Here is a 113,053-nt window from a genome sequence, read left to right as displayed (position 1 = left end):
CCGCTCCCGGCACTGACTGTCTGAAACACTTTTTTGGATTCCGCGGCCGTTTTGCAGATGACAGCGATCGTCTCCCGGCCTTTTTGCCTGAGCTCCCGTATTGTTTGAGTCAATTGCTCGCGGCGCTCTTTTTCAGTATCCGCCCGCAGAACCCGCGGTTTTTCCCCGTTCCGGTTAAAAGGCTCAATGTCATCACCGTCAGCCAGCAGCGCTTTCGTAAATTCAACAATCTGCCGCGTCGATCTGTAAGTCCTCTTCAGGCTGACATCCTTTTCTGCGCCATTGCGGAAGCAGCCGGCGAGTGAAGAAGGACCGGTAATGGTGTGTGCATAAATCGACTGGCTGACATCACCGAGCACCGTCATTTTTGCAGCCGGGAAGATGCTTTGAATATACGTGAGCTGAAAAGAGGAATAATCCTGCGCTTCATCAATGAAAACGTGCTTCATTTGTGTGTTTATTCTTTTTCCTTCTATCAGGTCCTGCAAATACAGATACGGAGCGGCATCTTCATACGGGAGCGACCGTTCTGCAAATGCGCTGCGGGTTAAAGCCCCGATGCTCTGCCAATGATCGGGCTTTTCATCAGCTCCCCAGTCTGAAAACAGCCGGAGGTACATCCGTTTTATATCGAGAAAGCCGAGCTGTCTGACGGCCTGTTTAATCGGTTTAAAGGCTTTGCGGACAATAATGGCGCCAAGCAGGCGCTGTTCACGCTGATGGTCGTCAAATGCAGGTTCATCATCCGCCGCTTGCTTCTTAAGTTTTTGATAAACCTCCGCATAATCTTCCTTATCAAGCAGCTCACTCTCCTGCAGCACCCATTCCTTCTTACGCTCCTTTTTTTCGAGTGCGCTGATTTCCGTAAGAAGCCATTCCGCCGTCAGCTCCGCTCTGTTCGGAATCGGCAGCTGCTTATCAAGCGAATAAAAATAGGCTTCAATCCGCTCTTTTGAAATCAGGATGTCTCCCCGGAAGCTGATCTGTTTACATATCAGACCGGAGACCGAAAGCGACCCGGCATAACGGTCAATCATGGCCTGAAAAGCTGGTGACGCTTTGTAAGCAATGGCTGCGAGTCTTACGGAAAGGGCGTCCTGATTCTGCTCGGTCAGGCAATATTCGAGCTGTTCGTACGGGCTTTCACATTTAAACTTTCGTCCGAGCCGGCGGGCGATATATTCCTGAAACGTGGCCTGCTCCATATTTTCTTCTCCCAGTTCCGGCAATACGGCGGAAACGTAACTGTTGAACAAAATGTTCGGAGAAAACAGCACTATCTGACGGGCGTCAAGCACACCGCGCCCGCGGTACAGCAAGTAAGCGGCCCGCTGAAGCGCCGCGGATGTTTTCCCGCTTCCGGCGGCTCCCTGAACGATGAGATATTTGCTTTTTTCATCACGAATGATTTCATTCTGTTCTTTTTGGATGGTTGACACGATGTTTTTCATCTGCTGGCCGGAATGGCCGCTCAGCACCTCTTGCAGCATTTCGTCACCAATCGTCATATCCGTGTTAAACATCGCTTTAAGCGTCCCGTTTTTAATGATAAACTGCCGCTTCAGTGTGATGTCCCCTTCTATCGTTTCTTCCGGAACTTCATAGCGGGCTTTTCCCGGGGAATATTGATAGTAAAGAGATGAAATGGGCGCACGCCAATCGTAAATGAGAAAATGCTCATTGTTTTCATCCATTAAAGAAGTCAGCCCGATATAAATCTGCTCGGCAGAGGACTCCCCTTTTTCCGTAAAATCGACACGGCCGAAGTAAGGAGAGGCTTTCAGCTTTTGGATTTTTTGAAGCTGCCGGTATTGAAGCCGATGCGTCCGTTCACGTTCTGAAAGTATTTCAGCCTGCTGTTTAATGCTTGAAAATGTTTCCGCCGCTTCATGGGCATCATCCAAATTAACCGTGACATCATCCCAAAACGTTTTTCTCAGGCCGACAATATCCTGCTTCAATCCGCCCGATGATGCTTCAAGACGCGTTTGTTTCTGATCCAGTTCCTTCATGACAAAATTGATTCTTTCCTGCTCTTCTTTCCATTCTTCATCACGTTTTGCCATCAGCGGCACCTCCGACATCAAGCTGACAAATCCGGCTTTCTTTACACAAACATATTATTCATCATTATAGTCAAATACCCTTTTTCTTATCATATCGGGCGTCTTTTTATCCGTTATGCAAAAAAACCGATTTCTTTTATGAAATCGGTTTTTTACTGATCTATATGATAGGAACGAATCGGCAGGCGCCACCTGAAAACATAACTGCAGATGCGGCATGCCACAAGCACAAGGAACAGCACATACAAACCTGCGGCATTCCCGGCCCAGCCGAGGCCCACGATTAATCCTCCGAGTGCGGCCCAGACTGCATAAATTTCCGACTTGAGCACAAGGGGCTTCCTGCCCGCGAGCAGATCCCGTATGATGCCGCCCCCGCTTCCGGTCAGCACGGCGGCCGCAACCACCGCACTGAGCGGATGGCCCATTTTCACGGCATATAAAGCGCCTTGGATGGCAAACGCCGAAAGCCCGATGGCATCGGATAAGTTGCCCCATTTACTCCAATGTCTTAACAGCAGCTTCGGAAATAAAAAGACAATCGTAACTGATGCGAGAGCGATTTGAAAAAACGCGCCTTGCTCCCACAAGGCGGAGACCGGAACACCGATCAGCAGGTTTCGGATGGCTCCGCCGCCGAACGCCGTTACAATCCCCAAGATATACACGCCTAAAATATCATACTCCTCTTCCATCGCAACAATCGCTCCGCTGACCGCAAACGCAATGATGCCGATTACACTAAGCAGCTCCCAGGCCATTCCATATGCTCCTTTTTATTTGTTAAATTTTCTGACGACCATTAGATTTTATAATCGCTTTCTCTTAAAATCAACCTTATTTTTGAAAGATTCTGATCCCAAAATCGGGACAACTGCAATCAGCATATCTGGAGGCGAGAATATTTTCCTATTTTATACTATATTAGGAGGTTTATTGGAAGTTACATTGAATACTTTCTCTTAACAAAAAAGGGGGGTTATAAGATGAAAATCAGTTCACTTGTTTTTCCAGTTTTATTGGCCGCCGGATTAATTCCCGGCCTGCCGTCAGCCGAAAACCATACGCATTCGCACACTCATGCGGAGCCGGCCAAAACGGTGTATACGGACCCGCTTCCGAAAGCCGATCATTTTAAAGATCTGAAAGGCCCGGTTCAGATTGAACAGACGGTTGATACAAAAATTCTGGATGAAAACGGTAAGCAGGTCGGCACGAAACGATTCGATGCCAATGTCAATCAGGATAAAGCCTCAACTAAAGCCAGCACGGGCTCTCAGAAGGTCAGAGTACTGGCGGTGGCGGACGCTGAATACCGCGCCAAATACAGCGACTGGCAAACGCGAATCGTCCAGATCGTGGAGCAGGCTGATGTCGCCTTCAACCGTGATCATAACATTGATTTTGTCGTACAGGCCGTGCAAGCCTGGAATTCCTCCGGCTCAAACAGTTCTCAGATTTTATCGAATCTCCAAAGCAGCTTCAGAAATCAAAATTATCATTTTGTCGTCGGTTTTACCGCAAAATCGAGTTTTGACGCCGGCGGTATCGCGTATGTATATAACGGCAAACCGAGCGGCCCGGCTTTCAGCGTGAACCTAGATCAAGGAACGGCCAACACGGCGAAAGCGGCCCAGCACGAGTTTTCCCATAATTTCGGACTTCAGCATGACGCCCAAGGCAGCGGCATCCGCTGCGTCATGAATTATGATTATGCCTATTCCGTAGATATTTGGGACAGTTCCCATAACAGACAGATTGAGACAAACAAAGCTTGGTACAGATAATAGAAAAAGAGCCGCTCCCATGGAGCAGGCTCTTTATTTTGCCGTGCGTTCCGCTTTGACAAAACACATGCAGACAATAATGAGAATAAATGCCGTCAATGCTAAGAATGGAATGGTAATAAAACCGAACCAGTTAATATATTCAGATGAGCAAGGCACGCCGTAGACGCATGGCTTGATGCCGCTGAAACCGGGCACCTTCTGCTCAAGGTAATGCATGATCGATATAAACGCGCCGATGACGGCCATCGGCAGCACATATTTTTTCACGCGCGTGTCACCCTGAAAGGTGGCGATTCCTAAAATCAGGACAAGCGGGTACATGAGAATTCTTTGATACCAGCACAGCTCGCACGGTATGAATTTTCTGATCTCGCTGAAATATAGGCTGCCGAGCATGGCAACAAGAGCTATTACCCAAGAAGCATATAAAAATACGATTCTATTTTTCATTTTTCAGCTCTTTCTTAATCGTTTTTGAAATCTCATCATAATTAGCGAATTCTTTAATCACTTTGTCATTTACGTAAATCGTCGGTGTCGCCGTGATATTTAATTTATCATTCAGGTCAGTGTCAGCTTTCAGCTCTGTTGCGAAGGTTTCTTTATCAAGGTTTTCCTTCAGCTTGTCAGGATCAACCTTTTTCGCGGTGCTTTTGACCGTCTTTTCAAGCAATGCAGGCGTAACCCATTCCTGTTCGCTTGACGGCTGCTCTTCAAACAGCTTTTCATGGAAAGCCCAGAATGATGCCGGGTCTTCCTTCCATACCTCTTCTGAGGCAAGTGCCGCCAGACGCGAGCCTGTTCCGTGGAACATGACGTTCACAAATGAAAATTTCACGTCGCCTTTATCAATAAAATCTTTTTTGATTTTCGGAAAGATATCGCTGTTAAATACTTTGCATGACGGACATTTGTAATCTCCGAATTCAACTACCGTCACAGGCGCGCTGTCTTTGCCGAGCACGGGCTGTCCTTTAATGGAAGGCTGTTCGGCGGCAGTTTCGCCCGCTTTTTCTGTTTGGTTGTTAATAATTACGATGGCCGCAAATAAAACGACAACGATTAACGTCAGAATCACCGCAAATTTCGCAGACGATTGTTTCTTTTTCACTCAGACACCTCATTGTTTTTAAAATAAAAAAGAAGCGGATGCCGGATGGCCCGCTTCTCTATTTTACCAAGACAACCTTGTTTAAGAAAACCCTGAAAAACGAATTATCTTTGACAATTATTCCGCTTTCACTCTCATAACGCGCATCGCGTTGGCAACGGCGATCAGCGTGACGCCTACATCTGAAAAGACAGCTTCCCACATGGTGGCGAATCCGAATGCGCCAAGCAGGAGAAAAATGATTTTCACGCCTAAAGCAAATCCAATGTTCTGCCAGACGATCCGGCGTGTGCGGCGTGCAATCCGGATGGCTTCGGCTGCTTTTGACGGCTGGTCTGTCATCAGGACGACATCGGCCGCTTCGACGGCGGCATCAGAACCGAGAGCCCCCATGGCAGCTCCGATGTCAGCTCTGGCAAGCACAGGCGTATCGTTAATCCCGTCACCGACAAACATCAGTTTTTCATTCGGTGCAAGCGCCGCTTCGAGTTCTTCAACTCGGTCTACTTTGTCACCCGGCAGCAGTTCTGTATACACGTCATCAATACCGAGCTCGCGGCCGACCGCTTCACCGGTCTGCTTTGAATCACCCGTCAGCATCACTGTCCGCTTCACGCCGAGCGCTTTTAAATTGGCAATGGCCTGTTTGGCGTCCTCTTTGATTTCATCGGCGATCACAATCGCCCCCGCATACTGCTGATCAACGGCAACGTAAACGACGGTTCCGTTGTTTTCAGCTGTGCCGAAAGCGATTTGTTCTTTTGCCATCAGTTTTTGATTTCCGGCCAAAATCGTTGATCCGCCGGTTTTCACCCGAATGCCGTGTCCGGGTATTTCTTCATATTCTTCAATCTCCTCAGCCGCGAGCGGTTGAGTGTAAGCCTCACGGATGGATGAAGCAATCGGATGATTGGAATGGACTTCGGCAAGCGCGGCCGCATGAAGCAGGCTGTCTTGTGTAAATCCTGCCGCCGGCTTGATATCAGTAACGGCGAAATTGCCTTTCGTTAAGGTTCCCGTTTTATCAAACACGGCGTATGCCACCTGATTGAGCGCTTCTAAATAGTTGCTGCCTTTCACGAGCACCCCTGCTTTAGACGCGGCTCCGATACCGCCGAAAAACCCGAGCGGAATGGAGACGACGAGTGCGCACGGACAAGAAATCACAAGGAAAATCAGCGCCCGGTACACCCAGTCGGATAGCGCGGCTGACGGCACGAAAAGCGGCGGTAAAAAGGCGAGAAGCACCGCAACAATGACAACGGCCGGTGTATAGTACTTGGCAAACTTCGTAATAAAGTTTTCCGTTTTCGCTTTGCGTCCGGCCGCATTTTCGACCAGATCCAATATTTTTGATACAGCGGAGTCTTCATATCCTTTAGAGGTTTCAATATGAAGCACGCCGTTCTGGTTCATAAATCCGGCCATCACATCTTGCCCCGGCTCCGCTTTTCTCGGCACGGATTCGCCCGTTAAAGCGGATGTATCAACCATCGATGAGCCGCTCAGCACCTTTCCGTCCAGCGGAATCCGTTCTCCGGGATTCACGACGATGACCTGTCCGACTTTGACGTCCTGCGGCGGAACGGCTGTCATGCCGTTTTCCGTTTTCACATTGGCGTACTCAGGACGGATGTCCAATAACGCGCTGATCGATTTTCTGGATCGGCTGACGGCCGCTCCCTGAAACAATTCACCGATTTGGTAGAACAGCATGACTGCGACGCCTTCCGGATACTGATGAATGATAAACGCGCCGATTGTCGCAAGCGCCATCAGAAAATGCTCATCAAATACCTGGCCGCGGACAATATTTTTTCCCGCTCTGGCTACGATATCGCCGCCGATGATCAAATATGAAGCAAAATAGAGCAGAAACTCAAGGACGGCGCCTGTGTGCGCGAAGTAAGCGATGACGGCCAAAACGGCGCCCGCCGCCAATCTCACTAGCATCAGCTGCAGCTTTTTGCGGTATTCATCCTCGCCAGGTTTGTCTTCATGCTTCGAACGGACGGTCACATGAGGGTCAATGGACTTTACTTTTTTTGCAACTTCATCTTTCATCCATTGCTCATCTTTGCCCCCGGCCGAAACTGTAATGGTGCTTGCCGCAAAATTGACAGCACAGCCGTCGATGCCGTCAATGGCTTTTACGCCGTTTTCTATTTTTTTTGCACAGTTGCTGCAATCAAGTCCGTCTAACACAAATTCACCTTTTGCCGCTTTCATTTTCGACTCACCCTACTTTCCGTAATAGGATTCCCATAATATCAATGCAGCTAAACGAAATTATATATATGAGCATATGTTCATATAGTTGTTTTCTATATTATATGCAAGTTTTGAATAAAGTGTCAATAAAAAAGACAAAACCGGCATCACCCGATTTTGTCTTTTTTCACCTTCTGTAAACGCAAAGCATTAAGCACGACCGATACCGAGCTGAACGCCATGGCGGCGCCTGCCACCCACGGAGCCAGAAAGCCGGCTGCCGCAATCGGAATGCCTATGGTGTTGTAGCCCAATGCCCATCCTAAATTCTGCTTGATGTTTCTCATAGTCAGCCTGCTCATGCCGATGGCGTCGGCAATGCCGTTCAAGTCTCCGCGTATCAGCGTAATGTCCGCTGCTTCCATTGCGATATCGGTGCCGGTGCCGATGGCCATCCCGATATCGGCCACAGCCAGCGCCGGAGCATCATTGATGCCGTCGCCGACCATTGCCACGCGCCGGCCTTCTTTTTGCAGCCGGGAAATCTCCGCTGCCTTTTGTTCGGGAAGCACTTCGGCAATCACGCTGCTGATGCCTGCGGCTTTAGCAATGGCTTCCGCCGTCTTTTGGTTGTCACCGGTCATCATGATGACGTCAAGGCCCATATCCTTCAGGCGTTTCACCGCAGCCTGAGATGTTTCTTTGATCGTATCGGCGACTGCGATAAGCCCAGCCGCTTTGCCGTCTGCCGCAATGAGCATCACCGTTTTTCCTTCCGCCTCCAAGCGGGTCATGTGCGGAAGCAATGCTTCATGTTCAATGTGCTCTGATTCCAGCAGCCGTCTTGATCCGGCAAGAATCGTTCTCCCGTCAGCCTCTGCATAGATTCCGGAACCGATCCAGGCTTGGAAACGGGTTAGTTTCGGAATGGAAATCCCGCGTTTTTCGGCTCCTGAAACGATGGCTTCTCCAAGCGGGTGCTCCGATCCCGCTTCAGCGGCGGCCGCAAGCCGCAGGAGCTCCTCTTCGTTCATTCCCGCTGCCGGTACGGCGTCTGTCAGCACCGGTCTGCCGTTTGTCACCGTTCCGGTTTTATCCAGTACGATTGTCGTCAGACGCTGGGTCTTTTCTAAGTGCTCTCCGCCTTTAAAGAGAATGCCGAATTCAGCGGCGCGGCCGGAGCCCGCCATAATGCTCGTCGGAGTGGCGAGCCCGAGGGCGCACGGACAGGCAATGACAAGCACGGCGATGAATTTGCCGATCGCTTCAGAAAACTGTCCCGGAGATACCCATACATACCAAATGAGAAAAGTCACCACGGCCAATCCCAGCACAATCGGGACGAAAATGCCTGAAATGTGATCCGCGAGACGCTGAATGGGCGCTTTTGATCCTTGGGCTTCTTCCACGATTTTAATAATGTGTGCAAGCGCGGTATCTTTCCCGACATTCACCGCTCTGATTTTGAGAAAGCCGTTTGCATTGATCGTCGCCCCGGTGACGGTGCTCCCCGGAGACTTATCTGCAGGCATGCTTTCTCCCGTAATCATCGATTCATCAATCGCGGAATGGCCTTCAATCACTTCGCCATCGACAGGAACGCGTTCTCCCGGTTTCACATATACGATGTCCCCCGTCCGGACCTCGTCAATCGGAATCACCTGTACCTTCCCTTCCCGCTCAACCGCCGCCGTCTTCGCCTGAAGCTTCATTAACTTTTTAATCGCTTCTGATGAGCGGCCTTTTGCTTTCATCTCTAAAAGCTTTCCAAGCAAAATCAAAGTCAGCAAAATGGCGCTCGTTTCATAATAAAGCCCCTCGGCATGGCCGTTTCGCCCGAGAGACGCAATCGTCATGTACAGGCTGTATGCGTAAGCGGCCGTCGTTCCGAGGGCAACGAGAACATCCATATTGGCGCTTTTATTTCTCAGCGCCTTGTACGCTCCCGTATAAAAAGGCCAGCCGATGACGAGCTGCACCGGGGTGGCAAGCGCGAATTGCAGCCACGGATTCATCAGGATATCCGGCATCCAGATAAAAGAAGTAAAAGAAAAATGGCTGACCATCGACCATAGAAGCGGAAAGGAGAGAACGGCAGAAAATATCAGCCTGATCAGCTGTTTACGCTGTTCTTTTTCCTTTTGAGATAATCCGCCGTCTTGGCCGTCCGCTTCCTTATCTTCTAATCGATAGCCGAGTTTTGCCACGGTCTCTTTCAGTTCTTGCGGTGTCACCTCTTTGGGATTGTATTCAACGGAGACCGTTTCAAGGGCGAAATTCACCGGCGCGCCCACAACGCCCTCTATTTTGTTCAGGCGCTTTTCAATCCGATTGGCGCAGGCGGCGCACGTCATGCCTTCAATCTGAAAATCGGCTTTTTCCGTCACGACGTGATAGCCGAGTTTTTCAATCTTATCCTTTATGGCACCAGCTTCGATTTTGTCAGGCTGATAGGAAATATTTGAGGTCTCAAGCGCAAGATTGACGGAAGCGTCATTGACGCCGTCCATCCGTTTCAGTCCTTTTTCAATTCTTGAAGCGCAGGCGGCGCATGTCATGCCTCCCACTTGAATAGTCATTTCTTTTGGTTCACCCAATGCCCTCACCTCTTCTCACAAACCCCCAGGGGGTATCATTTTCATAAAAGAAAACCGCGCCCGTTCCCGAAGCGCGATAAACCTTATACGACGTCATAACCTTGATCTTCAATCGCGTCTTTTATATCTGATACGGAGACTTTGTTCTCATCAAACGTCACATCCACCTGTCCGGCTTCCAATTTCACCTGAACCGCCGTCACTCCGTTCAGTTCTCCTACTCCGGTCTCTACTGCTTTGACGCAGTGCTGACAGGACATGCCTTCGACTTGCAGTGTTTTTTGTTCCATGATGATTCCCTCCACGTCTTGTTTTTTCTTCTTCATGTTACCATACCCCTGTAGGGTATTTCAAAACATTTTATTTCATGATTTCGCGATTTTTTTCACGACATCCAGCAGCTCGGCAATCGCCTGCTCCCCGTTTCCGCTCTCAATGGCGCCGGCTACGCAGTGATGGGCGTGATCTTCCAGCAGATGAAACGCGACTTTTTGCATGGCCGCCTGAACGGCTGAAATCTGCACGAGAATATCCACGCAATATCGTTCGTTTTCCACCATGTTCTGAATGCCCCTGACTTGGCCTTCAATCCGTTTCAGCCGGTTCAGAATCTGGTCTTTTTCCTTGGCGCTTTTATGATTTAACGATTGATGTTCGGTATGTTTGTCCATTTTCCACCTCGTTTTTTTCTTCGTTATCTTCATTATACAGACTTGAAAAACCGGTGTAAAAAATTTTCAACACACAAGTTTTACCAGTACACCCGCGGGGTATATATTGTTATCACATATCAAGAGGGGGAAGTTCATTGAAAACGATACAGGTTGGCATATTGGGATATGGTTTGTCCGGGAAAGTCTTTCATGCGCCGCTTTTGGACGTCCTTGATGATTATCAGATCAAAAAAGTCATGACCTCCAGAACGGATGAGGTCAAACGTGATCTGCCGGGGGCTGAAGCCGTGCGCACGATTGAAGACATCACCGGAGACCCTGACATTGATCTCGTCATCGTTACGACACCGAGCGGAATGCATTATGAATCAGCGATGAAATGTCTCCTTGCGGGGAAACACACCGTCGTGGAAAAGCCGATGACGGCGACTTCAGCAGAAGCGGAGGAGCTGAGAAGAACGGCTGAAAATAAAGGCGTCTTGCTGAGCGTGTATCACAACCGGCGCTGGGACAATGACTTTTTAACGATTCAAAAGCTGATTCGGGACGGGGCGCTTCAAGACATTCATACATATCAGGTCAACTACGATCTATACAACCCAGTTGTACAAGAAAGATGGCGCGAAAAAAACGGACCCGCCACGGGAACGCTGTATGATCTCGGTTCACATATTATTGACCAGACACTCCTGCTTTTCGGAATGCCGGAATCCGTCACCGCACATGTGATGAAACAGCGGGACAACAGTGAAACGGCCGATTGGTTTCTGGCCGCCCTCCATTACGGCAAGCTTCAGGTTATTCTTCAATCCGGCTCCATGAATGCGGCAAGCGGTCCGCGCTATCAGATTCACGGACGGAATGCAAGCTTTATCAAATACGGAAAGGACGGACAGGAAGCTGCGCTTTCAGCCGGCCAAAAGCCGATTGACGAGAGCTGGGGGGCCGATGACCCTGACAGCTTCGGTGAGCTGACAACCGCAGCGGATGAAAAAAGACATACAGAAACAATCCCCTCTGAGAACGGATCTTACCTTACGTACTACAAACGGCTGGCAGACAGCATCTTAAACGGAAAACCGCTTCCTGTTACGGCGGAAGAAGGCATCGATGTCATCCGTGTCATTGAAGCGGTGATGAAAAGCAGCGAACAAAAACGGACGATTGCCCTTTAATATGAAAAACCTCCCAGCCGTACGGCGGGGAGGTTTTTTTAAGATCAGAATGATTTTCCGGCTTCTTTCGCGCGGGCAATCGCATCTTCTTTAATTTGCTGTGCTTTATTCGGTTCAGCATTATGACCTTCAACGATTAATCCGTCGAAAGAAGGAACGCCGAAGAAGTTCATCATGATGCCGATGTAACGGTGGCCCATTTCCATGTCAGCCGCCGGGCCTTCAGAGTAATAGCCTCCGCGCGCCTGAATGTGGAGCGCTTTTTTGTCTGTCAACAGACCGATCGGGCCTTGTTCTGTATATTTGAATGATTTTCCGGCTACAGCTACAGAATCAAGGTACGCTTTCATAACAGGCGGGAATGAGAAGTTCCAAAGCGGTGTAACGAATACGTATTTGTCAGCAGATGCGAATTGATCGCTCAGCTCGTTCAGACGGCCGACTTTCGCTTTTTCATTTTCAGAAAGCTCTTCAAAACCTGTGCCGGATTGAAGTTTTCCCCAGCCGCTGAACACATCCGCGTCGATATGAGGAATGTTTTCTTTGTAAAGGTCGATATGTACAACCTCATCATTCGGGTTTGATTCTTTATAAGAATCGATAAACGCTTTTCCTGTCGCCATGCTGTAAGATGTCTTTTCATCATGAGGATGAGCAGTGATATAAAGTACTTTTGCCATTGTAAACAGCCCTTTCGTTTTCAAATTACACACATATTTATTATGAAATATGAATGTTTTTTTATACTGATCAGTTCTGTAAATAATTATAGTTACAAAAAAATCTTTTAGCAACAATAATATCTCGAAATCAGTATATTTTTTTCAAAAGGCTGCAAGAAGTACCTCCAGCAAATCGAAAAAAACCCACGTTAAGCAAATTTCGACAAATAAAAGACCGATTTTGACCATGTTAAGGCTAAATCGACTGTTTCATTTCAGGCTTAGTTGTGTGGAATTTATCCATGCAAAATGTTCCTGCTTTTATAATATTAAAGACAAACGAATTCCGCTTAATACATTCGTATTTATCACACTCTTTTATTGCAGGTCTGCTTGCCAGTTTAACAAACGCTTCATTTTCTGTTCTGTTTCTCCCTCTTGGCGAGGTTGGTAAATGGTTAACTTTAGTTCAGGAGCATCGTACACCTGAAGAGTAATATGGTCCATAATCATTTCTCCAACTAAAGGATGCAGCAGTGTTTTTTTGCCGCAAGGAGTACCTAGAACTTCATGCTTGGGCCACCAATTACGAAACTCAGGGCTCTTATTGGTCAGTTCTTTAATGATATCTTTAAACCACTCATCACCGACAAAACGTGTATATGCTAAACGAAATTGAGCAATCAAGCGTTGCGCATGATCTTCCCAATTAAGAAATAGCTCTCGGTATTCTTTAGACGTAAAGCAACGCCAGACTGCATTACGATCTCGATCATTCATTTTATTAAAGTCACCAAAAACCACGGCAGCAGCTTTATTCCAGCTTACTATATTCAATTTTTCGTCGGTTACATATGTAGGACAGTATTCTAATTGACTCAATACATTTTTCAGGACACTATTTACACTTTCAACGAGAGGTCTTCCCACCTTAGATAGCAATTGCTGATTTGCTAATAAAAATAGATGCTCTTTTTCCTCTTCATTTAACCTGAATACACGCGAAATAGCCTCCAATACGTCTGAAGATACCTGTATATCACGCCCTTGCTCTAACCATGTATACCAGGTTACTCCTATTCCTGCCAGCTGAGCTGCTTCTTCTCGGCGCAATCCTTCTGTTTTTCTGCGCGGCCCAATAGGTAAACCAAAGTCTTGAGGAGATAATCGTGCCCGTCGTGTTTTTAAGAAATCCCCTAGTTCTTTCCTTCTTTCTTTGTCACTTAACATGAACTTCTCCCCTTATAAGTAGTAGTTTTAATAATAGGATAAACACACTCCTATTCCCATTATAAACCCTCATCTATTCTAATAAATGAAGGAGGTGAGTTTTATGGTTTTCAAAAATAGGGCTGCGCCTTTTCCGAAAGGATTAGTTCTGCTAATGGCTGCAGCATGTGGTTTTACGGTAGCTAATGTCTATTTAAATCAAACGCTCTTAGTCAGTATGGCAAATACTTTTCACGTTTCTGAAAACTATATAGGAATTGTAGCAACTTTAACTCAAGTGGGATATGCATTGGGAAATCTTCTTTTGGTACCATTAGGTGACATTTTTGAACGAAGAAAATTGATCCTAAGTTTATTATTTATTGTATGTATAATTTTAGCCGCAACTGCTTTATCAATGAATGTAACGTGGCTGATTGCAGCAAACTTAATTCTTGGATTTGTTACCATAGTCCCTCAAATTATTGTTCCTCTTGCTGCTAATTTAGCTTCAGAAGAGAACAGAGGAAAAGTGTTAGGGAATGTTGCCATTGGCTTAGTGTGCGGGATTTTAGGCGCTCGATTTATCAGCGGCTTTGCAGATTCCCATTTTGGATGGAGATCAATGTATTGGGCTTCTTTTGCCGGCACAATCATAATGATCATTTTAATGGCAATGTACCTTCCAAAAAGCAAAGTAAAGCATGCAATGCAGTATAAAAAATTACTTGCATCTTTAGGCCCGTTATTTAAAAAGGAAAAAGTGTTGCAAAAAGCTTGTCTTAGTCAAGGAATGATGTTTGGTTCCTTTAGTGCCTTCTGGACAACTCTTATTTTTTTATTAAATACTTCTCCGTATTCTTATGGGAGTACCGTGGCAGGCTTAATAGGTTTAGTGGGAATAGCTGGAGCCTTTGCAACACCCATGATTGGCCGGGTGATCGATAAAAAAGGATCAAAATTTGCTAATACCTTATGTATGTTTATTTCTTTAATCGCTTTTCTAATCTTCATATTCTTAGGATTTTGGTTACCAGGATTAATTCTTGGCGCACTATTAGTAACAATTGGCACGCAAGCAAATCAAGTTGCTTGTCAAGCTGCTATCTTTCAACTATCTCCTGAAAAGAGAAGCAGATTAAATGGATTATACATGGTATCTACATTCTTAGGCGGATCTTTAGGATCATATCTAGGTGTACTTGCTTGGAGCAAATGGCATTGGTATGGAGTATGTACAGTTGGGATACTCATGATAGGTATTGCTTTTAGTTCCTTATTTAGCTTGCCTAAACAAAAAACAACAGTAAAAAATAGAGAGTTCGAGAAAGGAAGTCATATAAGATGTCTGAAAATAAAGAAAACTATAAAAAGGGATTAGAAGTATTATCAAAAATAGATCCGGACAACTATCTAAATATCGTGAACAGTTTTAAAGATTCAGCAGCACCTGACTTGGGAACTTTGGCTGTGGAATTTAATTACGGTCAAATTTTTTCCAGACCAGGATTAGACTTAAAATCCCGCCTTCTTGCAGCAGTTGCTGGTCTAACCGCTTTAGGAAATACGGAACAATTAAAGTTTTATATTAACGGAGCTTTAAATGTCGGATGGACCGAAGAAGAAATTGTGGAAGCTATGATGCAAATGTTAATTTATGCAGGCTTTCCTGTCGCATTAAATACCATTTTAACAATAGCTACTGAAGTATTTTCTAAAAGACGAAATCAGTTGTCAGCCAATTTATTGGAAGGAGAGTAAAAAATGATTATTGATAGTCATGCCCACGTAGTTCTACCTGTAGAAAAACACATTGAAATGATGGATTCAAGCGGGATAGATAAAACTATTTTATTCTCTACGCTTGTTCATCCAGAAAAAAGTGAAAGCTACGATGAATTTATTCAGGAAATGGATGTACTGAATCGAATTTTAAATAACGAAATAAATTCCCTAGAAGCACGATCAAAAGCTCTAGAAGAATTAAGGGATACTATCGCAAAATATCCTGACCGTTTTATTGGATTCGGATCAATGCCCCTTTTAAGTTCCTCCGGGGAACTGCATGATTGGATGGAGAAGATTGTAAAAGATTATAAAATGAAGGGACTTGGAGAATTTACCCTTGGTTCAGGGCAAATTAAAATGCTTGAGCCTGTATTCCAGGCAGCTAGTGATTATAATTCCTTTCCGATTTGGGTGCATACATTCCATCCACTCAATTTAAATGATATTCAGGAATTGTTTGCTTTAACTCGTAAATATTCCACTGTCCCTGTAATCTATGGCCATTTGGGAGGAATTCATTGGCAGCAAGTTATTGCATTAACAAAAGAAACAAAGAACGCCTACCTAGATATCTCTGCATTTTATACAACCTATGCATTATCTTTGGCCATAAAAGAACTCCCAGAGAAAACTTTATTTAGTTCTGATTTTCCATATGGTGATCCATTCCTAAATAAGTTGGCAGTTGAACGCCATGCTTCAAGTGAAGAAGTGGTACAACGAGTACTAGGCGGGAACATTGCTAATCTCTTAAATATTTAACTTATTTTTATAACAATTTCTTAGGGTATATACGTTTGAAGGATTGCATTCAACAGGTTTTCATTCCTTACGTCTTTTAAATCGTAAAGAGCCGATTTACTCTAAACGGGGTAAAATTCGGTTCTTTTCTTATTAATGACGGGAATGGCAAGCACCAGAAAAAGCAGAAACATTTAGTTTCTGCTCAAAATCGGATTTGGTTTGCAGACCGGAATATCCAATCCGAGATTCCCCCGCAGTGTATCCGCCGGATAGCTTTTTCGGTACAGCCCCTTTTCCTGAAGGATCGGTATGACATGATCCACAAAGGCTTCAAGCATGCCCGGGATGTCAGAGTGAATGATAAACCCGTCCGCCGCTTCCCGCTGAAACCATGTTTCAATTAATGATGCCACACGTTCCGGTGTCCCGATAAAGTTGGTTCGCGGAAACGCCGCTTCGCGCGCCACTTGACGCAGCGTAAGATTCCGGGCTTTCGCCTCTCTTTTGATACGGTCTGTCGTGCTTTGAAACGCGTTTTTTCCGACGTCGCCCAAATCAGGAAACGGCTCATCCAATGGAAACCGGCTCAGATCATAATCGTCAAAAAATCTGGCCACATATTTAACGGCGTTCTCTATCGGAATCAGCTCGGCGAATTCTTGGTATTTCGCTTCCGCTTCTTCTTGTGATCCGGCTATAATCGGACTGATTCCCGGAAAGATCCGCAGTTTGGAAGCGTCCCGGCCGTAATCCGCCGCCCGCTTCTTCACATCATCATAAAAAGCTTTCGTTTCCTCAAGTGAATTGGAGTGCGTAAAGACTGCATCGGCATTCCGCGCGGCAAACGACCGGCCGGTTTCTGAAGACCCCGCTTGGAAAACGACCGGCTCTCCCTGTTTGGACCGGCCGATATTCAGCGGGCCCTCCACTTGAAAATACTCGCCTTTGTGATACAGGCGATGCAGTTTGTCAGGATCAAAAAACTGTCCGGTTTCTTTGTTGCGGACGAAGGCATCTTCTTCCCAGGAATTCCACAGGCCGCGCACCACGTCCACATGTTCCTGGGCGATGGCGTAGCGCCGGCTGTGGTCGGGAAGGCTTTCCTTGCTGTGATTGCGCGCAGCCCCCGCCTGCGGAGAAGTGACGAGATTCCAGCCCGCCCGGCCGCCGCTGATATGGTCAAGAGACATGAGCTGTCTTGCGATGGTGAACGGCTCAGTGAACGATGTGGAAAATGTGCCGATTAAACCAAGATGGGTTGTAGAAGCGGCAAGCGCCGATAAAATGGTGATCGGCTCAAACCGATTTAAGAAATGCGGGATGGACTTTTCAGAAATGAACAAGCCGTCCGCAATAAAAGCAAAGCTGAACAGCCCTCTTTCAGCGGTCTGCGCTTTTTGCCTGTAAAACGCCGCATTCGTGCTTGCTGACGGATCGACGTCGGGATGGCGCCACCCGTCCGTTGTACCGCCGACACCGTGAATCATGGCTCCGAATTGAATAAGATCCGTCCGGCTCATTTTCTCTCCCCCTTTTTTCCCTCGTAATCGGCAAGCGCCCGTTCTACGTGTTCAATGCCGACTTGAGTAACGGCCTGATACACCCGCCTGTCACCGCTGCCGATTTCAACGACGGGGACATGGCGGATGCCGTACTTCGTGTGAAGCACATCACGCAATTCATCCCGCTCCGTCACATCAATTGTTTCGTACGCAATGGCCTTTTCCCGCAAATATCCTTTCACTTCATCGCAATACGCACAGCCCTTTTTGCTCCAAACCACTACATTTGCTTCATTACTCATGTTCATCCCTCCTGTAATTGTGCGGCCGGCTGCACCGCTTCGCTTAACAGCCGATAAGACAGCCGTTTTTCTTCAGCGTTTTTGATAGGCGACAAAATCACAAAATCGGTAATGCTGTATTGAACCGATAACCGTCTCAGCTCGGAAGCGGTCTCTTCTTTTGTCCCGGCAATCACACCCGTCTTTTGTGTGATCAGCTTATATGGCTGCGTAACTTGTTCAAGAAACGCATCCGCTTGTTTTCGGGAAGCGACATTCACCTTTTTGCCGTCTTCGAGAATGATTTTGACCGATTCACGCGATACGACGTGTTTTTCCGCTTCCGCTTTTGTATGCGCGGTAAAGACCATCGGCGCAAGGTGAAATTCCGCTTTTGCCCCTTTCGGCAGATGTTCGTCAAAGGCTTGGCGCGCTTTTTCTAACCCAGCATCTTCACCGTTTATGAAATAGGCGAAAACGAAGGAAATGCCGAGTTTGGCCGCTGTGATCGCGCTTTCTGTGCTGCCGCCGAGCAAAAAGATGTCAGGCGCATACTCAGTATGCGGAGCCGGCCGCAATGACGCGTAGCGGTGCGAGTCCGGAAAATCATTGCGGATGAAATGAGTCAGCTCCTCAAGCTTTTCTTCAAATAAACGGGCGGGCTGAATATGCTCGCGCTGCAGCGCATCGGTTGACAGCTGAAATCCGCCGGGCGCTTTGCCGACACCGAGCGCTATACGGCCGGGGGCAAGGGCGGACAAAACCCGGAACTGCTCCGCCACTTTATAAGGGCTGTAATGCTGCAGCATCACCCCGCCGGATGCGAGGCGGATTTTTTTCGTACTGGCGGCCAGATACCCCAGGACAATTTCCGGTGCTGATCCCGCTATCTCTTCATTGTTATGATGCTCCGCCGCCCAGAAACGGTCATATCCGTATTGTTCGGCCTCTTGAGCCAATCTCACCGTTTGCCGCAAAGCTTCTTCTGCGGTTTGGTTTTCCGCGGTGACACTTTGGTCTAAAATGCTTAAACGAATCATACGACAGGCTCCTTTATGTGTTCTTTTATGTCATAACCGTAATCAGGAAGAACGCGGCGGAGGAACTTCTTCGTTCTTTCTTTTTTCGTCTTGTAAAAGACCTCTTCAGGCGTTCCTTGTTCCACGATTGCTCCTTCATCCATAAACACAATTTGGTCGGACACTCTTCTGGCGAATTCCATTTCATGAGTAACAATGATCATGGTGGCGCCGGTCCGCACAATGTTAAGCATCACCTCAAGCACCTCGCCGACAAGCTCCGGATCGAGGGCTGCGGTCGGTTCATCAAACAGCATCACATCAGGATGAATGGCAAGCGCCCTGGCAATTCCGACCCGTTGCTTTTGGCCTCCCGACAGCTGATTCGGATAGGCGTGCAATTTATCCTGAAGCCCCACCTTGGCCAGTTCCCGCTCCGCAATGGCGTACGCATCTGTTTTTTTCATTTTCCTTGCGACCGTCAGGCCTTCCATGACATTTTGAATCGCCGTTTTATGCGAAAACAAATGATATTGCTGAAAAACCATCGCCGTCTGTTTCCTCAGTCTGAGCATGTCTTTTTTGGCCGGCTTTTTGCAGTTAATGACTTCACCATGTACGGAAATGGCGCCCTCATCCGGCCGCTCAAGTAAATTAAGGCAGCGCAGAAACGTTGTTTTCCCCGAACCGCTCGGACCGATGATAGTCACGACTTCCCCTTTCCGGACACTTAAATTGATCCCTTTTAGCACGTGATGACTGCCAAAATGTTTCTGAATGTTTCGGATTTCGATCATACTGCGCCTCCTTGATATCTGGCCGCTCTTTTTTCCGCCAAAGTGTTTACGGCCTCGAGAATCAGCGTTAATCCCCAATAGATGACGGCCGCCCCGATAAATGCTTCCAAAAACGCATAGTTATCGGATGCCGCAATCGTCGCCGTTCCTGTAATTTCAGGCACTGCAACGATTGCCGCGATTGAAGTGGTATGCAAAAAACCGATGCCTATGTTGGTGAAATTCGGCAGTGATATCATGAACGCCTGCGGCAGAATCACGCGCCGAATCATCTGGCTCCGTTTCAGGCCGATTGAATAAGCCGCTTCCGCCTGCCCCGTATCGACGGCCATGATCCCTGATCGGAGAATTTCCGTCATATAGGCGCCTGCCGTTAATGACAGTGCCATGATGACAAACACGGCAACCGGAATCTGATTGGCCGACCAGCTGAGATGAAAGGCGCGGCTGAAATGATCGGCAATCAGCGGAACGCCTAAATAAATCAGCATAATATGGAGAATCGCCGGGGTGCTTCGAAAAAAAGACACGTAAAACGCTGAGCAGGCAAGCAGCCATTTGATGCGGAATATACGCACCGTGATATTGGCGAGACCTATGAAAAATCCGGCAATAATCGGAATGACCGTCATTGCCAGTGTAAGCGGAACGGTTTTCATCATTTGTTTTATCGCAGTGCCGATAAACGGAATGTCCAGCTCCAATGTTCTCCCTCCTTTTCAGCTGTGCGCGCTCATGTCAAAAACCGTCACAAGGCGCGTCTCATCTTTCTTGATTCGTTTTTCACACCATCTGAAGACACATTCAAATAAAAGGGCGGCTGCGTAATACAAAACAGAAAGCGAGATATACACTTCAAGAGAATGATTGCTCGATGTTATCAATGTCTGACCTCTGCCCGACATATCCATCACCCCGATTGAAAAAGCGAGTGACGTATCTTTTAAAAAACCGATCACCATATTCCCGATGTTGGGAAAAGCCTGCACGAGCGCCTGCGGCAGAATGATGCGCCGGAATGTCTGCACCCCGTTCAGCCCGATGCTGAACGCCGCCTCCGCCTGTCCGCGGTCGACACTGTTCACACCTCCCCTGATGATTTCCGCCGCTCTAGCCGCGCTGCTCAGCGCGTACGTGGCGATGGCCGCATACAAAGGGTCCATTTTGGAAGTGTCAATTCCGGCGAGCGCCGTGAGCGCCGGAATGCCGTAAAATACAATAAACAGCTGCACCATAATGGGCGTTCCTCTGAAAAAAGAGATATACAGCTTCGCGATCTGATTCAGCACGGGAATGCGATAGATCCGGGGCAGCGCCAAAAGCAGCCCCAATAGAAAGCCGAACAGCAAAGACACCGCCAATATATACAGCGTGACGGGCAAATACCCGAGCAATGTCGGCACAAAGGATTCGATCATACTGATATCAAACGCTTTTTCCATTGCCGATCCCTCTCTTTTTCACTTAATATTGCTCCTTTGAATAATCCGCGCCGAGCCACTTTTCACTCAGCTTTTTGAGCGTGCCGTCATCAATGATTTCCTTGAGCGCTTTATCAATGTCATCACTCAGCGTTTGCTCATTTTTGTTAAACATAAAGAACACTTTGGCATTTGACAGCACCCCGCCGACCGTTTTTTCTTTGACCGCGCTCGTTTTGTTTTGGAAATCGACGGCAAACGGCGTGGAAATCGTCGCATCGGCGCGTCCGGATTTCAGCTGATTGGCCGCATCGTTGGAGCCTTGGCCCGCATAGGCGATTTCAAACGGACTGCCGTGTTTTTCATTCCATTTCTTCAGCACAAGCGCGCCGTTTGACGTCGGACTCGTAATGACACGCTTCCCTTTCAAATCCTCAATGCCGTGAATGTTCCCGTTCTCTTGGAGCACCGTGATTTTCAGCGGGAAGTTGTTATACGCGACTTGATTGAACAGAAATTTTTTCTCCCGTTCGGCGCTTTTCTCCATTTGATGAGCCACGATATCGACTTTATGCTGGCCGAGGCTGACAAGTAAATTGGAGAAATCCATCGTTTTAAAAGTGAAACGATAGTCCGGCAGGCGCCTGTCAAGCTCTTTCACCAGCTCAACATCATAGCCCGTCAATTTTCCTTTATCATCGATAAAGCAAATATTCGGAAATTGAGTTCCCGTGCCGACCGTGATGTTCTTCACGTTTTTCTGATTGCCTGATGCCGCCTCCCCGCCCGCGCCGCAGGCTGATAACGCCGCCATTGCGGCAATTGTTAATGACATGACCGCCAGTTTTATTTTCATGTGATCGCCCCGTTTTCTGCTTCAATTATTTCGTGAAACTAGATTTTGAATAATCCGCGCCGAGCCATTTTTCACTCAGCCTTTTCAATGTACCGTCCTTCTCAAGCTTTTGAATCGCCCGATCCGTATCGTCCGCCAGGGTTTGGCTGTTTTTATTGAACATAAAATACACTTCTGTATCCAGCAGCACATCACCGACCGTCTTTTGTTTGAACGCGTGCGTCTTATTTTGAAAATCGACGGCAAACGGCGTAGATACGGTGGCGTCAGCGCGTCCTGTCTCAATTTGGTTCGCTGTATCATTGCTGCCCTGCCCGGCGTATTTCAAATGTATCGGGCTGCCGTGGGCTTTGTTATATGCCGTCATATAATCCGCCGCGTTTGACGTCGCGCCGACGATGACGGTTTTCCCTTTTAAGTCCCGGAGCGTGTGTATCGCGTCATTATCCGCCTTCACTGTGATGTACATCGGCGAGTAGTTATACGGGATTTTGTGATACAAAAAGCGTTTCTCCCGTTCCTTGTTTTTCGCCATATTGTGTGCGATCACGTCAATTTTCCGGTTTCCGAGACTTGTGAGCAGATTCGAAAAATCCATCGTCTTAAAGACAAATTTGTATTGCGGCAGCTGTTTATCAATGGCTTTCATCACTTCAATGTCATAGCCGGTCAGTTCGCCTTTTTCATCCATAAAAGCAATGTTTGGAAAATCAGTTCCCGTGCCGACGATGACGGTCTGCACGCCGCTCCCCGCTTTCGTGCTTTCTCCTTGTCCGCACCCGGCCAGCGCGCCGAGCAGCAGAAGCAGACAGCCGGCTCTGATCCGCTTTTTCATCATTGCGCCCAGGTCGGTGTGCCTAACAGCGACGCGTCAAACCGCTCTGGTATGAGCACCTTTCTCATCATGACCCCGATGTCTCCGTCTTTCTCCTGCTCAAAATACACTTCATAGCCCCTCCGTCTGTACATATCCAATAGCCAGGGATGCTTGCGCGCCGAGGTGCCGAGCGTGATAGCCGGGGCCTTCAGCGTATCCCGCAGCACGTGTTCCTCCACATAAGTCAAAAGTTTGCTGCCGATGCCCTGCCCCTTCAGCTCAGGAAGCGTCGCAAACCACCAGACAAACGGATATTTTGACGGAGGTGTGTCACTCTCCCACGGAAAACGGATCGTAATGGTTGAAAGAAGCCGTCCGTCCCGTTCCAGCACGACGGCTGAATGATTTTCAATATTTTCTGTTACCATGTCAATGTCGGCCCGCGCCGACGGCCAGTCAATCTCCAAATTGCGGATCGGCTGAAACGCGCTGTACAGCAGTTCTAAAAACTCGGGCGCATCCTTTTTCTCAGCCAATCGAAATATGTCTTCACTCATTCCGTTCACTCTCCCCGCAAATATATATAATTCCAATTTGTTTACTAAGCTTTAATTGTTTATACTATAAAGCAAACTGATTTATTTGACTAATCAAAAAAAATAAAGGAAAAGTTCAAGAAAATTAATGAACAGCCGGGAGGGGATTTCGTTGGAGTTACGCACCATTAAAACGTTTCATACCATCGTACAGTCAGGCAGCTTTTATAAGGCCGCCGAAATTCTGAACTATTCACAGCCGACGATTTCAATGCGGATTAAACAGCTGGAGCAGGATGTAGGCGCGCAGCTTTTTGAACGGGGAAAGAAGCTGAAACTGACAAGAGCGGGACGGCTGTTTCATGAGCGGGCGGGGCAGCTTCTCGCACAGTATGAGGTGCTTGACCATACTCTGGCCGACATCAGACAGGGGCAGGCCGGCCTTATTCAGATCGGCATATCCGAACCGACGGCAAGCCTGATCTTTCCTGCCGTGCTGCGGGAGTTTTTAGATGATTATCCTGACATGTCGGTCAATGTCAGCGTGGATGATGCCAATACATGCAGCCGCAAACTGCTGGAGGGCGCCATTGATTTTGCGATATGCGGCGAGCCGGAGCTGATTTTGGAAAATTACTTCGATCCGTTTTTCCATGACTCGCTCAATGTCATCGTGTCCGACAGACATCCCCTTGCAGCCAAAACAAGTATCAATCTCGAAGACTTAGAAAATGAATGCCTGATTTTCACGCCCGCCAACTGCCCGATCCGGATTCAAATTGAACAGCACCTGCAGCGGGCCATCGGCAGCCGCTATCGAAAAATGGAGCTGAGCAGCAGCATGGCTCACCAATATTATGTCAGGGAAAATATCGGTGTCTCGATCTTTACGGCGACGGCGCACTCAGAGCCGATCGGAGGCACGAAGGTCATTCCGATCCGTAACTTAACGATTTCACCGCCGGTCGGGCTGTTGACAAACCAAAAAGAAGAGCATTTTGACTCTGCCACAAAAGATTTAATCAGCAGGATCATCAGCCGGTTTCAGCGTGAGCCGCATTAAAAAACCCCCGCCACTTTGCGGGGGTTTTTGTATATTCATCTTATATAATGCTCCGCACTAAGCCGCCGTCGATCCGCAAAGCAGATCCGTTAATGGCTGACGACAGCGGGCTGCTTAAAAAGGCGACAAAGTGGGCGATCTCCTCCGGACGGATCAATCGCTGAATGATCGACGTCGGACGATTTTCCTTCATAAATCGTCTCTCCGCTTCAGCCGCTGTCAGGTTTTCACCCGGATAAAGCGACTCCAGCATCGTTTCGACGCCCTCTGTTTTCGTGGAGCCCGGCATGACCGTATTCACCGTCACATTCGTCCCTTCCGTGAGCTCGGCCAGACTGCGTGACAGCGACAGCTGCGTCGTTTTCGTGGCGCTGTAATGGGCCATTTCCTGAGAAGGCATGACGGCCGCTTCACTCGCGATAAAAATCACCCGCCCTTCCTTCCGTTCAATCATCCGCTTTGCATACCGGCGTGTCAGCCGCACGCCGCTCATGATATTCACCTCGAAAAACCGGAGCCACTCTTCGTCAGGAATATCAAAGTATTCCGCGGGTTCAAAGATTCCTAAATTGTTCACGAGAATATCCACATCAGGATACTGCTGAAAAATCGCGCCGCATCCTTCCGCCGTGCCTAAATCAAACGCGGCCGGATAGAGCAGGGCATCCGGCGTCTGTTTCTCTAGTTCCCGGATCGTTTCGTTCACCTTTTCTTCACGGCGGCCGTTAATGATCACCGCCGCGCCTTCTGCAATCAGCGAAGCCGCAATCGCCTTCCCGATGCCTGACGTAGATCCCGTCACAAGCGCCGTCTTCCCTTTCAACTGCAAATCCATCATCCATTCCTCCCTATCACAAGTTCTTCTTATATATGGTCAGAAATCGAAAGCCTGAAACCTTCCGTCCCTATTATCGGATAGAAAAATGGATGAGGGGAAGTACGCACTTTTTAGTGCCTGTCGTTTGACCCGGCTGACGGCTGTTCGATTTGAATGAAAAACTCACCATCTAACTCTTCTTGAGCCTCTTGAAACAGCTCCAAGACATCATCAGCATCCGAACCCAATGCCTTCTGACTGATCTCAAAATTCTTCCACACCAAAGTCAGCGGAAGTTCTATCCAGCCTGTCAAACAATCCCATAAGGCATTCAGGTTTTCACCATAATAGTCCGGGAAATCTAATTGATCTTTTAAGATTCGGTGTAAAGCTTCTGTGCTTGTAATATCTTTTCCGTCTATGATAACAACTATCATTCAAATGGACTCCTTTATTTTTCGGATTATATTTAGCAGGATACACCTTGACCCATTACCTCGACCCGTTATTATAACTCATCTCACACTTGTTAAGGAAAAATTAACATTCTAGTTATTTACTGTATTATTTATTGTTGTTAGAATTTAATTGAATCTTATAAGGAGGGTTATAGATAGATGAAAAAATCTTTTGTTTTTCTATTATCGCTAGTGCTTTTATTTAGCATTTTTCCTATCAGCACTTTAGCCATCAAAAAAACGTCAGAAAATGACACGATAACTGTACCAGGAAAAGATGTACAAAACACCGCAGTATTAGTTGATGCTATCAATGAATTAGATGAGAAATTGGATATGAAAAATCTATCATCTAATTCTCCAGAAGAAATAAGTCAACTAAGTTTAGCAGCAAAAACCCTGTATGATACTATTGTAAATTATGAAAATCAAACATCTGCTTCTTTGACAGGCAATGACGCTTTGATCATATTCAAAGAGTATGTTGACGAATTAAATAGAAGTGAAGTTATTAAACCTGTTGAACATATTGTAACAACAATGGGAGTTATAAACTATAAAGAATATAAAATTAGCAACTCACAAATAAAACAATTGAGTGCTGCTGTTGGAATTAATAGTGGATTTTGGGGTACAGCTACAGCTATAGCTAAAATTTTTGCTAAAAGCCCAACTGCACTTACATTAATGTTAGGTGCGGTACCGCTTTTAGGTATGGGTACTATAAATGCCTGCAATTCTAAAGGAAAAGGCATTATTATTACAAAAATGGGTTCAGGAGCAACGAATACATATAGTTGTAGATCTCAATAAAAAAGTGTGAGCTTTCGCTCACACTTTTTTATTTTTTATTTTTCTGATACATTTTGATATAAATTCACTAACAAAAAAAACTATTAAGCCTGATATTAATAACAAAAGTGAATTTATCTTTAAACCCTTGTTAAAAAAATCAAGGATACTATTTATCAATAAAAAACCTGACCAATAGATGAATGAAGAATAGAAAGCTATATTAGTGCTCTTTTCATCCGTATTTCTACTAGTTTTAAAAAACAATTATCTGCCCTCCCTATTCGCTAATCTTTTCAATCCTTACTATAAATTTTTTCCACGCTCATCAAAAATACTTATTGGTAGTTAAGTGCTTAATCTTTCGTTTAGGTTGGTACATTGAGCCTTCTTCATCTTACTCATGTCGTCACCTCCCATAAAACAATGATAACATGAATTAATTCTAGTTTATATTGTATGTAATTCCCGAAATAGCTAATACTTTTCACTAACTTCAAGTATAAACCGAAACATTTTCTATTCAGAAAACAATTTCATTTAAAATCTAAACAGAAGAACCATGTACGAGACTGAAAAAAATACTCCGCAATTCAGTCCCTATCTTTCATCTCATTCTGAAAACAAGCAGACAAAGAGCATTGTAATTCTGTTGGCTTTATCTCTATTCTTTACTGTATTTCCTGGACAACTTAATATTTGTCAAAATACAGAAAAACAGATAATACAAAATGATAAGATAAAGCAAACATACAGCACAGAAAAATCATCTTTTAGATTATCCTTTAAAGTAGTGAATGAGTAGTAAGGGAAATTAAAATATACCGGCAGGAAATTAGATATGAGGAGGTATGGCATTAACACGAAAGCCATCTTCCTTTCAGCACAAAGGGAGAAAACGAAGAATTTTAAAAAATGTTGCCAAAATGTTACCGCAGTGCCATCGAAAGCTTTGGAAGCCTTGATAACACTGCGGTTTCGGCGTTATGTATGGAGACGGTGGGAGTCGAACCCACGTCCAGAAACATCGATTACTTAAGCGTCTACGAGCGTAGCCTGCATATTTTGTGTTTCACTCGTCTTCGTGCCTGCGGGCGGGCCTTCCGAGAGCTAGTCTGTCAGTCTCTTCTTACGTTCTCAGACGGGAACGTAAGCGTAGCCTACTTGGATGTGCTCTTCACGGACACATAGGCAATGTCAGGAAGAGCTCGCTGCGTTTATTAGGCAGCTAGTGCTAAGTTTTGGTTAAAACTTTTAGTTTTGCCAGTTATATTTAGGTGCGTGTTAACGAGATCGCCTCTCGGCTCGCAGCTCAAGCTCGATCCATCCCTGTCGAATCCGTAACGTCCCCTTGTTAAGGGTATACGGGAGATCTATCAAGCTCTTGCTCAACTGGCTGTACTGTTATTATATCATGATCACAGACAAATTCAATTGGGAATGTCTTCAATAAACAGCCTGTGAATCTGATGTGTGAACAGTATAGCATAGGGCAGTCATCACATCAAGGCTCAGGCATCAGAAGCCTTTTTGTCTGTCTCTGAACGCTCTTTCGATTTCTCTTTTGGCGTCTTTTCGTTTTAAATCTTCGCGTTTATCGTATGTTTTCTTCCCTTTTCCGAGGCCGATTAACACTTTGGCGAAGCCGTTTTTCAAGTACAGCTTCAGCGGCACGAGGGAATAGCCTTTCTCTTTCGTCAGGCCGATCAGCTTATTGATTTCTTTCCTGTGCATCAAAAGCTTTCTCGTCCGGAGCGGGTCGTGGTTATAGCGGTTTCCCTGCTCGTACGGGCTGATGTGCATATTGTGGAGGAACACTTCGCCGCGCTCGATTTTCGCAAAGGAATCCTTCATGTTTACGCGGCCGGCGCGGATGGACTTAATCTCCGTCCCCTGCAGCACGATGCCTGTTTCATAAGTTTCTTCTATAAAGTAATCATGGTTTGCTTTTTTGTTTTGTGATAATACTTTGCCTGATCCTTTTGGCATGCCTTATCCTCCTCTCTCCGCAAAAACCGTTCATGGTACGATACGCTTTATTTTAGCAAATGGAGCGTTCCGCGACAATGAAAATGCGGCTTGCGAAAGAAAGCAAACAGAGCATTATGCCCCATTTGCTTTTCGCATTTACTTCTTCTTTTTGCGTTTTTGTTTCGGCGCGTTTTGGAAACCGCGTTTTTTCTTTTTCTTCTTCGGTTTTGTAAACCATTCCCCTTTTTCCTCCGATTTCGGCGGTGAAGCCGGGGTATTGCTGTTTAACACGCGTTTCCGCGCCGGTCTGCCGCGTTTTCTGCGGTCGCCTGTTGTTTCTCTCGGACGGCGGCTGCCTTTCATGCCGACAATTTCAAAGTCGATGTTTCTCTCATCTTTATTGACGTCGACGACTTTGACCGTGATTTCGTCTCCGATCCGATAAACGTTGCCCGTGCGTTCGCCGATCATGGCGAAATGCTGCTCGTCAAAACGGTAATAATCATCCGTCATAAAGCTGACGTGCACAAGCCCTTCAATCGTATTCGGCAGCTCGACGAACATTCCGAAGTTTGTGACGGAACTGATCATGCCGTCAAATTCCTCACCGATTTTATCAAGCATATATTCCGCTTTTTTCAGATCGTCCGTTTCCCGCTCTGCATCAACGGCGCGCCGTTCCATCGTTGACGTATGGTCAGCGATTTCCGGAAGGCGTTCGGCCCACTTTTCCTGAGTCGCTTCGTCCGATTGTCCGTTGATCAAATACGTTCTGATCAGCCTGTGAACGATTAAGTCAGGATAACGGCGGATCGGCGATGTGAAGTGCGTATAAAATTCAGTCGCCAGCCCGAAATGGCCCAAGCTTTGCGGATCGTATTTCGCCTGCTTCATGGAACGGAGCATGACGGTTGAAATCACCGTTTCTTCCGGACGGTCCCGCACTTCGTCAAGAATGCTTTGCAGCGCGCGCGGATGAATGTCTCCGGCTTTCCCTTTGACGATATAACCGAATGTCGTGACGAACTCCAGGAACTTTTGCAGTTTTTCGGCGTTCGGCTCTTCGTGAATCCGGTAAATAAACGGCACGTTCATCCAATGGAAGTGCTCGGCCACCGTTTCGTTTGCCACAAGCATGAATTCTTCAATCAGCTTTTCCGCTACTGAGCGCTCTCTGATGACGACGTCTTTTACGGCGCCTTCCTCATCGACGAGCACCTTCGCCTCTTTGAAATCAAAATCCACGGCGCCGCGGTCCATCCGTTTCGCCCGGAGAATTTCCGCCAGACGTTCCATGTCTTTGAACATCGGGACGAGCGGCTCATACCTTTCTTTCAGCTCGGCGTCGTCTTCTGTGAGAATCCGGTTGACATCTGAATAGGTCATTCTTTCCGTCGTTTTAATGACGCTTTGGAAGATCTCGTGCTCTGTCACCTGTCCCTGCTGGTTGATTGTCATTTCGCAGGAAAGCGTCAGGCGGTCAACCTTCGGATTTAAAGAACAGATTCCGTTAGACAGTCTGTGCGGGATCATCGGAATGACCCGGTCAACCAAGTACACGCTTGTCCCTCTTTCCAGCGCTTCTTTGTCAATCGGGGAATTCTCCGTGACGTAATGGCTGACATCGGCAATATGGACGCCGAGCTTGTAGCTGCCGTTATCAAGCTTTGTTACAGTGACGGCGTCATCCAGATCCTTCGCATCCGCGCCGTCAATGGTGACAATGACCTGATCGCGGAGATCACGGCGGTCTTTGATGTCTTTTTCATCGATGGTATCGGGCGTGCTTGTCGCCTGCTCCATCGCTTCAGCCGGAAAATCTCCCGGCAGGCCGTGCTTATGGATGATTGATAAAATATCGATGCCCGGATCATTTTTATGGCCGAGTATTTCAACGATTTCTCCTTCGGCGTTCATTCTGCCTTCAGGGTAGCTTGTCAGTTTGACGACGACTTTATGGCCTTCCGCAGCGCCGTTATTGGCATGTTTCGGAATAAAAATATCACTCGTGATTTTCTTATCATCCGGGATGACAAAGCCGAAGCTTTTCGTTTCTGTGTATGTGCCCACGACGCGGTCGATGCTTCTTTCCAGGATGCGGATGACCGTGCCTTCCTGTCTCGATCCGCTTGACTGGGAATTGAGCCGCACCATGACGATATCGCCGTTCATAGCCGTATTCAGCTCATTCGGCGGAATAAACACATCGCTTAAAGAGGTATCCTCCGGCAATAGGAACGCGAATCCCTTTGCATGCGCGGAAATTTTTCCTTTTACTAAATTCATTTTTTCCGGAAGCCCGTAGCGGTTGCTTCTGGTGCGGACGATCTGTCCGGTCTCCTCGAGCGCCACCAGCGCTTTTACCAGTTCTTTAAATTCTTCGGCTTCCGTGATGTTCAGCATCTCCTCGAGTTCCTGAACGGTAAGGGGCTTGTACGCCTCTTCCTTCATAAACGCGAGAAGACGGTCCATAAACGCTTCTTTTTCCATTATCCGACCTCCTGTTTGTTACCAATCGAGTTTCTCTAAAAATTCGTACACATCCTGATGAACGAGGTCCCGTTCTTTGTCCAGCGTAATGACATGTCCTGACTCTTCATACCATTTCAGCTGTTTGTCGTCCGTTTCCACCTCGTTGTAAATGATGTCTGCACTGTCTGTGTTAATCATATGGTCATGCCGTGCCTGAACCACAAATGTCGGGGAATAGATCATGTCGACGTTTTTGCGCACATCGGCAATCAGCTCCTGAAGCGATTTGAGCGTATTCATCGGCGTTTTTTCAAACTCCTTCATTTCCTTTTCAATCTGCTCCGGCTGTTTTCCTTCGAATTTTTTATAATTGCGCGCGTAGGAGAGAACTCCTTCGTACATAACCTCTTCACTTTTAATGTGCATCGGAGCACACATAGGAACAATTCCCTTTATGGGTACAGTGTAACCCAATTTCAATGAAAAAACCCCGCCAAGCGACAGTCCGCAGGCCGCAATGTTTTCATAGCCTTCAGATTGTAAATATTCATACCCGTCCATGACGTCTTTCCACCAATCTTCAGGTCCCGTATGTACCAGCTCTTCCGGCGGAACGCCGTGCCCTTTATATTGAGGCGCGTGACAAGTGTAGCCGCGCTCATTTAAGTAGCGGCCGAGCATTCTGACGTCTGCCGTATTTCCCGTAAACCCGTGCAGCAGAAGCACCGCCTTGTCTCCGCCTTTAAATGTAAATGGTTTTGGTGTCACAATTTTCATGCTCATAACCCCTTTTTTGCACATTCAATTTAGTTTTCCACAGTTTTGCGAGAAACAAACGCCGTCTCTCAACAAGAAAAAGGCCTGATATTAAATCAGACCTTATACAAACATTGCCTTATACGATATACGCCAGCGAAATCGTCAACACGAAAAACAAGACTGCCAGCACAACGGTTGTGCGGTGAAGAATCAGATCAAGGCCCCTTGCTTTCTGTTTTCCGAAAAGCTGCTCCGCCCCGCCTGAAATCGCACCCGATAAACCGGCGCTTTTGCTGGATTGAAGCAATACGACAATAATAAGTGCAATACTGACGATAACCAATAAGGTAATCAATAAAGTGTGCATCCCATACACCTCCAGACTGACTGGCCTACATTGCTTCTATTTTACATGAAAAGCAAAGGCATGTCACGCCGTATCGGTGCACATCATGTCAGAAAAACGGAAATGCAATTTGAATCTTTCATCACTGTTGACTTTTGTCAACAAAATCGTAGTAAAAAAGATCTTCAAACTTCATGTCAAAGTAATAGAGCATTTTTCCGATGACCAGCTGGCCCGGCCTCCGCTCTCCATTCAGTACACGGCTCAGTGTGGCGGGAGATATTCCGATCTCCAGGGCGAGCTGGTTTAACGAGTAGTCATTATTGACCATATACTGCAGCACATAATCTCTTCTGATCTGTATCTTTTCGACCACTTTCTTCACCTTCCGTTCTGTCAAATACTTTCTTTCTTATACATAAGATACGGCTTTTGTTAACTTTTGTCAATACTTTTCCAGCCTGACTATTCCCTTTAGTCAATAAACATACTAGAATATAATTAGACCGCGGGAGGGGGAGAGACTGTGGAAAGCTTCGGGAAACAATTACGGACATTGCGGGAAAAACGGCATCTGACAGTGAACCAGCTGGCAACGTATTCAGGCGTCAGCGCCGCGGGAATCTCGCGGATTGAAAACGGCAAACGCGGGGTGCCGAAACCTGCAACCATTAAAAAGCTCGCAGATGCGTTAAAAATCCCGTATGAGGAATTGATGCAGACGGCGGGATACATAGAGACCGTTCAGGAAACGAGAGCCTCATACGACACAGGCTGCACCTTGCTGGAAAAAGCCGAAACGTATGAGCTGGATGATTTATCACTTTTGGAGCGGGAGAACTGGCGGCACCTGTCGAAAGAAGACTTGGTTCTGCTTGATAAATACTTTGCGTTCTTGTCAGCGGAAGCCAAAAAAAGAAAAAATGAAGACTCATGACTTTGCACATGTGAGGCGATCTTATTGAACACATTCGGAAAGCAATTAAGAGAGCTGCGCCGCGCCCGGAAGCTTACCGTCAATCAGCTTGCCGTCTATTCCGGCGTCAGTTCGGCGACCATTTCCAGAATTGAAAACGGGCACCGCGGCATTCCTAAACCGGCGACCATCAAGAAATTGGCGGACACATTAAAAATTCCGTACGAAGAGTTAATGGCGCGTGCCGGACACATCAAGGCATTTCAGGAGGAAATCCGCGAAACATCCGAAAGCTATCAATCCATCCGCGCCATCTATCAGACCGCCGTTGACAGAGGCGCGGAGCATCTGCCGCTGTTTGACAGCAAAAAGTGGAAGCACTTCACAAAGGAAGACATTGAAAGCGTCAGCAAATACTTTGATTTTATCGCGGCTGAAGCGAAAAAGCGCTCCCCGAATTCCTCATCCTCTTTTTGATCCTCCCGCAACTTAACAAGCGCCAGACGTACGTTCCCTCCGATTTTGCGGTATAATAGCAGAAGACGAGGTGAAAAAGCATGAACCAATCAGAAATGTGCCCCAGATTCGAAAAAGCGGTCGACATCCTAAGTAAACGCTGGGTGGCTCTAATCGTCTTTCAGTTATTGAACGGACAGCAGCGATTTAGCGAAATTGAAGCGGCGCTTCCGAATTTAAGCGGAAGAGTCTTGTCAGAACGTCTGAAAGAACTTGAAACAGAAGGTGTCATCAAACGGGATGTTATCCCCGAAACGCCTGTCCGTATTGAGTATTCTTTAACGAAAAAAGGCTGCGCATTAGCCCCTATTTTAGAGGAAATTTCCAAGTGGTCTTCAACATGGATTGATCCTTCCTGATAAACGCTTTTCCGCATAAGCGGCTGATCTCTCAAACGGACAGCCGTTTTCATTTTGCCTTTCTTACACAGGAAAACAAGCCCTCATGCGTGCAGGGCTTGTTTTTGTCTGATGCCTTCCAGCGGAATTCGGATTTCCGCACGGGCTCCTCCAGACTCTTGATTTTCAAGTATTAATTCGCCGTGGTGAAGATGCACGACATGATGGGCGAATGTAAGCCCCATGCCGTGATGCCCCGCCGAATGTCTGCTTTTATCCTCCGTGTAAAAAAGCTGTGTCGCCCTTTTCAGCGCTTCCTGCGAGAACCCGCTTCCGCTGTCAGATACAGCAATACTGAGTGCGGTATCGGTGCATAGGACGTCCACACGGATTTCTCCTCTTTCCGGCGTATAGTCGACGGCATTCGCCGCGATATTCATGACCGCCCTGCGGAGCAGTTCTTGATCAATCGGCGCTTCTTTTCGGTCAATGCCCCGCTCACTGAGGACGAGATCAATCTGTTTCGGCCCCGCTAGCGCCGCCGCGTCACGATATATGTTTTGAGCCCACTCTTTGAGATCGGTATATTCCAGATGAACGGCAACTGCCTCCTCCGCTTTAGAAAGCTGAATCAGCTGCCCGACATATTGCTCGATTTTGTTTCCGGCATCAAGGATATACTGCGTGTATTCCGTCTGTTCCTCATCAGGTTCTGTTAACTGAAGCAGCTCGGCATTTCCTTTAATGATCGTTGCCGGAATTTTAATATCATGCGCAAGCGCGCCGATCTGTTCCTTCTTTATCCGCTCCGCCTCCCATTGCGCCGCCAGAGATGCCTGAAGCGCGTCTTTCATTTTCAGCAGAGAGTCAATGACATCGTCAAATTCCTTGATACGCGGCCTTTTGGGATTGATATTTAAATTCTGTTTTTGAATGCTTGCCGTAATGGAGCTGAGTGTGCTGAAATGCCGTCTCAGCTGATTGGCGAATCGCGTCGTCACGATAAACACAGTTAAAAGAAGCAAAGAGATCAGAACCGCAAGACCCGTCCATTCATAATTCGGCAGATAGCGCCTTAGCAGCGGCGACTGAAATTCCGACCTGAGTGAATATTGAAGAACGCCGTATTCATTTTTCCGATCAACCACCATGAAACCTTTTTGAGCATAATTAAAATACGGCTGATGCTGGATCTTTTTTCTGGCGCTGGCCGCGTCTTTTTCCGTCATCGTTCCTTTCGTCATCCGCTTTGTTTTTTTATCAAAAACGGCGTATGTCATACCGTCGGGGATCATTTCTTCTGTTATCTTTTCCGCCGATTTCAGGCGGGGCTTGATCTGTTCCGCCTCATGCTCGCTGTAATTTGCCGGCAGGATCGCTCCGGCATTCAGGGCAATGGCATTTAAGGCGACGCATAATGCCGCCACCCCCATCGTGCTCAGACACAGCGTGATGGTAAATTTGATAAGCTCTTTGCGGATGCTGGATTTTCCTTTTGCTATTCCCATTTGTATCCGACACCCCACACCGTTTTGATCGGATCAGCCCCGTGTTCTTTACATTTTTTCCGGATGGTTCTGATAAACTCCGTAATGGTTGAATAGAGCGCATCGCCGTCCAAGCCGTACACTTCCTCGTAAATCTGCTCCCGTGAGAATGTTCTGTTTTTATGCTGTGCCAGAAATTCTACGATTTTATATTCGTTTTTCGTAAGAGGCAGTTTCCGGTCATCAAACCATACTTCTTTATTGTCAAAATCAAACATGAAGCCTGATATCAGACGTTTTGTCTGACGCTTTTCCCGCTGTTCCCTTCTGACATGAGCGTTTACCCTTGCCATCAATTCCTGTACGCCGAACGGCTTTGTGATGTAATCATCAGCGCCTGTCATGAGGCCTTTCACAATGGATTCTTCGTCAGACTTTGCCGTTAAAAACAGGATCGGGCTGTCCACCAGCGGCCGAATCCTCCGGCAGAGTTCAATCCCGTCGGTTCCGGGCATCATGACATCAAGAAGAATCAAATCATAGCCTTGAAAAAAATCCAATGACTGATCTTCCGCTTTTTCCAGAATCGTTACTGTATGCTGATCACGCTGTAAAATGTTTCTGATCAGAACGAGAATATCTTTTTCATCATCTACCGCTAAAATGTTTGCCACCGGCCGAATCGCTCCTTGCCTTTATTCATATGAACGCCGCCCTTCCCATCTTCTGCACCAATGGAGGCCGGCCAGACATAATATCACTATAGAAAAATATAACATTATTTCTCCGAATCTCATATCGTATCTCACATAAGGGAGGAACTCTTTTTTGACTTTATCAAAATGCAGCAGTCCTGCAAGGCCCGACAGCCGCACGCTCCATGCCCACGGAAAAAAACGCCAGATGACATCGCCCAATCCCGTATTCATCAGCGCCGCCATTAATAAACCCGCTCCCCCCAAAAGCCCGGACGGTCCCATGCCGTACTGTATGCCGACAAAAAAAGACATCATATAAAGCGGAATACTGCCGGCAATCAGCCACGCCCCTCCCTTTAAAAAGAGAAAGTACGGAAGGTCATTGATGTGAAGAACAAATTTCATCCCCGCCAAATAAAGACAGATGGCAAGACCTATCGATAACACATTCAACAGCAGCAATAGAAGCAGCTTGCCCGCAAAACTGACGATTTTCGAATACGGAACCGCCAGCATCATCTGAAAATGACCCGCCTGTTCCTCGACGGAGGCAGACATGCCGCAGACAATACTGATGATTAAAGGGTATAAAACGGCAATCGCGCTGAAGAAGACGCTGTACAGCACATAAGGCTCCTGAATCCTTCCATACATCATATATAACAGGAAAAATCCCGCGCATACGGCCGGCGCCGCAACATGCATCCATATGAGCGGCGTGCGCTTCATTTTTAATACATCGGCCCACATATATCGTAAAAGCACGGTCATGACCGGTTTCCCCCTTTTGCAAAAGACACGGCGGAAATCAAACTTATTGCGATAAAAGAAAGGATAGAAAGAATAATAGCCGGAAAGATTACGTTTCCGTTTAATAAGCCGCTGTCTGCAGGAAGCGGAATTCCGTTCGGATGGATCCCGAGAATCGGTGACATCACCCGGACTGACCAGCTCCATGGACTCAGCCACCACAATGAACCGGACGCCGGCACAATACCCAAAACAAAAGCGGCGATCATATTCGCGAGAATGACTGCCGTAAATCCGAACTGTCTGGCAATCCATAAGCACAATGGGATTTCCCAAAGCGTCGTCAGCCATAAAAGGGAGCCCGCTTCAACGCCTTTCAGCTGCAGCGCAGCAATTCCCGGAAATACAAGGCCAAGTAAAAACATGATGATGAAAAAGACGATTTGCGACAGGAGTGAATACAGCGCGCTCAAGCTTATTTTTGAGAGCCATATGCTTTTTAAGCCTGCCGGCAATGAGTACACCGCGCGGTCATGCGCAGATTTTTTCTCTTTTTTAACAGATAAACCGCACATTAGAGCAATCATGAGCGGCATGAAAATAACCGCCCACCAATTGAACGTGCCCGTCATAAAATAGGCCTTATTCAGCAGAAAAGAAAAAGCCGTGTTCAGAAGCGGAATCAGAATGATGAGCTTTCTGATAAATGTTCTTCTAGATGTAAGGTGTTCCGCCTGCATGTACTGAATCATTTTCCTGTCCCCGCTTTCTCCCGTGTTGATTTGACTACCTCCAGAAACAGCTGCTCCAGATCGTCTTCCCGGCTGATTTCTCCCTGATATCCCAAAACACCGTCACTGATGATTCCGATATGGTCTGCGATCTGCTCCACTTCTGATAACAGGTGGCTTGATAAAATTACCGTCATTCCCTGTCCGGGCAAGGAGCGGATAAATTCCCGCAAATCCTGAATCCCCATCGGGTCCAATCCGTTTGTCGGCTCGTCAAGAATTAAGAGCGACGGACGGTTGACTAATGCCAACGCAATGCCGAGACGCTGTTTCATTCCCATGGAAAATTGGCCGGCGCGCTTTTTTCCGGTTCCCGTTAATCCCGTGATTTCCAGCACCTCCGCAATTCTTGAATCAGGAAGCCCGAGCATCACGCAGCGGACTTTCAGGTTTTCAGCGGCTGTCAGGTTGCTGTAAAGCGGCGGCGCTTCAATCAGGGAACCGATCTTTTTCAAATCTTCGCGCTTCCATGGATGCCCGTCGAACAGAACCTCGCCGGATGTTTGCTGCAAGATGCCGGTCAATATTTTAAGAGTCGTTGATTTTCCGGCGCCGTTCGGACCGAGCAGGCCGTAAATACTGTTGCGCTTAACCGATAGAGACACATCAGCCACTGCCTGTTGTCTGCCGAATGATTTTTGCAGCTGTCTCGTTTCTAAGATGTTGCTCATATGATTACCCCTCTGCTTTGTTATTTGATATGTAAGACTTTACAGCGCAGTTATCAAAATTTAATCAAGAAATCAAAAAAAGCATCCTTCACGCAGAAGAATGCTTTTTTTCATGAGGCTGAGCGTACGATCAGCTTTCTTTTTTGTTTTTTCACAGGGCTGAGGGCTCGTTCCAGCCACGCCATCAGCAGGTCTGCGGCTACCGCCATCAGTGCAGTCGGAATGGCGCCCGAAAGAATAATGGCGGTTCCGTTTGTCGCGTTCGAGCCTCTGACGATCATATCCCCGAGGCCGCCTGCGCCGACGAAGGTGCCGATTGCCGTGATGCCGATCGCAATGACGAGCGCCGTTCGAAGACCCGCCATAATGACGGAAAGCGCAAGCGGCAGCTCCACCATGCGGAGCACTTGATATTTCGTCATGCCCATCGCTTTTCCCGACTCAAGATAAGCGTGATCAATATTAATAATGCCCGTGTGCGTATTCCTGAGAATCGGCAGCAGTGAATACAGAAACAAAGCCGTGATGACCGTATTGGCGCCAAGTCCCATGACAAGCATCAGGACGGCGAGCATCGCCAGCGCCGGAACGGTTTGAATCACGTTCGCCACAGCAAACACCCAGCCGGAGAGACGCCCGTGCCTTGCTGTCACAATGCCGGCCGGAATGGCGAAAGCGGCGGCGAAAACGACGCCGTACGCCGACATGAGAAAATGCCGCCAGCACTCATACAGAACATAGCTGCCGTTTTGAGCGTAATACGTAAACAGCTCTTTCAGCGTGTCCATCCGCACATCTCCTTTCCGTTATTCAAAGTAATGATGTTTTTCTAAAAATTCCTTTGCCACGACGGACGGCTCTTTTAATTGGCCGTCGACTTCGTAATTCATTTTCTGCATCATCTTCGTATCAATCGCGCCGATCATTTGATTGATCACGCCTTCCAGCTCGGGATGCTCGTTTAATACACGTTTCGGAACGACGGGTGAACAGTCGTACGGAGGAAAGAACCGCTTATCATCTTTCAGCGTTTTCAGTCCGTAAGCAATGATTCTTCCGTCGGTGGAATAAGCGAGCGCGATATCCATCTTCCTGCTTTTCAGCGCGTCGTAAACGAGGCCGATCTGCATCGGATACGTGCCTTCAAATGACATTCCGTATGTGTTCATAAAATCCTGATATCCGTTGCCTCTCAGCTTCATCCAATAGTTATCAACGCCGAATTTCAGATGAGACGCTTCTTTTTTGACATCGGATACCGTTTCTAAATGGTATTTGCGGGCAAGCTGTCCGGAAACGGTAAAGACGTATGTATTATCAAAGCCGTAAGAATCAAACCATTTCATATCATATCTGTTTTGAAATTCACGCTGAACGAGCCGCAGCGCTTTGTCCGGGTCTTTTTCCGGCTCCATGCGAAGCGTGCCCGTCAGCGCGTCTCCTGTATAGCGCGTCGCGGCGATATCAATATCACCGTTTATCAAGGATTGCTGCTGTACGGCGTTGGAGCCGAGATTTTTAATAACGGTTGTTTTCAAATCGCTGTGATGTTCAATCATCTGTCCGAGCATGCTCGCGATGATTTCTGATTCGGTCATGCTTTGCGCCCCGATTTTGATGGTATCCTCCGACGCGGCGCTCAATCCCGGAAGCGAACAGCCGCCAAGGAGCAGCATGCCGATACAGGCGAATGCGAGCAGCCGTTTTTTGCATCTATTCCCCACGAGAGACTTCCTCCTTATGAAGCATTTTTTATGTCCTTCAGCCCGTCAGGCGTGACTTTCCGTTCTGTCATCCCGAGCAAGCAGTCGACGGCGGCCGCTAACATCGTGACCGGAACGGCGCCAGCGATAATATACTCCGGCTGATAAAGGTTCAAGCCGATAAAAATGTAATCCCCGAGTCCGCCTCCGCCGATAAAGGAGGCGAGCGTCGCCCAGCCGATCAAATAAATCGCCGACGTCCGGATGCCCGCCATGATGACCGGGGCGGCAAGCGGAAGCTCTACAAGCCTGATCTGCTCCCATGCGGTCATGCCGATCCCTTTTCCCGATTCAAGAAGATGCCGGTTGACGCCGAGGATTCCCGTATACGTGTTTCTGAGAATCGGCAGCACGGAATAGAAAAACAGCGCCGCAATGGCCGGGACCTTTCCCACGCCTAAAAGCGGAATAAAAAATGCGAGAATGGCAAGGCTCGGCAAAGTTTGAATGATATTGACGATGCCGATGACTGGGCCAGCGCCTCTTTTCATCCTCGTCAGCAGGACGCCGAGCGGAACGGCGGCGAGAATGCCCGCCATGACGGCGATTAATGAGATGTACAAGTGCTCCCATGTTTTATAAAGCAGTTCTGCACCGTTTGTCTGTAAAAATTGCACGGTTTGATTCATATCAATTGAAGCCTCCTCATGACATCACCGCGAGTTCTTTCTCTTCTCCCCAAATGGAGTCATAGACGATGTCAACGAGGCTTGCCCTTGTCACGATTCCCGTTAAACGGCCGGCTTCATCAATGACGGGCACAAATTTCATGCCTCTTTTTAAAATTTTATGGACGGCGTCGCGAAGCAGGGTGCCGCTTCTGACCGTGTATAGATCGCGCTCGAGCACTTCCGCGACGGTTGCCGCCTGTCTTCGTTTGCGGTCAATCATTTCCACATCGACATAACCTTGGAGAACGTTCTTCTCATCAATGACGAGCAGCGAATCCACCCGCTCGGCGCGCATCAGCTGAATGGCGGCTGACAGCGTTTTCTCAGGTGTTACCGTCACAGGAGCGGAATTCATGATCTGCTCCACCCGTTCAATATCAGGGCTGGATGATTGAATCAGCCGTTCTTTGCCGATAAACTCCTCAACAAATTCATTCGCCGGAAATCGGAGAATGTCATCAGGCGTTCCGGCTTGGACGATTTCTCCCGCTTTCAGAATGACGATTCTGTCCGCAAGCTTGATGGCTTCGTCCATATCATGGGTAACAAATACGATGGTTTTATGTAAGGTTTTTTGCAGTTTTTTAAATTCTTCCTGAAGGGAATCCCTCGTAATCGGGTCAAGCGCCCCGAACGGTTCATCCATTAAGATAAGCGGCGGCTCTGCGGCAAGTGCCCGTAATACACCTATTCGCTGCTGCTGTCCTCCGCTCAGTTCATGAGGGTAACGGTCTAAATATTCAGGCCCCATATCAACGAGCTTTAAAAGCTCCCGCGCCCGTTCCTTCCGTTCTTTTGCAGGATGTTTTAAAAGTTTCGGAACGAGGGTAATGTTCTGCTGAATGGTCATATGCGGAAACAGCCCGATCTGCTGAATGACATAGCCGATGCTTCTTCTGAGTTCCACCGGGTCTTGTTCCATAATGTTTCGGCCCTCTATCAGGATTCTGCCTTCCGTCGGTTCAATTAAGCGGTTGATCATTTTCATCGTCGTCGTTTTCCCGCAGCCGCTCGGTCCGATAAAACAAATAAATTCGCCCTTAGCGATATTCAGATTGATGCTGTTGACGGCTTTTTTTCCGCCTTTATACGTTTTCGAGACATTTTCTAATGTCAGCAAACACTCACACCTCCATGATTAAGTTTATTCAATTCGTTAAATTTGTATTTAACTTTTCAGACAATTGAATGTTTCCCATTATAAATTAAACTTTATAAATTAAAAAGTTTACAATTTGTCCATATTATATATAAAGGTTGTGTAAGCACTGATTTACCCGTATTGACCGGCAAAGTTCTTCTTATTGCTCCGAATTACTGCCAAATTCTCTCGGAAGAGCATTTCCGCCGGTTTAAAAATATGGTATATTGACATCGGAATTGCTGACTGAAAGGATTGAAACTGTTGGAGAAAGATCCGTTACACGTAATCGAACAAGCCGAAGATCATTTAATAGAACGAATCGCTGAAAATATGCATACATTCGGGATGCCCGCGACGGTGGGACGCATTTTAGGCATTATTTATATGAACCGCAAGCCGATGACCTTAACTGAATTATCAGAAGCGACCGGCATGAGCAAAACGAGAATGAGCCAGGCCGTCCGTGAAATGCTTGACGTCAATCTGGCGGAAAAAGTGTTTGAAAAAGGCGTCCGCAAAGATTTATACGACGTCGAGCAGGATTATTACCAAACCTTTATTACGCTGTTTACGGCCACATGGAGCAAGGTCGTCAGCAAAAATAAGATGATGCATAAAAAGCTGAACCGCGAACTGACGGCCGTTCTTGAAAACGGCGTGCCGGAGGAAGCTGAGGAAAAAATCAATGAACTGCTGAAAGAATTAAAGGATTGGCTTGATTACTACAATTGGATCAGCCGCCTGATCGAGTTTTTCGAAAGCGAAGAAATTTTCAAGCATGTTCCGAAGCCATAAGAAAAAACGCCCTGACCCGCAAGGCGTTTTTTTCATGCCGCATTCGGCGCTTTGGTTCGTTTTTTCTTTCTCCCCGGACTCAGCGCCCGCTCCAGCCACGCCATCACAAGATCTGTGATAACAGCCATCAGCGCTGTCGGGATGGCGCCGGCTAAAATAATCGCGGTCCCGTTCGTGGCGTTTGAGCCTCTGACAATAATGTCACCGAGGCCGCCTGCGCCGACAAACGTACCGATTGCCGTAATGCCGATCGCGATGACGAGCGCCGTCCGCAGCCCCGCCATGATGACGGAGAGCGCAAGCGGCAATTCCACCATGCGAAGCACTTGAAATTTGGTCATGCCCATCGCTTTTCCCGATTCAAGATAAGCGTGTTCAATGCTGGCGATTCCCGTGTACGTATTCCGGATGATCGGAAGAAGCGAATATAAAAACAGCGACAAAATCACCGTATTGGCGCCGAGCCCCATGACGAGCATCAGCACCGCGAGCATCGCAAGCGCCGGCACGGTCTGAATCACGTTTGTCACCGCGAATACCCAGCCGCTTAATGTTCTGTATCTGGCAATGAAGATGCCGAGCGGAATCCCAACGATCGCCGCAAATAAAACGCCGTATACCGACATGAGAAAATGGCGGTAAAACTCCTGAAGCACATAGGCGCCGTTTTGAGAATAATAAGTGCCGAGCTGCTGCAGCACTTCCATTTGCCCCACCTCATTTCTTATTCAAAATAATGATGTTTCTCCAAAAATTCTTTAGCGACGACGGACGGTTCTTTCAGCTTGCCGTCCACCTCGTAATTCAATTCCTGCATCGTTTCCGTATCAATTTTGCCGATCAGTTTATTCACAATGCCTTTCAGTTCCGGATGCTGTTTCAGCACGCTGTCGGGGATGACCGGGGAACAGTCATACGGCGGGAAAAACTGCTTGTCGTCTTTTAAAATTTTCAGATCGTATGCTTTGATCCGTCCGTCCGTTGAATAGGCGAGGACGGCGTCCATTTTCCCGTTTTTCACGGCATCGTATACAAGTCCGATCTGCATCGGATAGGTTGTGCCGAATTCATAGCCGTACGTGTCGGTAAAGCCCTTATAGCCGTCGCCTTTTCGTTTCAGCCACGCATTATCTACACCGAGCTTAAATTGATCCGCATACTTCTTAATATCGGACACTTTGTCTAAATGGTCTTTTTCCGCAAGCTTTTTCGTGACGGTAAACGCGTATGTGTTCTCAAACCCGTAAGAGTCAAACCATTTGTAATGGAAGCGTTTTTCAAATTCTTTCTGCACGATGGATAATGCTTTTTTCGGATCTTTTTCCGCCTCCATGCCGAGGGTGCTCGTTAAGTCAGTTCCTGAGTAGCGCGTCGCGGCGATATCGATTTCACCGCCGAGCATCGCCTGCTGCTGGACATAGTTTGATCCGAGGTTTTTAATTAATGCCGTATTCAATTCTGTATTGTGCTCAATCATCTGTGCGAGCATATTGGCGATAATTTCTGATTCCGTCATGCTTTGCGCCCCGATTTTAATCGTATCATCGGAAGCCCCGCTCAGCCCGGGAAGGGAACAGCCGCCTAAAAGCAGAGCAGCCGACAGCGCCAGCGCGCACATCCATCTCTTTAGGTTTCTTTTCAAAACAGCCAACTCCTTATGATACTTCCTTCAGTCCTTTCAGCCCTTTCGGCGTCACCTTCCGTTCCGTCGCCGCCAGCAGATAATCGATGATAATGGCTAAAATGGTGACGGGCACGGCGCCGCCGATAATATATTCAGGCTGATAGAGGTTCAGGCCGATAAAAATATAGTCTCCGAGCCCGCCGCCCCCGATAAAGGAAGCAAGCGTCGCCCAGCCGATCAGATAAATGGTGGATGTGCGGATGCCCGCCATGATCACCGGAACCGCAAGCGGCAGTTCCACAAGCCTGATCTGCTCCCAGACCGTCATCCCGATGCCTTTTCCCGATTCCAGCAGATTTTTGTTTACGCCTTGAATGCCGGTGTACGTGTTCCGGAGAATCGGCAGCACCGAATAGAAAAACAGCGCGACGATCGCCGGCAGCTTTCCCACCCCTAACAGCGGGATAAAGAATGCCAGTATCGCGAGACTTGGCAAGGTCTGCACAATGTTGACGGCGCCGATGACAGCGCCTGCGCCCTTTTTCATTCTCGTCAGCGCCACTCCGAGCGGAACGGCGACGAGAATGCCTAATATGACGGCGATGATTGAAATATATAAATGCTCCCACGTTTTATATAACAGCTCTCCGCCGTTCGTCTGCAAAAACTTGATCATTTCATTCATTGTAAGCGTTCCTCCCCTTGTCAGCCTGTCACCAGCTGGTCTTCCTCGCCCCAGATTGAATCGTAAACGATGTCGACAAGGCTCGCTCTCGTGACAATCCCGACCAAATGCCTTTGTTCATCAACGACGGGCACGTATTTCATTCCGCGCTTTAAAATTTTGCGTACAGTATCGCGGAGCAGCGTCCCCTGTTCGACCGTATACAGATCAGAGCGGAGCACGTCGCCGACGAGGCTTGCTTTTTTCCGGTTCTGATCAATGATTTCGACATCTACATATCCTTGCAGCACATTCAGGTCATCAACGACAAGCAGGGAATCGACCCGGTGCTCCCGCATCACCTGTATCGCCTGCGAAAGCGTTTTGTCCGCCGTAACGGTGACAGGCTTTTTGTTCATCATTTGCTCGACGCGTTCAATGTCCGGTCTTGATTGCAATAACCGTTCTTTGCCGATAAATTCTTCGACAAACTCATTAGCCGGATTTCGGAGGATGTCATCAGGAGTGCCGGCCTGAACGATCTCTCCCGCTTTTAAAATGACGATCCGGTCAGCCAGCTTAATAGCTTCATCCATGTCGTGGGTTACAAACACAATCGTTTTATTCAGTGTTCTTTGCAGTTTTTTGAATTCTTCCTGAAGCGAATCACGTGTAATCGGATCAAGCGCTCCGAACGGTTCATCCATGAGAATAAGGGGAGGTTCCGCTGCCAGGGCGCGCAGCACGCCGATTCTCTGCTGCTGTCCGCCGCTCAGCTCATGAGGATAGCGGTCTAAATATTCCGGGCCCATATCGACGAGCTTCAAAAGCTCCCGCGCCCGTTCCTTCCGCTTTTGTTCCGGCCATTTCAGCAGTTTCGGCACGAGGGAAATGTTCTGCTGAATGGTCATGTGGGGGAAAAGTCCGATCTGCTGAATGACGTAGCCGATTTTCCGTCTCAGCTCCACGGGGTCCTGCTCCATGATGTTTTCGCCATCGATAAAAATCTTTCCTGATGACGGCTCAATCAGTCTGTTAATCATTTTCATCGTCGTTGTTTTTCCGCAGCCGCTCGGCCCGATAAAACAAATAAACTCGCCTTTTTCGATATTTAGATCAATGCTGTTGACGGCTTTTTTTCCGCCTTTATAGATTTTTGATACATTTTCTAATCTCAGCAATCCGTGCACCTCCGAAGGATTCCGTTATTTTTCTGAAAAGTATAATCTTTATTATAAGATGAAGTTTATAAAATAAAAAGTTTACAACGTGTTGAAATTATATATAATACACGTATTATTTGATGTTATCCCGCTGACAACGGGGACGTTCTTACAATCGCTCCGGATAGCTCGCATATCCTGCCGCATCATCTTTTTCAACAACTGTAAAAAATATGATATATTGTCAGCATGAAAAGCCAGTGAAGGGATGATCAGCCGTGGAAAAAAACGCTCTTGATATCATCGGTCAAGCTGAAGAGCATCTCATTGAGAGAATCGCCGAGAATATGCATACATTCGGAATGCCGGCCACACTGGGGCGTGTGCTCGGTATTATTTATATGAACCGAAAGCCGATGACGTTAAATGAGCTGTCAGAGGCGACCGGCATGAGCAAAACGAGGATGAGCCAGGTGGTCCGCGAGATGACCGATGCCAATCTGGCTGAAAAAGTGTTTGAAAAAGGCGTTCGGAAAGACCTTTACGACGTGGAGCGTGATTATTACCAGACGTTTATCTCCCTGTTTACGGCAAATTGGACAAAGGCGGTCAGCAAAAATAAAATGCTGTATAAGAAGCTGAACCGTGAGCTGACTGAGCTTCTGGAATCGGAAAACCTCAGTCCCGAAATTGAAGAAAAAGCCCGTCAGCTTTTGAACGAACTGACGGACTGGCTCCATTATTATGACTGGCTGAGCCGTTTGATAGAATTTTTTGAGAGTGAAGAAGTGTTTCAGCATGTGCCGAAAAGAGAAAAAAGCAGCGCCCGCAGATAACCGGGCGCTGCTTTTTTTAAGTCAGGAAACCAATATCGGGAACATGCCTTTCAGACCGGCGCCGATCATGCCGATCGCCACTACCGCCAAAATCAAACCCATCAGCCGGGTAATCACGTTCATTTCGGTTTTCCCGAGCTTGTTGCTGATGAAAGAAGAATAGTGAAAGAAGATGAACGTCATCGCGATGACGGCCGCAATACCGATCAGCACGCTGATGTAATGGAAGATGCCGCCGTGGCCGGCCGACAGACTCATTACCGTCGCAATCGTACCGGGACCGGCGATAATCGGAATCGACAGAGGCGTCACGGAAATATCCGCTTTCTCCTTGCTTTCCCCTTTCTCTTCATGATGAAGGGACTGTACATGTGATTGTTTCGCGTTCAAAAGATTATAAGCGATGCCGAAAATAAAAATACCGCCCGCGATACGCAGGGCATGAATATTAATGTCAAACAGTTTAAAGATCAGATGGCCGAAGATTAAAAATGCCGCCAAGATGATAAACGACAGCACGGACGCCTTGCGTGCGATCGCCGTCCGTTCTTTCTCCGGGTAGCCCTCTGTCAGTGAAAGAAAAATCGGCACGTTTCCGATGGGGTTGGACACTGCAAACAGGGAAATGAAGACATGAATGATAAATGAAAACATGCGTACCTCCTTATGACTTGCCGTTGTGATTTATGTTTTGTTTTCCGCTGCTTCTTATGCATCATTTTTACCCCGGTGCCTGCTTTTTGTAACCTCAGCCGGCCGATCCGGAAACAGAAAAAAACCGCCCTTACAGGACGGTTTTTTCCGTTTGCTATCTCCATAAGCCTTTTCCGAATTTCAACAGCCGATAAAGCATTTTTAATTTTTTTAGCATCTGTTAATTTCCTCTATCACCCTGATCAATACTCTCGTTAAAAATTCTACCATAATGGGTACTTTTTCTCTATTATCAAATAATAGAGAAAGTGAATTGTATATCTTTAGAAATCTCCGTTACATCCGCCCTATTTTCTTTTATAATGTAAATATTGAACAAAATCCCTATATTACATGTAAAAGGAGTTTTAGAATGTATTGTCCTCAATGCGGCCATCATACAGATGGCGGAAAGTTTTGTGAAAAGTGCGGTGCGCCCCAGCCCAACCAGACCGGTTCAGGCCAAATGCAGGCCGGCGCCGCTGCTAAACAGGCTTCAAAGCAATTTGCCTTATTCGTGCTTAATGTTTTAAAGAAACCGTATCAGACATGCAAAACGACAGGCAGTGAACAGCTTGTCAGCAGCATAATCAACATGGTGCTTTTCTGTCTGATAACGCCGATTATGATGTATATTTTCTTATCAGACGGCTTTCGTGACGTCAGTTTTACCGCGGTTGTGATCAAACCGGCGCTTACCTTTGCGATATGTGTATTCTGCCTGTATCTCTTGATTTTTATTGCGTTGAAGGCCGGCGGCGCGCAGGTGTCATTTAAAGATTCGCTGTCCAGATTCGGGGCGTTTTTGATTCCGTTTACGGCTATTTTGCTTCTCGCACTCATTTTTATGCTGATGCACACAACCTTTTGCTTTACCATTCTGGCTGTCGGTCTATTAGGAGCGGCGTTTGCCGTGCCTCCGCTCATGCTGGCGAGCTACCAGCATCAGCTCACGGCTAAAGCGGATATCACTTATGCTGTTATCGTCATCTATTTCATCATTTGCGTAACGTTTCAATTCACGATCAAGCATTACACAAAAGAACTTATGAATTATTTTTTCTTTTAAAAACGAAAACCCCCGCCGCCTGATTGGCGCGGGGATTTTTTTATTGAATGGATGTTAAATAAATTCTTCCGTCTTTCACAACGCCGCCGTACGTCCAATGATATGTTCTGAGCTTCGGACTGCCGCCGGCTTTCGTAATATAAAACTCCTCATACGTATGAATCGTCAGATGGGAGCCGTTCTGCGAAAAGCTTTTTACATTCACTTCATTAAATACTTCTGTCGTTCCCTCGCCGTATAGTTTTTTAACCAATTTTTGCTGATCAGCATACAAAGGGCTTCCCTCTTCCAAATTGCCCGCCATGATCGCGAAATTGTTCAGGCTGACGGCGCTTGATTGGTTTGTCAGGTAATCAACCATAAACGATGTGACTTGTTCATTCGTGAGGCTGCCTGAAGCTGCCTTTCCTTTGGATGACGCCCATGCGGATGTGTAGGTTTTCGGCTGGTCGTTTTTTATTTTTTTCACATTTGCCCCAGAAGAATCTGAGGCTGGATCAGCTTTTTCAAAAACCCATTTTTTATGCTTTGGATCATATGACAGTATATAATGAAAGCTCGGTTCAGCCTCTTCCATATCAGGCTTCGTATTCTCGTCGAAATAAGCAGACTCATGAAGCTCTTTACCCGTAACAGTTACTTGCCAGCGGCCGTTCTCTTGTGAAATCGCAAATGAGTCCAGATCAAAGCTTGTCTCTTTATACTGATCCTTCAAAAAAGTGCCGGAACTCTTCATGCCGGAAACCACTTCTTTCGTCTGCTCCTTCCACGCTGAACCAGCCTCGGTCATCTGGTCCGTATTTCCGTCTGCCATCGCTTTTGTATACTGCTTCGTTGTTTTGACAATCGTGTCCATGATTGTTTTTTGTGTATCTTGATCGGGAATTAGCGTTAATTCCATATCAGTGCCGTTGATCGGAACATCGGCAGTTTTTGTTTCCCCCCAAGGAAAATCAGCCTCCACGGCGGCTGTCATGGAGCCGTCAGTTAAGAGCGGGCCGTATGTAACGGACTTAAAAGGGTCTTTATGGACGGACTTGCCGTTTATCAGCAGATCGCCTTTCGCGTTTTTGAAGCTGTCTGCCGGAGTGAACGTCACATCCTCGGCGTCTAACGGCAGGTCCAACTCAACATTCCGGCTGCCGGCTGCCTCCGCCTCTTGCTTTTTGCCAACGTCAACCGTGTCATTTTGAAGCTTGGCTTCCGCCGTATAGACACCGGGTGCATACGGGCCGAATGTTTGGGTTTCATCGGCTTTTTTGACCGTACCGGTTTTCTCGCTGTTGATGTAAAGATCGGCGCCTTTATAATTACTTGTGATGCGGAAATAAACCGGATCGACTTTCAGTTCATAATGGTCGAACAAGAGAAGGGTTTTTCCCTCTTTTTTGACGTATACCGCATCTTTTTCAGATGAATTGCTGCGAAGCGATTCCAGCAGTTCACCGTGTTTCTTTGCGTATGCAAGGAGCGGTTTGACATTGGTCTCATTCAGCTTCAATTTTTTATCTGAAGGGGTGAGAAGGGCTGCGAGCTTTTTCGTATCCCCGTCATGAACCGCCTGTTCGAATTGATCCGTGAGCCTTTTTTCAGATGTCAGCCAGGCTCCGGTTTTATATGCGGCAATCAATAAGATGAGCGTTGCGGCGATGCCTCCCCATAGGAAGAGCGTTTTTTTAGGGATCGGCTTTCTCGGCTGTGATGCGGATTCAGCCGCCTGCCGCTCCAGCCGGCTTCCTTTCCCGATCGGCTTTCCGCATTCTTTACAGAAACGAGCTTCTTCATTATTCTGTCGGCCGCAATATTTACAAAAAAACATGACTTTCCCCCTATTCAATCTGCAAAACTTGTATAACTTTTCCTATGTTTCATATTTTATAATAAAGTAGAATGATTTTGGAGTTATTTTGAAAAAATAGTTGCCGATCACAATGAAGGAGGAGAAACGGACATGCAAAAACTGAGCATCCGAAAAGCGGCAGGGCGGGATGAAGCGCTGTATGAACTATTGCTGCTGGCTGATCCGTCGAGGGAAATTGTCGATGATTATCTTGCCAGAGGCGAATGCTATACGGCTTGGACGTCAGACGAGCTTGCAGGGGTCTTCGTCCTTTTAAAAACAAGACCAAAAACGGTGGAAATCGTCAATATTGCGGTAAACGAATCAATGCAGAATAACGGCATCGGCAGAAGGCTCATAGAAGAAGCCATGAATAAGGCAAAACAAATGGGAGCAGCGACTATTGAAATCGGAACGGGCAACTCCAGTATAGGCCAGCTTGCCCTTTACCAAAAATGCGGCTTCAGACTCCAAGCCATCGACCATGATTTTTTCATCAGGCATTATGAAGAGGAGATTTTCGAAAACGGGATACAGTGCCGCGATATGGTAAGGCTTTATGCAGACATATAAAAAACCTCCCCTTGGGGAGGTTTTTTCGATTACTTATTCAAGTTATAGAAAGAGTTGATACCGTGGTATTGAGCAGTTTCAGCCAACTGATCTTCGATGCGAAGAAGCTGGTTGTATTTCGCAACACGGTCCGTACGGGACGGAGCACCTGTTTTGATTTGTCCTGCGTTCGTTGCCACAGCGATGTCAGCGATTGTGCTGTCTTCAGTTTCACCAGAACGGTGAGAGATAACAGCAGTGTAGCCTGCGCGTTTCGCCATTTCGATCGCATCGAATGTTTCAGTCAATGTACCGATTTGGTTTACTTTGATCAGGATAGAGTTGCCTACGCCGTTTTTAATACCTTCAGCAAGCTTTTTCGTGTTTGTAACGAAAAGGTCGTCACCGACAAGCTGAACTTTTTTGCCAAGACGCTCAGTAAGAAGTTTGTGGCCTTCCCAGTCGTTTTCGTCAAGTCCGTCTTCGATAGAGATGATTGGGTATTTAGAAACCATTTCTTCATACCAGTCAACCATTTCAGCAGATGTTTTCACAACGCCTTCGCCAGACAGATGGTATTTGCCGTCTTCTTTGTTGTAGAACTCAGAAGATGCAGCATCCATAGCAAGTTTCACTTCTTCGCCAGGTTTGAAGCCGGCTTTTTCGATTGCTTCAACGATTGTTTGAAGCGCTTCTTCGTTAGAACCAAGGTTCGGAGCGAATCCGCCTTCGTCACCTACAGCTGTGTTCATGCCTTTAGCAGAAAGAACTGATTTTAGGCTGTGGAAGATTTGAGCGCCCATGCGAAGCGCTTCACGGAAGTTAGGCGCGCCTACAGGCATAATCATGAATTCTTGAATGTCTACGTTGTTGTCAGCATGCTCTCCGCCGTTTACGATGTTCATCATCGGTACAGGAAGCGTTTTTGAGTTGAAGCCTCCAAGGTACTGATAAAGAGGGATCTGTAAGAAATCAGCAGCTGCGCGCGCACAAGCCATAGATACGCCAAGGATAGCGTTCGCACCGAGTTTGCCTTTGTTTTCAGTTCCGTCAAGCTCGATTAAAAGCTGATCGATTGCGTTTTGTTCTGTTACGTCAAAGCCGAGAAGCTCTGGAGAAATGATTTCGTTTACGTTGTTAACAGCAGTTAACACGCCTTTTCCAAGGTAACGGTCTTTGTCGCCGTCACGAAGCTCAACCGCTTCGTATTCGCCTGTAGAAGCTCCGCTTGGCACTAATGCGCGGCCGAAAGCTCCTGTTTCTGTATATACTTCAACTTCAACTGTCGGGTTGCCGCGGGAGTCAAGGACTTCGCGTGCATAAACATCAACAATGTATGGCATGAGTTTTGTCTCTCCTTTTGATTTCAAATTATTTTTGAATTAAAGATGTTCCGGTCATTTCTTTCGGTTTTTCAACACCGAGAAGGTCTAATAACGTTGGTGCGAGGTCGCCTAGGATTCCGCCTTCGCGCAGCGTCACGCCTTCTTTCGTCACAATGACAGGGACTGGATTTGTCGTATGGGCAGTGTGCGGTTCGCCTGATTCTGTAATCAGAATGTCTGCATTACCGTGATCAGCGGTAATGATGGCATGCCCGCCTTTAGCGATGATGGCGTCAACCACTTCGCCTAAGCACTCGTCCACTGCTTCAATTGCTTTAATCGTCGGTTCGACCATTCCGGAGTGGCCGACCATGTCAGGGTTTGCAAAGTTCAGGATGATCGCGTCATGCTTGTCAGCCGCGATTTCTTTTACAAGAGCATCCTTCACTTCATACGCACTCATTTCAGGCTTCAGGTCATATGTCGCAACCTTCGGCGAGTTGATAAGGATGCGCTCTTCGCCCGGGAATTCTTCTTCGCGGCCGCCGCTCATAAAGAACGTAACGTGCGGATACTTTTCAGTTTCTGCAATGCGAAGCTGTTTTAACCCGTGCTGTGCTAATACTTCACCAACCGTATTATCAAGGTTTACCGGTTTAAAAGCCACATATCCGTCAACAGATTCACTGAAGTGAGTCAGGCAGACGAAATACAGGTTTTTCGGATGATGTTCACCGCGGTCGAAATCGCGGAAATCTTTGTTGGTAAACGTGTTCGAAATCTGGATGGCGCGGTCAGGTCTGAAATTATAGAAAATCACAGAATCGCCGTCATGAATTTTCGCAACGGGTTCACCGTTTTCTTTTGTGATGACGGACGGAATGACGAATTCATCATGAATGCCGTTCGCATAAGAATCGTCGACGACATCCATCGCGCTGCGGTAAGACGGGCCTTCGCCGTAAGCCATTGCGCGGTACGCTTTTTCCACACGGTCCCAGCGTTTGTCGCGGTCCATGGAGTAGTAGCGTCCGGAAATGCTGGCGATTTCGCCGACACCGATTTCTTCGATCTGCTCATTCAGCTGCTGAATGTAAGTTTTCGCAGTTTGCGGACCTACATCGCGGCCGTCGAGGAAACCGTGGATATACACCTTCGTCAGCCCTTCACTTTTCGCAAGCTTCAGCAGCGCGAATAAATGATTGATGTGACTGTGTACGCCCCCGTCAGAAAGAAGACCAAACAGGTGCAGCGCTTTGTCGTTGTCTTTCGCGTTTTTGATGGCGTCAAGGAACGTTTGATTGCGTTCGAATTCGCCTTCGCGGATGGCAACGTTCACGCGTGTTAAGCTTTGGTACACAATACGTCCTGCGCCGATATTCAAATGTCCGACTTCAGAGTTCCCCATCTGTCCTTCAGGCAGTCCGACTGCTTCGCCTGATGCCGTCAGCGTCTGATGAGGGTATTGGTTCCAATAACGGTCGAAATTCGGTTTTTTCGCTTGTGCGACTGCATTTCCGACTGTTTCATTGCGTAATCCGAACCCATCAAGAATGATGAGTGCAGCTGGTTTTTTACTCATATTGACCTTCCTCCAATAATTGAACGAATGACTGCGGTTCAAGGCTTGCGCCGCCGACCAAAGCACCGTCAATATCGGACTCTGCCATATATTCTTTAATATTTGCAGGTTTTACGCTGCCGCCGTATTGAATGCGGAGCTTGTCAGCAGTTTCCTGGCTGAAGCTTTCAGCAACGACTTTACGGATATGCGCGCAGACGTCGTTAGCATCTTTCGCTGTAGAAGATTTGCCTGTTCCGATTGCCCAGATTGGCTCGTACGCAATAACGGAAGCAGCAACTTGCTCTTCAGAAAGACCCGCAAGACCTTTTTTCACTTGATCGGCAACAAGATCATTTGTTTTTCCGGCTTCGCGCTCTTCAAGCGTTTCACCTACGCAAATGATCGGCACAATGCCGTGTTTGAAAGCGGCATGCGCTTTTTTGTTAACTGTTTCATCTGTTTCAGCGAACATTTCACGGCGCTCAGAGTGGCCGATGACGCAGTATTCCACGCCGAGGTCTTTCAGAGCAACCGGGCTGATTTCGCCTGTGAACGCACCGTTTTCTTCAAAATGCATGTTTTGGGCGCCGACTTTTAAGTCAGTTCCTTTAACAGCAGAAGTCAGCTTTTCTAAGAAAAGTGCTGGTGCGCAAACAACGGCTTCCGCTTTGTCTGCTGCTGGAATGGAAGATTTCACTTCTTCAACGAAGCTGACAGCCTCGCCGAGTGTTTTGTTCATTTTCCAGTTACCGGCTATAATTGGTTTTCTCATCTGTTCCACTTCCTTATAGCAGTTTTATTTATCGTTCAGTGCAGCTACCCCTGGAAGCTCTTTGCCTTCCATGAATTCAAGGGATGCGCCGCCGCCTGTTGAGATGTGGCTCATTTTGTCAGCAAGGCCGAATTTTTCAACGGCTGCCGCAGAGTCTCCTCCGCCGATGACAGAGTATGTATCATTCGCCTCTGCCAATGCTTCTGCAACCGCTTTTGTGCCTTGAGCGAACAAGTCGATTTCGAATACGCCCATCGGTCCGTTCCACACGACAAGTTTGCTGTTTTTGATAACGTCAGCATACGTTTCGCGTGTTTTCGTACCAATGTCGATGGCTTCTAAATCACTTGGAATCTCAGAGATCGGCACGATTTGAACGTTTGCATCGTTAGAGAAATCATCAGCAACGAGAACGTCTTCCGGCATATAGAATTTAACGCCTTTTTCTTTCGCGCGGTCCATGAATGATTTTGCAAGCTCGATTTTATCTTCTTCAAGAAGAGATTTACCGACTTCATAGCCAAGCGCTTTAACGAATGTGTAAGCAAGACCTCCGCCGATGATCAAGTTGTCCACTTTATCAAGCAGACTTTCGATGACGCCGATTTTGTCTTTTACTTTCGCTCCGCCGATGATTGCCGTAAACGGGCGCTCAGGATTTGTCACGGCTTTGCCGAGAACGTCAAGCTCTTTTTCCATCAGGAATCCTGCAACCGCCGGCAGATGCTCGGCAATTCCGGCTGTAGATGCGTGAGCACGGTGGGCAGCACCGAATGCGTCATTGACATATACATCCGCAAGCTCAGCAAATGCTTTAGCAAGCTCAGGATCATTTTTCTCTTCGCCAGGGTAGAAACGTACGTTTTCCAATACAAGAACGTCTCCGTCCTTCATATCAGAAATTTGTGCTTTTACAGCATCACCGTAAGCTTCATCTGCTTTTTTCACTTCTTTGCCAAGCAGTTCGCCTAAGCGTGCAGCGACAGGAGTTAAACGAAGCTCCTCAACCACTTCGCCTTTCGGGCGGCCTAAGTGGCTCGCAAGAAGGACTTTCGCGCCTTGGTCTGCAAGATGTTTGATTGTCGGAAGCGCAGCGCGGATACGAGTATCGTCTGTTACTTCCCCGTCTTTCATTGGAACGTTAAAGTCAACGCGGCAGAATACGACTTTGCCTTTTACGTCGATGTCTTTTACTGTTTTTTTATTCATGCCTTAGGAGATCCTCCTTCAAAATGGTTTGCATAGCACGAAAAACGTGAAACGTGAAACCGCCTTATGATGCTTCCGCCGCGGGGCAGATTGCAGCTTCCGGGCACGGGGCAGATCGTCTTCTGAGCCAGGGCAGGCGGCCAGAAAACGAAAGTGCCGCTGAAACTGCAAAACGCGGACGTTCTGCAGCAATCCGGCGCTTTCTGAAAGCCGGTTCTCATGGAAAAAGGGAAAGGGAGTCCGTCCCCTTCCCTTGTCCGCTTTCATTATAGCGTTTCTGTCCGAAAGAACCAAGTCCGGCCCTTTCCGGGAGCTATGAATTAAAGACCTTGTTTTGCGATGTAAGCTGCAAGGTCAACAACGCGGTTAGAGTAGCCGCTTTCGTTATCGTACCAAGAGATTACTTTTACCATGCTGCCTTCCATAACCATTGTAGAAAGAGCATCGATTGTAGAAGAGTTAGCATTGCCGTTGTAGTCTCCGGATACTAATGGCTCTTCGCTGTAGCCAAGGATTCCTTTAAGATCGCCTTCAGCCGCTTCTTTAAGAGCTGCGTTTACGTCTTCAACCGTTACGTCTTTGTTAAGTTCAGCAACTAAGTCAACAAGAGAAACGTTTGGAGTCGGCACACGCATAGCTCCGCCGTTCAGTTTGCCTTTTAGTTCAGGAAGAACTAGAGAAACTGCTTTAGCAGCACCAGTTGATGTTGGGATGATGTTTTCAGCTGCTGCACGCGCACGACGGTAGTCTTTGTGCGGAAGATCAAGGATTTGCTGATCATTTGTGTAAGAGTGAACAGTTGTCATCATACCGCGTTTGATGCCGAATTTGTCGTTAAGTACTTTTGCAAACGGCGCAAGGCAGTTTGTTGTGCAAGATGCGTTAGAGATAACATCGTGGTTAGCTGCATCGTATTTATCTTCGTTAACACCCATAACGATTGTGATATCTTCTTCGTTAGCAGGTGCAGAGATGATGACTTTTTTCGCGCCGGCTTCTAAATGTTTCGCAGCGTCTGCGCGTTTTGTGAAGAAACCAGTAGATTCAACTACGATTTCAACGCCTTGTTTGCCCCAGCTGAGTTTCGCAGGATCGCGCTCAGCAGAAACTTCGATTGTTTTGCCGTTAACAACAAGGTTGCTGCCGTCAACTTTAACTTCTGCGTCTAATTTTCCGTGTACGGAATCATATTGTAAAAGATGAGCAAGCATGTTAGCGTCTGTTAAATCGTTAACCGCCACTACCTCAACTTCAGGATTGTTTAATGCTGCGCGGAATACGTTACGTCCAATACGACCAAAACCGTTAATACCGACTTTTACTGCCATGATTATTTCCTCCTTTTAATAAGTGAGAGATATTTATATTGAGGGACTGTTATCCCTTAATAACTTCTTTGCGGCTCCTTCGTCCGTGACGAGAACCGTGTTTCGCTGCTTTTTAAAATAAGCTTCGATTGCTTCTGCTTTTGATGATCCGCCCGCTACCGCGATAATGTCGGGGATGGCATCGAGGTCATCGAGCTGCATTCCGACTGAATGCACCTTGTGAACGACTTCTCCGTCCGCATTAAAGTAGTAGCCGAATGCTTCTGTCACCGCATGATTGTCATCTATTTTCTTCAAATCTTCCAAAGGTGTGTTTCTTCGCTCCGCCATTGTTCTAGCTTCGCCGATTCCGTGAATGAGCATACTCGCTGATTTAATCGTCTGAAGCACCTCTTTTACGGAAGGTTCTTCAATAATAGATGAATAGGCGCCTTGTGACAGCTGTCCGGGAACAAACAAAAGCCGGTAAGTGCCTGAAGCCTTTTCCGCCATATGCGCGCATATGGTGTTCGCCTGGTTTTTCACGTCTTCGCCTAAACCGCCTCTTGCAGGCACAAACAAGAGCTCGCGGTTTTTAGAATCCGGCGTCATCATATCGGCGACAGCTTCAATTGTCGTACCGCCGGTTACAGCGACGATATTTTTGCCTGAAAATCTCTTTTTCATACACGCAACGGCCGCTCTCCCTAATTCTTTTTTGACCCAAGGAGATTGGTCGCTGTCTCCGGAGACGATAATGGCGTCTTTCAGATTAAGCCGCTCTTTTAATGTCTTTTCCAAAAGCGTCAATCCTAAAACATCCTTCATCGTATCTTCCAGAATCGAAAGCAGTGAATAGCCTTCTTCCGTCATTGTCATGCCGTTTGTTTTAATATCAATGAGATTCTGTTCTTTCAAAAACTGAACCTCGCTTCTGAGAACGCGCTCGGTCAATCCGAGACTGGCTGCGAGACTTCTGCGGCCGATCGGTTCGGTAAGCCTGATATACTGCAAGATTTCAAATCTTTTCTGCATGACAAGCAAAAGATCAGGCAATAATTTTTTTTGAGCTTGTATTAACTGGTTCATGACTCAAACGTTCCTTCCTATTCATACTGGACAGAAAATGTCCCGCTATGACAAAAAACGTCCCATCATAGCCAAAAAAAATTATGTCTGCTTTCTTTAATTATTTTAACAGGATGACTTTGTTAATTCAACTGTTAAAGGTCAATTCCTCGACATTCTTCGCAGGATTTACCAGTATCTCCTTGATACAGTCATTATATACAGAAACGGACTGAAAGTGACAGACAAAAGCCCGCCGGAGCGGACTTTTGTCGTAAAACGCTTTCATTTTATCCAGAGTTTTTCTATTTCCTCTAATGATTTATTTTTCGTCTCAGGGCAAATCGTCACGACAAACAAGAAACAGAGAATATTAATGACGGCGAATATCCAGAAAGTGTACGCGAGACCCAGCCCGCTGATCATCATCGGCACGAACTGACCGATCGCCCAGTTCGCCCCCCACAGGAATATCGTCGCAATACCGGCGGCGCGTGCGCGGAGGTGGTTCGGAAAGATTTCTGAAATCATGATCCACGTAATCGGCCCGACTGAAACGCAGAAAGCGGCGACGAATCCTAATATAATGACGACTAAAGCCGGACCGCTTGCCAGCTGAAAATAAAAGGATGCCCCGATTAAGATCATGAACAGCGCCATAAAGGCTGATCCGACCCCCATCAGCTTTTTCCGGCCAACTTTATCGACTAAAAGAACCGCGATAATGGTGAAAATCACTTCGACGACACCGACGATGCATGTCGTGACAAACCCCGCATTCTGCCCGAAGCCCATCATTTTGAAGATTTCCGGCCCGTAATACGTAATCGCGTTCATGCCGATGACCTGATTGAACAAAGCCAGCAGAATCCCGATCACAAGCGCTTTTCTCAGCCCCGGTTTAAACAGCTGAGACAATGAACCCATTTTTTCTAATTGTAAAGACGTTTCGATTTGTTTGATTTCTTCTTTCGCGGTCTGCTCGCCGTTAATGCGCGTCAGCACGGCGAGAGCTTCATTCCTGCGCCCCGCTTTTGCAAGCCAGCGCGGACTTTCCGGCACGATAAGCAGCACGATAAAAAAGATGACAGACGGAATCATGCCGTAAGCGAGCATCCACCGCCAGCCGGTGTGCACCCCCCATTCATATGAGCCGGACTGCTGGACGGCGAGGTTAATAAAATAAGTGCCGGAGATGCCTAATATCGTAAACAGCTGATACAGTGAGGACAGACTGCCGCGTATGGCCGGCGGAGCGGCTTCGGTAATATAGGTGACAGAAAGCGAGGAGCCCATTCCGATTCCCAGACCGCCGATGATTCTGGCGATAATTAAGGAAGACACACTTTGAGAAAGCGCAGAGACAACCGCTGACACCGCAAACAAAAGGGCCGCTGCCATCAGAACCTTTCTCCGTCCGAAACGGTCACTCAAAAATCCGGAAATACCGACGCCGAAAACACCGCCGATCATAATGCTTGAAATCACGAGCCCTTCCATAAAAGGACTTAAACGGTACAAGTCTTTCAGAAAACCGATGGCGCCGGAAATAACCGCCGTGTCATAACCGTACAAAAGCCCTCCCAGTCCGGCCGCGCATGAGATGAGAATGACAAACCACTTCGAATGCTCCCGAGTGACAGGTACATTTGAGCCAATTGGTGCCGGGTGATTCTTCATGAATTTTTACCCTCCCGCGAATAATAGAATAAAAACGCTTACAAATCAGAGCACTATTACATTTGTACGTACTTATAAAGAATTTTATCTAAAAATAAGGAAAATTAGTACGTACAAATAAAGAATAAGCAGTTTTTCAGAATCTGTCAATTGTTTTTACGACTTGATGAAAGGGCTTACTATGTTATACTGGAATTTGTCCGTATACATTTTGGAGGAATTGATATGCTACCGAAATATGCTCAAGTAAAAGAAGAAATTTGTTCATGGCTGAATCAAGGAAAAATACAGCCTGACCAAAAGCTGCCTACGGAAAATGAGCTGATGCAGCAGTTCGGCGTCAGCCGCCATACCATCAGAAAAGCGATCGGGGATTTAGTCTCGCAGGGGCTGCTGTACAGCGTTCAGGGCGGAGGCACCTTTGTCGCTTCACGCACGGCGAAATCAGCCATGCATTCAAACAAAACGATCGGCGTCATTACAACGTACATATCAGACTATATTTTCCCGAGCATCATCAGGGGAATCGAATCTTATTTAAGCGAACAAGGCTATTCCATGCTGCTGACGAGCACCAACAACAATACAGAAAGTGAACGACGCGGCCTTGAAAACCTGCTGTCTAAAAATATAGACGGGCTGATTGTCGAGCCTACGAAAAGCGCGCTGCAAACGCCCAACATCGGCTATTATCTCAATCTGGAGAAAAACGGCATTCCGTTTGCCATGATTAACGCTTCTTATGCGGAGCTGGCCGCACCGAGCTTTTCCGTCAATGATGTCAAAGGCGGCATGATGGCTTGCGAATACGTCATGTCCCTCGGCCACACGCACATTATGGGAATTTTTAAAGCGGATGACACGCAGGGCGTCAAACGGATGAACGGCTATCTGCAGGCGCATCGGGAGCGCGGGATTTTCCCGTCTCCGGACATGATCGTAACTTACACGACTGAGGAAAAAGAAACCGTGCTTCTCCAAAAGATTAAGGATACCCTTGAGCAAAACAGCGGATCATACCCGACGGCCATTCTTTGTTATAATGATGAAATTGCGCTGAAGACAATTAATCTTCTCAGAGAATTCGGCTTAAAGGTGCCTGATGACGTGTCAGTCATGGGCTATGATGATTCACATTTCGCCCAGATTTCCGAGGTGAAGCTCACCTCTGTCAAGCACCCGAAATCCATTATGGGGAAAGCGGCGGCAAAATACGTCATCGACTGCTTAGAACATAAAAAACCGAAGCAAGATGACGTCGTGTATGAACCGGAACTCGTCATCCGGAATTCCGTCAGGCGGATCGGCGAATGAAAAAAGCAATGTGCTGCGCACATTGCTTTTTTTGATCAGCTGTTTTTTAATTCGGCGATGATTTCAAACGACCGCATTCTGTCGGCATGCTCAAAGCTTTCTGAATTCACCATGATTTCATCGGCCTGTGTTGTCCGGATGAAGTTTTCCAGCTTTTCCTTCACACGATCCGGTCCGCCGACGATCGTTGAACTGAGCTGTTCATTGACCATCGCTTTTTCATACGGCGACCAGATTTGATCCATGTCTTCAACAGGGGGCTTCAGCTGGTTCGGCGTGCCGCGGACGAGGTCTAAAAATCTTTGATAATGCGATGTCGCCAGATGCTCCGCCTTTTCATCCGTGTCCGCGGCAATAACGGTAACGCCGACCATCGCGTACGGTTTATCCAGTACGTCTGACGGACGGAAGGAGCTTCGGTATAACTCAAGAGCCGGCACGGTATTTTTCGGTGAGAAATGAGCCGCAAAGGCGAACGGAAGCCCGAGCTCTCCAGCAAGGCGTGCGCTGAAGCCGCTTGAGCCCAGAAGCCAGATCGGCACGTCCAGCCCTTCGCCCGGAATGGCGCGGACTTGATTGCGCACATTGCCTGTCGGTTTGAAGTAATTTCTCAATTCTTCAAGCTGCTCCGGGAAATCTTCCCCGCTGTTTATGTTTCTTCTTAAGGCTCTTGCCGTTAATTGGTCGGTTCCCGGCGCACGTCCGAGTCCGAGGTCAATCCGCCCTGGATATAACGTTTCAAGGGTTCCGAATTGCTCCGCGATTATAAGTGACGAATGATTCGGCAGCATAATGCCGCCTGAACCGACGCGGATTTTTTTCGTGCCGCCGGCGATGTGGCCGATCAGCACTGACGTTGCCGAGCTGGCGACGCCTTCTATATTATGATGCTCCGCCAGCCAATAGCGGTTATAGCCCCACTCCTCGGCGCGGCGCGCTAAATCCATGCTGTTGCGGAACGATTCAGCAACCGTTCCCCCCTGTACGACCGGCGATAAATTCAATACGGAAAACGCAGTATCTTTCAATGTATGTTCAGCCATCGTTTTCTCCTTTATGGTTTAGTGTAAGCAGATCTTAAACAAGGTCTCTACCACCCACCTTACCACAGCTTATCACGTGAGTTAAACAATTTGATTCGATGATCTTCGAACAATCATATTCCCCACTAATATAGTACAAATGTAATAGTTTCATTCTAATAATCATTTACAAAAACAAATCATAGCATTACGAATAAAGAGGTCCGCTTTAGTTTTCAACTATAAATCAACCATAAAATAACAATAGAAAACTTGAATGCATAAAAACATTATGCTATATTATGGTTTATATTGAAAAATGATAAATAGGAGGATATAATTTGAAAAAATCTATTTTAATTACTGTTGTTACTTCTTTGTTAGTAACATTTATTATTTTCACTGGTAGCATTAGTGCTCTCGCTGCTGATTTTTGGTCTGGCGATAGACAAAATTTAGCTGTATCAGGATTTACTGATGCCTCTTACTATACTAAAAAAGCAAAAACTGTTGATTTTACTCTATCAACACCATACGGAGATCATACAATTAAAGGAAACCTTTACTTACAACAAAAGTCAGGTAATAAATGGACAACTTGCAAAAAGACAAGCTTCGCTTTCATATTTCATGTAACTAAGTCATTCTCTTTAAAAGGGTGCAAGACAGGTTATTATCGTGTCAAAGCCACTTTTAACGGTACAAAAGTCGTAAATACGACAAACTCTTTTAAAATTAACCGATAAGATTCAGGACCCTAAGATCATTAGGGTCTTTTTATTCGTTCTTTGTGAGTTCCTGTGCGATTTGAATAAAAAGTTTTGCCGCCAAAGAAGCCTCTTTTACAGACGGAACTGCAAGCAGAACATCGCGGTACACCGCCTGATTGAGTTCTCTTGTCACTACATTTTCCGGCAGCGATATTCCCGACATAGACATTTGTGATAATATCGCGATTCCCAGCCCTTCTTTAATCATGCTGATGGACGTATTGACGTTGTAAACAGTGAATGCGGCAGTCAGCACAGATCCTGCCTCCCTAAACATATCAATAAGCGGTGATTCGTACCCTCCGTCACAGATGATCATCGGCTGGCAGTCAAGGTCTTTCAGAGAGATTGCCTTACAGCTGCAAAGCGGATGATCATTTCTAAGCACGGCGGCCATTTTATCTTTTTTCAGCGGCAGATATTCCATATCTTCCGTAGGAAAAAGAGTAATACCTACGTCTATTACCCGGGAACGGAGCCATTCCTTTACTTCGTTGACCGTTCCTTCATGAAGCACCAATTCAAGCTTCGGATACCGCTTTTTAAACATGCTGATCAGCTTTGGAATGAAATAAGCGGAAGCGGCGGGAAATGTGCCGACGTGAATCGTTCCCTGTTCAAGCCCTCTTTCCGCAGCCGCCAGCTGTTCGGCTTTCTCTATGCCTTTGAGCACCTCTCTGATATGGACGAGAATTTTTCCGCCCGTGTCCGTGAGTCTTAAGCCGTTGCGGCGCTCGCGGATGATCAGCTTAATGCCGAGCTCTGACTCAAGCGCAGAAATGGCATGGCTGACGGCGGGCTGCGTCATATTCAGCGCCTGCCCTGCTTTTGTAAAGCTTCCCGTTTCAGCAATTTGAACAAAAACCCGCAGTTGTGTAATCGTCATAACGTTTTACTTATGCTCCTTATAAAAAAGATTCATTTTATTTATCTTGCTGATTACCGTATCATATGATGGAATTGTTCTACAAGGAGTGAACGTCGTGAAACAGCTTTCGAGAATACAGACAGCTCTCATGCTGGCGTTTTTAGTTACGGTATGGGGGATTAACTGGCCGCTGACAAAGGCCGCGCTCGCCTATTCCCCGCCTCTTCTGTTTGCCGGAATCCGCACGCTGATCGGCGGACTTCTATTATTAATGGTGGCGCTGCCCCGTTTTAAAAAGCTGCGTTTTAAAGAAACGTGGCCGATCTATCTGATTTCTGCTATTTTAAATATTACTTTATTTTACGGCCTGCAAACGGTCGGCTTGAATTACCTGCCTGCCGGCCTATTTTCAGCCATTGTGTTTTTCCAGCCTGTTTTAATGGGTGTTTTTTCTTGGCTGTGGCTCGGGGAATCGATGTATCCTTTGAAAATAGCCGGGCTTATTCTGGGCTTTTCCGGTGTCGCCGTCATCAGCTCAGCCGGTTTCGGAGGTCATATTTCCATCGCCGGCATTCTTTTGGCCTTAGGCTCCGCAGTCAGCTGGGCCCTCGGCACGGTATATGTGAAAAGAACGGGCGGACGCGCGGACTCGATCTGGATGGTCGCTCTTCAGCTTCTGATCGGCGGCGTGCTGCTTGTGAGCTCCGGCAGTTTTTCAGAAAGCTTTTCAGCGATTCAATGGAAAGCTCCGTTCATTCTGAGCCTTCTGTTCATTTCGGTATTTGTCATCGCGCTCGGCTGGCTCGCCTTTTTTACGCTTGTCGGTTCAGGGGAAGCAAGCAAGGTTGCCTCTTACACCTTCCTGATCCCGCTCATATCCATTGTCGTCAGCTCGATATTCCTGCATGAGCCGCTGACCGTCAGCCTTTTGGCCGGACTGCTTCTGATTGTCACAAGCATTTGCTTTGTGAATATAACACCGAAGAGACTGAAAACACCTGCTTTGGCCGCAGAAAAAAAGGCCGCTCATTAAAAAAACTCTTGCCGCGGGGCAAGAGTTTTTTTGTTTATTGATGTCTCCCTTTCACGAGATACGCAGCCGTAATAAGCAGGTAGATGGCCGCGGTGATGCATGTGATGACAATGGATGTCGTCGCAATTACGCCGATCAGGATGGCCAAAAGCGCAAGCACCGCGAACCAGGTCGTGTACGGGAACCATTTGACGTAATAAGCCGGCTTTTCTGTTGAATGTTTTCTTGATTTCAAATGGGCGAATCCGATAATCAGCCAGATGAACAGCACGGTATAGCCGAGTGAACCCATCAAATAATTAAACGTCTGGCTTCCTGCAAATAAAGAAATCAGAACGCCTACATATAAAAATGACGTACAAGTCAGAATCGCATAGACGGGAACCTTTTTCTTCGATAGTTTTGAAAAGATTTTCGGCACCCGGCCGTCAGAAGCCTGCGTAAATAAGACGCGGGATGACCCATACAATCCCGAGTTCATAGACGAGATAATCGCAAGAAGAATGACGGCATTCATAATATGGTCGGCACCCGGAATTCCGATCATCTTAAATACTATGACAAACGGGCTTTCGGGAACGCTGTTGACTTGATTCCAAGGAATCAGGCTGACGATGATGAAAAACGGCAGCAAATAAAAAGCGACAATCCGCGTTAACGTGCTTCGGACAGCTTTCGGAATCACCTTTTCGGGGTTTTTTGTCTCCGCCAGCGTGACGCCGATGATTTCCGTTCCGCCGTATGAGTAGATCACGACGAGCATCGCCGTAATGACGCCCCCCGCTCCATGCGGGAAAAATCCTCCGTGATCCGTTAAATGAGACAGCCCCGGCGCCGTGTGATTGCCGAATGAGAAAAATAAAAGCAGAATTCCGCATAAAATAAAGATGACAATCACCGTAATTTTAATGAGCGCAAGCCAGTACTCTGTCTCGGCAAAAAGCTTCACAGAAAGCATGTTTACGACCGTTACCACAATGGAAATAATCAAAGCGAGTATCCATATCGGACATTCCGGCAGCCAATATTGAATGAAAATGGCGGCTACGACCGCCTCTGCGGCAATATTGAGCACCCACATTTTCCAATAGATCCAGTCTAAAAAGTATGCAGCGTACGATCCGAGAGACTGCTCAACCAAATCACGGAACGTCCTTGCATGTTTGTTTCTGACAGCCATTTCGGCCAGCCCCTGCATAATAAACAGCAGAATGATTCCGCCGAGGAGGTAGGCCAGCAGCACGGAAGGCCCGGCTTCATCAATCGCCGTGCTGCTGCCTTTAAAGAGCCCGGCCCCAATTGCGCCTCCAAGCGCCATCATCATAATGTGTCTGGACGACATCGTCCGTTTCAACGTTTGCTTGTCCTTTTCCATCTATCACACGCCCTCTCGCAAAAAGTGTTCATCACATAAAAAAGCACGCCGCCTCTTTTTAGAAAAGAGACGGCGTGCCTCAGGCAGCCGCGGTACCACTCTTGTTGATCCCAAATATCCGGAATCCAGCTTGAAAACCTTTTAACGAAGGTCAGCCGTTAGGACATAGGGAATATTCCGATAATTCCGTTCCGCCCTGCCACTTCCGGGCGAGTTCAAAGAACAATCAGTCCGCGTTGCACCAAACCGCGGCTCTCTTTTTCTGACTGGATTCTTTTACTGCTCCCGTTCACAGTGTTTTATGTTAAATGAATCTCTTGAGTTTTTATTTTCTGAATATAGTAACATAATATACAGTCTTCTAATTTCAAAGTCAATACTAATTTTTGCCGTCTATTGTCCTTCCCGGTCATTCGAAAATCTCAGCTGAAATCCGGAAACAAGGCTTTGCTTTCCGGGTGCCGCGCTTTCCGCTTTCACCTTAGTGTTTGCGTATAAAAACAGCGCAAGCGCAATGCCGAAGGATATGACGAGAATCCATGCTTTTTTCATCCAGATGCCTCCTCACTTTCTATCATCGGCGGCCTTTCTCTTTTTTTATACACCAAATCGAAAAAACAATTTTAAAATTCTGTTTTCCTTATATTGAAACTTGCTTTATCATAAAAGTATGCGTTTACATTCGAATAGGGAGGTTATAGCATGACCCCTGTCAATTCAAGCAGTATCGGGAAGATTCAGGCAGCCAGCAAAGGGTTGTCGCCAAAATTGAGAGCGATTGCAGATCATATCGTGAAGGAACCGAAAGACGTGGTTCATCTCTCTATCATTCAGCTGGCGGAAAAAACGAAAAGCTCTGAAGCGACGATTTTCAGGCTGTGCAAGCGGCTCGGTTTTTCCGGCTATCAGGATTTAAAAATCGCGCTTGCTCAGGAAATCGTTCAGGAGCCTGTGCAGCACATTCATGAAGAAATGAGCCCTGATGACGATACCGAAGTCATCATCCAAAAAGTTTTCCGCGCAAATATTTCCGGCCTGACCGATACGTTTCAGTTGTTAGATCCGGCCGATGTTGAAAAAGCGGTAGAGATGATTCACGGCGCAGACAGAATCGAATTTTACGGAAACGGCGGCTCCGGGCTGATCGCCACAGATGCGTATCATAAGTTTATGCGCACGGGCATAAACTGCATCGCTCACACGGACTCTCACTTTCAGGCGATGTCAGCTGGTCTTCTCGGTCCCGGAAGCGCAGTCATCGGGATTTCTCACTCGGGGAGCAACAAGGATGTGCTCGACGCGGTGAAAACGGCCAAATCGCTCGGCGCGGGCACGATCGGCATTACAAGCTACCAAAAGTCGCCGCTCACCCAGATTTCTGACGTTGTGCTGTATACATCAACAAGGGAGACGGCCTTCCGAACAGAAGCGATGTCCGCAAGACTCGCCCAGCTGACGGTCATTGATACACTTTATTTCGCAACGGCACGTCTGCGGCAGGAGAAAACGCTCGCCAACTTGCAGCAAATCAGAAAAATGATCGCGCACAAACGTTTGTAACCGTTTTCTGAATATTTATTTTTCAAAGAGAAAAGCCGATACAGCGGGAATTGAGGCAATTTTGTGAAAAAAATTTTCTTCTCTATCGTTGATTTATAAAAAAATTATTCCTATAATTGACTTTGTAAGGGCATACATTATCAATCTATCTTATTATTCAATTAGAGTAGGCGGGATATATATGAAGGAAACCCAAGCTGTTATCGGTCTGGATATCGGCACGACCAGCACGAAAGCCGTTCTGTTCGGACCAAGAGGCAAAGTGCTATCCAAACATTCGGTTCACTATGATTTAATACAGCCAAAGCCGGCATGGGCCGAGCAGGATCCCGAGCACATTTTGGAAGCTGTTATCGCGAGCATCAGAGGCGCCGTCACAAAGGCCGGACTGAGCCCGGACAACCTGCTGGCAATCGGTATCAGCACCGCCATGCACTCATTGATTGCTGTCGATCAAAACGGCGGCCTGCTGACCAAAAGCATCATTTGGGCGGACAACCGCAGCGCCGAGCAATCAAAACGGATTTTAAAAGAAATGAACGGTTTCGATATTTATAAAAGAACGGGCACACCGATTCACCCGATGTCTCCCCTTTCCAAAATTGTGTGGATGAGAGAACAGGATAAGGAGACATTCGCGAAAGCCGCCAAATTCATCAGTATTAAGGAATATATTTTGCACGAGTTTTTCGGAACTTATGTCGTTGATTATTCGATCGCTTCGGCAACGGGGCTGTTCCGTTTAGAGACGCTTTCATGGGATGAAGAAGCGCTCCGGATTGCCGGAATCCGGGAAGATCAGCTGTCGGACATCGTGCCGACCACTCACCGGCTATGCGGCCTTGCGCCGGAAATCGCGGCACGGATGGGCATTCATGCGAATACTCCGTTTATCATCGGCGCAAATGACGGCGTGCTTGCCAATCTGGGAGTAGGCGCGATCGGCAAAGGCGAGGTAGCCGTTACGATCGGAACAAGCGGAGCCGTACGTTCGGTGACGGATAAGCCGGTGACGGATGAAAAAGCGCGGACGTTCTGTTATGCGCTGACTGACAAGCATTGGGTCATCGGAGGACCGACGAATAACGGAGGCATTATGCTGCGCTGGCTTCGTGATGAATTCGCTTCTCCTGAGGTCGAAACGGCGAAGCGGCTTGGCATCGATCCGTACGATTTAATGATTGATATCGCGGATAAAGTGCCCGCAGGCTCTGATGGTCTGCTGTTTCTGCCGTTTTTATCAGGAGAGCGCGCGCCGTTTTGGAATCCGAATGCCCGCGGAACGTTTTTCGGCATCAGCCTCCGCCATAAACGGGAGCATTTTATCAGAGCGGTGCTGGAAGGCGTCATCATGAGCGTCTTTTCGATCGGTGTCGCACTGAGAGATTTGGCGGGCCCCGCAAAAGATGTGCGGGCATCCGGAGGGTTTGCGAGATCGCCGCTGTGGAGGCAGATTTTGTCCGATACGATGGGACGGGAAGTCCTCGTTCCGGAAAGTTATGAGGCATCGGCGCTCGGAGCTGCCGTCCTCGCTTTACACAGCATTGGCGAAATGGAACAGATTGAGGATGTTCAGGACTGGATCAGAATTTCTCACCGTCATGAACCGAATGTCAAAAACAGCGAAACATATATTGAGCTGTTTTACTTATACGAGCGGCTGTATGACAAGCTCAAAGATGAATTTGACGTCATCAGTGAATTTCAGCTCAAACAAAGCCGTTAATTCTTCTTTGAAAGGGTGAAAAGGTCATGTTACTGTTTATAGTCATTGCCGCTATTATCGTTTTACTCTTATTGATTACGGTCGCTAAGTTAAATCCTTTTATCAGTCTTTTGATTACATCCATTCTTGTCGGTTTCGCAGCGGGCATGAAGCTGCCGGACATTATCACTTCGATGAAAACCGGGCTCGGCAATACGCTGTCTCTGCTTGCGATCGTGCTGGCCCTCGGCACGATGCTCGGAAAAATGATGGCTGAATCAGGCGGTGCGGAGCGGATCGCCCACACCCTGATCGGCCGTTTCGGCAAAAAGAAAGTGCATTGGGCGATGGTGGCCGTCGCTTTTATCGTCGGCATCCCGGTCTTTTTCCAGGTCGGCTTCGTCCTGCTCGTGCCGCTTCTGTTTACGATTGCGATTGAAACCGGTGTTTCATTAGTGACGATCGGAATTCCGCTCCTTGCGGGACTTTCCGTCGTGCACGGATTGGTTCCGCCCCACCCTGCGGCGATGGCGGCTGTCGGCATTTATCACGCCAATGTCGGAAAAACGATTGTGTATTCTTTAATTGTCGGCATTCCGACTGCTATCATCGCAGGTCCGCTTTACGGAAAATGGATCGGTAAGCGCATTCACAAACCCGTCCCCGAACTGTTGAAAAAACAATTTATTGAACGGAATGAAAAACGCAAGCTTCCGGGATTCGCAAATACATTGTTTACGATATTAGTACCGGTGATTCTGATGCTTATGGCAACGCTTGCCGAAATTGCGCTTCCGGAAAAAAGCGCGCTCTATGACACTTTTAAATTTATCGGCGACCCTGTCACGGCGCTTTTGATCGCCACGGTTTACTCCTTTTTCAGCCTTGGATTTTATCAGGGCTTTAACAGAGAAAGCATTTTAAAATTCAGCAATGACTGTCTGGGACCGATCGCTTCCATTCTGCTCGTGATCGGAGCCGGCGGCGCTTTTAACAACGTTCTGATTGATTCAGGCGTCGGCACGTACATCGCAGACATGGCGAAGCATTCGAGCTTCTCTCCCGTTCTTTTAAGCTGGACGATCGCGGCAGTCATCCGTGTCGCGACAGGTTCAGCGACTGTCGCCATGATGACGGCGGCCGGTATTGTTGCACCGATTGCATCTGTCATGCCGGGGGTCAGCAGCGAGCTTCTTGTTTTGGCAACGGGAGCAGGCTCTTTGATTCTGTCTCACGTCAACGACTCCGGTTTCTGGCTCATTAAAGAGTATTTCGGAATGACCGTGAAAGAAACGTTCCTGACATGGACGGCGATGGAAACGATTATTTCTGTCAGTGCGATTTGTTTTATTATGATTATTAACGCGTTTATATAAAAACAACCCCCGGTTTTGGCCGGGGGTTGTTTTTTATCGGTCATTTACAAGGATATAAGCGGCTTTCACGGGTCCGTGGACGCCGACAACCAAGTCCATTTCGATATCGGCCGAGTTGCTCGGTCCGGTAATATAGTTGATGCAGGAAGGAACGGTGACGCCGTCTCTGATCTGCTGTTTCAGGATATCGCTGGCCTGCGTCATTCTCGGCACAATGGAAGATTTCGGAATGATTGCGATATAGGTGGTCGGAAGCAGGCTGACTGATCGGCCGGCATGCTCTGACGCATACAAAACGACGGTGGCTGATTCAGCAAGCGTAATCTCGCTGAATGTAATGCCTACATTCGCTTGTTCCGCTTTTTCAATATTTTTCGCTCCTTGTTCCGCATCCCATTCCCAAACCGGAATGCCTTCATCCGGCCACTCTTCCGACATAAGAGTCTGCAGGCCGTACGTTTCAAAGCGGCTGTCTTTCGGAATGATGACAGGCCCTCCTTCAAAACGGTCCACCTGCGTGCGCAAAGCGGCGTACAGCCCGGCGGCATCCGTTTCGATCAGCTCGGTATGAATGTTGACGCAGTGGTCTTTCAGCATCGTGACAAGATCATCTTCCGTACAGCCCGCATGCGTTTCATATTGAGGCTGGTACTTCCATTCAGGCAGGGACACGCCTGCTTTTCTGCGCTCTCTGCCCAGACGTTCGGCGATCCGGTTTAAAAAGGATTCCTGATGTTTAACCGTCCCTTTCATCATCATTCTTCCCCCTTTTGTTTTTCCCGGTCAAAAAACCAATCTCTGAATCTCGATTTATGCGGCGCCGGGAAGTCCCGGACTGCGGTCCATCCCTTTAACGGCCCCGGCCCTTTTGATATTTTGTCATCTTCCGTAAACGGCGTCATGGCGGCAGGCGCCCATTTTGATCCCATTTTATAAAGGGACGGGGATGACGAGCCGATCCCGAAGGCTTTCATGGCCAGTTTTTCGCTGAACGGCGCTTTGCCCTCTTTTTCCACGATGTTCTGCCGATGCTTGAGCAGCAGCTCGTGCAGCGGAATTTTAACAGGACACGCTTCCGTACAGGCCGCGCATAAGGAAGATGCGTACGGGAGCTCCTTATACTCATCGTATCCGCCGAGAAGGGGCGATAGGACGGCGCCGATCGGACCCGAATAGATGGACCCGTACGAGTGTCCGCCGACATGTCGGTATACGGGACAGACATTGATGCAGGCGGCGCAGCGGATACATTGCAGCACCGATTGAAATTCCGTGCCGAGTATGCGGGAACGCCCGTTATCCACGACCACGAGGTGGAATTCCTCCGGCCCGTCTGCTTCTCCCTCCTGCCGAGGGCCCGTCAGCGCCGTAATGTAACTTGTAAGCCGCTGGCCGACGGCGCTTCTCGTCAGCATGCTGACAAGCACTTCAAACTCAGAAAATGAAGGAACGATCCGCTCCATTCCCATCACGGTGATCTGCGTCTTCGGCAGCGCGGACACAAGGCGGCCGTTTCCTTCGTTTGTCACGAGACTGACCGATCCCGTATCCGCGATTGCAAAGTTACAGCCCGTGATGCCGACATCCGCTTCGAGAAATTTTTTCCGGAGGACGCTGCGCGCGTGCATGACGAGCTCTTCCGGTTTTTCCGTCTGTTTGTATTCGAGTCTCTCTTTAAAGACGTCACGAATCTGCTCTTTGTTTTTGTGAAGAGCCGGAGCAACAATATGTGACGGCGGATCGTGATCGTCAATCTGGAGAATATATTCGCCGAGATCCGTTTCTGTGACTTCACAGCCCTCTTCTTCAAGCACTTCGTTCATATTGATTTCTTCTGTCACCATGGATTTGGATTTTACGATTTTTTTGGCGTTTTTCTGCCGGATGACATCGCGGATATAGGAGGACGCTTCTTCCGCCGTTTCGGCGAAAAATACGTGCCCCCCTCTTTTGGCGACGTTTTCGGCGAGCTGTTCTAAATAGAAATCAAGATTGTCCAGCACATGCTGTCTGATTTCCTCCGCATGGGAACGCCAATCCTCCCAGTTTCCCAATTCCTCTGCCGCCTGAAGCCTTCTCGTCCTGAGCCGTTCCTGCGCTCCGGAGACGGCTCCTCTCATATATTCATTATCTATTCCTTCTGATACCCGCTCTTTAAAAGCGGCGGTACCGATTTTCATCGCCATGATTTTACCCCCCTGTGGTTTCTCGTGTTATCTGCTGTTCAGCACTTCGGCGATGTGCATGACTCTGACGTTTTTATCCTTACGGTCAAGACGCCCTCCGATATTCATCAGACAGCCGCAATCCGCCCCGATCAGCACCTCGGCCTCCGTTTCTTCCACGCAGGCGACCTTTTCATCCACCATTTGCTCAGAGATTTGCGCCATTTTTACTGAAAACGTTCCTCCGAATCCGCAGCATTGATGTTTTCCGGGAAGCGAAGTAAACTCAAGCCCCTTTACATGGCGCAAAAGCTTCATCGGCTCCTCCGACACGCCGAGCAGCCTTGTCATGTGGCACGACGTATGTAATGTCGCTTTTTTATGCAGCACCGCCCCGACATCCTCCACCCCGAGAACATTGACGATAAAATCTGTTAACTCATACGTTTTGTCCGCAAGCTGCTGCGCTTTTTCCGCCCACTTCGGATCGTCCTGAAACAGATGCGGATATTCACGGAACATCGTCGTACAGGAACCTGACGGACTGACGACGTACTCCGCTTTTTCAAACGCGGCAATCATCTGCTTCATCGCTTTTTTCGCGTCCGTCACATACCCGCTGTTGTATGCGGGCTGCCCGCAGCAAATCTGACCCTCGGGAAAATCCACCTCACACCCGAGCCGTTCCAGCACCTCAACCGTCGCCTTTCCGACATTGGTCTGGAACATATCCACAAGGCACGTGACAAATAATGAGACTTTCATGATGAACCCCTCTTTCATCCTCAATATGTGATCTGGTCATCTGATGACCTGTTTTTGGAAAGCTCTATAAATATCCTACACTATTCTGAATATGGATTGGAAGGTTTTTCTGAAAAATCCTTTTGTCCGATGCGCTAAGAGCACAAAAAAAAGAGAAGCCCGAATGCTTCTTTACGCCTCATTTTTCAGCAGGCGTCCCAGCCGTTGGACCCCCTCTTTTAGCGCGGCTTTCCCTGCGTAACTGAACGACAGACGGAGATATTCTGCGCCGTCTTCCTGATGCAGAAAAAAATATTTACCGGGTACATAGGAAACACCGTGAGAAAGAGCCCGCTCCAGAAGTGCAGACGTATCCGCCCCCGGCACTTTCACCCAGACAAAATAACCGCCGTCCGGCACGTGCCAGGATGCGGACTCGGGCAGATATTGCTTTAATGCGGCGATCAATACGTCACGTTTGCTCCGGTATGCTTTACGCAAGGCGGCGAGCCGTTCTTCAACATTCATTTGTTCCAGATAGACGGCGGTCACCGCTTGAGAAAATGGATGATCCAAATCTTTTTTAAACCAAGACAATGCCTTGATGAATGCAGCGTCCCCTGCAATCCAGCCGATTCTCAGACCCGGGGCGATGACTTTTGAAAATGAACCGGCGTACAGCACCCGGCCGTTCTGATCCATGGCTTTCAATGACGGCGGGATATCCGTGAATCCGAGCTCGCCGTATGCGTCATCCTCCAAGATGAGAAAATCATATGTGTCGGCAAGCTGAAGCAGGCGGGTTCTCCGCTTCGATGACATCACGGTTCCCGCAGGATTCTGAAAAGCGGGTATCGTGTAAAGAAGACGCGGAAGCACAAGCCCTTTTCGTTTTCTTTCCTCAAGCATGAACGCTAATGTTTCTGTTTGCAGGCCGTCTTGATCTGCCGGAATGCTCATCATATGCGGTGTGTAATTTTTAAAAATCTCGAGCGCTTCCATGTAAGCCGGAGCTTCTGCGGCAGCCGCGGTTTGTTCATCGAGGAACACCCGGGCTGCCAGATCTATCGCCTGACAGGCGCCCGAGGTCACGAGCAGCTCATCGTCACGGCAGCGAATGCCGCGGATAGCCAACCGTTCTTGAATCTGCTTTTTTAAAACGGCCGTCCTCGGACTTCCCATATAATGCAGCGGCAGATCGCGCTCCTCATCCAGAAGGCGGGACGCGGCTTCTTTCAGCTCCTTATCAGGAACGAGCGCGGGATCGGGATAGCCGGAATGCAGAGGGATGCACGCTTTTGGAACAGCCGGCATCCACTCCCCGGGAGGATCGTTTGTCAGAGCTTTCTTTACATGGTCAGGAAAAAAAGATTCGGCCTGCATGTGATCTTATCCCCTTTCACAAGTCAGCTTCTATACATTTTCTTCAAAATAAGCCCCCAGCACTTCTTCCACATTGGTCAGGTGTGCGGTCATCGCGGCTTCCGCTTCATCCGCGTCTCCGGCCGCGACGGCGCTGTAAATGCGTTCATGCTCTTCATACAATCGCTGCACGCTCGTTCGTTTAGAAAACAGCCAAATTCTTCTCGTTTCTCTCATCGTTTCCAAAAGAAGCGCAGAGACATGATTCATGAGATGCTTGAGCAGGCCGTTTTGTGATGCCTCCGCCAGCGCCATGTGAAAGGAGAAATCTGCTTTTTCGCCCAATTCTTCGTCTCCGTCGATGTCTTTCATCTCCATGAGGGCCTGACGGATTTTTTGTAAATCCTCTTCGGTGCGTTTTTCAGCGGCCATGGCGGCGACGCCGAGTTCAAGCAGCTTTCTGACTTCGAGCAGCTGTTTGACATCCTCTTTTTTCATTAAGAGAGCGGAAGAAAGCGGCTGGGAAATATGGGACGGCTCAAATTCTCTTATGTATGTGCCTTCTCCCTGCTTCATGTCGACGAGCCCCATCGCTTTTAAAGCCGACAGCGCTTCTCTGACCGCCGAGCGGCTGACCTGAAAGCTCTCGGAAAGCGTCTGAACGGAATCAAGCTTTTCACCCGGCTTAAGCTCGCCCGCTTTTATCTTCTCCAGCAATGCATCAGCGATTTCTTCGTAGATTTTTTTCGTTTTAATTTGTTTATATTTCAACGCGATCACCCCGTCACTTGTGAATCTTGATGTTTATCGTCTATTATACTTCTTTTTTCGCACCGCCGACAGGTACAGACAATTTGTTCAAGAAAAGGATTGTATTTTCAAAACTTTCAAAATATAATGCTAATTAACCCGGTCATCAGATGACCTTATCATAAAAGTAATCGCTCGCATGACATAAGGAGGGGTTTTTTAGGGATGCAATGGACACAGGGGTATGCTCCATTAGGGGGAAATTTGCTTTTATCGGCAGCTTGCGCGCTCGTGCCGATGATCTTCTTTTTTTGGGCGCTTGCGGTGAAACGGATGAAGGGGTATATAGCGGGGCTTTTGACGTTAGCCGTTTCGCTTTTAATCGCTGTATTTGTGTACGGCATGCCGGCGGAAAAAGCGGTGCTGTCGGCTTCGCAGGGAGCGGTGTACGGGCTGCTTCCGATCGGCTGGATTATCGTCACATCGGTCTTTTTGTATAAAATCACCGTGAAAACGGGACAATTTGAGATTATCCGGAGTTCAGTGCTGTCCATTACAGATGACCGGCGTTTGCAGGCGCTGCTCATCGCCTTTTCTTTCGGGGCGTTTTTAGAAGGCGCCGCCGGTTTCGGCGCTCCCGTCGCGATCTCGGCCGCTTTGCTTGTCGGACTTGGTTTTCAGCCGCTTTATGCGGCGGGGATTTGCCTGATTGCCAATACGGCGCCCGTTGCCTTTGGCGCGATCGGCATTCCGATTACCGCCGTCGAAGGTCCGACCGGGATACCGGCTATGGACATTTCTCAAATGGTCGGCCGGCAGCTGCCGTTTTTATCCGTGTTTATACCGCTTTATTTAATCATTTTGATGAGCGGGTTTAAAAAGGCTTTTGAAGTATGGCCGGCCATTCTTGTTTCCGGCGTTTCCTTTGCGGCCATGCAGTATGCAAGCTCGAACTTTTTAGGGCCTGAACTGCCGGATGTGCTGTCGGCGCTAGTTTCCATGGCCGCGCTCGCTGTGTTTTTAAAGTTTTGGAAACCGAAAACGGCCTTTCGTTTCGCGGCAGAACGGGAATCAGCAGCGTCCATCGACGGGGTGCCGGCCGTGTACGGAGGCGCTCAAATATTTAAAGCGTGGTCTCCTTTTCTTCTTCTGACGGCCATGATATCCGTTTGGGGGATTCCCGGAGTGAAGGCCGCCCTGACCGGCCATTATGAAGGAACGTCAATTTGGCTTTCCTGGCTGAATGCAGCCGGGCGTGCATTGACTTTCACGCCTCCCGTCCCATTTGTAAATCAGCAAATTCTTCAGGCGGATGGCACGCCGATTGAAGCGGTGTACAAGCTTGAGCTTCTCGGTTCAGCGGGCACCGCGATTCTGATTGCCGCCGTCATCTCCAAGTTCGCACTCGGCATGTCGTGGAAGGCATGGGGCGGGGCGTTTATAGAAACGGTGAAAGAATTGACGCTTCCGATCGTCACCATCGTTTCTGTTGTCGGCTTTGCTTATGTGACGAACGCTTCCGGCATGAGCACGACACTCGGTCTTGCGCTTGCCATGACGGGCGCGATGTTTACCTTTTTTTCACCTGTGCTCGGCTGGCTCGGCGTGTTTATTACCGGCTCTGATACGTCGGCCAATCTGTTATTCGGCGGATTGCAAAAGGTGACGGCGCTCTCTGTCGGGATGGAACCGGTTCTCTCCGTCGCCGCCAATTCATCAGGCGGTGTCACCGGAAAAATGATTTCTCCGCAATCCATTGCGGTTGCCTGTGCCGCTGTCGGTCTGGCGGGCAAGGAAGCTGACCTTTTCCGCTTTACGATTAAGCACAGTCTGTTTTTGCTTCTACTCGTCTGTCTCATGACATTTTTACAGCATCATCTGTTTTCATGGATGATCCCGTAACACGGAGAACCTCCCCGGGTATGGCTCGGGGAGGTTTCAGCTGTACCGTTTTCGCGCAGATGACGGCGGAATATTTAATTGGTCACGGTATTTGGCGACGGTGCGTCTGGAGATTCGGATGTCATGTTGTTCGTGCAGCAGATCGGCAAGCTTTTGGTCTGAAAAAGGTTTCTTTTTATCTTCTTTACGGACCAATGCTTCCAGATGCGCTTTTACGGCATAATTGGAGGCGCCGCCGTCTCCCGATGATTCAGCTTTCGCCGAGAAAAATGTTTTCATTTCATACAGTCCGTACGGCGTCTGAACGTACTTCCCTTTGATGGCCCGGCTGATCGTTGATTCGTGGAGCTCCAGCGTTTCCGCCACCTCTCTTAAGGTCAGCGGCTGCATTCCGCTTTTTCCTGTGAGAAAAAAGGATGCCTGCCGTTCAGTCAGGACGCCGATGATTCTCGTGATGGTTTGTTTTCTTTGCGACAACGCCCGGTTCAGCCAGCGCCATTCCTGATATTTCGCCGACAGATAGTTTTTCGTATCACGGCATCCGGCGGCTGACAATAGCGGCTGGTAATGGGCATGAAGCTGGATGTCAGGGAACGAACGGCTGTTGAGCCGCGCTTGAATGGTGCCGTTTTTCACCGTGATGAAAATATCCGGTTCCACGTAAAAACCCGGCTCCTCATGCGCATAACGGAGCCCCGGCCTCGGATCAAGCGCGCTGATCATGTCAAAGATGTCCTGAATGTCTTTCAGCGGAATGCCCGTCTTCATTGTAAGCGCTTTCCAGTTCTTTCTTGCAAATAGCTCAAAATAGGCGCCGGCAATCCATTCCGCCTGTTCGTTCCGTTCGGGCAGACGGCGGAGCTGAAGAAGGATGCATTCCTGCAAAGACCGAGCGCCGATTCCCGCTGGCTCAAGCGATTGAAGCTTTGAAAGAACCGCTTCCGTCTCCTCCAATGATGCGGATACATGGTCGGCGGCAGCTTGTATGTCCTCATTTAAATATCCGTTTGAATCCAAAGAATATATCAGATAATTAAAAATTTTCTTCTCATGATCGGACAGCTTCATGTCCAAGGCCTGCTGTTTGAGCGAATCCTGCAGCGTTTTGCGCGTAAGTCTGATCTGCTGGCTTCCGTCCCGTTCTTTCATCCTGTTTTTACTTGTTTTATGGTAAGATAGTGGCGGCGTGTCTGTTTCCTTTCGTTCAATCAGAGGGTTTTCCAGTGAGAGCTCATCAATATATCCGGCCAGTTCCGCGGAATTGTATCCGAGTAATGTGATAGCCTGTTTAAGCTCTTGCGTTAATTGAGGCTTTAACATTTGTGTTTGCTGAAGTTTGATATCCATCATGCTCACTCCCCTTTTTTCATTGTACATGATTGGTTTCATACCGTATATACTTATTAAAAGGAGTTGCTTTATAGATGTCAGAACTTTTTTCTGTTCCGTATTTTATTGAAAACTTTACACAGCATATTGAAATGAATCCGAATGAAGACCGAATTCATGCGATGAACAGCTATTACCGTTCCGTCGTCTCAACCCTTGTCCAGGATCAGCTGACAAAGAACTCGGTTGTGCTCAAAAGAATTCAGCATTTGGATGAGGCATATAACAAAGTAAAACGTGGAGAAACAAAATAAACCTTCCGCTCATTCAAAGCGGAAGGTTTTCCTTCGTGCCGGCGGTTTCCCCGATCAGACGGACGTCCGGCGCTTCGTGCATCCAAGTGTGATAATAGTTGGCGTTTTTCCCGTATGAATTATCAATGACGGTATTTGGTTTCCCAAGAAGCGAGGACAGAATGTGGCCGTGAAGCCTTGACGTTTCCACCGATTCGTACCTGCTGAAAAACAGGACCGCTTTTTTCGTTAAGAAATCGGAATAGCGTTTCCAAAACCGCGCAATCGGCAGCGGGTTTCCCGCTTTTTTATTCAAAACATTCAGTGTTTGAAAAAAAGCGATCCCCCGGCGGTCACTTGCTGACAGCACATGCTGCCAGTCGCAGCTTTCAACGGAAGAATCGGTTTGCAGATTCGGATTGATTTCCCCGTCCGTGCGGATAAAATGAAGCCTGCCGCGTGACGGAGCCGCTGCCGTCCGGATCGGATACAGCTGATGGGCCATATCCGGCATAAGCCCGATATGATTTGCCGAAAAAAAGCGTTTCGCGGTTTCGTATGACACATGATCTCTCGTAAACAGATGCAGATCCTTGTGCTCCGCAAAAAGCGCCGCTGTCTTTCGCAGCCGTGTTTTATCCTGATAATAGATGGATTGCGGCAGAATGACGATCCTGTTTTCCGGAAAGACTTTGACGATTCTTTCTCTGAACGTCTGATAGTACGGATAGAGATCCCCGAAATTCCCGCCTCCCTGGCAGACGATGATCGTTTCTTTGCCCGCCCGGCGCCCGAATGGAAAATTATCAGGGTTCCAGCGTTGTTTCACGCGGATGCCGTGCGCTTTAAAAAACGCCTCCGTCCCTTTCATAATTAATAAATCCCCTACATTTCCGTAGAGGGGATAGTCGGCATAAATGATGTCAGACTGGGGCGGTATGACGCTGAGCAGCCCTGCCAGCGTCTCTTTTAATCGGCTCATGACATGGCGGCTGTCCATGTTTTCTCCCCTTTCGTTTCAAACAGATGCGCAAGTGCGTCAATGACACGCTGCTGCTCGTCAATAGATAAGTCAGATCCGGACGGCAGACAAATCCCCCGGCTGAAAAGATTCTCAGAGACCCGCTCATCTTCACTGTGAGGATAAAAGACGGAAGACGAGAAAAGCGGCTGCGTATGCAGCGGTTTCCACAACGGACGGGCCTCAATATGCTGTTTTGCAAGATAGGCGACGGCTTCTTCCGGCGTCACGCCGTTATCAAGCGTCAGAGCCGTCAGCCAGCGGTTTGAAACCGTTCCTTCAAGCTCCGGCATCATGCGGATTCCCGGATACGTTTCCAGCGCTTCCCGATACCTGTGAAAAATGTCTCTCCTCGCCCGGACGCGATCTTCGAGCACTTCCAGCTGTGATATACCCACCCCTGCGAGAATGTTGCTGAGTCTGTAGTTATAACCGAGCTCGCTGTGCTGGTAATGAACGGCGGCATCTCTCGCCTGTGACGCAAGAAACCTCGCTTTTTCAATCGCGGCTTCATCGTCAGACACGAGCATGCCGCCTCCCGATGTTGTAATGATTTTGTTTCCGTTAAAGGAATAAATGCCGAAACGGCCGAATGTGCCGCTCTGTCTGCCTTTATATGTTGATCCTAAAGACTCGGCAGCATCTTCAATCAGACAGACATCGTATGCGTCGCAAAGGCTCATGAGTTCATCCATTTTTGCGCTTTGGCCGTAAAGATTGACGGCGATCACCGCTTTCGGGAGCCTGCCGCGCCGTTTTGCATCCTGGAGCGCCCGCTCAAGCGCGTCGGGCGACATGTTCCACGTCTCCCATTCCGAATCAATAAAAACGGGCTCTGCCTGCTCGTACACAATCGGATTCGCCGTGGCGACAAATGTAAAGGAGGGGCAAAATACAGCGTCTCCTTTTTTCACACCCGCAAGCCGCAGGGCTAGATGGATGGCCGCCGTTCCCGTGCTTACAGCCGCCGCGCTTTTCACTCCCGCATATTCCGCCAGCCGCGCTTCAAACGAATTGACGAGCGGACCGAGCGGCGCAATCCAATTGGAACGGAAGGCTTCCGCGATGTATTCCTGTTCTTTTCCGCTCATATGCGGCGGAGATAAATAAATCCGTTTGTTTGTATGCATGAAATCATCCTTTTTCATTATGAATAGAGGAGATGACGCGGGCCGGAACGCCGACCGCCGTCACATGATCGGGAATCCGGCTGATGACGGCAGCCCCCGCGCCGATCACGGACCAAGGGCCGATGTCCATCTGCGGTATGACGGACGCCCCGATTCCGACGTGCGCTCCTTCCCCGACTTTCACTCCGCCGGCAAGCGCCGCGCGCGGTGAAAGATGGACGTAATCTCCGATTGTATTGTCATGATCGGCAACCGCACCCGTATTGATGATGCAATGGGCGCCGATGTCAGCGCCCGCCTGAATGACGGCACCCGCCATCACAACCGTTCCGTGTCCGACGGAAGCCGTTTCACTGACGATTGCCTCCGGGTGAATGAGTGCGGCATAATTGTCTTGTTCAATCCCAAGCGTTTCAGCAAGCTGCTTTCTGACACCGTTATGTCCGATGCATATCGTGAACACGGCTTCAGGGACGAGTTGCAGAAGCCTGTGCACGTCTTTCGTCCGGCCCGTATATAAACCGTTCCGAACGGCAAAACCGCTGAATCCGTCGTCCAATACGCCCGTAAGCTCCATATCGGAACGGGCCTGCACGATTTCCTTCACCACTTTTCCGTGTCCGCCGTTTCCGATCAGCACGACCTTTTTCACGATGACATATCTCCGCTGCCTGTGAAGCGCTTTGCCGTCACTTGGCCGGCTTGGTGTATGCCTTCAGACACGAGAACTTTTTTCACCGTTAAAAGCAGAATCTTTAAGTCGAGAAGGAATGAGCGGTTGTCGACATACCACACGTCAAGCTTGAATTTCTCTTCCCAGGAAATCGCGTTTCTCCCGTTAATCTGCGCCCAGCCCGTAATTCCCGGTTTCACCTCGTGCCGCCGCGCCTGCTCCGCCGTGTAAAGCGGCAGATAATCCATCAGCAACGGGCGGGGTCCGACCAGACTGATATCGCCTTTAATCACATTAAAAAGCTGGGGAAGCTCATCGATGCTCAGTTTTCTGATGAGCTTTCCCATTTTGGTCAGACGGAGATGATCCGGAAGCAGCACACCGTTTTCATCATGCGCATCCGTCATCGTCCTGAGTTTATACAACGTAAACGGACGCCCGTTATGCCCCGGTCTCGTCTGTTTGAATAATACGGGAGACCCGATGGCGCATCTGACGGCTGCCATGGCGAAGAGAAGAATGACACTTGCGCCGCACAATAACAACATCGCGGCCGCTATATCAAATACACGTTTCACCTTCAAATGTGAACAGCTCCTTTCACTTTTCGGCATTTCTGTAAAGCAAGCCGCCTTTCTTCTTTCGTACAAATGAAGAAAAAAGCGAATGCGGCATAGCTCATGCATACGGCAAGTCCCGCGGCGATCAGACCGGCCCAGCTGTCAAGCGGTGAAAACAGCCGGATACCCCGGCAGACAGCCCAGGCAAATACGGCCGCCGCCAACGGGCCGAACATTCCTTTGTAAAACGCGGTTTTCTGAAAGCCGGTAATATGCGAAACATACAGCGGCGTGAAGACGGCATTTTTCATGATGAGGGAGACAGCCCCGGCAATGGTGATGCCGTACAGGCCGAGATGAGCCGGTCCGCTGAGAACCACGGCCAATATGACATTCAGTCCGCCTAAACATAAAGTAACGACGGCGGGCGTTTTTTGTTTATTAAAAGCCGTCCATACGTAAAAAAGCGGCATGACAGAGAGACTGACCGCCAAGTACCCGGCGTGAATGTATAAAAGCGGCGCCGTCTGCACAAATGACGGGCCCAGCCAAATCGCCAGAAACGGTTCGGCAAGCCCTCCCAATAATGCCGCGGGAAGCGCGAGCAGAAGCCCGTTGAGCCGCACGGCCTTATTGGCGTAAGACAGGAGGCCTTCCATATCGCCTTTTGAATAGCAGGAAGTCAAAACCGGCGCAAACAGCGAAGCAAGCGTCCCGGCGAGACTTCTGAGCAAAAGCGGAAATTGGATAATCGCCGCATAGACACCCGCTTCAGACGGCCCCAGCACGAGGTTGGCCGTCATGAGGTCAATCTGCAGAAACAGCAGCACGCCGATCTGATTGACAGAACTCCAGGCACCGGCCGAAAACAGCACTTTACTCGTCTGTAATGACAAGGTTTTACGGCTGAAAGAAAACCACGGAATCAATTTCTTAAAAAAGAAAAACGTCAGCACGGCCGCACAGACGGCTCCCGCTAAAGCCGAAAGCTGGATCTGCCAGATCTTCGGCGGCAGGCACGTAAACAGGGCGAGCACACACAGCACCCTGACCAGCATTTGCACGGCCTGAATGGAACTTGTGATATAAAGCTTGTTGGCAAAAAACGGCCCTGTCGCGAATCCCGCCGTCAAAAACGTCAGCATAAACAGCACACTGCCGATGACGATAGAGAGCCTCACATCCGTAACCAGCCCGGCCGGCACATTCATGATCTTGTCAATAAAAAAAGCCGTCCCGGCGAGCGGCACAGCGAGCAAGAGCGATATCACGGCAGACGCGGCTAAATAATTGCTTACATACGCATTGGCCTCATCTCTGTTCCCCCTGTGGGCGGCGACGGTGAAAAACCTCACAACGACAGAGCTCAGCGCGACGGTAATAATCGAGAAATAGTTAATGATATTCTGTGTCAGATGGACAAATCCAAAAGCCTCCACACCTAATGTTTTCACAATAAAGGGCGTCATCCACATTGATAAAAACACCGATAGTAAAAACGCCGTCACATTGGCGCCGAAATTAATGGCAAATTTCATGCTCCTTCCGCACTGCCTTTCTCTTTCGTTTTCCGTTCGAAAAACGCATGCAGAAGAAGCGGAAGGCGCATTTTGCACAGACCGAGCACCACACGCTCCCCCGCCAGCAGCTGTTTATGCCGGCACGGCGTGCTGCGCACCGCCGTTTTTACCATGTCATACGTCAAAATTCTGCCGATGTGCGCCGTAATCTGATGTGACGGCTGCGGGGCGGCGCATGCGTTGGCGATCAGCATCGGGATCTGATGCTTGCACAAATACGTATCGATATCGCCCCGGCAGGCGTCCGTCAGCCCGTTCGCCTCATAAAAAGCCATTTTCGCCTCATATTGCTTCTGAAGTTCGTCATCTAAGTGAGGCTTAAACGGTTTTTCTGTAAGGCTTTGCGGGTTTTCCCGGTACACGTACAGCCCTTCATCTATCACTTTGACACGCGAGGCTTGCTTGAACGCTGCCAAGTTAAACGGAGAATCTTCGGCAAACCGGATATCTTCATGGAACAACAGCCCTTGCAGCGCTTCTCTCCGGTATATATAGCGCCACACATACCAAATAAATCGATGTTCGTGCGCGCGGGTCAGCAATTCAGTCATCTCAGCCGCCGTGAAGATGCGGCCCGGCGGAAGGGACGGCGGCATATACGTTCTTTCTTTAGACGGCGTTTCTTTGTAATAACCGCAGCCGGCGATATCAAGCCGGTTCTTCTTCGCTTCTTCATAAAGCCGCTCGAACATCGTTTCCGCCGCATAGTCATCGCCATCCGCAAAGCCGATATAACGGCCGCGGGCGGCTTTTATTCCGGCATTGCGGGCCGAGCTGAGGCCGCCGTTTTCTTTATGAATCACCCGGATTCTCGCATCTTCTGCGGCGAATTGTTCGGCAATCCGGCCGGACTGATCCGGTGAGCCGTCATTGACGAAAATGATTTCGATGTCTCTCAGCGTCTGTTTTGTTAAAGAGACAGCGCATTCTTTAATAAAAGGCTCTGTCTTATACATCGGGACGATCACGCTCACAAGCGGCGCGTTCATTGGGCATCACCGCTGATTTTCGAGCGCAGCCCGGCAAAATAAACACTGCGCAAAGAACCGTCTGCCTCATGCTTGCCGCTCAGCAGCCCGTTTACTGCGGCCGTCACGGCTTCAGACTCCGGACGTTCAAGCAGTGTCATGTTCGGTATATGTTTCAGCCATTGAAAGCCTTCCATCACTTTATGATCAAACGAACGAATGACGACACAAGGCGTTTTCGTCAGCGCGCAAAAAATCATCCCGTGAAGCCTGTCAGTGACTACCGCCTCCGCGCCTTTCAGCGTATTCCACAGCGCCTCCAGCTCCCCTTCGCGTGTATGGCGGCTGACCCTCCGGCCGACCGTCGTGGTAAAGCTATGCAGCTCTCCGTACTCTTTTTTCAAAGCTTCTTTTACCATCGTTCTTTCCTCAGCTGTCAGCGCACTCTCCTTATCCTCCCGTAAACAAAGGTAGATCCCTTCCCGCGGGATGTGCCGCTCGCTTTTATCCAAATATAAGACCATGTCAGGCTGTTTGAGCACAGCTTTTCCGGGAAAATGCCGCTTCATCCACTGATACGTCGTCTCATCTCTCGCCATCAGCAGAAGGTCGGGATGCGCATTGTACACTTTTTGGGCGCGTTTCAGTTCCTTCCGCCCCTTTTTTGAATCAGAAAAGTGAGCCGTCGCCGGAAGCTGAACGATTCGATACTGCCTGAATGTTTTTATAATAAAACGGCGCGTCCATTCCTCATACCGGTACAAATCCCCCATGTTTCCGCCGCCGATGATGAATACCATATCATCGGGATGGCGCTTTTTGATCAGCGCTTTTGCGGACCTGTAAATATCCTTCATATCGACCTCAATCAGGTCAAAATCGGGATATTCCCGTTCAAGAAACGTTTTGCTTGCATAGGCGATGGCATGATCACCGAGATTATCGTGGGACGGAAGCAGCGTCAGAATGATCTTTTTTCTTGCCGCTGTATGCTCCGCCCTGTCCGCTGCCGTTCCGAAATGAAATTGGGACGGGTATTTGACCTTTAGCAAAAGCCATTCCGCGAGATTGATTTTTAAAGATTGTATCGACATGTCTTCACCCTCTGATTTTCATTTTGTACTCGATTGCCCGCTGATACGCGGCTGATGCCAGCGATACGAACGGAATCAGCTTCAGCCTCGCCAAAAGCAGAAGGCATGAGCGTTTGGCGTCAAACGGCGCCGTTCCGGTTTTGGAAAGACTCAGCCGGAACACGGGATCAGCGCATATCCGGCTGATATTCCGCCATTTTTCGGAGAACCGGCCGCCGTTATTCCGCTTCCATTCATTCAGCAGGCAGACTGTTCCGTGCTGGACGATAAAATAATCAAGCTCCTGCCGGTATTCCTGTAAGCAGCCGTTTTCACGCAAAAAAGCCTCGTTCAGCCGATAGAGAACGAGACCTGAGTCAAACAGCTTTTTCTGATAGCTTTGCACAATAGAAGTCAAGTGAATCCGATAATGATAGAGCGGCTGATCCACGTACGAGACCGCACCGGCGAAAACATGCGCCCGGAGGCTGAAGTACTGATCCTCCACGTGCTCAAGCTCATCCCGAAGCGGAAAGCGCAGCCGATGCTGTTCGATCATAGCCCTTTTGTACAGCTTGTTCCATGAAAATCCGCTGACTCTTCCTTCGAATAAATCTTTTAGGTACAGCTGTTTCGGACGGCCCTCGTATGCTGAAGCGATCGTTGAAACGGCGGTTTTCCCCGTCTCCGCAAATTCGGCCGCATATTCGCAAATCACGAGATCAGCCTGATGAGCCTTCGCTTTTTCATACATGCGCAGGCAATAATCGGGTTCAACCCAGTCGTCCGCATCAATAAAAGCGATAAATTCGCCGCGCGCCGCCTCAATCCCCTTGTTGCGGACCGCGCCGAGTCCCCGGTTTTGCTGATGAATGACCCGGATTCTCTCATCCCGCTTCTGATAGATTTCAAGAATGTCCGGGCTTTGGTCCGTTGACCCGTCATTGACGGCGATGATTTCGATATTGGCGAGCGACTGATTGAGCAATGAATCTAAGCATCTTTCTAAATAAGTTTCCGTATTATACACAGCAATTAATAAACTGACCGCGGGTGTTTCCATATAAACCTCCAGTATCCATTACCGGGAAAAAATCGTTCTGTACGGAAGCACAGACGAATCGACCGGCATAAGCAAATAGCTGTAAAGAAAATAACAGACAATAATGGCGATATAGATCAGCGCATTCGATTTTTCATCAAAAATCCTCACAAAATAAGGGATCAGGATCATTTGGTAAAGGCCGAAATATATATTAAACCGGGCGAAAATAACGTCCTTTGTCGCCAAAAGACCGAAGAGCAGGCCGAGCAGACAGAAATTCACGATAACATCAATGTCAGGCCAGAGCTTCCGCAGCCGCTCCCGGTAGCAAAAAGCCAAAAACAGCGGCAGCAGCAGCACCGCGATTTTTACGACGTTCATCCCGTTCGTATTCGTCATCAGCCATTTCTCATAATGGCCGTACGAGCTGTTTTCCAGCACGACGACAAACAGCGAAATGAACTTCTGATACAGAAACGTCATGAGAAGAAACAATGCCGACAGTCCGAAAATCGCGGGCGACCAGGCTCTTTTTCTGACGAGAAAATAAACCGGAATCATGATTAAGGCCGAGGAATGAAAGAGCGAACACAACAGCACGATGGACATATAACGCTTCCAGCTTCCATTTATCACATAGCGGACTGCCCAAAACAAAACGGCCGCCACCATATACTGCCTGATTCCGTTAAAGGAAGCGTAATAATGATACGTGCCCAAAAACAAAAACACACTCAGCTCAAACGGACGGCCGAACTCAACGAGCCCCTTTAAAATAAAGCTGCATGTCACGACCGCCACGGTGAAATACATGATTTGCGGATCTTTCGTGATAAAATTCATGAGCCAGATAAGAGCGGTAAATCCCGGATCAACGGCTGCTTTTTTCGCTCCGAACCCGAAGATCTCCCATATGCTCCCGTAATTTCCCGCCAGTTTGTACATCAGCGCGTACGTCTGAAAATCCGTCCCGACTCTGTAACGCAAACCGGAAACCAATACAAGCGATGCCAGCGGAACGAGCATGACGAGCTGATTCGGCCGGTATCCGGTTGAAAGCGATTGATCACGCCCGCCGCACATTTTTGCGAACCATGACCAAATATAAACAATTCCCATATTGACTACATATACAATCATTCGTTACTGTTCCTTTTCACAGTTCATATTGTAAAGCTTCATAACAGCCCCCGCATTCTCTCCCGCGTCATATCCCAGCCGTCCGAGTGTGTCTTTAATGCGCGCCCTGCCAGGCTTTGGCGCCTCAGCTGCCCGTAAAATCGCGGATGCCCATTGTTCAGGCGGTTCTTTGAGGCTGAGCCTTTTGACCAGCCCGAGCCCGGCATCAGCTTCTTCCGTTATGCCGTCTGATATGACGCACGGCACCCCGGAGGCCTGCGCTTCAACGAGTGTGACGGGCAGCCCCTCATAAAGAGACGGCATGACAAATACATCCAGCGTTTTCAGCAGATCATGAACGCGATCCTCTACACCGATAAAACGCACAGCATCATCAAGCCCCAGCTTCTCCGCCAGTTTTTCCATATCGGTGCGAAGCGGACCGTCTCCGGCGAGAATCAGCTGTAAACCAATGCCCCGCTCTTTCATATCAGCGGCCAGCCGGAGCAGAAATTCGTGGTTTTTTTCTTCTGTAAAGCGGCCGATATGACCAATCACCAATCGGCCGGCGGCAATGCCCCGCTTCCTTTTTTCAGATTCTGTATCCGCGCGTCCTTCGGCAAATAAGTCAAGATCAATGCCGTTCGGCAAAAGCCGCACGTCTTTTTGTTCTCCGAATAAGAAACGGCCCGCTTCTTCTCCGCAGGCGCACAGTGCGGTGGCATTGGCCGTAATCAGCCGCCGGAACACAAACATCTGCATCTTGCCGAGCCCGGACGACCGCCCCCGCCACGATGTGCTGTGCGAATGACAGATCCGCACGGAGACGCCTGCTAAACGAGCGGCCAATGCGATAAATCCCGACTGAAAATCGGTATGAGCATGCACGGCGGCAAACGGTCCTTTTTCCTGAATCACCCGTTTGACCTGTTTCACAAAAGTAATCGGGTTTGTGCTGCCGATGCTCGGCACATAAAAAAGCCGTCCGCCGAGAGCAAGAATTTCCTCATCATAAGCGCACGGATCGTTCCTATGGGTTAAAAAGTCAAATTGCACCTTCGTTTTGTCCATCTTCCGGTACAAATTCATCATCATCGTTTCTGCGCCGCCTCTGTTCATCCCGCTGAAAATGTGCAGCACCCGCGCCGGTTTGTCAGTCATGTTCGGCAAGCCCTTCTTTTTGGCGGACGTCCCTGTTTTTATGATAACGGTTCATGACCGCGGGCGGCGTGATGGCGCGGATGAGCGGTTTTGCGATATACACGTAATGGGAAAGCGGCAGTTTCAGCCGTCTGCACGCCTGAAAAACGAGCACCGCGTTATCAATGGAATACGTAAACGATCTCCGTTTAAACGCATCGCTGTCCTCTCTGACTTTATACAGCGTTTCCTGAAGGTTGTACCCTCGGAAACCCGCTTCAAAAAAGCGCAGCCACAAATCGATATCCTCCATCCGCCGCGTCCGCCTGACTGACCGGTAGCCGCCGAGTGCTTTGTACGCTTCGGCCCGCATCATAATGGTCCCGTGGCAGAACGGTGTGCCTTTCGCCATAATTCCCGGTTTCGGCACGGGCGGCAAAAGCCGGGCGCCCCTGACGCCGAATTCGTCAAATACGAGCATACCCGTGCCGACGACTTGATAGTGGGCGTGCTTGTTTAAGAAAGCGGCCTGTTTTTCCAGTCTTCTCGGGGCGGATATGTCATCACCGTCCTGTCTGGCGATATAATCCCCCGTTGCGTATGTCAGACAGCGGTTCAGCGAAGCGGCAAGCCGTTGATTTGTCTTATTTTGAATCAGCGTGATCCGGTCGCTGTAATGGTCCGCATAGCGGCGCGCAATCTGATACGTTCCGTCAGTTGACGCGTCATCACACATAATCAGTTCCCAATTCTTATAAGATTGGCTCAGGATGGATTCAATACTCTCCGCTAAAGTCTGTTCGCAATTATAAATCCCCATGATAACGGAAATTTTCGGTTGTGCTCCTGCATTCATACGCTTTTCTCCTTTTTATCCATATAGCCGGCGTAAATATGCGCCATTTCCTTTACCGTGCGTGTTTCTGAAAAACATTCCGCCGTACTGCGCCCTTTTTGCCCCATTGCTTTTCGCAGGCCGGGGGAGCGGTACAGCTTTTCAATCCGATCAGCAAACGCCGCGCTGTCTCCGGCCGGCACGAGAAAACCATTCACACCGTCTTCGATGATCTCGCGGTGCCCCCTGTTGTCCGCGGCAACGACGGGCTTTTCGGCAGCCATCCCCTCAAGCAGATTCATACCGAGCCCTTCGCGGATGCTTGAGGCGACAGACAGATCGGCAAGCTGAATCAGCTCATGAATGTGGCGGCAAAAACCGTAAAATCGCACAATGTCGGATACCCCAAGTGATTCAGCCTTTTTTCTGTACGGCTCTTCCATCGCGCCTTCTCCGGCAAATACGAGTTTCAGCTCCGGGATGCTGCGCTTCAGCAAGGCCGCAGTCTCAATGAGGATACCCTGATTTTTGTTGCCGTTTAATTCGGCGGGATATACGAGGATAAATTCCTCTGCGCTGAAGCCGTGTTTTTCTCTCAGCCGTTCACTTTCTCTCCGGCTCACAGGGCGGAACCTGTCTGTATTCACACCGATGCCGTGTATTTTTTTCGCGTCGCAATCCGTTTTTTTCATTTGCTTGGCCCGTTCGAAATCTTCTTCATTAATGGTAATGAGACAATCCGTATAAGAAGAGAGAAATTTTTCGATCGGGTAATAAAGAAGCCAGTTCTTAAGAGGCGCTCCGTCGCAGAAGTGAAAGCCGTGCGCGGTGTACAGCACCTTTGTCCCTTTTTGGCGCGCTTGTCTCGCAGCAAGGCGGGTGAGTACGCCGCCGACCGGCGTATGACAGTGAATCATGTCATAGCCGTTGTCTTGAATGAGCTGCTTCAGCCGCCTGTAAACAGAAAGATTTTCGGGATGAAACGGGGAGCGCCGGATCGGAATGGAAAACTTTTTATCAACGAACGGAAGGTTCATATGACCGCCTGCCGCGACGTGCACCTCCCAGCCCATATCCTGAAACCATTGAAAATACGGAAGATGAAAGGCTTTAAAATGATAATCGACTGTGGCGCAGAATAATACTTTTTTCGTCATCTTTCTGTCCTCCCATCACACGCCTGCGGCCGCTTCTTCATGTACTGATTCAATCGCCTCAAACAGCCGTTTTCTCAGCTCATCTTCAGGCAGACGGCTGAATTCCTCCATAAAACGGATGAGCACGCCCCAATCCCCGTCGATCGCTTTCCCGATATGGATTTTCGGAAAAATCTGTTCCGTATGTACTTCATTATGATTCAGCAGTTCTTCATACATCTTTTCTCCCGGACGGATGCCTGAGAATTCGATGGGAATCTGTTCTGTCGTATAGCCTGATAAATGAATCAGGTTCTTTGCCAAGTCGACGATTTTGACGGGCTCTCCCATATCCAGAACGAAAATCTGCCGCCCTTTTGCAAGCGCCCCCGCCTGAATGACGAGTCTTGACGCTTCGGGAATCGTCATAAAATATCTTGTCATCGCCGGATGCGTGACGGTGACGGGTCCGCCTTTTTCAATCTGCTTTTTAAAAATCGGAATGACGCTGCCGCGGCTTCCGAGCACATTTCCGAAACGAACGGCGGCGAATTTGGTGCGGCTGACCTTTCCGAGGTTCATGATGACCATTTCCGCAAACCGCTTCGTCGCGCCCATGACATTGGCCGGATTGACCGCTTTGTCAGAAGAAATCAGCACGAATGTTTCCGTTCCGCACATATCGGCGGCTTCGGCGACATTTTTCGTGCCGATAATATTGTTTTTGACGGCTTCTTCAGGATTATGTTCCATTAACGGCACATGTTTATGAGCGGCCGCATGATAGACGACGTGCGGCTCGTATTTCTTCATCAATGTAAAGATTTTATCTCTGTCCTGAATATCGGCAATCTCCGCGTGAAAAAGCACCTCTTTGCCGAAGCGTGCGGACAGTTCGTTATGCACCGAATAAATGCTGTTCTCCCCGTGGCCGAGAAGGACGATTTCATGCGGAAGAAACGCGCTGATCTGGCGGCAGATTTCAGAACCGATAGAGCCGCCGGCGCCCGTGACCAGAATCGTTTTCCCCTTTATGCTGTCAGAAATTTTGCTCGTATCAAGGGTGACCGGCTTTCTGCCGAGGAGATCTTCGGCTTTTACATCCCTGATGTTTCCGGCAGCCTGCGTTCCGAGCAGGATCTCATCAAATTGCGGCATGATTTTAATATGGGCGCCCGTCTGCACACATTCTTTGTACAGCGTCTGGAGCTCATGGGGGCAAAGAGACGGAATGGCGATGATGATATGATGAATTCTCAGTCTCTGCACCGCCGGCATAATGCTTTCTTTTCCGCCGATGACGGGCAGACCCATAATTTTGAGCTTATGCTTCGTCTGATCATCATCAATAAAAGCCACCGGCATGATCCCGAGATCATTTTTCTGCGTAAGCTGACGGGCGAGCAGCGTTCCCCCTGCGCCCGCGCCGATGATCAGCGCCCGGGAAGAGTCCTTTTGCTTCCTGCCGATCGTTTCTTTCAGCACGCGCGAAATCATCCGGCTTCCTCCGATAAACAAGAGCTGAATCATCCAGCTGACGGCTAAAAGCCGGAACAAAATCGTGTGGAACACCCCGTATTGGACGGCGGCTGTCACGGCTGCGGACAGAGTGATCCCCTTCAGCAGATCAAGCAGCTCGCCTATTCCCGTATACGTCCATACCTGCTTATACTGATGAAACATAAAAGCGCATACATGGTGGCTGATCAGCATGCTCACGGCGGTCAGCAATAACGCTCCGGAGTCATAAAAGTGATAAGAATCCTCAAAAAATTGATATCCTATAACAACGGAAAGTAAAACGAGATACGTATCCAATGCAAAAATCATTGAAAGTCTTCTCCGGTAAGTCAATCTTTCCCCTCCTCATTTATCGGTTTAGCTGGTACGGTTTTCGTAAAAAAACTGGCATAACAGCTAAACCGATAACAATGCAGCATTAAAATAAATTGGGCATTTAACCCGTCCTCACACCCCGCCACCGACGACCAGCATCTAAGGCAGCAGCAGAAACCGCTGCCCACAGCAGAGCCGAGTGCCTCCGTTGATAAAGGTAAGGAGACATCACCTGCACTGCTCAATACGAGTAGTGCTCTGTTTTTTTGATTTTCTTTTTATTCAGCAGCGCGCCCAGAAGCTTCGCCTTTGACTGCTGGAGCGCGTCTTTTGCCTTTTGGACGGTATCCATTTTCGTTTTTCCGCTCAAAACGACGAGAACGCTTCCATCCGTCTGGTTTGCTAAAATCTGTCCGTCAGCCACCGCCAAAAGCGGAGGTGAGTCGAAAACAACAAGACTGTACCGGCTGTACATCTCCTGAATCAGCTCTCCCATCGCCTTTGAGGACAAAAGCTCTGCCGGATTCGGCGGCGTCGGCCCGCTCGTTAGGACATAGAGGTTGTCAATCAGCGTTTTTTGCACCGTTTCATCGAGGGAAGCGTTTCCGACTAACACATTCGTAAGGCCTTGTACATTTTCAAGCTGATAAGTCTCGTGTATCGTCGGTTTTCGTAAATCCGCATCGACGAGCAGCACCTTTTTCTCCTGCTGCGCAAATACCGCGGCAAGATTGGCGGCGCTGAATGATTTTCCTTCTCCCGGAACGGAAGAAGTGACGAGAATGGAGCGCAGATGGGTCTGGACAGAGGAAAACTCAATATTTGTCCGAATGGTGCGGTATTGTTCAGCAACCAATGATTTGTGATGTAAAACAGATATTTGAGCCAATCCCCGTCTTGACTTCTTTTTTCTGAATCCCAAACGCCTCACTCCCCGAAATGTTTTTCATCAGACGGTGTCTGCTGATTTTTGATATCATACACAACCCCTAAAACGGGCAAGTCCATTTTTTCGCTGAGCTGTCGCTCGCTTTTAACGGTTTCATCAAGAAAGTGGAGAAAAAATGCAAGCGTCACACCGGCCATAAGAGCCGCACCGAATGCCATCATGATATTCCGGATGCGCGAAGGCTTGACCATCGGGCTTTCCGATGCTTTCGCCTCAGACAAAACGATGACGCCTTTTATATTCATCCTGTCGCGGACTTCTTTTTTAAATGCCTTCATCAGCGTGTTCGCTATAGCGGCGGCCTTTTTCGGATTCTCATCCTGCACCGCTGCGGTGATGATTTCTGAATCGGTTTCACTGCTTGTCGTGATCTTCGCTTTTAAAGCGGATGCCGTCTCAGAAAGATGCAGCGTCTGTTTCACTTTCTCAAGCACAACCGGGCTTTTCATTATCGTTTGAAACGTGGTGCTGTAATGAAGATTCAGCTGAACGTCGCTGAGATTCGAATTTTTTTCACCGCTTGTTTCATGTATGAGCACTTGTGTCGACGCCTGATAAACGGGCGAAATCACCCGGAATTGGATGTATCCCGTTATCAGCGTCACCGCTGCTGTCATGATAAAAATCAGTAAAAATCTGTGCTTAATAATGTCAAATAATTCTTTAAAACTCATATTCTCATTCATGTAATATACAGCCTCATCCTTGTTGCATCAGGCTTAAACGCCCCCTTCTGTTAATGATTGGATTATAAAAGAAAAGCTCGAAATTTGAAAATTTCAAATTAAGCCATTTGGTTCTTTTTAGAGAACATTATCGTGATTTTCCTCTTATTTACTGCACTTACCTTTCAATTTTAAATTTTATAAAGAACGAAAAATTTCTTATAATGAACGAAAAATGTCAGTATGCAGGGGAGAATTCAGCACAATGATTGGAAGAATAATACGTTTATACCGCAGAAGAAAAGGCTACTCTATTAATCAGCTAGCAGTCGAAGCGGGAGTCTCTAAATCTTATTTAAGCAAGATAGAACGGGGGGTTCACTCAAATCCGTCCATCCAATTTCTTAAAAAAGTGTCCGCCACCCTTCAAGTCGATCTGACGGAGCTTTTTGATGCCGAAACGATGCTGCATCATATGGGAGGCACGGAAGATGAGTGGCGCATTCATCTCGTGCAGGCTGTGCAGTCAGGCATGCCGAAAGAAGAACTGTTCACCTTTACGAACAAACTGACTGAAAAACGGCCGGAGCCCGCACCCTACCGCAACAGAAAACTGACTGAATCGAACATTGAGGAATGGAAAGCGCTGATGCAGGAAGCAAAAGAACTCGGCTTGTCCGTTCAGGAAGTCAGATCATTTTTAGAACGGAAACGTTACTGATCATATGCAGATGAAAGGGATTTCATTCGCTTCATGTCTTCATCTCTGTATATAATGAAAAGAAAAAAGGGGATGAAGTCATGACAAAACTTACCGTTCAAACCCGCTGCGGCGCATTAAAAGGAACGGCCGGCCGCGGTGTCCGCACATGGAAGGGCATCCCTTACGCCAAGCCGCCCGTCGGAGAGCTGAGATTTAAAGCGCCGGAGCCGCCCGCACCTTGGGACGGCGTAAAACATGCCGACTCGTTCGGACCGGTTTGTCCGCAGCCCGCTGATTTGCTGTCCATGTCGTTTTCCGGAGATGTTCCGCCTCAATCTGAAGATTGCCTTTACCTCAATGTGTTCGCCCCAGAATCAGAGGGTGTGAAACGGCCTGTCATGGTATGGATTCACGGCGGCGCATTTTTTTTAGGCGCCGGAAGCGAACCGATTTACGACGGGTCTGCTCTTGCCGCTGAAGGAGATGTCATTGTGGTGACACTTAATTACAGGCTCGGGCCGTTCGGTTTTTTACATTTGTCTTCTATTTCTGACGCGTATCCCGGCAATATCGGCCTGCTCGATCAGATCGCCGCACTGCGCTGGGTGAAGGACAATATTTCCGCTTTTGGAGGGGACCCTGATAACGTCACGGTATTTGGTGAATCGGCAGGCGGCATGAGCATCGCCTCCCTTATGGCAATGCCTGACGCAAAAGGCCTGTTTCATAAAGCCATTTTAGAAAGCGGGGCCTCTCAGACGATGACTGCTGATATGGCAAAAGACATTGCCGAGACTTTTATCAGCGAGGCCGGTATTAAGACAGATGATATGAGCAAATTGCATATCCTCCCGACAGATGACATTCTCACAGCTGCCGGAAAAGTGAACAGTATAAAGGGACAGAATATTTTTCATCTTTTTTATCAGCCGGCCATAGATCCGGCCACATTGCCGAAGGAACCTGAAAAAGCGATTCACGGCGGTGCGGCAGAAGGCATACCGATACTCATCGGCACCAATCGGGATGAAGGATATTTATTTTTCACCCCTGATTCACCTGTTCATTCCGAACAGGAGCACGCCGATTATTTGCGCCATCATCTTGGAGAAGAAGGCTATTTGCAAGCGGCACCCTTATATCCTCATTCCTTAACGGGACAAATTGATATGATGACGGATTTGAAATTCTGGCGGCCGGCTGTCGCTTTCGCACAAGGACAATCGCGATTCGCACCCGTCTGGATGTACCGCTTTGACTGGCATGGCGAAACACCGCCGTTTCATAAAGCGGTTCACGCTCTGGAATTGCCGTTTGTGTTCGGAAACTTTGATTCTTTGAAAAAGACGCTGAAGGAACCGCCCGGTGAAGATGCAAAAGAGCTCTCCAGGCTGATGCAATCCGCATGGCTGGCCTTTGCGAAAAAAGGAAACCCGGACACCGATCAGCTCCATTGGCCTCAGTATGAAACAGGCTCGCGTGAGACGCTCATTTTCAACACAGCCGTCTCGACGGAAAGTGATCCCGATTCCGCCAAACGCCGCATCCTGTTTCAAGTATAAAAAAACCCCAAGGGATCAGGTTCCCTTGGGGTTTCGTTTTCATCCCAGTTCAGACCTCAATTTTCCACATTAACCCTTATATGTTATATTCCTTTATAACTGATCATCTAACTATTCATAAAGGAGTTTTTATATGGAGAAATCAAGTATTTTCGGCACAGCTGCCGTTATCATCGGGGCGCTGATGATCTTAGTTTCAGTTGTCTTCCTGCGCGACACTGATTTCTATGCCGTGAGGTGGATAGGCGCTGTCATCATGGCTGCAGGATTTTCATACGGGCCGGCCCACACAATTTCAAAACATAAAAACAAACATGAAAAAGAAACCCGGTAACCTTACTGGGTTTCTTTCATCTATTTCATTTATCTCACTTCATAGTGCAATTCCGCAAATTGTTTATAGCGCCGGACATCCGTCAGCTTCAGCCCGGTCTCCCGGTCTCCGGGTTTAAATAACGGAATTCCCCGGCCGAGCAGAACAGGTGCGATCTGAATGATAAACTCATCGACAAGTTTTTCCTCCAAAACGGGGTGCAGCAAATCACTCCCGCCGACAATCCAAATCCGCTTGCCTTCTTGGCGTTTCAACGCTTGTATAAAACCGGCAGGCTCTTCATGAATAAACCGCACATTTTCAGTACGCCCGGTCAATGTCCGCGAAAACACATAGCACTCTTTTCCCTTATACAGAAACTCCTCGGGAAATAACGTCATAATTTCATCATATGTTTTTCTGCCCATAATGATCGTATCGACAGATTCATAGAAAGATGCATAATCGGTGTCTTCTTCACCTTCAGTCCCGATTAACCAATCCAAAGAATGATTTTCCCGCGCAAGATAGCCATCTGCGCTGACAGCACCGTAAAAAACGAGCTTTCTTTGACCGCCCATGAAAAATCCCTCCCCCTTTTTTACAAGTTCATACAAACTAATTATACCATTTTTTCTTATCTTTCTGCTTTTGAGATGCTGTTAAGATACCGTCTATCCATCTTCCGATAATCGGCATAAAGAAATGAAGGATGAGCCCTCCTAAACAAACGGTGAATAACGTCCCGATGCCGACCGGACCTTTTAAGATCAATGCCAATATGAAAAACACGAAGTAAATGACCGTTCTTGAAAAAAAGATGCTTCTCCCTGTTAATTCGCGGATAATTAACGTTAACCGATCAACCGGGATCGGTGCGAAATTTGTGTGCAAATAAGCCGCGGTTCCAATCCCTATCACAACCAAACCGATGGCAAAACAACCCGCTTTTTCGTACCATGGTTCAGGCACTATGAAACGATGCAGGAAAAACAGCCACATATCAATCCCGATTCCCGTTATAAACGCCGTAATCATCCCTGAAAATTCCAGTCTTTGTCTTTTTAACATTGAATTGCAGCATATTAACAGGAAAGCTATGATGATTTCCCAGCTTCCCACTGTCAGCCCAGCATGTACAGACAGCCCTACGATCAGCGCATCGAAAGGCGACGTTCCAAGATCAGATTGAATCGTGACAGAAATACCAAAAGTTAATATAATGATTCCCAGAATATAAAAACCATATTTCATGTTACCGGCCTCATTTTCATATTTTATGTTGCAAATACAACAAAATCACGTTATGTTTAATATACGGTATTTTTATTGCAATTACAATATTTCATAAATAAGAAAGGAGCTGTATGAACATGAGCATCAAATTAAAAAAATGCAGCCTCGACGATATAACAGCACTCCGGGAGATAAGCATTGAAACATTCAATGATACATTTACAGATCAAAATTCACTTGAAAATATGAAGGCTTATTTGGAAAATGCATTCCGCTCTGAACAGCTGAAAACGGAATTATCCAATCTATCTTCACAATTCTATTTTGTCTATTATAATGATGACCTTGCGGGATATGTAAAAATCAACATGGATGAAGCTCAATCAGAAAAAATGGGTGATGATTCTCTGGAAATTGAGAGAATTTATATAAGAAAAAAACATCAGAAACACGGACTTGGCAAATATCTGCTGAATGAAGCTGTGAAAATCGCTGCCAATCACAACAAAAAGAAAATCTGGCTTGGCGTATGGGAAAAAAACGAAAACGCAATCGCCTTTTATAAAAAAATGGGGTTTGTCCAAACGGGAGAACACTCTTTTTATATGGGGGATGATGAACAAGTCGACTTTATCATGACCAAAACCCTGTCGTAGGATTTCCTGATTTCATACACAAAAAACCCGGCATCTGAGCCGGGTTTTTTCTATTATTTTAATTTTCCTGCGCGAATATCATCTGTCATTCCTTCGTACGGCGCTTCTGAAATCAATGATTCGTTATTGATTCCCGCATTATTGAGATACGTAATATCCGCAAACTCAGGAACGACATATTTAGGATACGTTTCATATTTCTCACGTGACTCTTTCATCACATCAATGTAATCATTTTGGTAGCATACGGTGATTTCCGGATGCTCATGCACCCATTTCGGGAAGAAAATAATCCCGTGCATCCGTTTTTCATTCGGCATAAAGTTTAATGAAACATCTGTGCCTGTCGGTTCAGTCCATGACACTTTATATACGCCTTCTGTCAGCTTTACGATATTCACTTCTTGGTCGCGCACCCAGCGTCCGCCTACCATACCGCTATGAATCCGATAGTCGATCGTATGATCATTTTTAATATAAATTTCATACTCCCAGCCGTTTTCATACGTGTAAATCATATGGCTTCCGATAAAGTTTTCCATGTCGACTCACTCTCCATATCATTATTGAACTTCATAAATATCCAACCGAATGTCATCCGGCAAATTGATCGCAGCCCCGATAAACAGCCGGTCCTGCAGAAACTGATATGCCTCACTGCTTGCTTCAAACATAGGCACAGTCCGAAATAAACATGCTCGGGATCAATGATGCCGTTCACTGAATCATTGATGACTTTTTTAAAGAAGGTTCATTCAAGAACGTATCACCTCCCGAGATATTATGTTTATTTAAACATGTAACTATTTACACGTTTAATTGTAACGCTGTTAAAATGGACTGTCAAATAATGAGCTGCCTCTGATAAAGTTTACCCGAAAAAAGAGGTGTTCAACAAAAAAGACAAGGGCGGCAAATACCGAACCCTTGTCTTTTTTGTTTAGTGTATGCTCATACCAGACGAGCGTCTTTATTAATAATCGCAGTCTTTATTTCTGCATTCTTTCTTTCTCACAACATCTATAGTGTGTCCCATAATCTTGTCATTTGCCTTATCATAAATACCGTCAAATTTATTTGATGTATCATCGTTGTAATAGCCAAATACCTCTATCCCGCCCATTGGATCTGTTTCGTATTTATCTTTAAATGTAACGTTATGTATTCCTTCATAATTCGCTTTGATAAATTTCTCCATTCGTTCTTGAGCAATCTTTACCTCTTCTGCCTGAACATTTTTATCATTCATACTCTTCATTATAAAACCTCCGGCTGCTATAAAGATAACCATGAAGATCATAATGTATGTTTTCACCAGAATCATCCTCCCATGAGTTATGATGAAGCTCGCGGACTAGAAAAATGATCGGTGACATCCGGTGCATTTAGGCGTCTTAAGATTTTTCTTCAGTGTCCACAGAGGATCATATAAGCGGCAATCCAGAGTACTTCTTGCGTCTTTTTAGTATTCACACTCTTTTTCCTGACATTCGGGTTTCTCTTCCGCATCGACTGACGAAACTCCTATTTCATCATTCGTTTTGTCATAAAGTCCAAAAAATTCTTTTTCCTTATTACCATTCAAGTACCCCTTCACGGAAATACCACCCATAGGATTTATTTTATAATTGTTAAGGTATGTAATGCGCTTTATATCTTTGTAATTAGCTTTTATATAGCTTTCCATTTTATTTTTCGCTTGGATAAAAAGTTCTTGTTCTGCTTCTTTTTTATCATGGTGGTACTTCATGTAGATACTTCCTGACGCTATAGTTATCACAAATATTAGGGCAATTTTGCATCTCTTCACAAACTCATCCTTTCTTAGATTAAATTTATATCAACCTCGGGGTGTTGTACATGTCTAAAAAGCATCAATGTATCAAGTATCAGTGATCGAGAATACTTTTTTATAAGCGTTAGTTATAGTTAGATCTAGGTTAAATGAAGTGATAAAGGAGAAAGGAATTCAAATCCAGAAGGAATTGGCTGATTTAGTTGGTTCTACTGAGGCTGCGATAAGCAACAAATACAAAATATGATATCACAACACTATTCATTATTAACTGAGGATTAAATGTACCTATGGAAGATTTGTTTTATGTCGAGGAGATAGAGTAAGAGCAATAAAACAAAATTAGCTCAGCTCGATTGAGCGGGCTAATTTATCTTATACAAAGCTTATCTATACATTCTTCTTTAGGTTCGGCATCAACCGTATACGACAATATTTCTTTATTGTTTGGATCATACAGACCTTCAAACTCTTTTTCTCCGTTAGTATAACCCTTAACACTAATACCACCAATTGGATTGATATTGTAATCCTCAGAAAAATGGATATTATCCACATTTTTATAGTTCGTTGTTAAAAACTTTTCCATATGATTCTGGGCTTCTTCGAATAACGCAATCTCTTTTTCCTTTTGATCATACTGATGCTTCATAAAAAGTCCCCCAACTGCTATAATTATTAAAATAAGGATAATTATGTACTTTTTCATTTGGAAATCAATCCTTTCCTATAAATAACTGTCGTTTTTAAGTAAACGAAATGAGCGAAAACTTGATATGAATATACTTTCAGCATGTCAAAAGCAAAGCTAACCAATTCAGAATTCATCGCGATTGTTGCTGACAAGTTAAGATTGGAACTTAAAGCGAGTAAAATGCTGATCTGACGTTTTTCCTATCGTTGAGTTGTCATGATATTTGTATGCGGTTACCGTTAATATCGGGGATACCTCGACAAATGAGACGGTAGAGGCGATTGATCTCAGGAATAGGTTTGAACTGTATGAGAAACATATCACGAATTTTGTAAGATAATTAAACAAAATAAATACCCACTCATCCTGATGTGGGTATTTTACCTTTCTTCGGCATTGACCACTGAAATCCCTATCTCCTTGTTCGTTGGATCATATATACCGGAAAATTCTTTTTCTTTATTATTATTTATGTAGCCTGAAACTTCAACTCCGCCTGTCGGATCGATATTGTAGTCTTTTGAAAAATGAACTTCCTGTACATTTTTATAGTCTTTTTTTAAGTAATTCTTCATGTGCTCTTGCGCCTCAATCACAAGTTTTTCTTCGTTTTTATGTTTATCATATTGACGCTTCACGAAAAAACCTCCCACTGCTATAATTATAACAATTAGGATAATAATGTATTTTCTCATGCGTATCATCCTTTCGGAACTATTTTACAATATAAGAAAGGTGATGTATATATGCCAAAAGGAAAAGAAATAACCGTCTCTAATGTCACAGATAAAGAATATTATCGTTTGAGTCAAGCAGCTTACCATTATAAAATGTTAGCCCTGCATATGAAATATAAAACTCCTTATAAAATAAGTAAGACGTCATATTGGTACGTTGAGAAAGTGAAGCAGGATTCTGATACGGGTCTCGATGCCATTGTATTCTCAAAAGGCATCAAGACAAAAAACGGCAAATGGGTAAAATCAAAAAACCCCGAAAACGTGGTCGTCGCCTTTGCCGGAACCGATATCGGAAAAGACCCGATCAATGACGGCGTAAAAGCGGACGGCGGGAATATTGTTTTCGGAAATAATCCGAAAAAAGAAGTGTATTATATTGTAAAAAAAGATGCGAAAGACACGTCTAAAACACTCGGAAAATACAATGGAACGCCCTCTCAAGACGCCATGCTCACAACCGGAAAGTATAAGCTGATAACGAAAACATCACAAATCGATCAAGCCGATCAGCTGGTACGGAGCGTAAAGAAAAAGTATGCCGGAACGTCAACGATTATTTCAACAACCGGCCATTCACTCGGCGGCGCTGAGGCCGAATACAGCGCGGTGAATAATGATATTTATGCCGTTGCGTTTAACAGTCCTTCCGTCGTGAAACTGCACGATGAAGAAACACAGAAAGACATCAACAGCGGCATATACGATCCTTACATCCGGTCAATTATCAATCCGGACGACATGGTCGGGGCAGGTTATTGGAACGAATATGACCGCCACAACGGGACAACGATTTATACGAAAAACCCCTCACTCTCACAGTTCAGCCGAAAGCAGCGGCTTGATGGGAACTTAAACGAGCAGATCAGCAAGAATCTCGCTTATTTCTTTACTACCGTCATTCTGAGAAATCCGGATACACACGGCTTAAACGAAGCGAATTTCATATTTGACCGAAACGGAAACATCACAAATCCGAACGGAGATGAGTTAGTCTTCGATAAAAATCTCGGCGCTCTTCTGCCGGCCGGTGCGATCGGTAGCGGAGACGCGATAAAAGTAACGCCGAAAAACGCAAAGAAGCTGGCTGAAAAGGTGCAGGCCATGACTGAGGATTTGCGGACGATGAAAAAAGAAGCGCAGAACGCCTATCAGGAGCACGATGAAAAAATCGCCGAGCTGAAAACAGAATTTTACGGCCAAGTCGGACACGGCTTGTTTGATCAGCTTCAAGCACAGGACGTGACCAATACAATTGAAGATATTGCGCAATCCTACGATAAAGGCCCGATTTTTTACGACACTCAGGCTGAGCAGGCGTTTATTGATTCTTTGCAGGCCGCGATCACGGACCTTGAAGAGATCGGCGGATTCTTACATAAAATAGCGGACAAATTTCAGGAAAAAGACCAGATGCTCGCAAACTGGTTAAGATGATAGAGGTGGATACATAATGCCGACATTAGACGAACTTTTAGAACATAAGGACGACCCGATGAAGAAAAGGCTGCAGCGGCAAATGCTGAAAACCGTCATGACGCAGGCAGCGGGGACAAAACTGGAAACAGTGCGCCAAACACTGAAACCGACATTCGAAATGGACACATTGAAAGATGAATTATATGAAGTTTACTCAGCTTTATTGAACAGCTTCGAAGGCAAGGCGCAAAAAGCTCTCGCACAGCGGATCAGTGAAAGTGCGCGGCTGATTGCCGGCACCGAAAATAACAGAGACACATTCATTAACAGTTTCAAAACAAGGTAAAATAAAAAACCTCGCGGATTTATTATTTGCGGGGTTTTTCCTATCATCTTAACTGACACGCTCGGAGAATGTATCATATACCTCTATGAACGTTGATATATAAGGTTTTTGATAATCCTTTGATCCGTCAGTCGGAATGAGTAGCCGGCGGGAAGTGAGAGCGGGAGAATAAAAGAAGCTTATCATGAACATTAACAAAACAAGAGGTTTATTGTATAAAATCGCGCGTATTCTTGGCGATGTTCAAGCTGCCAAAAACGGCAGGCTTGGAAAAAGGATAGCCCGCCGCGCTGCAGGAAAAGCCACCGGGACACTAAACGAGTGGGATTTTTTTTCGGCTAGGCTATATCCTCTTTTAAACAAAATCCTTATTTGGTAAAATAATGGGCATTGTAAGGAAGGAGTGATTGAAGCGTGTTATTGTTTATAGGAAAGTTCATATTGCTCTTTTTGTTCTGTACGTTAGTGTATTATTTATTTAAAGTGGTTTATTACAATGTTGGTAAGAAGGTTGCTCTCAATGCGACAGAAGGAACAAAAGCCAATTGGGTTGCGAACGTCTTAATTAAAAATGGTACTAAGCTTACTGACGGAGATTACTTTATGGTTGCTGTCGTTACGACATTATGGCTTGTGATCCATTTATGATGTATCAAAACGATTAGGACTTGCTAGTATTGATACGACTCAAAGCCATGTGCAAAGTTTGTGCAAAACGAAATGAAATAATCCGTTTTTTAACGCTTTCTCGGGCTCCCAATAAGTCCATCGAAACAAAGAAAAACCCTTGCACGGCAAGGGTTTTCGACTTCTTTAAGCTTTATTCATTTAAAGCTATCTCATGCTTTTGACGCGCTCGGAGGGATTCGAACCCCCGACAGACGTGGTACCGGAAACCACCGCTCTATCCAACTGAGCTACGAGCGCACGTTTTTTCAATCAGATACCTTTATATTATAATAAAGACACGCGCAGAAAGCAACACTTTTTCAATAATAGTGAACTTTACGGCGCTTCTGCTGCAGTGATGTATGTATAGTAACAGGATTATGCAGCGTCCTCATGCAGCATAATCCCGCCCCGCATAACGGCTTGTTTTTCAAAAGGCTCACACGCCTGATGCGATCAGTCATTTCAGCTGCTCAGTACTTTTCCAGTCACTTCAGAAAAAGCACGTTTCAGCTTTTTTTCCAAATGTCTTTTAACGTCCAATAGGTGAATTCCTCAACCTTTACAGCGCCTTTCTCAGAAAACAGCTCAAGCCCCAATCTGCCCTCTTTCGGATAGATACGGCTTGTCATCGTTGCTTCTCCATGATTGGCGAATACTTCAATCGAAGATCTGTCAATAAATATCCGCAGCGCCAGCTTGCCGCTTGCATCCAGCCGCACTCTTCTCACACCGTCTTTCGCTTTCCCCATTTTGGTGCAATCAAGTGTCAATTTTTTATCCGTTAGATTGTACTTAAGCACAAGTTCTTCTTCACCAAGGCCGCGAATCTTAAAACCTGCCGATTCGGCATCGCAATCGTTTATATCAAACACGACTCGAACTTCAAGCAGGTCTTCGGACGTCTTTGCCAAGTAACTCCCTGATATCTGCCGGCCTGCACATTCCCGGTATTCCTTTGTTCGCAGCTGCTTGGTTTCTTCGGCGGGATTCATCAAAAGTTTATGATCGTCACGCAATGTCAGTTCTCGCGGCAGCGTCAATGCACCGCACCATCCGTCCGCTTTTGTCGGCATCTCAGATTCCCACATATCCATCCAGCCGATAGCGATTCTGCGTCCCTTATCATCTAGTAATGTTTGCACGGCGTAAAAGTCATGGCCGTAATCCAGCTCTGTAAAAGCGCCATGTGTAAATTTATTTGTTTCATAATTATAGTCACCGATTAAATAACCGGTTTGATGTAAATTGTTATATGAATCGCCGTCCGCTTCAATACCCTGTGGCGAAATCAGCAGGACATGTTTGCCGCCTAATTCAAAGAAATCCGGACATTCCCACATATAGCCGAGATGACCGTCACTTTGGGCGAGAACACCTGCGTATTCCCAATCACGCAAATCAGATGAACGGTATAAAACGACCCGTCCGACATTTTCTTTTGTGGAGTTGCCGATGACCATATACCAATCATCGCGATGCTTCCATACTTTCGGATCGCGGAAATGACGGGCGCTGTCTTCCGGCGGTGCCGCAATAACGGGGTTTTCCTGAAGCTTTTCAAACACAATTCCATCTTGGCTGACCGCGATATTTTGAGTTTGATAGAAAAGGTCTTTCTCTTGATCAATCATATTATGGCCTGTATAGATTAAAGTAAGGCGTCCGTTATCATCGGCCGCGCTTCCCGAAAAACAGCCGCTTTGATCAAATGCATCCCCCGGAGCTAAGGCAACCGGCAGGTGCTCCCAATGAATGAGATCTTTACTCTTTACATGCCCCCAATGCATCGGCCCCCAATTCTCATCATACGGATGATGCTGAAAAAAGACGTGGTATTCTCCTTTAAACTGAATAAGCCCGTTCGGATCATTGATCCAATTCGCCCGGGGCATAATGTGGTACCCCAGCCGATATCTTTGTTTCACTTTACCCTCGGCTTCCTTCAAAGCTTCTTCCGCCTGCTGAATTCTATCCATTTGCGACATCCTCTCTATCCGATTTTTTGCAGACGCTGAACACGCCTGCTGTTTTGTTTCGGGCCCAATAAAGTAAATATGGAGATGACGGTAAAACCAAAGACGACGATTCCCATGATGAGATAAGTTTGCCGGAACCCCGCACTGTCATATAATCCTCCCGCCAGCGGCGACAGAATCGACGCGCCTGCCTGAGATGCGAATTGAAAACCGACGAGATAAAGGACGGACGACAGACGCGTATCAAAATTGGCCGCCAAATATTTAAAAACGGCGATCAGCATAATCGGCAGTTCCAGTGCGTGGATGAGTTTCATTGATGAAATTCCTACAGGCTCAACTGCAATTCCGGACCCGACGATGCGGAAAGCCATTAAAAACCCCGCTAAAATCAAACTGTTTTTCGCTCCGAACTTATTGACGATAAAAGGCGCAAGAAACATCATGCCGGCCTCTAAAAATACCTGGACTGAATTAAGATAGCCGAATACTTGGTTGCCTATCGACACTGAAGGAAACAAAGACGCATAGTAGATCGGGAACTGCTGATCATATACGCCGTAAATGCAGGTCACGCCGATAATGTACATCATAAAAAACCAAAAATCCTTTATTAAAAAGAGCCGCCCCACATCTTTTAACCGGACCGAATCCGCTCTGTTTTTCTCGTGGTCTGTCATTTCGATTTTTACAGACATGATAATGGCCGTTAAAATGACGGCTGAAACAGACGCGATCCAGAAGTTGATATTGGGATTGATATTGAAAAGCTGTCCTGCAAAAAATGCAGCCGCCGCCCAGCCCAATGAGCCCCACATTCTTGATTTTCCATACTCGAAATGATATTTTCGGCTGACCTTTTCAATGTACGTTTCAATCGCGCCTATCCCCGCCAAAAAGCCGGCTCCCAAATACAGGCCTCCGACAATGGCGCCAAGAAAGACATTGTACTGTAAGAGCGGTCCATAGATGAAAATATAAAACGGACCTGTAAATAGGAGAAGAAAGCTGATCATAAATAAAATCTTTTTCTTCAGCCCCAATTTGTCAGAAATAAAACCGTAAAGAGGCTGCATGCACAAGGCAAATACGGCGTTTACAGAAAAAATAATGCCTGTCGATGATCCATTCAAATTCATTTCCTGCCCCAGCCAAATCGCAAATAAAGAATAGCTGGAAGACCAAGTAAAAAAGAAAAAGAAAAAATAAGCACTCAGTTTCCAATACAGACTTTTTGCGTTTTTCATTTTCACCGCTCCTTTAATAGGACCTTTTACTCCACGTTCCCGAACCGCTGAGCCATGTCATTCCTTCCCGCTATAAAGTAAGCGCTTTCTTTTTTAGCGCTGTCCGGTACTTCACTTTAGTTGCATTACGCAAACAGCCGCCGTCACTTCCCTTCATCCTCTTTATAAAGCGCTTTCATAAAGAATTTTATGTCAACCGGTTTCATATGTCAATCGGTTGACATAAAATTTTCTGATTATTCAAATCGAATAAAACGAACCCCTAGCAGAAATATGGAATTTCCTTGCGCTTGTCAGCCCGATTCTCTAAAATAGGTGCGTGACGAGAATTGTAAGCCATTTCAGTAAAGCAGGAGGGCAAGGGAATGAAGCCTAACATTCACGATGTTGCAAAAATAGCGGGAGTTTCCTCTACAACCGTTTCGCGGGTATTAAATAACCGCGGCTATATCAGCGAAAAAACAAAAGAAAAAGTGTACAATGCGATGGAAGAAATCAATTACTTTCCAAACGATCTCGCCCGCTCTTTATTCCGTAAAAGAACCAATTTAATAGGGCTTATCATCCCAAACTCCGGCAACCCGTTTTTCGGGGAACTCGCTTTTCATATTGAAAGCATTTGTACGTCCATGGGCTACAAACTGCTGCTTTGCAACAGTTTACATCGAAAGGATAAAGAAGAAAAATATGTGGAGATGCTGATAAGAAACCAAGTGGACGGCGTGATCGCCGTGACTTACAACCGGGGAATTCTCAATTATCATAAGCAAAATCTGCCGATTGTCGCCATTGATCATTTCTTATCGGATTCAATTCCCGTCATCGGCTCAGACAACTATGACGGCGGAAAAAAAGCGGCGGAACTGCTGATCGAAAAAGGGTGCCGGCACATCGTCCATATCAACGGCCCGCTTGAACTCGAAACACCGGCAAACCTCAGAAGAAAAGCATACGAAGATGTCATGCGTAAACACGGAAGGCAGCCTATTACATATGAAGTACCCTTTTATCAACATGACCATGACATCATTTCATCGTTATTCGATGAACAGCCTGACACCGACGGAATTTTTGCCAGTGATGATCTGATGGCGGCAGCAGTCATGACGGAGGCCAAAAAACGGGGAAAAGACATCCCGGCTCAATTAAAAGTGATCGGTTATGACGGCACCGAAACCGTTCAATCGATCCTTCCGGAATTGACAACCATCCAGCAGCCGATCGAATTGATTTCCAAAACAGCCATCGAGATTTTAGTAAAAGAAATTGAAGGCGAATTTGATGATTTGCCGCTGGAAACGTATTTGCCGGTGCGGTTTCTAGAAGGTCAGACAACTTAATCAGCCGGTTCAGCCGTACGGCACGCCAGCGTTCTATTTCGGCTGCTCAGGCCATATCATTTTCTCAAGCGCCGGCGTTGTTAATACCCATTTTTACTTTGCTGTTTGAACTTTTTGTTTTCTGGGAAAAATGGTGTTAGAAGAAAAGGTTGGCATTTTGGTCAGCGTTTTGTTTGACCTTTATTGACCAAAAATGTATCATGTAAATACATACTTACCTAAAAGGTGAAGGAGGAGCATTATGAATTTAATACCTACAGTCATTGAACAAACGAACCGCGGAGAAAGAGCTTATGACATTTACTCCCGTCTTTTGAAGGACCGTATTATCATGCTTGGATCTGCGATTGATGACAACGTTGCGAACTCCATCGTGTCACAGCTTTTATTCCTTGAAGCGGAAGACCCTGAAAAAGATATTTCCATTTACATTAACAGCCCTGGCGGATCAATCACTGCCGGTATGGCAATCTACGATACAATGCAGTTCATTAAACCGAAAGTATCTACAATCTGCATCGGGATGGCCGCTTCTATGGGAGCATTTTTACTTGCAGCCGGTGAAAAAGGCAAACGTTACGCGCTTCCTAACAGTGAAGTCATGATTCACCAGCCGCTTGGCGGAGCGCAAGGACAGGCGACAGAAATTGAAATCGCGGCAAAACGCATTCTCTTGCTTCGCGATAAATTAAACAAAGTGCTTGCTGAACGTACCGGCCAGCCGCTTGAAGTGATCGAGCGCGATACAGACCGCGACAACTTCAAATCAGCTGATGAAGCTTTAGAATACGGCTTAATCGATAAAGTGCTGACACGCAATACGGAAGACCAGAAGTAATATCCTGCCTGCAAGAGAGTCTCAAACTCTTGCAGGTTTTTTTATGTTCTATCTTCATTCAAAAAAGTAATGAATGCTTTGACGACAGACAATTCTAACGCTGAAGAATCATACATAAGCCACGTATCACGTATCACAGGCTCGTTATTTTTATAAGACAGCGCCAATGTGTATAATTCATCAGAAGGCTGAAGACAGATTTCCGGCACAACAGAATAACCGAGACCGTTTTTCACCATCTCTTTACAGGTTTCCTGCCTGTCTACCTCCATTGCAATGAAAGGCGGCTCAGAAAATTGATTATTCCACCATTTTTGAATCAGACTTTTCAAAGAAGCATCAGTTTGATAATAAATCATCGGCAATTTGGGCAAGTCCTCACTGTTGATTTCAGTTTTTGAAATAAGGTACAGCCTCTCTTCATTTAGCAGTTGTTTTTCCCCTTGCCAATCATAATTTCCCCTCATAATCCCAAGGTGCACGCCGGAATGATGAAGCAGATCCATCACCTTCGCACTCCATCCCGTATTGACGTGGAATTGAACAGACGGATACTGATCAGAAAACCGTTTTAGAATCGCCGGGAGCTTATACTGAGCAAAATTGCTTGAGACTCCTAATCTGAGAACCCCGCTGACTTCATGGCTCATATTGAGCATATCATCCTTCATTTTTCTGAATTCCTGCAGCATCTCTTTCGAATATTCAACCAGATATTCACCTTCTGAAGTGAATTCCATCCCTTTTTTTCTTTTATAAAAGAGGCGCACTCCGAATTGCGATTCCAAGTTTTTGAGCCGGTAACTTAATGCCGGCTGTGTCATATATAACCGCTCTGCCGCCTTCGTCATATTTTTTTCCTCGAATAATGTAATGAGTACAGCCCAATCCTTTTCATCCATATAAAATCCCCCAAAATATTTTTCTGCTATAAAATTTTCTCCTGTTATAAAAGTTTTTTATTCAACTTTATAAAAATTATATGTTTTACTTATAATCCTTATTTATCATACGATATTTTCCAAAGGGACCGGTACCTTTTTATCCACACAAAATGATGTAAGGATGAGACAGCATGGAAAAAGTTCCTGTAACCGTCATGAGAGGCGGCACCAGCAAAGGCGTTTTTATTCTTCAAAAAGACATGCCAGACGATACAAACCTATGGAGCGATTTTCTTTTAGACATTATGGGGAGCCCTGACGAGAGACAAATTGACGGTCTCGGCGGCGGACATTCCCTCACAAGCAAGGCAGCCATTATTAAGAAATCCGCCAGAAAAGACGCAGATGTTGAGTATACATTTGCGCAAGTCAGTCTGACTGACAAATTTACCGACTTCAAAGGCAATTGCGGAAATATCTCTTCTGCCGTAGGCCCTTATGCTATTGAGAAAGGGCTCGTTCAGGCTGAAGAGCCGGTGACAACAGTCAGAATTTTAAACACAAACACTCAAAAAGTGATCGCAGCAGAAGTTGAAGTCAAAAACGGAACATTTCATTATCAGGGAGACTGCTCGATTCCGGGAGTTCCAGGTACAGCTTCTCCTATTTATCTTTCATTTCACCAGGCTGAAGGGGCGGTGACCGGAAAACTGTTTCCGACCGGTCAGCCTATTGATGTTCTCGATACACCGTATGGGAATATCTCCGTATCGATTATTGATTACGCCAATCCGCTTGTCTTTGTAAAAGCAGAGGACGCGGGGCTTACCGGCATAGAACTTCCGGACGAATATACTCCGGATATATTGGAAAAGCTCGAAATAATCCGATCAATTGCAGCCGAGAAATGCAGATTCGCTCCGAGACATGAGGCTTCGGCAAAATCACCGGCCGTACCAAAACTGACTTTAATCTCATCCCCAGCGGATTATATTGATACAAAAGGGATAAAGAGACACGCTCATGAAATGGACCTTGTCATTCGTATGATGTCCATGCAAAAACCGCATCAAGCTTTAGCCATTACAGGGGCGGTATGCACGACCGCCGGCATGTTATTGGAGGATACGATATTATCTGAATTTTCATTCTCCGGAAAAACAATCCGATTAGGGCATCCAAGCGGCATTTTAAAAACCGAAGCAGATGCCGATCCGGACGGAACAACGATTAAAGTAGTACGCACAGCAAGAAAAATCTCTGAAGGCTATGTGTTTACTAAGCAAAGTTACAACATGAATACGCTGAATCACATTGGTTAATACAAGCCCCCAGACAAGTCAAAGATAAACGGAGGAATACGAGATGATCAATGTAAACGCGTCTAATCGACTGAACAGACTGCCTTTTTCAAGGGCTCATCAAGCGGTGCTCGTTATCCTTTCATTCGCTTACTTTTTTGATTTTATTGATTTAAATACGTTTTCATATGCGGCG

General features: G+C 47.3%; 116 protein-coding genes, 1 tRNA gene, 1 other RNA gene, 2 pseudogenes and 1 other annotated feature (2 of these 121 only partly in view). Of the genes and pseudogenes, 34 read left to right on the top strand and 86 right to left on the bottom strand.

Annotated elements, in window-relative coordinates; genetic code table 11:
- Together helD and ACH32G_RS08425 are read right to left on the bottom strand one after the other, a co-directional pair.
- On the bottom strand, positions 1-2,066 hold the 5' portion of the coding sequence (gene helD, locus ACH32G_RS08430) for an RNA polymerase recycling motor HelD (protein ID WP_448814203.1). The gene continues 250 nt to the left of window position 1, outside the view; 2,066 of the gene's 2,316 nt are visible here — the first part of the coding sequence; it begins with the start codon at positions 2,064-2,066; the stop codon falls past the left edge of the window.
- 152 nt (positions 2,067-2,218) lie between these two features.
- On the bottom strand, positions 2,219-2,827 hold the full coding sequence (locus ACH32G_RS08425) for a trimeric intracellular cation channel family protein (protein WP_016937932.1): 609 nt from the start codon (positions 2,825-2,827) through the stop codon (positions 2,219-2,221).
- 225 nt (positions 2,828-3,052) lie between these two features.
- Here ACH32G_RS08425 and ACH32G_RS08420 point away from each other — a divergent pair, with 225 nt between their 5' ends.
- Positions 3,053-3,853: a zinc-dependent metalloprotease gene (locus ACH32G_RS08420; RefSeq protein WP_013353604.1), complete on the top strand. Its 801-nt coding sequence runs from the start codon at positions 3,053-3,055 to the stop codon at positions 3,851-3,853.
- A 33-nt stretch (positions 3,854-3,886) separates the two neighbouring features.
- Here the strand turns inward: ACH32G_RS08420 and ACH32G_RS08415 are convergent, their stop codons facing one another.
- The 6 genes from ACH32G_RS08415 to csoR all read right to left on the bottom strand — a co-directional run bounded on the left by ACH32G_RS08415 (position 3,887) and on the right by csoR (position 10,446).
- Positions 3,887-4,306: a disulfide oxidoreductase gene (locus ACH32G_RS08415; RefSeq protein ID WP_013353605.1), complete on the bottom strand. Its 420-nt coding sequence runs from the start codon at positions 4,304-4,306 to the stop codon at positions 3,887-3,889.
- Complete coding sequence (locus ACH32G_RS08410) at positions 4,296-4,967, bottom strand: DsbA family protein (protein WP_047477152.1); 672 nt, start codon at positions 4,965-4,967, stop codon at positions 4,296-4,298. Before ACH32G_RS08410 ends, ACH32G_RS08415 begins: the two co-directional genes overlap by 11 nt.
- Before the next feature lie 117 nt (positions 4,968-5,084).
- The gene (locus ACH32G_RS08405) at positions 5,085-7,196 is read right to left on the bottom strand and encodes a heavy metal translocating P-type ATPase (RefSeq protein ID WP_448814202.1); all 2,112 of its coding nucleotides are present in this window, start codon (positions 7,194-7,196) and stop codon (positions 5,085-5,087) included.
- A 149-nt stretch (positions 7,197-7,345) separates the two neighbouring features.
- Entirely contained in the window at positions 7,346-9,775 is a 2,430-nt protein-coding gene (locus ACH32G_RS08400; RefSeq protein ID WP_448814201.1) for a heavy metal translocating P-type ATPase, read from the bottom strand.
- An 83-nt stretch (positions 9,776-9,858) separates the two neighbouring features.
- Positions 9,859-10,065, bottom strand: a complete 207-nt coding sequence (gene copZ, locus ACH32G_RS08395) for a copper chaperone CopZ (protein WP_015240581.1) — start codon at positions 10,063-10,065, stop codon at positions 9,859-9,861.
- A 75-nt stretch (positions 10,066-10,140) separates the two neighbouring features.
- Entirely contained in the window at positions 10,141-10,446 is a 306-nt protein-coding gene (gene csoR / locus ACH32G_RS08390; RefSeq protein ID WP_013353610.1) for a copper-sensing transcriptional repressor CsoR, read from the bottom strand.
- 137 nt (positions 10,447-10,583) lie between these two features.
- On the opposite strand from csoR, the gene ACH32G_RS08385 reads away from it, so the two are divergent.
- A complete protein-coding gene (locus tag ACH32G_RS08385) occupies positions 10,584-11,624 on the top strand; it encodes an oxidoreductase (protein WP_448814200.1) in 1,041 nt (346 codons plus the stop codon).
- A gap of 44 nt (positions 11,625-11,668) precedes the next feature.
- Here the strand turns inward: ACH32G_RS08385 and azoRB are convergent, their stop codons facing one another.
- Both azoRB and ACH32G_RS08375 read right to left on the bottom strand, forming a co-directional pair.
- Positions 11,669-12,304 carry an FMN-dependent NADH-azoreductase AzoRB gene (gene azoRB, locus ACH32G_RS08380; protein ID WP_003151719.1) on the bottom strand — a complete coding sequence of 212 codons (636 nt, stop codon included), beginning with the start codon at positions 12,302-12,304 and terminating at the stop codon, positions 11,669-11,671.
- A gap of 360 nt (positions 12,305-12,664) precedes the next feature.
- Positions 12,665-13,516, bottom strand: a complete 852-nt coding sequence (locus ACH32G_RS08375) for a helix-turn-helix transcriptional regulator (protein ID WP_448814199.1) — start codon at positions 13,514-13,516, stop codon at positions 12,665-12,667.
- 103 nt (positions 13,517-13,619) lie between these two features.
- On the opposite strand from ACH32G_RS08375, the gene ACH32G_RS08370 reads away from it, so the two are divergent.
- The 3 genes from ACH32G_RS08370 to ACH32G_RS08360 are packed head-to-tail and all read left to right on the top strand — an operon-like array spanning position 13,620 to position 16,045.
- On the top strand, positions 13,620-14,876 hold the full coding sequence (locus ACH32G_RS08370) for an MFS transporter (protein ID WP_448814198.1): 1,257 nt from the start codon (positions 13,620-13,622) through the stop codon (positions 14,874-14,876).
- A complete protein-coding gene (locus ACH32G_RS08365; protein WP_060964268.1) occupies positions 14,840-15,256 on the top strand; it encodes a carboxymuconolactone decarboxylase family protein in 417 nt (138 codons plus the stop codon). Before ACH32G_RS08370 ends, ACH32G_RS08365 begins: the two co-directional genes overlap by 37 nt.
- 3 nt (positions 15,257-15,259) lie before the next feature.
- Positions 15,260-16,045 (top strand): amidohydrolase family protein, encoded by a 786-nt coding sequence (locus ACH32G_RS08360; RefSeq protein ID WP_448814197.1) that lies wholly within the window; start codon positions 15,260-15,262, stop codon positions 16,043-16,045.
- Between the two features lie 173 nt (positions 16,046-16,218).
- Here the strand turns inward: ACH32G_RS08360 and ACH32G_RS08355 are convergent, their stop codons facing one another.
- From ACH32G_RS08355 to ACH32G_RS08315, 9 genes are read right to left on the bottom strand one after another with little or no spacing between them, the layout of a single operon-like run.
- Complete coding sequence (locus ACH32G_RS08355) at positions 16,219-17,547, bottom strand: LLM class flavin-dependent oxidoreductase (RefSeq protein WP_049627370.1); 1,329 nt, start codon at positions 17,545-17,547, stop codon at positions 16,219-16,221.
- A complete protein-coding gene (locus tag ACH32G_RS08350; RefSeq protein ID WP_415273008.1) occupies positions 17,544-17,831 on the bottom strand; it encodes a glutaredoxin family protein in 288 nt (95 codons plus the stop codon). Before ACH32G_RS08350 ends, ACH32G_RS08355 begins: the two co-directional genes overlap by 4 nt.
- Positions 17,832-17,833: 2 nt before the next feature.
- Complete coding sequence (locus tag ACH32G_RS08345) at positions 17,834-18,850, bottom strand: LLM class flavin-dependent oxidoreductase (protein ID WP_415273007.1); 1,017 nt, start codon at positions 18,848-18,850, stop codon at positions 17,834-17,836.
- A complete protein-coding gene (locus tag ACH32G_RS08340; protein ID WP_415273006.1) occupies positions 18,847-19,626 on the bottom strand; it encodes an amino acid ABC transporter ATP-binding protein in 780 nt (259 codons plus the stop codon). The genes ACH32G_RS08345 and ACH32G_RS08340 overlap by 4 nt, the downstream gene beginning before the upstream one ends.
- On the bottom strand, positions 19,623-20,330 hold the full coding sequence (locus tag ACH32G_RS08335) for an amino acid ABC transporter permease (protein WP_415273005.1): 708 nt from the start codon (positions 20,328-20,330) through the stop codon (positions 19,623-19,625). Before ACH32G_RS08335 ends, ACH32G_RS08340 begins: the two co-directional genes overlap by 4 nt.
- Before the next feature lie 15 nt (positions 20,331-20,345).
- Entirely contained in the window at positions 20,346-21,068 is a 723-nt protein-coding gene (locus ACH32G_RS08330; protein ID WP_095241332.1) for an amino acid ABC transporter permease, read from the bottom strand.
- 22 nt (positions 21,069-21,090) lie between these two features.
- Entirely contained in the window at positions 21,091-21,903 is an 813-nt protein-coding gene (locus tag ACH32G_RS08325) for an amino acid ABC transporter substrate-binding protein (RefSeq protein ID WP_095241331.1), read from the bottom strand.
- Between the two features lie 25 nt (positions 21,904-21,928).
- Positions 21,929-22,741: an amino acid ABC transporter substrate-binding protein gene (locus ACH32G_RS08320; protein WP_406794910.1), complete on the bottom strand. Its 813-nt coding sequence runs from the start codon at positions 22,739-22,741 to the stop codon at positions 21,929-21,931.
- A complete protein-coding gene (locus tag ACH32G_RS08315) occupies positions 22,738-23,277 on the bottom strand; it encodes a GNAT family N-acetyltransferase (protein WP_047477166.1) in 540 nt (179 codons plus the stop codon). Before ACH32G_RS08315 ends, ACH32G_RS08320 begins: the two co-directional genes overlap by 4 nt.
- 151 nt (positions 23,278-23,428) lie before the next feature.
- On the opposite strand from ACH32G_RS08315, the gene ACH32G_RS08310 reads away from it, so the two are divergent.
- Entirely contained in the window at positions 23,429-24,319 is an 891-nt protein-coding gene (locus ACH32G_RS08310; protein ID WP_448814196.1) for a LysR family transcriptional regulator, read from the top strand.
- Positions 24,320-24,359: 40 nt separating this feature from the next.
- Here the strand turns inward: ACH32G_RS08310 and ACH32G_RS08305 are convergent, their stop codons facing one another.
- Both ACH32G_RS08305 and ACH32G_RS08300 read right to left on the bottom strand, forming a co-directional pair.
- Complete coding sequence (locus ACH32G_RS08305; RefSeq protein WP_448814195.1) at positions 24,360-25,154, bottom strand: SDR family NAD(P)-dependent oxidoreductase; 795 nt, start codon at positions 25,152-25,154, stop codon at positions 24,360-24,362.
- A 113-nt stretch (positions 25,155-25,267) separates the two neighbouring features.
- Entirely contained in the window at positions 25,268-25,573 is a 306-nt protein-coding gene (locus ACH32G_RS08300) for a barstar family protein (RefSeq protein WP_448814194.1), read from the bottom strand.
- 180 nt (positions 25,574-25,753) lie between these two features.
- On the opposite strand from ACH32G_RS08300, the gene ACH32G_RS08295 reads away from it, so the two are divergent.
- Positions 25,754-26,407, top strand: coding sequence for a hypothetical protein (locus ACH32G_RS08295; protein ID WP_016937915.1), 654 nt, complete (start codon positions 25,754-25,756; stop codon positions 26,405-26,407).
- A gap of 967 nt (positions 26,408-27,374) precedes the next feature.
- Here the strand turns inward: ACH32G_RS08295 and ssrA are convergent.
- The 6 genes from ssrA to ACH32G_RS08265 form a co-directional block, all read right to left on the bottom strand.
- Positions 27,375-27,737, bottom strand: a transfer-messenger RNA (tmRNA) gene (ssrA, locus tag ACH32G_RS08290).
- 167 nt (positions 27,738-27,904) lie between these two features.
- The gene (gene smpB, locus ACH32G_RS08285; protein ID WP_003151688.1) at positions 27,905-28,375 is read right to left on the bottom strand and encodes an SsrA-binding protein; all 471 of its coding nucleotides are present in this window, start codon (positions 28,373-28,375) and stop codon (positions 27,905-27,907) included.
- A gap of 138 nt (positions 28,376-28,513) precedes the next feature.
- Positions 28,514-30,847, bottom strand: coding sequence for a ribonuclease R (rnr, locus tag ACH32G_RS08280; protein ID WP_269774284.1), 2,334 nt, complete (start codon positions 30,845-30,847; stop codon positions 28,514-28,516).
- A gap of 18 nt (positions 30,848-30,865) precedes the next feature.
- Positions 30,866-31,606 (bottom strand): alpha/beta hydrolase, encoded by a 741-nt coding sequence (locus ACH32G_RS08275; protein WP_016937913.1) that lies wholly within the window; start codon positions 31,604-31,606, stop codon positions 30,866-30,868.
- A 118-nt stretch (positions 31,607-31,724) separates the two neighbouring features.
- The gene (secG, locus tag ACH32G_RS08270) at positions 31,725-31,955 is read right to left on the bottom strand and encodes a preprotein translocase subunit SecG (protein ID WP_013353627.1); all 231 of its coding nucleotides are present in this window, start codon (positions 31,953-31,955) and stop codon (positions 31,725-31,727) included.
- Positions 31,956-32,076: 121 nt separating this feature from the next.
- Positions 32,077-32,265 (bottom strand): helix-turn-helix domain-containing protein, encoded by a 189-nt coding sequence (locus ACH32G_RS08265; protein WP_101605598.1) that lies wholly within the window; start codon positions 32,263-32,265, stop codon positions 32,077-32,079.
- Between the two features lie 195 nt (positions 32,266-32,460).
- On the opposite strand from ACH32G_RS08265, the gene ACH32G_RS08260 reads away from it, so the two are divergent.
- The 3 genes from ACH32G_RS08260 (at position 32,461) to ACH32G_RS08250 (ending at position 33,725) form a co-directional block, all read left to right on the top strand.
- The gene (locus ACH32G_RS08260; RefSeq protein WP_045925948.1) at positions 32,461-32,871 is read left to right on the top strand and encodes a helix-turn-helix domain-containing protein; all 411 of its coding nucleotides are present in this window, start codon (positions 32,461-32,463) and stop codon (positions 32,869-32,871) included.
- Between the two features lie 24 nt (positions 32,872-32,895).
- On the top strand, positions 32,896-33,327 hold the full coding sequence (locus ACH32G_RS08255; RefSeq protein WP_448814193.1) for a helix-turn-helix domain-containing protein: 432 nt from the start codon (positions 32,896-32,898) through the stop codon (positions 33,325-33,327).
- A gap of 80 nt (positions 33,328-33,407) precedes the next feature.
- Positions 33,408-33,725: a winged helix-turn-helix transcriptional regulator gene (locus ACH32G_RS08250; RefSeq protein ID WP_016937909.1), complete on the top strand. Its 318-nt coding sequence runs from the start codon at positions 33,408-33,410 to the stop codon at positions 33,723-33,725.
- Positions 33,726-33,808: 83 nt separating this feature from the next.
- Here ACH32G_RS08250 and ACH32G_RS08245 read toward each other — a convergent pair whose 3' ends face one another.
- From ACH32G_RS08245 to ACH32G_RS08205, 9 genes are all read right to left on the bottom strand, one after another.
- A complete protein-coding gene (locus ACH32G_RS08245; RefSeq protein WP_448814192.1) occupies positions 33,809-35,212 on the bottom strand; it encodes a sensor histidine kinase in 1,404 nt (467 codons plus the stop codon).
- Positions 35,203-35,865, bottom strand: a complete 663-nt coding sequence (locus ACH32G_RS08240) for a response regulator transcription factor (protein WP_016937907.1) — start codon at positions 35,863-35,865, stop codon at positions 35,203-35,205. Before ACH32G_RS08240 ends, ACH32G_RS08245 begins: the two co-directional genes overlap by 10 nt.
- Before the next feature lie 21 nt (positions 35,866-35,886).
- Positions 35,887-36,660, bottom strand: coding sequence for a lantibiotic immunity ABC transporter MutG family permease subunit (locus ACH32G_RS08235; protein WP_448814191.1), 774 nt, complete (start codon positions 36,658-36,660; stop codon positions 35,887-35,889).
- A complete protein-coding gene (locus tag ACH32G_RS08230; RefSeq protein ID WP_448814190.1) occupies positions 36,657-37,391 on the bottom strand; it encodes a lantibiotic immunity ABC transporter MutE/EpiE family permease subunit in 735 nt (244 codons plus the stop codon). The genes ACH32G_RS08235 and ACH32G_RS08230 overlap by 4 nt, the downstream gene beginning before the upstream one ends.
- Positions 37,388-38,101 (bottom strand): lantibiotic protection ABC transporter ATP-binding protein, encoded by a 714-nt coding sequence (locus tag ACH32G_RS08225; RefSeq protein WP_047477181.1) that lies wholly within the window; start codon positions 38,099-38,101, stop codon positions 37,388-37,390. The genes ACH32G_RS08230 and ACH32G_RS08225 overlap by 4 nt, the downstream gene beginning before the upstream one ends.
- Before the next feature lie 110 nt (positions 38,102-38,211).
- Complete coding sequence (locus ACH32G_RS08220; RefSeq protein ID WP_099743844.1) at positions 38,212-38,889, bottom strand: ABC transporter permease; 678 nt, start codon at positions 38,887-38,889, stop codon at positions 38,212-38,214.
- 18 nt (positions 38,890-38,907) lie between these two features.
- Positions 38,908-39,777, bottom strand: coding sequence for an osmoprotectant ABC transporter substrate-binding protein (locus tag ACH32G_RS08215; RefSeq protein ID WP_193759249.1), 870 nt, complete (start codon positions 39,775-39,777; stop codon positions 38,908-38,910).
- A gap of 62 nt (positions 39,778-39,839) precedes the next feature.
- The gene (locus ACH32G_RS08210) at positions 39,840-40,493 is read right to left on the bottom strand and encodes an ABC transporter permease (RefSeq protein WP_064778609.1); all 654 of its coding nucleotides are present in this window, start codon (positions 40,491-40,493) and stop codon (positions 39,840-39,842) included.
- Between the two features lie 16 nt (positions 40,494-40,509).
- Positions 40,510-41,655, bottom strand: a complete 1,146-nt coding sequence (locus tag ACH32G_RS08205; RefSeq protein WP_016937900.1) for a betaine/proline/choline family ABC transporter ATP-binding protein — start codon at positions 41,653-41,655, stop codon at positions 40,510-40,512.
- 285 nt (positions 41,656-41,940) lie between these two features.
- Here ACH32G_RS08205 and ACH32G_RS08200 point away from each other — a divergent pair, with 285 nt between their 5' ends.
- A complete protein-coding gene (locus tag ACH32G_RS08200) occupies positions 41,941-42,474 on the top strand; it encodes a GbsR/MarR family transcriptional regulator (RefSeq protein WP_003151660.1) in 534 nt (177 codons plus the stop codon).
- A gap of 32 nt (positions 42,475-42,506) precedes the next feature.
- Here the strand turns inward: ACH32G_RS08200 and opuCD are convergent, their stop codons facing one another.
- The 4 genes from opuCD to opuCA are packed head-to-tail and all read right to left on the bottom strand — an operon-like array spanning position 42,507 to position 45,943.
- Positions 42,507-43,181 carry a glycine betaine/carnitine/choline/choline sulfate ABC transporter permease OpuCD gene (gene opuCD, locus ACH32G_RS08195; protein WP_448814189.1) on the bottom strand — a complete coding sequence of 225 codons (675 nt, stop codon included), beginning with the start codon at positions 43,179-43,181 and terminating at the stop codon, positions 42,507-42,509.
- Positions 43,182-43,198: 17 nt separating this feature from the next.
- Positions 43,199-44,092 carry an osmoprotectant ABC transporter substrate-binding lipoprotein OpuCC gene (gene opuCC, locus ACH32G_RS08190; RefSeq protein ID WP_448814288.1) on the bottom strand — a complete coding sequence of 298 codons (894 nt, stop codon included), beginning with the start codon at positions 44,090-44,092 and terminating at the stop codon, positions 43,199-43,201.
- Between the two features lie 37 nt (positions 44,093-44,129).
- Positions 44,130-44,783 carry an ABC transporter permease gene (locus ACH32G_RS08185; protein WP_045925938.1) on the bottom strand — a complete coding sequence of 218 codons (654 nt, stop codon included), beginning with the start codon at positions 44,781-44,783 and terminating at the stop codon, positions 44,130-44,132.
- A 20-nt stretch (positions 44,784-44,803) separates the two neighbouring features.
- Positions 44,804-45,943, bottom strand: a complete 1,140-nt coding sequence (gene opuCA, locus ACH32G_RS08180; protein ID WP_016937896.1) for an osmoprotectant ABC transporter ATP-binding protein OpuCA — start codon at positions 45,941-45,943, stop codon at positions 44,804-44,806.
- A gap of 260 nt (positions 45,944-46,203) precedes the next feature.
- Here opuCA and ACH32G_RS08175 point away from each other — a divergent pair, with 260 nt between their 5' ends.
- Positions 46,204-46,761, top strand: coding sequence for a GbsR/MarR family transcriptional regulator (locus ACH32G_RS08175; RefSeq protein ID WP_366969799.1), 558 nt, complete (start codon positions 46,204-46,206; stop codon positions 46,759-46,761).
- A gap of 21 nt (positions 46,762-46,782) precedes the next feature.
- On the opposite strand, the gene ACH32G_RS08170 is transcribed toward ACH32G_RS08175, so the two are convergent.
- The gene (locus ACH32G_RS08170) at positions 46,783-47,415 is read right to left on the bottom strand and encodes an NAAT family transporter (RefSeq protein ID WP_014471043.1); all 633 of its coding nucleotides are present in this window, start codon (positions 47,413-47,415) and stop codon (positions 46,783-46,785) included.
- A gap of 412 nt (positions 47,416-47,827) precedes the next feature.
- Between ACH32G_RS08170 and ACH32G_RS08165 the strand changes: the two genes are divergently transcribed.
- Positions 47,828-48,523 (top strand): zinc ribbon domain-containing protein, encoded by a 696-nt coding sequence (locus ACH32G_RS08165; protein WP_448814188.1) that lies wholly within the window; start codon positions 47,828-47,830, stop codon positions 48,521-48,523.
- 40 nt (positions 48,524-48,563) lie between these two features.
- Here ACH32G_RS08165 and ACH32G_RS08160 read toward each other — a convergent pair whose 3' ends face one another.
- Complete coding sequence (locus ACH32G_RS08160; RefSeq protein WP_448814187.1) at positions 48,564-50,342, bottom strand: zinc ribbon domain-containing protein; 1,779 nt, start codon at positions 50,340-50,342, stop codon at positions 48,564-48,566.
- A gap of 132 nt (positions 50,343-50,474) precedes the next feature.
- Here ACH32G_RS08160 and ACH32G_RS08155 point away from each other — a divergent pair, with 132 nt between their 5' ends.
- Positions 50,475-50,936: a GNAT family N-acetyltransferase gene (locus tag ACH32G_RS08155; RefSeq protein WP_448814186.1), complete on the top strand. Its 462-nt coding sequence runs from the start codon at positions 50,475-50,477 to the stop codon at positions 50,934-50,936.
- A gap of 29 nt (positions 50,937-50,965) precedes the next feature.
- Here the strand turns inward: ACH32G_RS08155 and eno are convergent, their stop codons facing one another.
- From eno to ACH32G_RS08120, 7 genes are all read right to left on the bottom strand, one after another.
- Positions 50,966-52,258: a phosphopyruvate hydratase gene (eno, locus tag ACH32G_RS08150; RefSeq protein WP_007409956.1), complete on the bottom strand. Its 1,293-nt coding sequence runs from the start codon at positions 52,256-52,258 to the stop codon at positions 50,966-50,968.
- Between the two features lie 28 nt (positions 52,259-52,286).
- Positions 52,287-53,822 (bottom strand): 2,3-bisphosphoglycerate-independent phosphoglycerate mutase, encoded by a 1,536-nt coding sequence (gpmI, locus tag ACH32G_RS08145; protein ID WP_016937891.1) that lies wholly within the window; start codon positions 53,820-53,822, stop codon positions 52,287-52,289.
- On the bottom strand, positions 53,815-54,576 hold the full coding sequence (gene tpiA, locus ACH32G_RS08140; RefSeq protein ID WP_016937890.1) for a triose-phosphate isomerase: 762 nt from the start codon (positions 54,574-54,576) through the stop codon (positions 53,815-53,817). Before tpiA ends, gpmI begins: the two co-directional genes overlap by 8 nt.
- Before the next feature lie 24 nt (positions 54,577-54,600).
- Positions 54,601-55,785: a phosphoglycerate kinase gene (locus tag ACH32G_RS08135; RefSeq protein WP_016937889.1), complete on the bottom strand. Its 1,185-nt coding sequence runs from the start codon at positions 55,783-55,785 to the stop codon at positions 54,601-54,603.
- 320 nt (positions 55,786-56,105) lie between these two features.
- Positions 56,106-57,113, bottom strand: coding sequence for a type I glyceraldehyde-3-phosphate dehydrogenase (gene gap, locus ACH32G_RS08130; RefSeq protein ID WP_016937887.1), 1,008 nt, complete (start codon positions 57,111-57,113; stop codon positions 56,106-56,108).
- A gap of 33 nt (positions 57,114-57,146) precedes the next feature.
- Complete coding sequence (gene cggR / locus ACH32G_RS08125; RefSeq protein WP_016937886.1) at positions 57,147-58,181, bottom strand: gapA transcriptional regulator CggR; 1,035 nt, start codon at positions 58,179-58,181, stop codon at positions 57,147-57,149.
- Positions 58,182-58,445: 264 nt separating this feature from the next.
- On the bottom strand, positions 58,446-59,840 hold the full coding sequence (locus ACH32G_RS08120) for a sugar porter family MFS transporter (protein WP_045925933.1): 1,395 nt from the start codon (positions 59,838-59,840) through the stop codon (positions 58,446-58,448).
- A gap of 225 nt (positions 59,841-60,065) precedes the next feature.
- Between ACH32G_RS08120 and ACH32G_RS08115 the strand changes: the two genes are divergently transcribed.
- Positions 60,066-61,154 carry a GntR family transcriptional regulator gene (locus ACH32G_RS08115; RefSeq protein ID WP_049627429.1) on the top strand — a complete coding sequence of 363 codons (1,089 nt, stop codon included), beginning with the start codon at positions 60,066-60,068 and terminating at the stop codon, positions 61,152-61,154.
- Positions 61,155-61,189: 35 nt separating this feature from the next.
- Here ACH32G_RS08115 and ACH32G_RS08110 read toward each other — a convergent pair whose 3' ends face one another.
- Positions 61,190-62,197, bottom strand: a complete 1,008-nt coding sequence (locus tag ACH32G_RS08110; protein WP_448814185.1) for an LLM class flavin-dependent oxidoreductase — start codon at positions 62,195-62,197, stop codon at positions 61,190-61,192.
- 320 nt (positions 62,198-62,517) lie between these two features.
- Here ACH32G_RS08110 and ACH32G_RS08105 point away from each other — a divergent pair, with 320 nt between their 5' ends.
- The gene (locus tag ACH32G_RS08105) at positions 62,518-62,922 is read left to right on the top strand and encodes a hypothetical protein (RefSeq protein WP_366971145.1); all 405 of its coding nucleotides are present in this window, start codon (positions 62,518-62,520) and stop codon (positions 62,920-62,922) included.
- Between the two features lie 31 nt (positions 62,923-62,953).
- On the opposite strand, the gene ACH32G_RS08100 is transcribed toward ACH32G_RS08105, so the two are convergent.
- Positions 62,954-63,832 carry a LysR family transcriptional regulator gene (locus tag ACH32G_RS08100; RefSeq protein ID WP_366971144.1) on the bottom strand — a complete coding sequence of 293 codons (879 nt, stop codon included), beginning with the start codon at positions 63,830-63,832 and terminating at the stop codon, positions 62,954-62,956.
- Positions 63,833-63,929: 97 nt separating this feature from the next.
- Between ACH32G_RS08100 and ACH32G_RS08095 the strand changes: the two genes are divergently transcribed.
- Complete coding sequence (locus ACH32G_RS08095) at positions 63,930-64,847, top strand: DMT family transporter (RefSeq protein ID WP_047477201.1); 918 nt, start codon at positions 63,930-63,932, stop codon at positions 64,845-64,847.
- Positions 64,848-64,881: 34 nt separating this feature from the next.
- Here ACH32G_RS08095 and ACH32G_RS08090 read toward each other — a convergent pair whose 3' ends face one another.
- Together ACH32G_RS08090 and ACH32G_RS08085 are read right to left on the bottom strand one after the other, a co-directional pair.
- Positions 64,882-66,222 (bottom strand): amino acid permease, encoded by a 1,341-nt coding sequence (locus ACH32G_RS08090; protein WP_016937879.1) that lies wholly within the window; start codon positions 66,220-66,222, stop codon positions 64,882-64,884.
- A gap of 62 nt (positions 66,223-66,284) precedes the next feature.
- Positions 66,285-66,524 (bottom strand) — a binding site (T-box leader).
- Between the two features lie 91 nt (positions 66,525-66,615).
- Positions 66,616-66,774, bottom strand: a complete 159-nt coding sequence (locus tag ACH32G_RS08085) for a hypothetical protein (protein WP_016937878.1) — start codon at positions 66,772-66,774, stop codon at positions 66,616-66,618.
- Positions 66,775-66,924: 150 nt separating this feature from the next.
- On the opposite strand from ACH32G_RS08085, the gene ACH32G_RS08080 reads away from it, so the two are divergent.
- The 3 genes from ACH32G_RS08080 (at position 66,925) to ACH32G_RS08070 (ending at position 70,863) form a co-directional block, all read left to right on the top strand.
- Positions 66,925-67,782, top strand: coding sequence for a MurR/RpiR family transcriptional regulator (locus tag ACH32G_RS08080; protein ID WP_049627435.1), 858 nt, complete (start codon positions 66,925-66,927; stop codon positions 67,780-67,782).
- 181 nt (positions 67,783-67,963) lie between these two features.
- Entirely contained in the window at positions 67,964-69,508 is a 1,545-nt protein-coding gene (gene gntK / locus ACH32G_RS08075) for a gluconokinase (protein WP_064778601.1), read from the top strand.
- A 26-nt stretch (positions 69,509-69,534) separates the two neighbouring features.
- Entirely contained in the window at positions 69,535-70,863 is a 1,329-nt protein-coding gene (locus tag ACH32G_RS08070; RefSeq protein WP_016937875.1) for a GntP family permease, read from the top strand.
- A gap of 33 nt (positions 70,864-70,896) precedes the next feature.
- Here the strand turns inward: ACH32G_RS08070 and ACH32G_RS08065 are convergent, their stop codons facing one another.
- The 5 genes from ACH32G_RS08065 to ACH32G_RS08045 form a co-directional block, all read right to left on the bottom strand.
- Entirely contained in the window at positions 70,897-71,619 is a 723-nt protein-coding gene (locus ACH32G_RS08065) for a LutC/YkgG family protein (RefSeq protein WP_366969955.1), read from the bottom strand.
- Entirely contained in the window at positions 71,619-73,049 is a 1,431-nt protein-coding gene (locus tag ACH32G_RS08060) for a LutB/LldF family L-lactate oxidation iron-sulfur protein (protein WP_047477212.1), read from the bottom strand. Before ACH32G_RS08060 ends, ACH32G_RS08065 begins: the two co-directional genes overlap by 1 nt.
- Positions 73,050-73,076: 27 nt before the next feature.
- Entirely contained in the window at positions 73,077-73,793 is a 717-nt protein-coding gene (locus ACH32G_RS08055; protein WP_016937872.1) for a (Fe-S)-binding protein, read from the bottom strand.
- Positions 73,794-73,964: 171 nt separating this feature from the next.
- Positions 73,965-75,155: an aminotransferase-like domain-containing protein gene (locus ACH32G_RS08050; RefSeq protein WP_448814184.1), complete on the bottom strand. Its 1,191-nt coding sequence runs from the start codon at positions 75,153-75,155 to the stop codon at positions 73,965-73,967.
- A 30-nt stretch (positions 75,156-75,185) separates the two neighbouring features.
- On the bottom strand, positions 75,186-75,905 hold the full coding sequence (locus ACH32G_RS08045; protein ID WP_016937870.1) for a FadR/GntR family transcriptional regulator: 720 nt from the start codon (positions 75,903-75,905) through the stop codon (positions 75,186-75,188).
- A gap of 204 nt (positions 75,906-76,109) precedes the next feature.
- Here ACH32G_RS08045 and lutP point away from each other — a divergent pair, with 204 nt between their 5' ends.
- Positions 76,110-77,786 carry an L-lactate permease LutP gene (lutP, locus tag ACH32G_RS08040; RefSeq protein ID WP_414831320.1) on the top strand — a complete coding sequence of 559 codons (1,677 nt, stop codon included), beginning with the start codon at positions 76,110-76,112 and terminating at the stop codon, positions 77,784-77,786.
- A gap of 36 nt (positions 77,787-77,822) precedes the next feature.
- Here the strand turns inward: lutP and rpoN are convergent, their stop codons facing one another.
- Positions 77,823-79,133 carry an RNA polymerase factor sigma-54 gene (gene rpoN / locus ACH32G_RS08035; RefSeq protein WP_448814183.1) on the bottom strand — a complete coding sequence of 437 codons (1,311 nt, stop codon included), beginning with the start codon at positions 79,131-79,133 and terminating at the stop codon, positions 77,823-77,825.
- A 77-nt stretch (positions 79,134-79,210) separates the two neighbouring features.
- On the opposite strand from rpoN, the gene yvfG reads away from it, so the two are divergent.
- Positions 79,211-79,429 (top strand): protein YvfG, encoded by a 219-nt coding sequence (yvfG, locus tag ACH32G_RS08030; RefSeq protein ID WP_003151570.1) that lies wholly within the window; start codon positions 79,211-79,213, stop codon positions 79,427-79,429.
- A gap of 13 nt (positions 79,430-79,442) precedes the next feature.
- Here yvfG and ACH32G_RS08025 read toward each other — a convergent pair whose 3' ends face one another.
- The 15 genes from ACH32G_RS08025 to ACH32G_RS07955 form a co-directional block, all read right to left on the bottom strand.
- Positions 79,443-80,408 carry a polysaccharide pyruvyl transferase family protein gene (locus ACH32G_RS08025; RefSeq protein ID WP_448814182.1) on the bottom strand — a complete coding sequence of 322 codons (966 nt, stop codon included), beginning with the start codon at positions 80,406-80,408 and terminating at the stop codon, positions 79,443-79,445.
- Positions 80,387-81,559 carry an aminotransferase class I/II-fold pyridoxal phosphate-dependent enzyme gene (locus ACH32G_RS08020; protein WP_448814181.1) on the bottom strand — a complete coding sequence of 391 codons (1,173 nt, stop codon included), beginning with the start codon at positions 81,557-81,559 and terminating at the stop codon, positions 80,387-80,389. Before ACH32G_RS08020 ends, ACH32G_RS08025 begins: the two co-directional genes overlap by 22 nt.
- 4 nt (positions 81,560-81,563) lie before the next feature.
- The gene (locus ACH32G_RS08015; RefSeq protein ID WP_448814180.1) at positions 81,564-82,211 is read right to left on the bottom strand and encodes an acetyltransferase; all 648 of its coding nucleotides are present in this window, start codon (positions 82,209-82,211) and stop codon (positions 81,564-81,566) included.
- Complete coding sequence (locus ACH32G_RS08010; RefSeq protein ID WP_448814179.1) at positions 82,208-82,816, bottom strand: sugar transferase; 609 nt, start codon at positions 82,814-82,816, stop codon at positions 82,208-82,210. The genes ACH32G_RS08015 and ACH32G_RS08010 overlap by 4 nt, the downstream gene beginning before the upstream one ends.
- Positions 82,813-84,330: an MATE family efflux transporter gene (locus ACH32G_RS08005; protein WP_448814178.1), complete on the bottom strand. Its 1,518-nt coding sequence runs from the start codon at positions 84,328-84,330 to the stop codon at positions 82,813-82,815. Before ACH32G_RS08005 ends, ACH32G_RS08010 begins: the two co-directional genes overlap by 4 nt.
- Positions 84,327-85,361: a glycosyltransferase gene (locus ACH32G_RS08000; protein WP_366971132.1), complete on the bottom strand. Its 1,035-nt coding sequence runs from the start codon at positions 85,359-85,361 to the stop codon at positions 84,327-84,329. The genes ACH32G_RS08005 and ACH32G_RS08000 overlap by 4 nt, the downstream gene beginning before the upstream one ends.
- Positions 85,358-86,434 carry a polysaccharide pyruvyl transferase family protein gene (locus tag ACH32G_RS07995; RefSeq protein ID WP_366971131.1) on the bottom strand — a complete coding sequence of 359 codons (1,077 nt, stop codon included), beginning with the start codon at positions 86,432-86,434 and terminating at the stop codon, positions 85,358-85,360. Before ACH32G_RS07995 ends, ACH32G_RS08000 begins: the two co-directional genes overlap by 4 nt.
- A 4-nt stretch (positions 86,435-86,438) precedes the next feature.
- A complete protein-coding gene (locus ACH32G_RS07990; protein ID WP_366969806.1) occupies positions 86,439-87,476 on the bottom strand; it encodes a glycosyltransferase family 2 protein in 1,038 nt (345 codons plus the stop codon).
- Between the two features lie 18 nt (positions 87,477-87,494).
- Complete coding sequence (locus ACH32G_RS07985; protein ID WP_366971129.1) at positions 87,495-88,598, bottom strand: EpsG family protein; 1,104 nt, start codon at positions 88,596-88,598, stop codon at positions 87,495-87,497.
- Positions 88,599-88,601: 3 nt separating this feature from the next.
- Complete coding sequence (locus ACH32G_RS07980) at positions 88,602-89,738, bottom strand: glycosyltransferase family 1 protein (RefSeq protein ID WP_448814177.1); 1,137 nt, start codon at positions 89,736-89,738, stop codon at positions 88,602-88,604.
- Positions 89,731-90,573, bottom strand: coding sequence for a glycosyltransferase family 2 protein (locus tag ACH32G_RS07975; protein ID WP_016937857.1), 843 nt, complete (start codon positions 90,571-90,573; stop codon positions 89,731-89,733). The genes ACH32G_RS07980 and ACH32G_RS07975 overlap by 8 nt, the downstream gene beginning before the upstream one ends.
- Positions 90,570-91,709 carry a glycosyltransferase family 4 protein gene (locus ACH32G_RS07970; protein ID WP_415272987.1) on the bottom strand — a complete coding sequence of 380 codons (1,140 nt, stop codon included), beginning with the start codon at positions 91,707-91,709 and terminating at the stop codon, positions 90,570-90,572. Before ACH32G_RS07970 ends, ACH32G_RS07975 begins: the two co-directional genes overlap by 4 nt.
- Before the next feature lie 15 nt (positions 91,710-91,724).
- A complete protein-coding gene (locus ACH32G_RS07965; protein WP_327814617.1) occupies positions 91,725-93,542 on the bottom strand; it encodes a nucleoside-diphosphate sugar epimerase/dehydratase in 1,818 nt (605 codons plus the stop codon).
- 223 nt (positions 93,543-93,765) lie between these two features.
- Positions 93,766-94,446 (bottom strand): CpsD/CapB family tyrosine-protein kinase, encoded by a 681-nt coding sequence (locus ACH32G_RS07960; protein WP_016937854.1) that lies wholly within the window; start codon positions 94,444-94,446, stop codon positions 93,766-93,768.
- A 5-nt stretch (positions 94,447-94,451) separates the two neighbouring features.
- The gene (locus ACH32G_RS07955) at positions 94,452-95,159 is read right to left on the bottom strand and encodes a YveK family protein (protein WP_327814618.1); all 708 of its coding nucleotides are present in this window, start codon (positions 95,157-95,159) and stop codon (positions 94,452-94,454) included.
- A gap of 244 nt (positions 95,160-95,403) precedes the next feature.
- Between ACH32G_RS07955 and slrR the strand changes: the two genes are divergently transcribed.
- The 3 genes from slrR (at position 95,404) to ACH32G_RS07940 (ending at position 97,737) form a co-directional block, all read left to right on the top strand.
- Positions 95,404-95,859, top strand: a complete 456-nt coding sequence (gene slrR / locus ACH32G_RS07950) for an HTH-type transcriptional regulator SlrR (RefSeq protein ID WP_003151541.1) — start codon at positions 95,404-95,406, stop codon at positions 95,857-95,859.
- 80 nt (positions 95,860-95,939) lie between these two features.
- Complete coding sequence (locus ACH32G_RS07945) at positions 95,940-97,403, top strand: carboxylesterase/lipase family protein (protein ID WP_415272985.1); 1,464 nt, start codon at positions 95,940-95,942, stop codon at positions 97,401-97,403.
- A 133-nt stretch (positions 97,404-97,536) separates the two neighbouring features.
- Positions 97,537-97,737 carry a hypothetical protein gene (locus ACH32G_RS07940; RefSeq protein ID WP_045925906.1) on the top strand — a complete coding sequence of 67 codons (201 nt, stop codon included), beginning with the start codon at positions 97,537-97,539 and terminating at the stop codon, positions 97,735-97,737.
- Between the two features lie 29 nt (positions 97,738-97,766).
- On the opposite strand, the gene ACH32G_RS07935 is transcribed toward ACH32G_RS07940, so the two are convergent.
- Positions 97,767-98,297: a dihydrofolate reductase family protein gene (locus ACH32G_RS07935; protein WP_016937850.1), complete on the bottom strand. Its 531-nt coding sequence runs from the start codon at positions 98,295-98,297 to the stop codon at positions 97,767-97,769.
- 37 nt (positions 98,298-98,334) lie between these two features.
- Positions 98,335-98,970 (bottom strand): YczE/YyaS/YitT family protein, encoded by a 636-nt coding sequence (locus ACH32G_RS07930; protein ID WP_448814176.1) that lies wholly within the window; start codon positions 98,968-98,970, stop codon positions 98,335-98,337.
- A gap of 119 nt (positions 98,971-99,089) precedes the next feature.
- Here ACH32G_RS07930 and ACH32G_RS07925 point away from each other — a divergent pair, with 119 nt between their 5' ends.
- A complete protein-coding gene (locus ACH32G_RS07925) occupies positions 99,090-99,608 on the top strand; it encodes a GNAT family N-acetyltransferase (RefSeq protein ID WP_448814175.1) in 519 nt (172 codons plus the stop codon).
- A 53-nt stretch (positions 99,609-99,661) separates the two neighbouring features.
- Here ACH32G_RS07925 and ACH32G_RS07920 read toward each other — a convergent pair whose 3' ends face one another.
- The 5 genes and pseudogenes from ACH32G_RS07920 to ACH32G_RS07900 all read right to left on the bottom strand — a co-directional run bounded on the left by ACH32G_RS07920 (position 99,662) and on the right by ACH32G_RS07900 (position 102,112).
- Positions 99,662-100,150, bottom strand: coding sequence for a phenolic acid decarboxylase (locus ACH32G_RS07920; protein WP_045925902.1), 489 nt, complete (start codon positions 100,148-100,150; stop codon positions 99,662-99,664).
- Between the two features lie 21 nt (positions 100,151-100,171).
- Positions 100,172-100,320: pseudogene (locus ACH32G_RS07915) on the bottom strand (DUF3237 family protein); the annotation flags it as partial.
- A gap of 261 nt (positions 100,321-100,581) precedes the next feature.
- The gene (locus ACH32G_RS07910) at positions 100,582-100,866 is read right to left on the bottom strand and encodes a DUF1433 domain-containing protein (protein ID WP_448814287.1); all 285 of its coding nucleotides are present in this window, start codon (positions 100,864-100,866) and stop codon (positions 100,582-100,584) included.
- Positions 100,867-101,070: 204 nt separating this feature from the next.
- On the bottom strand, positions 101,071-101,358 hold the full coding sequence (locus tag ACH32G_RS07905) for a DUF1433 domain-containing protein (RefSeq protein ID WP_188154416.1): 288 nt from the start codon (positions 101,356-101,358) through the stop codon (positions 101,071-101,073).
- A 415-nt stretch (positions 101,359-101,773) separates the two neighbouring features.
- The gene (locus ACH32G_RS07900; protein ID WP_188154415.1) at positions 101,774-102,112 is read right to left on the bottom strand and encodes a DUF1433 domain-containing protein; all 339 of its coding nucleotides are present in this window, start codon (positions 102,110-102,112) and stop codon (positions 101,774-101,776) included.
- Between the two features lie 66 nt (positions 102,113-102,178).
- On the opposite strand from ACH32G_RS07900, the pseudogene ACH32G_RS07895 reads away from it, so the two are divergent.
- Positions 102,179-102,289, top strand: a pseudogene (locus tag ACH32G_RS07895) (sporulation transcription factor Spo0A); the annotation flags it as partial.
- A 188-nt stretch (positions 102,290-102,477) separates the two neighbouring features.
- On the opposite strand, the gene ACH32G_RS07890 reads toward ACH32G_RS07895, so the two are convergent.
- A complete protein-coding gene (locus tag ACH32G_RS07890; RefSeq protein WP_012118522.1) occupies positions 102,478-102,792 on the bottom strand; it encodes a DUF1433 domain-containing protein in 315 nt (104 codons plus the stop codon).
- A gap of 51 nt (positions 102,793-102,843) precedes the next feature.
- Between ACH32G_RS07890 and ACH32G_RS07885 the strand changes: the two genes are divergently transcribed.
- The 3 genes from ACH32G_RS07885 (at position 102,844) to ACH32G_RS07875 (ending at position 104,978) form a co-directional block, all read left to right on the top strand.
- Complete coding sequence (locus ACH32G_RS07885; RefSeq protein ID WP_327814626.1) at positions 102,844-104,271, top strand: lipase; 1,428 nt, start codon at positions 102,844-102,846, stop codon at positions 104,269-104,271.
- 16 nt (positions 104,272-104,287) lie between these two features.
- A complete protein-coding gene (locus ACH32G_RS07880; RefSeq protein WP_045925896.1) occupies positions 104,288-104,599 on the top strand; it encodes a hypothetical protein in 312 nt (103 codons plus the stop codon).
- A gap of 184 nt (positions 104,600-104,783) precedes the next feature.
- Positions 104,784-104,978, top strand: a complete 195-nt coding sequence (locus ACH32G_RS07875; RefSeq protein WP_188154537.1) for a hypothetical protein — start codon at positions 104,784-104,786, stop codon at positions 104,976-104,978.
- A gap of 472 nt (positions 104,979-105,450) precedes the next feature.
- On the opposite strand, the gene ACH32G_RS07870 is transcribed toward ACH32G_RS07875, so the two are convergent.
- From ACH32G_RS07870 to ACH32G_RS07860, 3 genes are all read right to left on the bottom strand, one after another.
- Positions 105,451-105,526: transfer RNA gene (locus ACH32G_RS07870), tRNA-Arg, on the bottom strand.
- 251 nt (positions 105,527-105,777) lie between these two features.
- Positions 105,778-107,247, bottom strand: a complete 1,470-nt coding sequence (locus ACH32G_RS07865; protein WP_188154413.1) for a glycoside hydrolase family 32 protein — start codon at positions 107,245-107,247, stop codon at positions 105,778-105,780.
- Between the two features lie 14 nt (positions 107,248-107,261).
- Complete coding sequence (locus tag ACH32G_RS07860; protein ID WP_188154412.1) at positions 107,262-108,494, bottom strand: MFS transporter; 1,233 nt, start codon at positions 108,492-108,494, stop codon at positions 107,262-107,264.
- A gap of 365 nt (positions 108,495-108,859) precedes the next feature.
- On the opposite strand from ACH32G_RS07860, the gene ACH32G_RS07855 reads away from it, so the two are divergent.
- Positions 108,860-109,834: a LacI family DNA-binding transcriptional regulator gene (locus ACH32G_RS07855; protein WP_188154411.1), complete on the top strand. Its 975-nt coding sequence runs from the start codon at positions 108,860-108,862 to the stop codon at positions 109,832-109,834.
- 241 nt (positions 109,835-110,075) lie between these two features.
- Positions 110,076-110,672: an ATP-dependent Clp endopeptidase proteolytic subunit ClpP gene (gene clpP, locus ACH32G_RS07850; protein ID WP_003151513.1), complete on the top strand. Its 597-nt coding sequence runs from the start codon at positions 110,076-110,078 to the stop codon at positions 110,670-110,672.
- Positions 110,673-110,713: 41 nt separating this feature from the next.
- Here the strand turns inward: clpP and ACH32G_RS07845 are convergent, their stop codons facing one another.
- On the bottom strand, positions 110,714-111,574 hold the full coding sequence (locus tag ACH32G_RS07845; protein ID WP_188154410.1) for a LysR family transcriptional regulator: 861 nt from the start codon (positions 111,572-111,574) through the stop codon (positions 110,714-110,716).
- Between the two features lie 173 nt (positions 111,575-111,747).
- Between ACH32G_RS07845 and ACH32G_RS07840 the strand changes: the two genes are divergently transcribed.
- Together ACH32G_RS07840 and ACH32G_RS07835 are read left to right on the top strand one after the other, a co-directional pair.
- On the top strand, positions 111,748-112,878 hold the full coding sequence (locus ACH32G_RS07840; protein ID WP_099744154.1) for a 2-methylaconitate cis-trans isomerase PrpF family protein: 1,131 nt from the start codon (positions 111,748-111,750) through the stop codon (positions 112,876-112,878).
- Positions 112,879-112,921: 43 nt separating this feature from the next.
- Positions 112,922-113,053, top strand: the 5' portion of a protein-coding gene (locus tag ACH32G_RS07835) for an MFS transporter (RefSeq protein WP_188154409.1). It continues 1,245 nt past the right edge of the window; the window shows 132 of its 1,377 coding nt (coding positions 1-132); the start codon lies at positions 112,922-112,924; its stop codon lies off the right edge, out of view.

The sequence above is a fragment of the Bacillus sp. CIS52 genome (assembly GCF_053545315.1).
The sequence above is the reverse complement of the archived record's forward strand: the minus strand, read 5'-3'. Positions and strand labels throughout refer to the sequence as shown.

What these genes read in the sequence shown, in the direction of transcription:
- opuCD (WP_448814189.1), bottom strand. Translation starts at nt 43,181, where the DNA reads ATGGAAGTGCTGCAGCAGCTCGGCACTTATTATTCTCAAAACGGCGCC.
- ACH32G_RS08110 (WP_448814185.1), bottom strand. Translation starts at nt 62,197, where the DNA reads ATGGCTGAACATACATTGAAAGATACTGCGTTTTCCGTATTGAATTTA.
- ACH32G_RS08405 (WP_448814202.1), bottom strand. Translation starts at nt 7,196, where the DNA reads ATGAAAGCGGCAAAAGGTGAATTTGTGTTAGACGGACTTGATTGCAGC.
- copZ (WP_015240581.1), bottom strand. Translation starts at nt 10,065, where the DNA reads ATGGAACAAAAAACACTGCAAGTCGAAGGCATGTCCTGTCAGCACTGC.
- cggR (WP_016937886.1), bottom strand. Translation starts at nt 58,181, where the DNA reads ATGAACCAGTTAATACAAGCTCAAAAAAAATTATTGCCTGATCTTTTG.
- ACH32G_RS08225 (WP_047477181.1), bottom strand. Translation starts at nt 38,101, where the DNA reads ATGAGCAACATCTTAGAAACGAGACAGCTGCAAAAATCATTCGGCAGA.
- ACH32G_RS08155 (WP_448814186.1), top strand. Translation starts at nt 50,475, where the DNA reads ATGCAAAAACTGAGCATCCGAAAAGCGGCAGGGCGGGATGAAGCGCTG.
- ACH32G_RS08300 (WP_448814194.1), bottom strand. Translation starts at nt 25,573, where the DNA reads ATGATAGTTGTTATCATAGACGGAAAAGATATTACAAGCACAGAAGCT.
- ACH32G_RS08215 (WP_193759249.1), bottom strand. Translation starts at nt 39,777, where the DNA reads ATGCTGCTCCTTGGCGGCTGTTCGCTTCCGGGATTGAGCGCCGCGTCG.
- ACH32G_RS08080 (WP_049627435.1), top strand. Translation starts at nt 66,925, where the DNA reads ATGACCCCTGTCAATTCAAGCAGTATCGGGAAGATTCAGGCAGCCAGC.
- ACH32G_RS07930 (WP_448814176.1), bottom strand. Translation starts at nt 98,970, where the DNA reads ATGAAATATGGTTTTTATATTCTGGGAATCATTATATTAACTTTTGGT.
- ACH32G_RS08320 (WP_406794910.1), bottom strand. Translation starts at nt 22,741, where the DNA reads ATGATGAAAAAGCGGATCAGAGCCGGCTGTCTGCTTCTGCTGCTCGGC.
- ACH32G_RS08415 (WP_013353605.1), bottom strand. Translation starts at nt 4,306, where the DNA reads ATGAAAAATAGAATCGTATTTTTATATGCTTCTTGGGTAATAGCTCTT.
- ACH32G_RS08070 (WP_016937875.1), top strand. Translation starts at nt 69,535, where the DNA reads ATGTTACTGTTTATAGTCATTGCCGCTATTATCGTTTTACTCTTATTG.
- ACH32G_RS08325 (WP_095241331.1), bottom strand. Translation starts at nt 21,903, where the DNA reads ATGAAAATAAAACTGGCGGTCATGTCATTAACAATTGCCGCAATGGCG.
- ACH32G_RS07985 (WP_366971129.1), bottom strand. Translation starts at nt 88,598, where the DNA reads ATGATTGTATATGTAGTCAATATGGGAATTGTTTATATTTGGTCATGG.
- ACH32G_RS08160 (WP_448814187.1), bottom strand. Translation starts at nt 50,342, where the DNA reads ATGTTTTTTTGTAAATATTGCGGCCGACAGAATAATGAAGAAGCTCGT.
- ACH32G_RS08055 (WP_016937872.1), bottom strand. Translation starts at nt 73,793, where the DNA reads ATGAAAGTCTCATTATTTGTCACGTGCCTTGTGGATATGTTCCAGACC.
- ACH32G_RS07860 (WP_188154412.1), bottom strand. Translation starts at nt 108,494, where the DNA reads ATGAAAAACGCAAAAAGTCTGTATTGGAAACTGAGTGCTTATTTTTTC.
- ACH32G_RS08370 (WP_448814198.1), top strand. Translation starts at nt 13,620, where the DNA reads ATGGTTTTCAAAAATAGGGCTGCGCCTTTTCCGAAAGGATTAGTTCTG.
- ACH32G_RS08065 (WP_366969955.1), bottom strand. Translation starts at nt 71,619, where the DNA reads ATGATGAAAGGGACGGTTAAACATCAGGAATCCTTTTTAAACCGGATC.
- ACH32G_RS08170 (WP_014471043.1), bottom strand. Translation starts at nt 47,415, where the DNA reads ATGTTTTCATTTATCATTCATGTCTTCATTTCCCTGTTTGCAGTGTCC.
- ACH32G_RS08185 (WP_045925938.1), bottom strand. Translation starts at nt 44,783, where the DNA reads ATGAATGAAATGATCAAGTTTTTGCAGACGAACGGCGGAGAGCTGTTA.
- ACH32G_RS07905 (WP_188154416.1), bottom strand. Translation starts at nt 101,358, where the DNA reads ATGAAGTACCACCATGATAAAAAAGAAGCAGAACAAGAACTTTTTATC.
- ACH32G_RS08025 (WP_448814182.1), bottom strand. Translation starts at nt 80,408, where the DNA reads ATGGACAGCCGCCATGTCATGAGCCGATTAAAAGAGACGCTGGCAGGG.
- tpiA (WP_016937890.1), bottom strand. Translation starts at nt 54,576, where the DNA reads ATGAGAAAACCAATTATAGCCGGTAACTGGAAAATGAACAAAACACTC.
- ACH32G_RS08355 (WP_049627370.1), bottom strand. Translation starts at nt 17,547, where the DNA reads ATGAGCCGGACGGATCTTATTCAATTCGGAGCCATGATTCACGGTGTC.
- ACH32G_RS08350 (WP_415273008.1), bottom strand. Translation starts at nt 17,831, where the DNA reads ATGAGTAATGAAGCAAATGTAGTGGTTTGGAGCAAAAAGGGCTGTGCG.
- ACH32G_RS07865 (WP_188154413.1), bottom strand. Translation starts at nt 107,247, where the DNA reads ATGGATAGAATTCAGCAGGCGGAAGAAGCTTTGAAGGAAGCCGAGGGT.
- ACH32G_RS08005 (WP_448814178.1), bottom strand. Translation starts at nt 84,330, where the DNA reads ATGAAATTTGCCATTAATTTCGGCGCCAATGTGACGGCGTTTTTACTA.
- ACH32G_RS08265 (WP_101605598.1), bottom strand. Translation starts at nt 32,265, where the DNA reads ATGGTCAATAATGACTACTCGTTAAACCAGCTCGCCCTGGAGATCGGA.
- ACH32G_RS08085 (WP_016937878.1), bottom strand. Translation starts at nt 66,774, where the DNA reads ATGAAAAAAGCATGGATTCTCGTCATATCCTTCGGCATTGCGCTTGCG.
- ACH32G_RS08305 (WP_448814195.1), bottom strand. Translation starts at nt 25,154, where the DNA reads ATGGATTTGCAGTTGAAAGGGAAGACGGCGCTTGTGACGGGATCTACG.
- ACH32G_RS07920 (WP_045925902.1), bottom strand. Translation starts at nt 100,150, where the DNA reads ATGGAAAACTTTATCGGAAGCCATATGATTTACACGTATGAAAACGGC.
- ACH32G_RS08345 (WP_415273007.1), bottom strand. Translation starts at nt 18,850, where the DNA reads ATGATTCGTTTAAGCATTTTAGACCAAAGTGTCACCGCGGAAAACCAA.
- clpP (WP_003151513.1), top strand. Translation starts at nt 110,076, where the DNA reads ATGAATTTAATACCTACAGTCATTGAACAAACGAACCGCGGAGAAAGA.
- ACH32G_RS07955 (WP_327814618.1), bottom strand. Translation starts at nt 95,159, where the DNA reads ATGAATGAGAATATGAGTTTTAAAGAATTATTTGACATTATTAAGCAC.
- ACH32G_RS08330 (WP_095241332.1), bottom strand. Translation starts at nt 21,068, where the DNA reads ATGGAAAAAGCGTTTGATATCAGTATGATCGAATCCTTTGTGCCGACA.
- ACH32G_RS07855 (WP_188154411.1), top strand. Translation starts at nt 108,860, where the DNA reads ATGAAGCCTAACATTCACGATGTTGCAAAAATAGCGGGAGTTTCCTCT.
- ACH32G_RS08275 (WP_016937913.1), bottom strand. Translation starts at nt 31,606, where the DNA reads ATGAAAATTGTGACACCAAAACCATTTACATTTAAAGGCGGAGACAAG.
- rnr (WP_269774284.1), bottom strand. Translation starts at nt 30,847, where the DNA reads ATGGAAAAAGAAGCGTTTATGGACCGTCTTCTCGCGTTTATGAAGGAA.
- ACH32G_RS08210 (WP_064778609.1), bottom strand. Translation starts at nt 40,493, where the DNA reads ATGAATCAAACCGTGCAATTTTTACAGACAAACGGTGCAGAACTGCTT.
- ACH32G_RS08425 (WP_016937932.1), bottom strand. Translation starts at nt 2,827, where the DNA reads ATGGCCTGGGAGCTGCTTAGTGTAATCGGCATCATTGCGTTTGCGGTC.
- gpmI (WP_016937891.1), bottom strand. Translation starts at nt 53,822, where the DNA reads ATGAGTAAAAAACCAGCTGCACTCATCATTCTTGATGGGTTCGGATTA.
- ACH32G_RS08090 (WP_016937879.1), bottom strand. Translation starts at nt 66,222, where the DNA reads ATGGAAAAGGACAAGCAAACGTTGAAACGGACGATGTCGTCCAGACAC.
- ACH32G_RS08115 (WP_049627429.1), top strand. Translation starts at nt 60,066, where the DNA reads ATGCTACCGAAATATGCTCAAGTAAAAGAAGAAATTTGTTCATGGCTG.
- ACH32G_RS07885 (WP_327814626.1), top strand. Translation starts at nt 102,844, where the DNA reads ATGCCAAAAGGAAAAGAAATAACCGTCTCTAATGTCACAGATAAAGAA.
- ACH32G_RS08230 (WP_448814190.1), bottom strand. Translation starts at nt 37,391, where the DNA reads ATGATTCAGTACATGCAGGCGGAACACCTTACATCTAGAAGAACATTT.
- rpoN (WP_448814183.1), bottom strand. Translation starts at nt 79,133, where the DNA reads ATGGATATCAAACTTCAGCAAACACAAATGTTAAAGCCTCAATTAACG.
- ACH32G_RS08050 (WP_448814184.1), bottom strand. Translation starts at nt 75,155, where the DNA reads ATGCAGGCCGAATCTTTTTTTCCTGACCATGTAAAGAAAGCTCTGACA.
- ACH32G_RS08135 (WP_016937889.1), bottom strand. Translation starts at nt 55,785, where the DNA reads ATGAATAAAAAAACAGTAAAAGACATCGACGTAAAAGGCAAAGTCGTA.
- ACH32G_RS08120 (WP_045925933.1), bottom strand. Translation starts at nt 59,840, where the DNA reads ATGAAGAATCACCCGGCACCAATTGGCTCAAATGTACCTGTCACTCGG.
- ACH32G_RS08250 (WP_016937909.1), top strand. Translation starts at nt 33,408, where the DNA reads ATGAACCAATCAGAAATGTGCCCCAGATTCGAAAAAGCGGTCGACATC.
- ACH32G_RS07840 (WP_099744154.1), top strand. Translation starts at nt 111,748, where the DNA reads ATGGAAAAAGTTCCTGTAACCGTCATGAGAGGCGGCACCAGCAAAGGC.
- ACH32G_RS08235 (WP_448814191.1), bottom strand. Translation starts at nt 36,660, where the DNA reads ATGACCGTGCTTTTACGATATATGTGGGCCGATGTATTAAAAATGAAG.
- ACH32G_RS08295 (WP_016937915.1), top strand. Translation starts at nt 25,754, where the DNA reads ATGAAAAAATCTTTTGTTTTTCTATTATCGCTAGTGCTTTTATTTAGC.
- lutP (WP_414831320.1), top strand. Translation starts at nt 76,110, where the DNA reads ATGCAATGGACACAGGGGTATGCTCCATTAGGGGGAAATTTGCTTTTA.
- opuCC (WP_448814288.1), bottom strand. Translation starts at nt 44,092, where the DNA reads ATGTGCGCGCTGGCGCTGTCGGCTGCTCTGCTTTTAGGCGGCTGTTCC.
- ACH32G_RS07995 (WP_366971131.1), bottom strand. Translation starts at nt 86,434, where the DNA reads ATGTCGATACAATCTTTAAAAATCAATCTCGCGGAATGGCTTTTGCTA.
- ACH32G_RS07945 (WP_415272985.1), top strand. Translation starts at nt 95,940, where the DNA reads ATGACAAAACTTACCGTTCAAACCCGCTGCGGCGCATTAAAAGGAACG.
- ACH32G_RS08245 (WP_448814192.1), bottom strand. Translation starts at nt 35,212, where the DNA reads ATGGGAATAGCAAAAGGAAAATCCAGCATCCGCAAAGAGCTTATCAAA.
- ACH32G_RS07940 (WP_045925906.1), top strand. Translation starts at nt 97,537, where the DNA reads ATGGAGAAATCAAGTATTTTCGGCACAGCTGCCGTTATCATCGGGGCG.
- yvfG (WP_003151570.1), top strand. Translation starts at nt 79,211, where the DNA reads ATGTCAGAACTTTTTTCTGTTCCGTATTTTATTGAAAACTTTACACAG.
- ACH32G_RS08375 (WP_448814199.1), bottom strand. Translation starts at nt 13,516, where the DNA reads ATGTTAAGTGACAAAGAAAGAAGGAAAGAACTAGGGGATTTCTTAAAA.
- csoR (WP_013353610.1), bottom strand. Translation starts at nt 10,446, where the DNA reads ATGGACAAACATACCGAACATCAATCGTTAAATCATAAAAGCGCCAAG.
- ACH32G_RS07900 (WP_188154415.1), bottom strand. Translation starts at nt 102,112, where the DNA reads ATGAAAAAGTACATAATTATCCTTATTTTAATAATTATAGCAGTTGGG.
- ACH32G_RS07890 (WP_012118522.1), bottom strand. Translation starts at nt 102,792, where the DNA reads ATGAGAAAATACATTATTATCCTAATTGTTATAATTATAGCAGTGGGA.
- ACH32G_RS08420 (WP_013353604.1), top strand. Translation starts at nt 3,053, where the DNA reads ATGAAAATCAGTTCACTTGTTTTTCCAGTTTTATTGGCCGCCGGATTA.
- ACH32G_RS08340 (WP_415273006.1), bottom strand. Translation starts at nt 19,626, where the DNA reads ATGATCGAAATCCGAAACATTCAGAAACATTTTGGCAGTCATCACGTG.
- ACH32G_RS07935 (WP_016937850.1), bottom strand. Translation starts at nt 98,297, where the DNA reads ATGGGCGGTCAAAGAAAGCTCGTTTTTTACGGTGCTGTCAGCGCAGAT.
- secG (WP_013353627.1), bottom strand. Translation starts at nt 31,955, where the DNA reads ATGCACACTTTATTGATTACCTTATTGGTTATCGTCAGTATTGCACTT.
- ACH32G_RS08360 (WP_448814197.1), top strand. Translation starts at nt 15,260, where the DNA reads ATGATTATTGATAGTCATGCCCACGTAGTTCTACCTGTAGAAAAACAC.
- ACH32G_RS07980 (WP_448814177.1), bottom strand. Translation starts at nt 89,738, where the DNA reads ATGACTGACAAACCGGCGCGGGTGCTGCACATTTTCAGCGGGATGAAC.
- gntK (WP_064778601.1), top strand. Translation starts at nt 67,964, where the DNA reads ATGAAGGAAACCCAAGCTGTTATCGGTCTGGATATCGGCACGACCAGC.
- ACH32G_RS08020 (WP_448814181.1), bottom strand. Translation starts at nt 81,559, where the DNA reads ATGCATACAAACAAACGGATTTATTTATCTCCGCCGCATATGAGCGGA.
- ACH32G_RS07990 (WP_366969806.1), bottom strand. Translation starts at nt 87,476, where the DNA reads ATGGAAACACCCGCGGTCAGTTTATTAATTGCTGTGTATAATACGGAA.
- ACH32G_RS07875 (WP_188154537.1), top strand. Translation starts at nt 104,784, where the DNA reads ATGAACATTAACAAAACAAGAGGTTTATTGTATAAAATCGCGCGTATT.
- ACH32G_RS07910 (WP_448814287.1), bottom strand. Translation starts at nt 100,866, where the DNA reads ATGAAGAGTATGAATGATAAAAATGTTCAGGCAGAAGAGGTAAAGATT.
- azoRB (WP_003151719.1), bottom strand. Translation starts at nt 12,304, where the DNA reads ATGGCAAAAGTACTTTATATCACTGCTCATCCTCATGATGAAAAGACA.
- ACH32G_RS07925 (WP_448814175.1), top strand. Translation starts at nt 99,090, where the DNA reads ATGAGCATCAAATTAAAAAAATGCAGCCTCGACGATATAACAGCACTC.
- ACH32G_RS08220 (WP_099743844.1), bottom strand. Translation starts at nt 38,889, where the DNA reads ATGGACACGCTGAAAGAGCTGTTTACGTATTACGCTCAAAACGGCAGC.
- gap (WP_016937887.1), bottom strand. Translation starts at nt 57,113, where the DNA reads ATGGCAGTAAAAGTCGGTATTAACGGTTTTGGTCGTATTGGACGTAAC.
- smpB (WP_003151688.1), bottom strand. Translation starts at nt 28,375, where the DNA reads ATGCCAAAAGGATCAGGCAAAGTATTATCACAAAACAAAAAAGCAAAC.
- ACH32G_RS08000 (WP_366971132.1), bottom strand. Translation starts at nt 85,361, where the DNA reads ATGAACGCGCCGCTTGTGAGCGTGATCGTCCCGATGTATAAGACAGAG.
- ACH32G_RS07975 (WP_016937857.1), bottom strand. Translation starts at nt 90,573, where the DNA reads ATGAATGCAGGAGCACAACCGAAAATTTCCGTTATCATGGGGATTTAT.
- ACH32G_RS07970 (WP_415272987.1), bottom strand. Translation starts at nt 91,709, where the DNA reads ATGACGAAAAAAGTATTATTCTGCGCCACAGTCGATTATCATTTTAAA.
- ACH32G_RS08060 (WP_047477212.1), bottom strand. Translation starts at nt 73,049, where the DNA reads ATGGCGATGAAAATCGGTACCGCCGCTTTTAAAGAGCGGGTATCAGAA.
- ACH32G_RS08165 (WP_448814188.1), top strand. Translation starts at nt 47,828, where the DNA reads ATGTATTGTCCTCAATGCGGCCATCATACAGATGGCGGAAAGTTTTGT.
- ACH32G_RS07845 (WP_188154410.1), bottom strand. Translation starts at nt 111,574, where the DNA reads ATGGATGAAAAGGATTGGGCTGTACTCATTACATTATTCGAGGAAAAA.
- slrR (WP_003151541.1), top strand. Translation starts at nt 95,404, where the DNA reads ATGATTGGAAGAATAATACGTTTATACCGCAGAAGAAAAGGCTACTCT.
- eno (WP_007409956.1), bottom strand. Translation starts at nt 52,258, where the DNA reads ATGCCATACATTGTTGATGTTTATGCACGCGAAGTCCTTGACTCCCGC.
- ACH32G_RS07880 (WP_045925896.1), top strand. Translation starts at nt 104,288, where the DNA reads ATGCCGACATTAGACGAACTTTTAGAACATAAGGACGACCCGATGAAG.
- ACH32G_RS08315 (WP_047477166.1), bottom strand. Translation starts at nt 23,277, where the DNA reads ATGAGTGAAGACATATTTCGATTGGCTGAGAAAAAGGATGCGCCCGAG.
- ACH32G_RS08365 (WP_060964268.1), top strand. Translation starts at nt 14,840, where the DNA reads ATGTCTGAAAATAAAGAAAACTATAAAAAGGGATTAGAAGTATTATCA.
- ACH32G_RS08100 (WP_366971144.1), bottom strand. Translation starts at nt 63,832, where the DNA reads ATGACGATTACACAACTGCGGGTTTTTGTTCAAATTGCTGAAACGGGA.